Source organism: Chitinophaga agri (assembly GCF_010093065.1).
In the GTDB taxonomy this organism is placed as follows: domain Bacteria; phylum Bacteroidota; class Bacteroidia; order Chitinophagales; family Chitinophagaceae; genus Chitinophaga; species Chitinophaga agri.
Window position 1 is genome coordinate 3517958 of record NZ_CP048113.1, and the last position, 115343, is coordinate 3633300.

The following is a 115343-nucleotide window of genomic DNA, read 5'->3' on the forward strand; positions in this document are numbered from 1 at the left end:
TTACGTTCATAGATACCTTTAGGAGAGAAGATCCTGTTCAGGGCATCTACGATAGCGCCCTTCCAGCGGTCCATACCTAAAGCCAGCGTCTGCAGTACGAAATGGTCATTGAACTTGTCAATTACCAGTGCCGGCATGTCATCCGCTTCGCCAAAAACGAGACGGCAGTTTTCCACATAACCCAGCTGCTGACGATACTTCCATGCTTTCAGCAAACGGCGGTAAAAGAATTCCGCGTCGATCTGTTCATCTTTATCACGGGTGAGCAGGCGCACCAGGATCTGGGATTGCGGGTTGATATATCCTCTACCAACAAAGAATCCCTGATGGGTAAATACATCTACCGTATCACCGGCGGTAACAGGTCCTTCGATCTGACCTACTTCATTACCAAATATCCATGGGTGGCCCTGGAGCACACGGTTCTGTATCTTTTTCTTTAAAAAAACTTTGGTCATTACAATTTTTTCCAGGCTGCAAAGGTAGGACAAATCAGCATTACGATGAGGGGAATTACAAATGCAGGGGTACTTGTGCCAATTTGTCTTTTCTTCCTGTCTTGGCAAGTTAATTGTCTGGTGTACCTTTGCAGACAATATTACTTCATAACAGAAAATAAAAACGATATGCAGACAAACGGACAGGACACCGAAAATGGTAAAGGTATGCCGGATATTAATGCTGATGAGAACATGAGCGGCGCCACAAACCTCAACGATGCCTTGGCGGATGAAAGCGAACTGGATAAAAAACAGCACGAGCTGAATGAAATGAAGGATAAATACCTTCGTCTGGTTGCAGAATTTGACAACTTCAAGAAACGTACTGCAAAGGAACGTATCGAACTGATGCAGACGGCCAGCAGGGAGCTGATGGTGTCATTGCTCGATGTATTGGATGACACTGACCGTGCTACCAAACAAATAGAAAGCGCCGCTGATATCAATGCCGTTAAAGACGGTGTTGCATTAGTTTTCAACAAATTAAAATCGACCCTGCAAGCTAAAGGCCTGAAACCTATGGAAAGTTTGCACACCGAATTTAATCCGGACCTCCATGAAGCCATTACCGAAATTCCCGCACCAACTGATGATCTGAAAGGAAAGGTAATTGATGATATGCAGAAAGGTTATTACCTGAATGACAAATTGATACGTTTCGCAAAGGTAATAGTGGGAAAATAGGTGACGTTCTGACAGAAATGCTTTTCATTAACCATGCCGGCATATTGCCGGCTTTAGTGTGATATATGTCTACCAAAAGAGATTACTACGAAATACTGGGTGTTGCCAAGTCCGCTTCCCAGGATGAGATAAAAAAAGCCTATCGTAAGGTGGCTATGCAGTACCATCCTGACAGGAACCCCGATAACAAAGAAGCGGAGGAAAAATTCAAAGAGGCAGCCGAGGCCTATGAAGTATTAAGTGACGCCGACAAACGGGCACAATATGACCGCTTCGGACACGCCGGTATGGGTAACCGTGGTGGATTTGGCGGAGGCTCCATGAACATGGATGATATCTTCTCCAACTTCGGGGACATCTTCGGAGACGATATATTCGGTAGCTTCTTCGGCGGTAACCGTGGCGGTGGCGCCGGTGGAAGACGTGGCAGAGGTACCCGCGGCTCTAACCTCCGTATTAAGATCAAACTGACATACGAGGAGATCGCTAAAGGTGCCAACAAAAAGATAAAGGTTAAAAAATATGTTCCGTGCAGCCATTGCAGCGGCCTCGGAGCAAAAGATAAAAACGCTTTCCAGACCTGTGGTACCTGTGGTGGCTCCGGTCAGGTAAGAAAAGTAACCCAGACTTTCCTGGGACAGATGCAGACAGTGACTACCTGTCCTACCTGTCATGGTGAAGGCCAGACCATCACCAGCAAATGTGGTCACTGTAAAGGTGAAGGCCGCATGTATGGTGAAGAAATGGTAAACATCGATATCCCTGCAGGTGTACAGGAAGGTATGCAGCTCAGCCTGAGCGGCAAGGGTAATGCCGGCGAAAGAGGCGGCGCCCCCGGTGACCTGCTCATCCTCATCGAGGAAGAACCACATCCTGAACTGCAGCGCGATGGCCTGAATGTAGCCTACGACCTGTACATCTCCTTCCCGGATGCAGTATTCGGCACCTCCCTGGAAGTACCAACCATTGATGGTAAGGCGAAGATCAAGATCCCGGCTGGTACCCAGAGCGGCAAGATCTTCCGGTTGAAAGGTAAAGGCTTCCCTTCCGTAAACTCTTACGAGAAAGGTGACCAGCTGATCCATGTGAACGTATGGACGCCTCAGCAGGTGAACGGAGATGAGAAAGCTTTCCTGGAAAGAGCACAGGCATCTGACAACTTCAAACCAAACCCTGAGAAGTCGGAAAAAGGCTTCTTTGAGAAGGTAAGAGACATTTTCAGTTAAGTATATCTTATTACAGATAGTAAAAGCTGTCCGCCAGAAGCGCGACAGCTTTTCTGTTTATAAGTGGTTTTATCCCCATTCTCAGCTGCTAACCTTACCTTTGCATTTTTTACTTTTTACCCGTTACATGTTCGATCCTTCTAAATTACAGATGCTAGAAAACCGGCTGGTAAAGGTGTTCAAACACCTTCGCAAGACTGCACGCCGGCAGAATATTACCTGCTACCGGGTATATGATGATGATATTCCTGAATTTCCGTTCAGTATAGAGCTGTATGAAGACCATGTTTATGTGGCAGAATACAAGCGGCAGCATGGTATGGAAGAGGAGGCTCATGAGGAATGGCTTGACCTCTGTCTGGAAGTGATCGCGAAGGTGCTGGAAGTGCCTGTGGATAAGATCTATGTTAAACAGCGTCAGCGGAAAGCCAACAGGCAGGAGCAGTATGAAAAACTGTCATTCGAAAGCCATGAGATGATCGTACAGGAGGCAGGACTGAAATTTAAGGTGAACCTCTCTGATTACCTGGATACGGGGCTTTTCCTGGACCACCGCATTACGCGGGGTATGGTGCGAGATGTTGTAGCTGGTAAAAACGTGCTAAACCTCTTCTGCTATACTGGGTCCTTCTCTGTGTACGCCGCAGCAGGTGGCGCCACACAGGTTACTTCTGTAGACCTTTCCAAGACCTACCTGGCCTGGGCGGAAGAAAATATGCGCATCAACGGATTTGATGTAAATAAACACAAATTCGTACATGCAGACGTGCTTCAGTACCTGGACACCCTGCCGGTAGAATCATTTGACCTGGTAGTACTCGACCCTCCTACTTTTTCCAATAGCAAACGCATGAAGGAAATACTGGACATCCAGCGGGACCATGTCACTATCCTGAACAAGGTACTGGCAGCTACCAAACCTGGTGGCGTAATCTATTTCAGTAACAACTACCGTCGTTTTGTACTGGATGCAGATCATATTCTGGCGTCCGATATTAAAGACATCACTGCCCAGACCATACCATTTGACTTTCAGCAGAAGCTGATCAGAAAATGTTATAAGATCACGCGATGAGCGGATCACTCTACAAGATGTTTTGATTTTTTAAGATCTTTCAATAGTGTGATGAACTCCCGGCGATATCCTCCGGGATCATCACCGAGAGATTTGCGGGCGATGTCCATCACCATATTACAGGATCCACTGCCTTTATAGGCAGACTTTCTCAACAGCATTCCCATCAGCGCCACAGCACTGGCAAAGCGGAAATCGTCCGAAGACTGCTGAAAAGTGGCTGCTTTACCAGGCACCTGGTAAGACAGGCGTTTCAGGGTCGTATCTGTTACTTCCCGGTAGGTCAGGTGTACCGTAGCCAATACGCTATCGGTCATTACTTCAGGGCTCCGGGGTACTATTTCATACATGGCAACAGCGCAGTGCCCGGGCCCCAGGATGCCGCCGGTCATCTGTCTGTCTGTGGTGTCTCCCTCCTTAATGACCTTGTTTTCATAACCTATCAGACGGTAAGACTTTACAGTACGCGGATTAAAGGTCACGTCTGCCTGGACATCTCTGGCTACTGTGAATAAGGTGCTGCCAAACTCACGTGCGAAGATCTTATTAGCTTCCTCGAGGTTGTCAATGTAGGCGAAGTTGCCATTTCCTTTACTGGATAAAGTCTCCAATTTGGAATCTTTGTAGTTCCCCATTCCAAATCCGAGACAGGTCAATAATACACCTGTTTCTTTTTTACTCAGGATCAATTTTTCCATGTCGTAATCACTGGTCTGTCCGACGTTAAAGTCTCCGTCAGTTGCCATGATCACCCGGTTATTCCCTTCCGGTATAAAATTCTCTTCCGCGATCTGGTAAGCCAGCTTGATAGCCGCTTCTCCGGCAGTAGCGCCTCCTGCGCTGAGGTAATCTATTGCATTCCGGATCTTGTCTTTTTCACTGCCCGGAGTGCTGGGTAAGATCACGCCAGGTATGCCCGCGTAAGCAACAATAGCTACATGATCTGTATTACGTAAGTTATTCACAAGAATGCGGAAAGCCGCCTGCAGGAGTGGCAGTTTATTCGGCATTGCCATGGAACCGGAAACGTCTATCAGGAATACGAGATTGCTGGGTGGCAGGCTATCCGTATTCATTTCCTTTCCACGTACAGCGATCTGCAGCAACCGGTGGTCTTCAGCCCATGGACAGGTCGCGTAATTGCTGTAGATCGCCAATGTTTGTCCGGCAGGTGGTAAAGGATAACGGTAATGGAAATAGTTCACCATTTCCTCTATGCGTACAGCATTCGCAGGAATACGTTCCTTAAGTTTTACAAACCGCCTGATATTACTGTAAGAAGCTCTGTCTACATCCACTGCAAACAGAGAAGGTGTGGCGATACCGGTTTCTATAAACTTGTTTTCGTACAACAGGCCATAGGTTTCATTGAAGAAGGCCCTTGTACCCATCATGGTATTGCTGTAATTAGGATTGGAACCAGTGGCGGAGCGTTCACGGGCAATAGCTTTTGCCTTTTTAACCGCATCTTCAGCGACTTCCTCTCTGGGCATCAGTGAGACAAGCATGCGGGTGTAAGTTCCCGAAGAGAGCTGTTTGGGAAAATATCTGTCGTGTTGGAACAATAATGTAGCGTCCTGAGAGGGCACCGCGATTCTAAAAAGTCCGTACTGGTTCGTAATACACTTTGCGGTATCATTGATGACTGTAACGATCACTCCAGGCAGGGGATTGCGGGAAATGCTATCTTCAACTGCCCCTGAAATCCATATCTTCTGAGCACTCCCAGGTACAAGGATAATTAGGCTGACAAGCAGCATAAGGAGCCTTTGCATGAGTTTTGCATCAGTTACATACTAAATATAAGCAATTAGGAATTAGGAATTGAGAATTAAGAATTTAAAAATGTAAGAGATAGTAGCCGGAACATGGGGCTACTTCTCTCCTTCCACCAGTTTATAGATTTCCGGCAGGTTCCTTCCCAGCCCATCATAATCCAGTCCGTAACCCAGCAGGAACTTATTCGGCACGGAGAAACCAAGATAATCTATCTTAATTGGATGTACCATTGCTTCCGGCTTTGTGAGCAGTGCAGCGACCATCAGTTTTTTAGGCTGCTGGTGTTCCAGCTGCGGGAGGAACTGGCTTAATGTTTTACCGGTGTCTACGATATCTTCCAGGATCACCACTGTACGCCCGTAGAGGTCTTCGTCTAGTCCGATGGCCTGTACGACATTACCGGTAGACTTCATTCCCTTATAGGAGGCCAGCTTGATGAAAGATATTTCTGCGTCAATAGTGAGATATTTGAACACGTCAGCGGCGAACATAAAAGAGCCGTTCAGGATAGCAATGAATAAAGGCTTTTCACCTTTCAGATCATTGTTAAGCTGCGCAGCTAATTCCTGTATGCGCTGTTGCAGAGTAGCTGCGCTGATGTATGGTTCAAACTGTTTATCATGTACCTGGATTACAGACATGCGATTCCGATTTACGATTGTTTTAGATTTTTCCGACTAAAAGCCGTTGTCCTATTTTGATATCAAATGATTCAAGATTATTCCACTGTCGCAGTTGCTCCACCGTTACATTGTAACGTTTGGCAATTGCATAGAGTGTTTCCTTGCTCTGGACCTGATGATACAATGAGTTGCCTTCCCTGATCGGGCCACCGGCTGATGGTGTGGCGACTGGTTGCGCAGGCGCAGTAGCAGGTGTTCCCGTCTTTGGCGGAGCCTGAGTTGGCGCTGAGGTGACAGGAGCCGCAGGCTGTGATGTTACAGGGCCGGCAGGCATTGTCTGTACCGGTGGTGCGGGTTCTGTAGACACCGGATTAACGGGTGTTGGTTCTTCCTCCTCCTCTTCTTCTGCTGTCTCAGGGGCAGGCGTCGTATTTGCCGGACGGGGAGAGACTGGCTGTGCCGGCGTGGCCGCAGGCGTGGTGGCTGGCTGACTGGCAGGCGTTGTAGTAGAAGATGCTGTATGCTCAGGTCTGGAAGAATAAACAGGCTGGGAAGACGTAGCAGGTTGTGTGCTCACGGGCTTTGTCTGTGCAGGTGTAGCCGGTTGGGTAGCGACAGGTTTGGAAGTAGCCGGCGCAGTACCACCGGTAGTCTTCACCTCACCTAACTTTTTCAGATCGTCTACCATACCAGCCGGCAGGTTATTCTGCGCAGCAGCCTGTTGCTGACGGCGTTCTTCATCGGCTTTCTGCATGGCCATTTCCTCCTGTCTTTCTCTTTCGATCTCTGCTCTTACATCATCCATGATCTTGCCAGGGTTCAGGTCACCTTCTGTCGGATCTTCAGGAGGCGGATTCTTAGCCAGTCTGGGCGTCTTATTGGCATAACCCGCCAATGCCAGTCTTTCACCGACTTCAGGCTCCTGTCCTTCCTTCATCTTGTTACGGCGGCGTAGCCAGCGAAGCTGTATACCCTCCACCTGGGCGATGTCGTACATCGTTTCACCAGGAGCCACAGTATGATAATCATTCTTACCGGATTTCCCCTTTTTCTGCAGGAAGATATAAGCATCCTTTTTCACGGGATTATCACTCTCAAGGTCATTGTAACGCACAATGTTCCTGAGTTTGATATCACGTTGGTTGGCCACCTGGATCAGTGACGTACCGGCAGGGACGACTATTACCTTACGGTCATTGATCTGGAAAATGCCTTTAGGAGCGTTGGCGATAGAGGTGCCGGAAGGTTTACTGGTAGCAGCCACCGGTGTGGTTGTTTTGACCGGGCCGGAGGCAACCATCTCGTCACCTGTCTTGGCACCATTGGTACCTGCTTTAGCGACACCTTCACCAGCGAGCGTGTATTGCTGGAGATTATAATCTTCAATGAGTTTGATGAGCTGTTGCGGATAAGTCGTACTTGTAGCGTATCCGGCCTGTTTAAGACCATAAGCCCATGACTTGTAATCTTCTTCCTGGAACTGAAAGAGGAATGCGTAACGGGGGTTATTTCTCAGGAACTCTGAGTGGTCTCTGTAAGAGTCCGCAGCAGAGGGGTACTTACGAAAGCATTCCTGGCGGGCATCATCGTCATATCTGACGCTTTCGCCTGTCCAGTTATTCTTACATTTAATACCGAAGTGGTTATTAGAGTTTTGCACGAGCCAGCCGTTGCCGGACTGTGTTTCCAGGATGCCCTGCGCTAGCTTAATGGAGGCGGGTACACCAGTGCGTTGCATTTCACTGATGGCAATATCCTTAAACTTCGCAATGTATTGTTGCGGAGTCTGGTTTTGTGCCTTCAGCAATGGCATGGCACCAAACAAAAAGCTACACACTAAAACGGATCTCCTTAGTTGCATGTACAGTGAATTTAATGGGTGTGGTTAGTCTGTGAGGTTAGCCTATCTTTCTAATGATCAGCAAACCGTCTCTGAGCGTTAACAATAACTGTTCCGCTCTGCCATCAGCCGCTACTTTTTCGCAGAAACTGATCATTGCCCTGGCATTATTACTTTGTTTTGATGGTTCCACAAGCGTCTCTCCATGGAAGAGCACATTATCTGCGAGTATAAATCCCCCCGGACGTATTTTGTCCCATACCTGGTCATAGTAGCGTTCATACCCTGCTTTATCTGCATCTATGAACACCAGGTCAAATGTTTCATCCAGCCTGTCTATAATTTCTGCTGCTTTTCCGATGTGCATTGTTATTTTTCCGGATAAGCCGGCCTCTTCGAAATAGCGGAGGCACATATCTTCCCGTTCTTCATTCACATCGATGGTATGCAACATGCCGCCGTCTTTCAGTCCCTGTGCGAGACAGATGGCCGAGTAGCCGGTATACGTTCCCAGTTCCAGTATACGTGCAGGCTGTAACATATGACTGACCAGGCTGAGAAACTGTCCCTGGAGGTGTCCGCTCAGCATATGTGGCTGATCCACTTTCAGATATGTTTCACGGTTCAGCCGTTTCAGTAATCCAGTCTCGGGAGTCGTATACTTTTCTGCAAACGCTTCTACAGCAGCAGGAATTATATCCATGTTGTATAATTTTTGCAAAAATATGTCAATAAATCCTAGAAGTTAGGACGCAGCTTGTTGGTTGTATAGAATACGCGGAAGTATTCCACCACTTCATCTGCGGTATCAAACAGCTTCAGCAGCCCCAGATCTTCGGGAGAAATGTTGCTTTCCTTTTCCATCATCGTCCCGCGGATCCACTCCAGGAGCCCACTCCAGTACTCACGACCTACCAGTACCATGGGGGTTTCAGTCATCTTCTTTGTCTGAATAAGTGTGGCTACTTCAAAGAACTCATCCATGGTACCGAAACCACCGGGCATCATCACGAAACCCTGAGAATATTTGGTGAACATGACCTTGCGGACAAAGAAATAATCAAAGTGCATGTTTTTATCGTAATCAATATAGGGGTTGGGATATTGCTCGTGGGGCAATGTGATATTCACACCTACAGATTTTCCTTTCGCCTCCTGGGCGCCTTTATTGGCAGCCTCCATTACACCCGGGCCACCGCCAGTAATGATACCAAAACCTTCCTCTGCCAGCCGTTTTGAAATATCATGTGCCAGTTCATAATATCTTGTTCCTGGTTTGGTACGTGCCGATCCAAATATGGAAATACAGGGGCCCATTTTTGCGAGAGATTCAAAACCATCTACAAATTCGGCCATGATCTTGAATATCTGCCAGCTGGAATGTGCTTTGGTTTCCGTCCAGTCTCTCTCTTTCAAATGCATTAAACGATCGTTCATTACTGAGAGTTATTTGATTCAATAATTGGGCTAAAATACTGAAAAACTGCCTAGCCACACGACCGGCAGCCCAATAAGTTGTGGTAATAATGCTTTATATACCGGAAAATTATGTGCAGATGCGTAGTGTGGAACTTGTGTATATCCCGGTCACTTTACCGGGAATTATGGCGTGAAGACGGATGCTTTGATAACATAAGGATGCCTGCAATGGAATACATTGCCGTCTCATATAGTCCGGAGGTTCATTAAAAAGAAGCAGGTAACTTGAAAGAAACCCGCTTAACATTTAACACGTTATGAACATGTAGTTGCCGTTGTTTGACATACCACATAATTTTTATCCATAGCTGGCCATAACGCATAACGTTCAATGCTTTGTTCCTTCCCGAATTTAATGATGTAATATTTTTTGCCGGCAATAGCTGGCGTGTACACAATACAGTGCTTTCATATAACGTGGTTTAGCTCTTCATAACGCACCCCTTGATTGGAGACAGGGGTAATTTTCATTTAAAATACAGATAATCTTTGTGATTTCCTAGAGAGAATTACGAATTGGGAATTAGGCATTGGGAATGGGCCTGACAGCGGGCGACTCCTGATCAATGTTTATATCGATGAAAAAGGGAAGCGCATATTAAAGCAAAGGGGCACTTCAGTATCTGAAGTCCCCCTTTGCTAATAAAGTAAAGATTAGGAATTAAATGTACATTTCACACTAACCAGGCAAGCTATCTCGCTGCATTTCAATTCCCAATCCTGATCGCCTAGAACCCTAACGATGCGCCCATTCTCAGGATCAGGCCATTCTGGTATGGTGATCTGCTATCCTGTAAGACATCATACAAAGCCATGATACTGAAGGCAGCACGGCTGCCGAGCGGTTGTGAATAACCACCCCCCATCAGCAAACTAGGCACTCCGTAGCTGTCTTTTACAACTGTTTTCGGATCCGTATCATAGTAGGTGCTCTTCAGATTTACATGGTTGTATTCCGGCTGAACGTGTATGAAGATCATATCCAGCGGATACACCCTTCCCCATAAACCTCCTCCGAAAATGGAGTATTGATTTCGTTGTCCTGTATTACCGTAGTAATCGCGAAAACGCTCGGAACCATATTGCGCATTAATAGCCAGTCCCGCAGCAAAGACCTGCGAGATGCGGTAGCCTACCAGTGGTGAGATGTTGATATTTGTGTAATCTCCGAACGCCAGTCCGAGCGAACCTCCGATGATCAGACGGGAAGCATCAAATTTCTTCTTACTGGTGGTGTCTGTTTTATAATACTGCGCCTGCGCCAGCTGCACAGCCGATAATAGTAAAAAACATAACAATAAACGTTTCATAGTACTGTTCCTTTTAAATGGTTTGTATCATCAATCAAAAATCTTCCCCCTGTTCAGTATATGGTTAGGATCGAACACGTGTTTGATCTGCCGCATCAGCTGCATTTCCGTGTTATCGAAAATAATGTCCATATAGCTTTTCTGTACCAGGCCTATTCCATGCTCTCCGCTGATGGTACCTCCCAGTTGTTTTACCAGCTGAAAGATCTCGCGGATACCTTCTTTTAGTGTACCATTCCATTGGTCTTCTGTCAGTTCTCCCCTGATGATATTCACATGCAGGTTACCATCACCTGCATGTCCGTAACACACTGAATGGAATCCGTATTTACGTCCTATATCTTTCACCCCTTTCAGCAGTACCGGCAATTCAGCTCTTGGTACTACCGTATCTTCTTCTTTATATACTGAGTTTGCCTTCACTGCTTCTGCCACTCTGCGGCGTAATTTCCATAACTCTTCTTTCTGCTGATGATCTTCTGCAAAGAGTATTTCTCCACAGTCGAACTCAGTGACCACTCCGGCAATCCCTTCCATTTCCTGCATCAGTACCTCCGGATAATTACCATCTACTTCAATGAGCAGATGCGCCTGTACATCCTCCTCTATCTTCACGGTGGTACTGTCTACATACCTGCTCACCCAGTCGAGTGCATCCCTCTCCATAAACTCCATGGCGGATGGCGTAAAACCGGCACGGAAGATAGCACTTACCGCTGCACAGGCATTTCCGGCATTCCGGAATGGCACCAGCATTAACAGGTTGGATTTCGGCAGCGGGATCAGACGGAGTACGATCTTGGTGACGATACCCAGTGTGCCTTCGCTACCTACCACCAGTTGTGTCAGGTTATAGCCGGTGGAGTTTTTCAGTACATTGGCACCCGTCCAGATCACATCTCCTGATGGCAGGACCATTTCCAGGTTCAGCACATAGTCTTTTACTACCCCATATTTAACAGCTTTAGGGCCTCCGGAGTTCTCTGCAATGTTACCGCCTATAAAACAGGAGCCACGGCTGCTGGGGTCTGGTGGATAGAACAGCCCTCTTTCCTTTACGGCATCCTGCAATACTTCTGTAATGACACCGGGTTCCGTGGTGACCTGCAGATTTCTATCATCCAGGTGTAATATCCTGTTGAAACGTTCCATGGAGATCAGTACACCGCCAAACTGAGGCAATGCGCCACCGCTTAGGCCGGTACCACCACCCCGTGGTGTAACGGGTAGCTTTTCCTCCTGGCACAACCGCATAATGCGGCTTACCTGCTCGGTAGTATCCGGTTTCAACACCACCTCAGGCAGGTAATGCAAATCTTCTGTTTCGTCGTGTGCATAGCTGTCCAGGCTTTCTGTATCAGCGAACACGTATGCTGGCCCGACTATCTCCCGAAAGGCTTCGAGATGCCGGGTATTGACTTTCGCAAATTCGATCATGTAACAAAAATAGGAAAAAGCACCCTGTTAAAAAGACGGACAAATAACTGACCGTTTAGCTCCTGAAAAACTGCGGTTAGGATAGAGACCGGTAAATACAATACCGACCTCGTAAGCGCCCCGGCGATTATTAAACTGCGCCAGTGAAGAAGTAGTTACATCATAGCTAAACATGATCTTAGCCCCCTTCAGCTGATACCCTACCAGGAATACGGCCGCATCATTCAAACGGTAATAGGCACCACCATACAACTGTGTTTCTCCATCTCCTGACAGATTATAAGCCACATTACCTCCGAATACGGTCTCAGAAGCATTGGCCTGCCTGCCGTAATAGGCAGAAGGATTGATGATGACCATATCACTGAGTTTCAGACTCGCATTCAGGAAAGCAATGTAACGACGGGGAATCTGGTTGTTACCGTCATAAAACGATTCTCTGGGTGTATTCACATGCTGGGCCGAAAACCCTGCGTTAATGTAAATATCATCAGTCGGAAAATAGGCATAGTTCATACCTACCTGCATATCAAAGTAGCCGATGCTTGTCTGACTGAAAGGCTCTGCGGTGGGTACCTGTGCATCAAAGAACTTACCATTCCACTGGTCACCGAAGGTCAGTTTGGTGACATCCACCCTTTTACTTGCAGATCCCACATTAAAACCAAGCGATAACAAACTGCTGTTTCCGAGCAACTGGTGATAGGCAATGGACCCATATACCTTGGTGGAAGTCAGGTTGCCACTACCTGCCACATCCCGCAGGATCACACCTCCAACACCTAACCAGCCATATTCCAGCCTGTCACGGAACAACTGGAAGTCTCCGAAAGCCGACATCGTTTTGTAAGGCACCGGTATACTTGCCCACTGATTGCGGTAGTTCACCCCGATACGATAGTTACCGTCCGGAATAAAACCGGTGTTGGCAGGATTGGTCGTCAACGGAGAGTTGAAGTACTGCGAAAAGTGCAGATCCTGTGCATGCCCCTCCAATGCTGCGGCTAACAACACCAAAAAACAACCGGCGATATGCTTTAAAATATGCTTCATATCATCATCTTAACAAGGTTACGCTTCCATTCTTGGATGCTGAAGTACCATCACTAAACTCTACGTTGATCACAAATGCATAGGCGTCCATAGGTTGAAGCGATCCTTTGAATGTTCCGTCCCATCCTATTAAAGCGTCATTTGTTTCAAAAACCAGCTGTCCCCAGCGATTATAAACTTTCATATTAAACCTGGAGATACCGAAGCCTCTTACCAGGAAAACATCGTTCACTCCATCTTTGTTTGGTGAGAATGCAGATGGAATATCAAACAGCGGTACTACGATAGCACTCACCTGCTTCAGGGCTGTATCCGAGCAGCCCGCGCTGTTTGTGGATATGAGATAGACATCGTATACGCCTGTCCTGTTATATTGATGAACAGGATTAACTTCCGTTGATCCCGTACCATCTCCAAACTCCCAGAGGAAGCTGACAGCATCTGCAGATGACTGGTTACTGAAGGTGGTCGGTGTATTTTCTGTCGGAGTAGTAGGTGAATAGGTAAAGTCTGCCGCAGGCGGCGCAAATACTGTTACCACCATCGACGTATCATCTGTACGGTTACAGGTGTTATTATCTACTGCCTGCATTGTTACTGTATATACACCAGGGGTATTATAAGTATGCACAGGATTGATATCTGTAGAAGTACTGCCGTCACCAAAGGTCCAGGTAAATGATTCACCACCACTTGTTGTATTCTGGAATTCAATTGTTGCCGGCACGCAGGTACTGTCAGGAGCTACGAAGGATGCTCTCACATTTGCTGCCACACGTAACGGTACCGTATCTATTTCCGGTGCGTTACAATAGTTGGTATCCACGAGTGTCAGTGTAGCGTTATACACTCCTTCCGCCTGGTATCTGTGCTGATAAGGGAAGTCATTCGGACCAACTGTTACAGGTGGCGTATTGTCCCCAAAGTTCAGCACAAATGAAGTAGTGGTAAATGGTATTGGAGGTGTAGGCGCAGAAAAAGTGAATTCGTATGCCAGCGATTCACATGGTGGCTGACGTACCGCCTGCATGTCAAAGTCGGCCCTGTCCGTACGGATACGTAAATCGAGGAAAGAGGTGTCACAACTGTTACAACTGGCGGGATCACACTTGATCAATGTTACACGGTAGTTACCCGGATTAACATATCTATGTTGAACAGTATCCTGTGTACCTGATACCGGAGCGGAACCATCGCCAAAATTCCATGTCCACGTTTGTGCAGGCGTGCCTGTTGTATCGATGAAAGTGATATCAGCAGGTACACAATAATGCGTCCTCCTCTCCTGTGTTTTGATACCTGCTTTTACACCATCCAGGTTAAAAGCGATCTTCAGCGCCCCCAGGTTACAATTGGGAGGTGCTGTAGTGGCATAAGCGCCCGGTGTAGTCGGGTAACGAGGTCTGAAGCCGGTTTCCGATACCGGACACCATGCACAGATACCCTGATAGATCACACCATTCCGGTCAAAACGGCTGGTACCACCATCCACATGTTCATACGTACCATTACCACCAAAATAGCTACCAAAGAGAATGTCAGTAGCATCTCGCTGTAATACGAAGAAATACATATCCTGTCCGTCGGTGGTACGCTGCAAAGGATTCTTCAATGGCATTCCCGCTGTATTGGAATTCGGATAATTCAGTGATACATCAATACCACCGCCCCATCCGGATACATACACATTTTCACAACGGTCTACCAGGAATGCTACCGGAGAAATACTCGGTGTACCGGCAGTCTTACCAAACGTAGTGGAATATACGAAAGCTGACAGGTCGGGTTGCAGCTTTGCAATGAATTGTTTTGAATTATTATTGAAGAAATTAGCTGTTCCGGTAGGCTGTACAATCGGCCAGGTACCTTCTGTTGTACCCATCACATATACAAAACCACGCGCATCCATCTGGATACCATATACCTGATCAGCAGCTACAGTGTTTGCACCCAGATAAGTGCTCTGTAAAATGCTGGTACCATCTGCTGCAATATGTGCGATAAAGCCATCACAGATACCACCACGATAGGTACCATACACCGGATTACCTCTTATAGGGAAGTTGTTACTGGCAGTACCACCGGCGACATACAATGAGTTACCATTGAGCGCCAGTACATAAGCAGCATCTTCTCTTCCACCACCGAGATAACTTGCCCACAAAAGGTTGGCACAATTCTGATCTATTTTCAGCAAAACACCATCCTGCACACCACCGAAGTTAGGCTGGAATACGCCGGCTGTAGTCGGAAATCTGTCTGAGCGCGTACAGCTGGCGACATAAATATTGCCGGTACCATCTATCACCACTTCACTACGGGCGTCATCTCCATAGTTACGGAGTAACACGGAAGCACCCAATGTTCTGTCCTCACGGATATTCACACCGTCATCTCCCGGGCTGGCCACGATCATGCTACCGATGATGCCAGTACCGGTGGCGTTCAGTTTTACTACGGCAATATCCCATCCGCCACGCGTACCTACGACCGTTGGTTGTCCGCGGTTAGGACCAGGAAAGTTACCGGAAGTCGTTCTGCCGGAAATCACCAGATTACCAGCCGGATCAACAAATAAGCTATGTGGCTGTTCTTTTCCACCACCACCGATATAGGTGGCATAGATCAGGTTACGGCCATTCGGAGAGAACTTACTGATACCGATATCGAAACCGCCATCTGCATATGTGCTTTGCACTGCGCCTGGTGTAACAGGATATCCTGTATTGAATACGATACCTCCGCCATAGAAAGCACCGGTGCCATCATAAGTGGCAGTGAACCCCCAGTTATCAGCCAATGATCCAGATACGGTTGAGAAGATATATGAAGGGTCAATGATCAGTGGATAATTGTTGTCGTATTTACCGGATATTTTAAAACGCAGTTTCTGTCCGCTGAGTGCATAAGACACTTTTACGGTTACACGTTCGTTATCGATATACTGATAAGCAAACGGCATTTGCTCTATCACGGTACCCACAGAAGTAGTGATCACCAGTTGCTCCTTCTTAATTTCAAGTTTATCGGTACCGGAATACTGTAACTGGATCTGGGAAGGATCAGCACCTGGTTGAACGATCAGATCATATTTGAGGACAGAAGATTCTGAATAGACCTGCATATCAATACCGGGATATAAACCCTTGTAATTCACCAGCTGATAAGACCTGACGTCTGATTTCCATTTGGAGGGATCATTACCAATAAAATAGTTAGCATAGCTTTCCGATCCCTTTTCAGCAGATATTTCCGGGTTACCAGCGTTCAGGAAAGTTACGTTATACGCATGTCCGCGTACAGTTGGCAGCTGCATTTCACCATCACCGTTACCCGCACCGGAAGATGCGCTGGCTGTAGTTACAGCAGCGTTACGGGAGGCATTATCATTGCGCGGTGCCGGGTCATGATGCCAGGTAGTATCATTGGTATGCGCATGGCCGTGCAGTTTCGCCGCCAGTTCATATCGCTGTTTTCTGTCTTGCAGCAGGAAGGTAAAACCAGTACGCTTCAGGAAGGCCGCACCTCCGCCCATATCTGTTTTATAAAGGAAATCTCCATCCCACTGTCCTTTATTCTCTGTGAACTGCAGCGGTTTATTATCGTAAAGTTCCTGTACCTGCACCTGCGCACTAGCTGTTACGCCTGAACAAAGCGAAAAAAGGAAAGCTAAACAGCCTATAGGGAAAGTAAAATTCAACGGAGTAGATTTAAAATGTTTATTCCTAGTTCTTTATCTCTATTACGTAATAACGCAGACGACGGTACATTTGTTACCGCAATAACAGCGCCAATTCAATTAATAGTATCATCCCAAAAACAACGGCAGCGACAATATTTTGATGGCGGAAAAATGCCGGAGTTTAATGAAGGCCATATACCAATTAGCCGGGGCGCATTTAGATAATAAACGTAAAAGTGGCTCAGGAAATTTTACTCCACTGAGATTTTCCTTGCTGAGCAGCAAGAAATTGCTGTAAGGATTGATTCTCAGGCATTGACAAGTCGGGGTCCTCCCCTAATATCTTCTCCGCACTGGCGCGGGCTGCTTCAAGGATGGGCCGGTCTTCTACAATATCAGCCAGTTTAAGGTCAATCAAACCACTCTGGCGGGTACCTTCTATATCTCCGGGGCCTCTCAGTTCCATGTCTTTCTCAGATATCACGAAACCGTCATTTGTCTGCACCATTACCTGGATCCTTTCTTTGGAATCGGCGCTGACCTTATTACCGGTCATCAGGATACAGAATGACTGTTCGGCGCCCCTCCCTACACGTCCGCGTAGCTGATGCAGCTGGGAAAGGCCGAAGCGTTCGGTACTTTCAATAACCATTACGGAGGCATTCGGTACATTCACCCCTACCTCTATCACGGTAGTAGCGACCATTATCTGAGTGTCTCCGTTTACGAAACGCTGCATATTGGTTTCCTTCATGTCCACTGGCTGACGGCCGTGTACCATGCTGATGTAATATTGAGGTTCAGGGAAAAAGGCTTTCACTTCCTCATACCCTTTCATGAGATTCTCGTAATCCAGTGTCTCAGAATCTTCAATCAATGGATACACGATATACGCCTGGCGTCCCTTCCGTATTTCATCTTTTATAAAATCCATGACCTGTGGACGCTGAAACTCGGTGCGGTGTACGGTCGTAATCGGTTTTCGGCCGGGCGGCAGTTCATCGATAACTGATACATCCAGGTCTCCATATACCGTCATGGCGAGTGTCCGGGGAATCGGCGTAGCAGTCATGACAAGTATATGTGGGGGTATTGTGTTCTTTTGCCACAGGCGGGCACGTTGCGCTACGCCGAAACGATGCTGCTCATCGACAATGGCCATCCCCAGGTTTTTGAAAATCACCTGGTTTTCCAGCAGGGCATGTGTACCGATGAGGATCTGTATCGTTCCTTCTTCTGTCTCCTTCAATATCTGTTTACGGGCTTTCCCTTTCACATTACCTGTGAGCAAAGCCACTTTCACCGGCATGTGCTCCAGTAGTCCGGCGATACTTTTATAGTGCTGCTGGGACAGGATCTCGGTAGGCGCCATGAGACAGGCCTGAAAACTATTATCTACTGCCAGCAGCATTGTCAGCAGGGCGACCATGGTCTTTCCACTGCCTACGTCTCCCTGGATGAGCCGGTTCATCTGTCTGCCGGTAGTGGTATCCTGCCGGATTTCCTTTAACACCCTTTTCTGGGCGCCTGTCAGTGAAAACGGCAGGTGCTCATTATAAAAAGTGGTAAATGCATCTCCCACACTATTAAAGACAAAGCCATGGGATGCCAGCTGTCTTTTGATCTTCAACCGGCAGATCCTGATCTGGGCAATGAACAGTTCTTCAAATTTCAACCGGCGACGTGCCATATTAGCATCTTCCTCATTGGCGGGCAGGTGTATTTTAAAGTGTGCTTTTGCCCTGTCCATGAGCCGGTATTGCTGCAGGATGGACACAGGTATATTTTCAGGTATCTCTCCCGGAGACATTTGCTCCAGCAGGGCCTTGGTAAGTTTGCCGATGGCTTTGGCTGTCAGCCCGCGGGCTTTCAGCTTTTCAGTGGTGTAGTATACTGGCTCCAGGTGTTGCTTTCCGGTGGCTGTTTCTTCTGTAACCAGGTCCATTTCAGGATGGGACATCTGCAAATAGCCATTAAAAACAGTCACTTTTCCAAATACGAGGTACAATACGTTCGTCTGCAATGACTTTTCCACCCACTGCCAGCCCTGGAACCATACCAGGGAGATCTCTCCGGTTTCATCACGCAGGGTCGCTACCAGACGTTTTGCACGTTTGTCACCTATGACTTCCATTCTCGTGATCTTTCCGCGTATCTGCACATAGTCCATCTGCATATGCAGACTGATAACCTTCTCCACTTTCGTGCGGTCCACGTATCTGAACGGGTAATAATACAGGAGGTCTCTAAAGGTATGTATAGCAGCTTCCTTACGCAGTAATTCTCCGCGTGCAGGCCCTACTCCTTTCAGGTATTCTATCGGGTTGGATAATATGGCGTTCCTAAAGTCCATTGTCGTCGATCCACAAACTGTTTCTCTTAAGCAGGCTACAAAAATAAAAGGTAAATAGCATATGCTATTTACCTTTCAGTAATTTATTGACAAATGTCGGTTACTCCGCTTCTACTTTACCGGCAACGAACTGCTTCATCCACTCAGTCGTTACAGATTTCGGTCTTTCCAGAGAGAACCCAAGGGCACGGTCCCAGCAGAGGGAAGCCAGTACACCCAGTGCACGGGAAACACCGAATAATACGGTATAGAATTCATATTCTACCAGGCCATAGTGTACAAGTAACGCACCGGAATGTGCATCTACGTTAGGCCATGGATTCTTCACCTTACCCAGGCTTTCCAGGATCGGCGGAACTGTTTCATATACCAGCCATACAATTTTCACCAGTTCATCATCTGCGAGGTGTTTCTTCGCGAACTCCATCTGTGCAGTGAAACGAGGATCGGTCTTACGCAGTACGGCGTGACCGTAGCCTGGTACTACTTTACCTTCTGAAAGGGTTTTGCGTACGTAATCTTCGATCTGCTGTTTGGTAGGGGTACCACCACCCAGTTCCTCACGCATTTCCAGTATCCATTTGATCACTTCCTGGTTAGCCAGGCCATGCAGCGGACCAGCCAGACCGTTCATACCTGCTGCGAATGACAGATAAGCGTCACTCAGTGCAGAACCTACCAGGTGGGTAGTATGCGCACTTACGTTACCACCTTCATGGTCAGCATGGATCGTCATATAAAGACGCATCAGTTCCCTGAATCCTTCGTCGTCGTAGCCCAGCATGTGAGCGAAGTTACCAGCCCAGTCCAGGAGACCATTAGGCTGAATATGAACGTTGTTCTTGTATTTACGACGGTAGATATATGCGGCAATACGTGGCAGACGCGCAATGAGGTCCATTGAGTCGTCGTACATATAGCTCCAGTAGTCTTTCTTATTCATCCCTTCCGCATATGCTTTTGCGAAAGTAGATTCAGTTTGCAGCGCCATTACACCTACGGTGAACATGGTCATCGGATGCGTGCTTACCGGCAGTGCATCGATTGCTGCAAATACGTGATTAGGTACATGAGAGCGGCGTGCCCACTGGTTAGACAGGTGTTGCACATCTTCTTCAGCCGGCAGCTCTCCAATCAACATCAGGTAAAATAATCCTTCCGGTAAAGGCTCAGCGCCACCTTTTACTTTCGGCATTTTCTCCCGCAGTTCCGGAATGGAATATCCGCGGAAACGGATCCCTTCATTTGCGTCCAGTAATGATGTTTCAGTCACCAGACCAGTGATGCCACGCATCCCCTGGTAAACCTGCGCCAATGTAACATCCTCTATTTTCTTATTGCCATGGTTCTTCACGAGGTCCTTTACTTCCGCATTGAGCTCATCGGCCTTTACCTTGAATTTTTCTTTTATATACCCCATTTTAAACTGTTGATTAGGTAATGTAACAAAAATCGGATCAATGGTCAAAAGTAATGATTTGTTGAAAAAGTTAGCTGCTTACAATCATAGTTTTACAGGTAGCAATAAACATCATAACTTTCAACCAACTGATTACCAATATACAACCAAGTAAATATTAATAATTACACTATTAATTAAAGAAATGTGAATTTTTTATTTCGGCGCTCTCAGGTATAGCCAGAAGGCGAGCAGGCCAAAGATGAAATTCGGGATCCACACGGCCAGTAGCGGGTTTAGATCAGCTTTCACCGAGAATACCGTGGAAAACTGCAGGAAGATAATATAGCTGGCACTGATCACAATTCCCACCGCCAGGTGCAGCCCACTTCCCCCTCTCACCTTCTTGGAGGCAATGATCCCGCCGATCAGCGTCAGGATCACGACGGCGCCGGAAGAAGCGGTCCGTCTGTATTTTTCAACGTAGAATGTATTGAGCCCCTCAGCCCCTTTCAGTTCCTCCCTGGCTATATACTTATCCAGTTCGGGTGTGGTCATGGCCTCCTGAATGTTACGTTCCTCGTACATCTCACTCGGATTCAACGGTATTTTGATCGTCGTATCCGTTTTAGACCACCACCGTTCTTTCAGCCCGTTAATGGAACGCATGGTCACGTAATCGAGCTTCCAGCTGCTGGTAGTTGAATCCCAGGTCACCCGGTCAGCTTTCATTTTGAAGCGGATGTTCTGTGCCCGGACATCCTCGTACAGGAAATTACCGCCACTTTTATAGTTGGGATCGTAGGAGCCGAAAGTCACATATGTGAAGCTGTCCACCCGGATCGTCTTATCATATATATTCAGCTGCGTTTTTTTCTTATGTACATATTCAGCTTCAAACTTCGTCCTGATCTTATTGGCGATCGGTACTGTCCATCTGTTTCCCAGCCACAGCAGTCCTCCAAAAAGAAAGGCGCCTACCCAGTAAGGGCGTAAAAAACGGCGGAAACTCACCCCACTACATAAAATTGCCACGATCTCTGTACGATAGGCCATTTTAGAAGTGAAGAAGATCACAGAAATAAAGATGAACAGGGGAAACAGCAAGGCGGCAATATGCGGGATAAAGCCGAAATAGTAATCTACCACGATCGTGTAGAAAGACAGATTGTTGGTCATGAAATCATCAATCTTCTCCGTCACGTCTATCACCACGGAAATGACGAGCAGGATCATGAGGGAGTAAATGAAGGTACCTATGAACTTACGTAGGATATACCAGTCTATCTTTGTCATATAACGGCAAGATAATATAAATCTAAAGTCTTTGTTTCAACTGTGGCACCATACTATTTTTCCAGGCGGCATAGTTTCCGGCAAGGATCTGTTTTCTGGCTTCCTGTACCAGTTCCAGATAAAAAGCGATATTATGGATACTTGCCAGCTGCATACCCAGGATCTCGCCTGCTGCAAATAAATGACGCAGATAAGCCTTCGAATAGCGGTTGCTGGCGAAGCACGGGCTGTTTTCATCCACTGGCGTGAAGTCAGTCGCCCATTTCTTATTCTTTATATTGATCACTCCGTTCCAGGTAAATAACATACCGTTACGTCCGTTACGGGTTGGCATTACACAGTCAAACATATCTACACCCAGCGCGATATTCTCCAGGATGTTCCAGGGTGTACCCACCCCCATCAGGTATCGCGGTTTCTCTACCGGCAGGATCTCACACACCAGTCCGCACATTTCATACATGTCCTGCTCCGGCTCGCCTACGCTCAATCCGCCGATCGCATTACCTGCACATTCACGGGCAGCAATTTCTGTCGCGGAAATGGTACGCAGGTCTTTAAAGGTACTACCCTGTACGATCGGGAACAGGGTCTGTTCATGACCATATACAGGCTGTGTTTCTGCCATACGTTTGATACAACGGTCCAGCCAGCGATGGGTCAGTTCCATTGATTTCTTTGCATAGCGGTATTCGGAAGGGTATGGCGGACATTCATCGAACGCCATTATAATGTCGGCACCAATGGTACGCTGGATGTCCATGACATTTTCCGGCGTAAAGAGATGGCGGGAGCCATCAATATGGGACTGGAACAGGCAGCCTTCTTCCTTTATCTTCCTGTTGGCCGCCAGGGAGAACACCTGGTAACCACCACTATCGGTCAGCATGGGTCTGTCCCATCCGTTGAACTTATGCAGTCCGCCGGCTTTTGACAATACGTCCATGCCGGGACGGAGGTACAGATGATAGGTATTTCCCAGAATGATCTGCGCTTTCACATCATCGCGCAACTGCTCCTGCGTCACGGCCTTCACACTACCTACTGTACCTACAGGCATGAAGATAGGCGTTTCGATTGTCCCGTGGTCAGTGGTGAGCACGCCTGCCCGGGCTTTACTGTTGCTGTCTGTTGTTGTCAGTTCAAAAATCATCTCGGTAATACTGAATGCTTGAGGCTATTCCTGCCATTTTCAGGGGGCAAAAATAAGGGGAAATATGCAGAACGCCGCATGCAGGCACCGGAAGCAATCAGCTGCTGTATTCGAAAAAGCAGACTTTGACTTCCAAAAATCTTTTTTTCCACAGGCTTATACAGATAATCAAAAACGTATATATTTGCTATGCTATGATGTATAACTTGGGCTTAGTAGCCTTTTACGCTTTTGCTACCGTGGCAGCCATACAAATATTGTATTACCTGATCTTCTTTTCCCGCGTAGCTTTTTATCGCCGTACCTTCGAGAATGATATCGCTCCGGATACAGAATGCTCTGTTATCATCTGTGCCAAAGACGAGGAGCTGAATCTTCAGAAAAATCTGCCGTCGGTCCTGCAACAGCGCTATCATGGCAAAAAGAAACCGGCTTACGAGGTGATAGTTGTCAATGACAATTCTGAGGACGACACTAAATATTACCTTCGTTCTATCGAACCAGGATACCCACATTACCGCCATATCGAGATCAAACAAGCCGCCAAGTTCATACCCGGCAAAAAATTCCCGCTCTCAATGGGCATCAGAAGTGCCAAAAACGAAAACATATTACTGACGGATGCGGATTGCAAACCTTCCAGCACCTATTGGTTAGCACTGATGAGCCAGGGATTTACCGATGGGAAAGAGATCGTCCTGGGTTACAGCCCATATGAGAAAAAGCCTGGTCTGCTGAACAAAGTGATCCGTTATGAGACTTACTTCAGCGCCTTACAGTACCTCTCCTTCGCACTCAGCGGTATTACATATATGGGTGTCGGCCGTAACCTGGCTTATAAACGCGAACTGTTCAACCGTCATAAAGGCTTTACAGCTCACCATCATATAGCATCCGGCGATGATGATCTGTTTGTGAATGCTGCTGCCAACCGTCATAACGTAAGCGTAGTGATCGACAAGCAGGCATTTACCTACTCAGAGCCAAAGACTACCTGGAGAAAATGGTTCCAGCAGAAGACCCGGCATATGTCAACCGGAAAACACTACCGTTTCAGCCATAAAGTGCTCCTGGGGTTATTCTCGCTGACACATTTCCTGTTCTACCCACTGTTCTTCGGCTGCCTGTTTTATGAGCCATTACGGGTATATACACTGAGCGTATTCGGTGGCAAAATGCTGCTGCAGTCCGTAATATCCTTTATGGCCATGCGTAAACTGGATGAGGGAGATCTTTTCAAGTTCAGCTGGTTCATGGATTTCTTCATGTTCATTTACTATTTGATCTTCACGCCAGCCCTGCTGTTCAAGTCAAAAAACAGATGGTAATAAGATCTTAAAAAATACATTGGCGGCCGTCTCAACAGAGACGGCCGTTTTTTATTGCGGCAACCTCTTTACATTTGCACCAATTTACAGCGCATAATATATCATGGAAATCGTACTCAAATACTTCTCAGACTTTACGGATACACAGTTACAGCAATTACAGGCATTGAGCGGCCTTTACCAGGAATGGAACGAGAAGATCAATGTAATATCCCGTAAGGATATTGAATCACTATACGAGAAACATGTACTACACTCCCTCAGTATTGCGGCTGTAGCCGAGTTCCCGGACGGTATGCAGATCCTGGACCTGGGTACCGGTGGTGGATTCCCGGGTATTCCCCTGGCTATCTTTTTCCCGCAGGTGAAGTTCCACCTGGTAGATTCTATTGGGAAAAAGATCAAGGTGGTGCAGGGCGTATCTGAGGCACTGGGCCTGCAGAACGTTACTTACCAACATACCCGTGTGGAAGAGATCAAAGACCGTAAATTCGACCTGGTCGTGTCCCGTGCGGTAGCACCCCTCAAAGATCTGTGGCGCTGGAGCAAACCAGTACTGAAAAAAGCCCCGGCCCACGAACAACAACCTGGCCTCATATGTCTCAAAGGTGGTGACCTCACCGAAGAAGTAGCCGAAAGTGGTGTACGCCCCCGCCTCACCAATATCTATAAGTTGTTCCCGGAAGATTTTTTCCTGGAAAAACATATTGTTGTGGTAAATAAATAACTGATAATCAAACTCCATCCTGAATCAGCGCTAAAAATCTTACAAAAACTTTGTAAACTGTAAAATATCGATCCGGTTTTTTCGTCTCCCTTAGTAAGATGAAAGAATTGCTCCTTAAAAAAACGCCTCTGGCTATGGCTGCAGAACAAAATGAGCGCATCCAGGAAACGGTGCGACAGGAGCGCAAACGCTTGCTTCACTTTATCCGGAAACGGGTGAACAATGTAGCTGACGCAGAAGATATTTTACAGGACGTTTTTTACCAGTTCACAGAATACTCAAGAGTAGGCAGTCAGATAGACTCTATCACCGCCTGGCTGTTCACTGTGACCAGGAACAAGATCACTGACTGGTTCCGTAAGAAACGTGAATCTACGTTTAGCGAACATACCCACGAATACGACGGAGAAGAAACGCTCTTCCTCTCAGAACTGATAGCTGACCCGGGTGCGCTAAGTGATGCGCCCATGACCCGTAAAGTAATAGCCGAGTCTATTATGGAAGCTGTTGATGAATTGCCGGAAGACCAGCGTTTTGTGTTCCTGCAACATGAGATTGAAGGCAAGTCCTTTAAGGAGATGTCTGCTGAAACAGGTGTGTCCGTCAACACTTTATTATCCAGAAAAAGATATGCAGTGCTGTACCTCAGGGAACGGCTGGCGGAACTGTATAAAGAACTTTTAAAAGATTAAAACATTGTATATGAGACGAGGTAACAAGGTCGCACATATATTCAAGTTTATATTCCTGGCTGGCCTGTTCTGTTTTGCGATCGGTTTTGCTGTGCAGTTCCTGTGGAACTGGCTTATCCCGGAACTTTTCCATGGTCCGGTGATAACGGTATGGCAGGCGCTGGGTCTCTGCCTGCTGGGTAAATTACTCTTCGGCTGGCATGGTGGCGGTGGTGCTCCCTGGAGTGCAAGAGCCAAGCAGAAATGGCGTTCAAAAATGATGGAGAAAATGGAGCATATGTCGGAAGAAGAGAAGCATAAGCTGCGTGAAAAGTTACGTAAATGTGGCATGGGCGCCCGCTGGGGACAAAACCCATTCAATGACGAACCTAAACAACCAACGTCCGAAACCAATCTGTAATGCATAGCATAGCCATTAACCACCTAATACCATTTGACATGATAGGTATATTCAAAACCAACATTGCCACCCGGGAAGACAGCCAGCATATACTGGAAGCGATCCGTGGACGATTTCAGGTAGGGCAGTGTCATGTAGATCTGGAAGATTGTGATAAAGTACTGCGCATCACTGAAATGAAAGTCCGGGAAGATGAGATGATCAGTTTTGTGAAGGGACAGGGGTTTGATTGTGATGTGCTTGAATAAACGCTTGTTTTTTTAGATAGATAGACTATAAAAAAACGCTGCTTCCTTTCCAGGAAGCAGCGTTTCCATTCTATCCACAAATACTATTGTTCAAACACGTTATTCCCCCGGTTCATATCGGCCATACGTTCACTCGGATCGATCTCAGCCGACCTGATCTCACTCAGCGGCATATTCACTTCCACTTCATACGTCCTGTTCGTCCATGGCCAGTAGTCATGCACCACACGCTGCATCTTTGTATCTTCATTCGGCTTGCTGCCAAACATGAGCGACATCGGCACATAATGCATCACCTGCTTGCCATCTTTACCTGTCACTACCAGATCGATCGGCATAGGCATGTTATCAACACGACGTAACCTGAAAATTGTTTTGCCATTGCTTTCATACACGCTATCAATACCGTAATCAATGTGCTTCAGACTATAAACGAAATACTGTTTATACCAGTCTAGCTGTAAGCCACTTTCCTTCTCCATCACACGAATGAAATCATTTACATTCGGATGTTTAAAACGCCATTCCCAATAGTATTTCAACAGCCCTTTATCACGCGCTTCCGCTCCAATGATATAACCCAGCTGCTCCAGGAATACAGCCCCTTTTGAATACGCTGTAATGGAGTAACCATAGTTGGTGTTAAAGTGATCGGAATGTGTACTCATGGGTTCTTCGTAACCGCTTTTTACCAGCGAGAAGTAGCTGCTGTATGCACTTGACTGCGCCGAAGGAGTCTTTGTAGAGTCAAGTGTATGATATACGACATTGTTCTCGCCGAAAGTAGTGAAACCTTCGTCCATCCAGGGATACAGGCTTTCATTTGTACCCAGCATGCCCTGATACCAGGTATGCATCCACTCATGACACGCCAGTCCGTACAGTCCTTCCAGTTTACCATTACCCATGATCAGCGTAGCCATTGGATATTCCATTCCGCCGTCGCCGCCCTGAATAAAGGAGTAGCTCTTATACGGATAAGGGCCATAATGTGCCTTGATATATTTGTACGCAGCAGGGATCATTTTCGCCAGCTCCGGCCATGTTTCCTTTGTCGTCTCATTTTCTATGTAGAAGAAATGCGCGGTGAATCCGTCTACCTGTTGTGTAATGTGCTTGTAATCCGGATCAGCAGCCCATACAAAATCGTGTACGTTCTGCGCAGAGAAGTGCCAGGTCAGTTTATTACCTGCAGGGCGTAACACTTTGCTACCCGCCATTTCATAGCCATAACCGATCTGGTTAGGGTTCTGGAGATAACCGGTGGCAGCTACCACAAATTTCTTATCGATAGAGATCTTCACATCATAATCACCCCATACACCGTAGAACTCACGTGCGATGTAAGGTGTAGGATGCCAGCCTTCATAATCGTATTCACACATTTTAGGATACCACTGTGCCATGGAATAATCCACCCCTTCCGCGTTATTGCGGCCGCTACGACGGATCTGCACAGGCACCTGTGCTTCAAACTCCATATCAAATGTAACAGTCGTATGTGGCAGTATCGGCCTGGCCAATGGCACTTCCAGGATAGTGCCTATGACATTATATGTCTGTGCTGCACCATCTCTTTTCAGGGAAAGTATCTTCTGATAACCGATCTGGTCAGGCTGCAGTTTAGAGATACGGTCGGTTACACGACCATCCCAGTCACGTCTTTCGTTACCGTTCTTATCTCTGTACAATACTGTCTTTCCCAGCTCGCGGCTACGCACGTCCATCATGCTGCCTGGCTGAAATGCATTCCAGTACAGATGATAAAACACCTTCGTCAGTGTATCAGGCGAGTTATTGGTATATTGTAATTTCTGCTTGCCGCTGAAGCGGTTAGCTGCAACATCCATGTTGATGTCCATATTGTACTTTACTCTCTGCTGCCAGCGGTCAGACTGGGCATTTGCACCTTGCCAGCCAGCAAAAAAAAGACAAGCCAGCAGACATTTCTTAACTGTCATTTGCATCATCCTGCGTTCGGTTTATATTTATGAGTTGATGAATGGTTTACGATTTGCCTTCGACGATCAGGACGATTTCCCCTTTTACGCCTTTCTCATTAAAGTAGTCATGTACTTCCTGTAACGTGCCCCTTTTATTCTCTTCAAACATTTTAGTCAGTTCTCTGCTTACGCAACACTGACGCTCTGGTCCGAAGTAGGTGATCAGGTCTCCCAGGGTTCTCACCAGCCGGTGTGGAGATTCGTAGAAAACCAGTGTACGCTCATCCGTGGACAGTTCAGTAAACAAAGTATGCCGTCCTTTCTTCAATGGCGGGAAGCCCTCGAAGGAGAAACGGGTCATAGGAAGCCCGCTGTTGACCAGTGCAGGCACAAATGCGGTAGCCCCCGGCAAACATTCCACAGGCACACCTGCACGCACACACTCACGTACCAGCAGGAAGCCCGGATCAGATACGCCAGGTGTGCCCGCGTCGGTGATCAGGGCCATGGTTTTCCCGGCCTGCATCTGTTGTACCAGGTGTTGCAGTACTTTATGTTCGTTATGCTGATGGTAAGGTGTAATGGGCTTATTGATATTGTAATGCTTCAATAGCACCCCGGATGTACGGGTATCTTCCGCGAGTATCAGTGCGGCTTCTTCCAGCACTTTCACAGCGCGGTAGGTAATGTCGGCCAGATTGCCTATAGGAGAAGGAACGAGATATAATTTCATACAACTACGAATTACAAATTACGAATTACGAATGAAATGTAGCGATGATCATAGATGCTATAAGCTCATTCGTAATTCGACATTCGTAATCCGTGATTGCTAATATGTTACTGGATAGTTACTTCAAAAGACTCCATTACCTGGTTCGCCAGCAGCTTCTGACAGGCGTTCTCCGCCATTTGCCTTGCTTCTTCCTGGTTGGCAGCCTCTATCTGTAAAGTGATGTGTTTGCCAATTCTTACGTCATGTACATTATTGATGCCCAGGTTCTTTAATCCAGTCATTACTGCTTTCCCCTGAGGATCCAGTAACTCCTTTAACGGCATCACATTAATATGTGCAGTAAACGTCATTTTCTGAAAATTTTGACGCAAACCTAAGATATAAATCCCAAAAAACCACTACTTAACGGCATTACCGGTAGGTGGTTTGGACACCAATGATAACAGCACGTAACAGATAAATACGAACGGTACCGTAGCAAACTGCAGGAACGGAATACCGATCAGTGACAATACTACCAGTAAAAAACGGGCCCAGTTCGGTTTTAGTTGTAAACTCTTGAATTTCAGACTGAGCATAGGAATTTCCGCAACCATCAGGTAACACAGCAGCGCAATAATGACATACAATACCCAGATGTTCTGCAGCCAGTGCGCCAGGTTAAAGGGATTGTACAGGATGATCAGCGGGAAAGACGCCACCAGTAGTCCTACAGCAGGTGTAGGTATACCAATGAAGTTCTCTGACTGACGGGTATCCAGGTTGAATTTGGCCAGTCTGTAAGCTGCAAAGCATGGGATCAGTAATGCAGGCGCCAGGTTTACATAAGATACGTCAAATACATCCGGCATGCCCATGTATGCGCTTTTCAGCAGGCGGAAGAGCATCATACCCGGTACCAGTCCAAAACTGATCACATCTGCCAGAGAATCCAGTTCACGGCCAAAAGGAGACTGCAGCTTTAGCCAGCGGGCTGCCAGTCCGTCGGTAAAGTCAAATAAGGCTGCCAGTACCACCATTGCGGATGCCCAGTAAATAGGGGCAGGATTGGTGATCATGTACTCCGCGCCATTAAATTCCGCTCTGTACTCCGGAGAATGCAGGATGTAAATAACGGCCAGTGCACCACAAAACAGGTTGCTGAGCGTAAGGATATTAGGAAGTTGCTTCATCTGTATTCAAGCCGATCGTCTATGGAGTCACCTCCATAGACGATCGCATGGTTTAGCATTAAATATTTAGTAAATATATATACTATTTCTTCATCAACGACTCTATCTCGTCAGCCGTAATAGGAATATTCTTCATCAGGTCAATATTCCCTCCCGCTGTCAGCCATACATTGTTCTCTATACGGATGCCCATTTTCTCTTCCTCAATATAGATACCCGGCTCAATGGTCATCACGGAATTTTCCGGTATCGGCTGGTGGAAGGACGGTCCCAGGTCATGTACACCTACGCCCAGGTGATGGGAAATACCATGATACAGGTATTTACGGTAAGCAGGTACTTCAGGGTCCTGGTTTTTGATATCTTCCTCTTTTAACAGTCCGATCCTGACGAACTGCTTACCGGCTTCCACGCCAACCATCTCATGGTATTGGGCAATCGTAATACCCGGACGCAGGATAGTTTTGCAGTAGTTATGCAGGTGCAGGCAGGCATCATATACCTCACGCTGACGGGCAGTGAACTTACCATTGACCGGCACAGTACGGGTAAGGTCCGCATTGTACCCACCGTAGGCAGCACCAAAGTCCATCAGTATCAGTTCGCCATCCTTACATTCCTGGTTATTGAAGATATAATGGAGAATACGTGCGCGGTCGCCACTGGCAATGATAGAACCATATGCCTCTCCATCCGCCCTGTTACGCAGGAATTCATGCAGGATCTCCGCGTGGATCTCATGCTCCCACACACCAGGACGAATGAACTGCAATAAACGACGGAAAGTCTTTTCAGTAATATCTATCGCATGCTGGAGTACCTGTACTTCTTCCGGTGTCTTCACCGCACGCAGTTTCTTCAGGATCACAGCTGCACGCAGGTAGTTGTGCAACGGATAACGGCGCCGCATCTCTTCCGCGTAACGGTAATCTCTTACCGGTACCAGACTTGATTTACGGTTATTCTCGTTGGTATTCAGGTAAATATTGGTCACATCGTGGATCCATGGCTGCAACAGCCCATCCAGGGTATCCAGCCAAACGACCGTCGTAATACCGGAAATGGCAAAAGCCTCCTCCTTACGCAATCTGTGACCATCCCACTTTTCTTTCAGCTCGTTAGGACGTACCAGTACCAGTACTTCCCTGTATTTCGGGTCCGGATTATCAGGATATAAAATAACCATCGTATCCTCCTGCTCAATACCGGTCAGCCAATACAGATCTGCATTCTGCTGGAATTTGTGCAGTGCATCCCCATTGGTAGGCAACTCATCATTGGAATTAATGATCGCAATGGAATCCGGTTGCATTGCCGCAATAAAACGCTGGCGATTCTTAATGAAGATCTGTGAGTCTAATGGTAAATTTTTCATATTCTTATTTTACGGTGGCAATGAAAAATGCGGGTCAAACCTACTTAATTTTCACAATACCACCCCTTGTCTCTTTTGCAGCCAAACTGTTAATGTTTGTATAGCGCTTGTTCGTCGCTTGTTCGTCGCTTGTTCTACCCTTCCGGCCCCGGACACTTTTTGCCAGTATATTGTTCTATATAAACAGCTGCAGTGTCAGCATATTTTACGGAAACAGCGCAACTAATAATAGAAAATATAGCTTAACATCTACCGGGCTGTAATATAATGAAATATACAGGGGCTTCGGCAGGATTAAGCGTACAGAACGCACCTCATTCTTTACTGATTCCTGCAAAACAAACAGATCAGCTTTAGATAATTATCAAACAAACACCGATTCCACTACCTCATTTTCTAAATTTACCCGAAATCACCGGCTTTAATTTGATAATATCAAAAATGCACTAGATTTGCTTACTACACCAAAACAATCTTACTATGCAAGTCAGCAGTGTAAGGAATCCTGTCGCCGACCTATTAGAGCTGGGTATTCGGCAAGCGAACCGCATTTTCTATCAACTCGATCCGGCTGATCTGATAGCACAGACGGTCGCATCAGCACAAGGCGCCCTCCTTAGTAATGGCGCCCTCGCAGTGAACACGGGTCAATTTACCGGCCGGTCTCCAAAAGACAAATTTATTGTAAAAGATGAGCTGACAGCTTCCTCCATTAACTGGAATGATTTTAACATTCCCATCTCTCCTGAAAGCTTTGATAAGCTGTACAACAAGATCACCCGCTATTTCACCGGTAAAGATGTATGGGTACGCGATGGCTTTGCCTGTGCCGACCAGTCCTATCGTGTGAACCTCAGGGTCATTACAGAAACGCCATGGGCCAACCTGTTTGCCTACAACATGTTCTTACGCCCGGCTGAAGAAGAACTGGATGATATTCATCCGGAATGGACCATCATCCAGGCGCCCGGCTGCCTGGCCGATCCGGCTACTGATGGCACCAGACAGCCAAACTTTGCCGCTGTCAGTTTCAGCCGTAAAACTATTATCATCGGTGGTACGGCCTACACCGGCGAGATCAAAAAAGGCGTTTTCACCATCCTCAATTATCTGCTCCCACACGAGCACGACGTATTGAGCATGCACTGTTCCGCCAACGTCGGCGCCCAGGGCGATACCGCTATTTTCTTCGGATTGAGTGGTACAGGTAAAACCACCCTCAGCGCTGATCCTGCAAGGAAACTGATCGGGGATGATGAACATGGCTGGACAGACCACAACATCTTCAATTTTGAAGGTGGTTGTTATGCTAAATGTATAGACCTCAGCGAAGAGAAAGAACCACAGATCTTCCATGCCATCCGTGAGGGTGCTCTCCTGGAAAATATCATGTGCCATCCGGGCACCGCTGATGTGAACTACGCTGATAAATGCATCACGGAAAACACCCGTGTGTCCTACCCGCTTCATTATATCGATAATGCACAGATCCCTTCTGTTGGCAATATTCCTGATAATATCTTCTTCCTGACCTGCGATGCCTACGGTGTACTGCCGCCTGTATCGCGGCTTACGCCGGAACAGGCCATGTACCAGTTCATCTCAGGTTATACAGCCAGGGTAGCCGGTACGGAAGCCGGTGTGACAGAACCTACCGCTACTTTCAGCACCTGCTTCGGTGCGCCTTTCCTGCCATTACATCCGGTGAAGTATGCCGCACTGCTGGGCGAGAAGCTTCGCCAGCATAAGGCTACTGTATGGCTGATCAATACCGGCTGGACCGGCGGCGCCTATGGCATGGGACAACGTATCAAGCTGTCTTACACAAGGGCAATGGTAACGGCTGCATTGAACGGGCAACTGGACAAGCTGGCGTACAAAGATCATCCGGTATTCGGATGCTCCATTCCTGAATCCTGTCCGGGCGTGCCTTCCGACATACTCGACCCCCGGAACACCTGGGAGGATAAAGAGTTGTATGATCAACGGGCGAATGAGCTGGGTGTTAAGTTTGTACGCAATTTCGAAAAATATGCGGCACAGGCAACCCCGGAAATATTGTCCGCTTCTCCAAGAATTTAACTATATTGGGGATTCTTACCCTGCCTTTAAAATTTCCACTACTATTACAAGTTCTGATTATGTACAGGTGCCCCTGTAGCAAAACAAGTGACCTATTCATTGTTGACGGGGAACTTGTTTTGCAGAACTTGAAAGGAAATACCTACCTTTGCGCATGCAAATTTTAGACGGTAAACTTGTTTCAGCGGCTGTTAAAGCCCAATTGGCAGAAAAGGTAACTGAATTGAAAGCGTTGGACAAAAAAGTCCCTCACCTCGCAGCTATCCTGGTAGGTAACAATCCGGCCAGCGAAACTTATGTGGCTTCCAAGGTGAAATCATGCGCCGAAATTGGTTTCCATTCCACCCTCTTACGCTTCGATGAGAAGATCTCTGAAAAGCATCTACTGGACAATATCACACTACTGAACGAAAATGCTGATATTGACGGTATCCTTGTACAACTTCCTCTTCCTAAACATATCAACGAAGAACTGGTGATCAACGCGATTGATCCCAGCAAAGACGTAGATGGTTTTCATCCCACGAACGTAGGTAAAATGGTGATCGGATTACCTACCTACATTCCTGCTACTCCCTATGGCATTATGCTGATGCTCGAACACTATAACATTCCTACCAAAGGAAAACACGCTGTAGTGATCGGACGCAGTAATATCGTAGGTACGCCTATGAGTGTCCTGCTGAGCCGTAACGCAAATCCAGGCAACTGTACCGTAACGCTTACGCACTCACAGACCACCAACCTGAAAGAACTCTGTCTCCAGGCAGACATTATCGTAGCAGCGATCGGCCGTCCTAACTTTGTCACTGCTGATATGGTGAAAGAAGGCGCCGTTGTAATCGACGTGGGTATCAACCGCATCGAAGACGCCAGCAAAAAATCTGGTTTCAGACTGGTAGGTGACGTTGACTTCAACGCTGTTGCTCCTAAATCCAGCTTCATCACACCGGTTCCGGGTGGTGTTGGTCTGATGACGATCGCAGCCCTGCTGAAAAATACCTACAACGCTGCCAGCCAGAAAGTAAATATGAACTAATTCAATATCCTGTAAAACGCTTAACGCTTTTTGCACCGTTTACCTGAGCCCCACCCCTGTCTGTAAACAGGAAGAAGGCTCAGCAGCCGGCACAATGCGTTAAGCGTTTGCATTTTCGTAACTTTGTATCATGTCAACTATTACAGCCGATATCGCAACAGCTCTCCAGCTTCCTGTCATGGAACGTTTCTACACGCTTCAGGGTGAAGGTAATTACTGGGGACAAGCTGCTTATTTCATTCGTCTTGGCGGATGTGATGTTGGCTGTCACTGGTGTGACGTGAAAGATAGCTGGGATATGGCCCGTCATCCGCTCGTTGATATAGACGAACTGGTACGTGACGCTGCTGTACACCCTGGTCGTATTGCCGTTATTACCGGTGGTGAACCCTTACTGCATAACCTGGATGCCCTGACCACTGCCCTGCAGGCAGCCGGCTTCCGTACACATATGGAAACATCCGGCTCCTCCCCGCTCAGCGGTAACTGGGACTGGATCACCCTCTCTCCTAAAAAGTTCAAGGCACCGTTACCGGACATCTGTAAGGTGGCCCATGAACTGAAAGTCGTTATTTTTAACAAAAGCGATTTTGCCTGGGCAGAACAACATGCTGCACTGGCCGGTCCGGATTGCAAACTCTACCTGCAGCCAGAATGGGATAAAGCCGCTCAAATGACGCCACTGATCGTTGACTACATCAAGGAAAATCCGAAGTGGCAGCTTTCCCTGCAAACCCATAAATACATCAACGTCCCTTAAGAGCCTGCACCATACATCATTTTAGCACATTACATTTGTGCTTTTTTTCATATATTGGGCCCCAAGCCCAATGAATGTTATGATGAGAGTCCTCCTATTGATGAGTAGTTGCCTGCTGTTGAGCCTTGACATGAGCGCTCAGGTAGTGACATATGACAAAGCGAAGAAAAAAGCACAGAAAAGTTTTGATGATGCGCAGATGGCCATCAGGGAATATCGCATGACGGATGCGGTGGACCTGCTGAAAGATGCTGTCAGACAGGAACCTGGCTTCACAGACGCCTACGGACAGATGACCATCACTTATGTAGAACTGAAGAAGTATAAGGAAGCCATCACCAACTACGAAACGCTGAAAAGACTGGACAGTCCCTCTGTGCGTCCTGCCATGCTGGCCTATTCAAAAGCACTCGCAGGTGAAGGCCGTTTCGCAGAAGCCCTGGCTACTGTGACACTTTACAATCAGACGTCCAAATACAAAAGCCCAAAAGCGGAAGCACTGATCACTGCCTATACTTTCGCTACGGAAGCGGCCAAGAAGCCCGTGCCATTCAAGCCGCACAACCTGGGAGACAGTATCAACACCAAAGACCCTGAATACTTCCCTTCCCTGACCATCGATGGTCGTACGCTGGTATTTACCCGTCGTGTGAACAGCAAGAACGAAGACTTTTACGTGTCGGAAAAAGATGACAGCCTCGGATGGATGCCTGCATACAGTTTTGGCTCTCCCGTGAACACGGCTAACAATGAAGGTGCACAAAGCCTGTCACAGGATGGTAACATGCTGGTATTTACAGGATGTAACTTCCCCGGTGGCAGAGGTAGCTGCGACATCTACTATACCATCCGTACAGAAGAAGGTCTGTGGGTGGAACCGATGAACATGGGTTCTCCTATCAATACCCGCGACTGGGATTCTCAGCCGAGCCTCTCGGCGGATAAATCAACGCTTTACTTTGCGCGCGAAACACAGGACGCTGGTTCGGAGATATTCATGAGTAAGTTGCAGCCAAATGGTAAATGGGGATACCCGGAAAGACTGGGCCCCAACATCAATACACCCGGCCGCGAAACCACTCCTTTCATACACCCGGATAACCAGACACTCTATTTCTCGTCTAACGGTCACCCGGGATTTGGTGATATGGATATCTTCTATTCCCGCCGTCAGCCCGATGGTACCTGGGGACCTGCTATTAACTTAGGTTATCCTATTAACACCGTTGATGAAGATGCAAGTCTCATCGTTGCTGCAGATGGTAAAACGGCATATTTCGCTTCTGACAGATCTGACAGCCGCGGACAACTCGATATCTACAGCTTCGAACTGTATCCGGAAGCAAGACCACAGAAAACACTCTTCGTACGTGGATATGTATACGATGCGAAAACCAAGAAACGTTTGATGGCGAATATCGAAACCTACGATATCTCTACCGGGCAGGTAGCTGCAACCATCCGTACAGACAGGGTAGGCGACTTCATGGCGCCGTTACCAGTTGGTAAAGACTATGCATTCAGCGTAAACCGCAAAGGCTATCTGTTCTATTCAGATAATTTCTCGCTGAAGAATGCTACTGCCGACTCTTCCTTCTACAGAGAGATCGCATTACAGCCACTCGATACAAGTGCTGTACTGATCTTACATAACATCTTCTTCGACACCAGACAGTTCTCCCTGAAAGCAGGCTCCGAACTGGAACTGAATCGCCTCGTGGCATTGCTGAGAGAGAATCCTTCTATCATCACGGAGATCAGTGGTCATACTGACAATGTTGGTAATGATAAAGATAACCTGCTGCTCTCTGAACGTCGTGCACAGGCAGTAGTGAAATACCTGGTGGATAAAGGCATTGCGCCGGAAAGATTACAGGCAAAAGGCTATGGTAAGACAATGCCGGTGGAAGATAATAGTACCGCAGCAGGAAGAGCGGCGAACAGGCGCACGGAGTTTAAGATCCTGGCGTTGTAGGCATCAGGTATTAAGCATGAGGAATTAAGACGCATAATATAGCAGACAATAAAGCAAGCGCCTGATCAGTAACTGATCAGGCGCTTGCTTTATGAGGAAGCAAATAAGTTGTCAGAAGAAACGCACCGACTGCTCAATCCTCATTCTTCCTGCTTAATTCCCAATTGCATTAATAGCTGATAAGTTGTCTTATCAACAGACTATCCATCTCTCCTGCGCTACGCTTGTAATTATACTCAAACATCGCCGGCAGCCAGTCACCATACATGGGATTAGGTAATACAATAAACCTGTTACCAAAATCAGCGGCTGATTGTTGCGTCAGCGCAGTTCGTTTATCCACTACCTGTTTGTCAAACATTTCAGCAAAGTCCCCCAGATTATCTCCCAGTAGCAATACGATCCGGTGTGTTTGCGCGACCTGTGTACGGCGCGCTTCTTTACCGGAAGTAGTTGTTTTCAGTAGCAGGTGTTCATTATCTGCAAAAGGAAAATGCCATTGCTGTAAGTTCTTTAATGTAACATCACGTTCTGTGGCAGAACGGTTACTGATGTAAAATACCTGTACCCCTCTAACAGCAGCATATTGCAGAAAAGACAGGGCGCCGGGTACAGTATCAGCGGCTGCTTTTGCTGTCCATTCCTTCCAGGTCTGCTCACTATATGCCTGTCCTTTTAAAGCGATATGCACATTATACGCACTGTTATCCAGCACTGTTTCATCAATGTCAGTGACGATGGCCAGCGGCTGTGAGCCAGCCTGTGCGAGGCTTTCATCCAGCCGTATCCTTGCAATATTGTATGCCTGAAAACACAACGCTTTATACTCTGATGATCTTTGCTGCCATAGTGCAGCCCACGCAGGGCCGTAAGGTTGCATAATGGTGGAAGGGCTTGTCTGTGAAACAGGCTGCTGCGCAGTTTTACAAGCCATCATGCCGGCAAATAATGCAGATGTGAGTAAAATGTTTTTGTATTGCATGGGAGTAATGTGAAGATGTTTTAACTTAGATATGTTAACCACAAACATAAGCAATATGCAGGAGGAATTACGCCACCAGATTGCACTTACACAAATTCCACAGATAGGAGATATTGTCGCCAAGAAGCTATTGGCACACTTCGGTACAGCGGGCAATGTACTACATGCATCACGAAGAGAATTAGCGCATACACCTGATATCGGTAGTGTCAGAGCGGATGCGATTTTTCAGTTCCGTGATTACCGGCGGGCAGACAAAGAGATTGAATTCATGCAACAAAATGACATCCGGCCGGTGTTCTACACCAGCGATGATTATCCACAACGGCTGCGTCATTGTGCGGATAGCCCGGTGATGTTGTATTATAAAGGCAATGCCAATCTGAATGCCGGAAAGATCGTCAGTATTGTCGGCACGCGCGCACCTGGTGAATATGGTAAGATGATCTGCGCACAACTGGTAGAAGAACTGGCTGCACATCATGTCACTATTGTAAGCGGAATGGCGTATGGCATAGACATCATTGCACATAAACGGTCTATCCAGCATGGCATTCCGACGATCGGCGTACTGGCGCACGGGCTGGACCGCATTTATCCACCGCAGCATAAGAGTATCGGAACAATGATGACGGATAATGGCGGACTGCTCACAGAGTTCCTGAGTTATACACAGCCGGACAAACAGCATTTCCCGATGCGTAACAGGATCGTAGCCGGTATTGCGGATGCTACAATCGTCATTGAGAGCGGTATCCAGGGAGGTTCTATGATCACTGCGGATATTGCCAACAGCTATAACAGGGATGTCTTTGCTATTCCCGGCCGGATCGGTGATCCGCATGCTGCCGGTTGTAATGAACTGATACGCTCGAACCGGGCGATGTTGCTGTCAGGTGCCGGGGACCTGCTGCAGGCAATGGGATGGGATACGGATATGCAAAAAAGCCCTCCCCGCCACAACCCGCAAACAGAATTGTTCGTTACACTGGATGAAGCCGAGCAACATATTGTTACCTTATTCAATAATGGTGAACAGAAACATATTGACCAGTTACGGCAGGAAAGCCATCTGCCTGGCAGTCAGGTCAGTGCACTGGTATTAAAACTGGAGATGCTGCATGTATTGAGAAGCCTTCCTGGTCAAAAATATCAGCTGGTATCCTAGATACCTCTATTTCAGGGAGTACGCACGCATAGTTATTCCTGTACAGGGAGATGACCAGGATGCTTTATGGGAATAACCTGCATATCGCATTATAGCCTTATTATACCTGCATTCCCCCCTTACTGCTCCCTTCCTGAAGGGAAATAAAGGCGTAATGTGGGTGTGGTAAGGGTGAATGGGAAGTATATCTCCTCAATAAGGGAACTGTCAGGAGTTGCAGTATGGTTAGTAACACATGAAATACACGCGGTTTCCTCCCGGGAAATTGCCGCATCTGATAAATAACCTACCGTTAACATCCTTCGTTCCCCGCTATCAGCGGGCCTATGCTGATCTTTCTTCACACCGTTAACAAGTTTCCCTTCCTGCTCCTCCGCAGCAACATTTTTCTATTTACTGAAATAGGCGTACATTTGCGTGCAATTATTTAATAACTGACAAATAGTTGCAACATGCCTGCCGGAAAATCGAAACCGAAATTTGTAGAGGACGGACTTACCTTTGATGACGTACTCCTGGTTCCAGCCTACTCTGAGGTACTTCCTCGAGACGTAAACATCTCAACGCAACTTACCAAAAACATACGCCTTAACATACCAATGGTGTCAGCCGCCATGGATACTGTTACTGAAGCTAACCTGGCCATTTCACTGGCTCGTCAGGGAGGCATTGGTATTCTGCATAAAAACATGAGCATTGAGAAACAGGCAGAACTGGTGAGAAAAGTAAAGCGCAGTGAAAACGGCCTTATTATCGATCCGGTAACCCTGCACGCCAATGCGACAATCGGTGAAGCACTCCGCCTGATGAAGGAAAACAGCATCGGTGGTATCCCGATCGTGGATGAGAGCAACAGCAAACTGGTTGGTATCCTCACTAACCGCGACCTGCGCTTTGAGAGAAATCACAAACGCCTGGTAAGCGAAGTAATGACTTCTGAAAACCTGATCACTGCGCCGGAAGGCACCGACCTGAAGAAAGCAGAAAAGATCCTTCAACAGAATAAAATCGAGAAACTGCCTGTAGTTGCCAAAAATGGTAAACTGGTAGGACTCATTACCTACAGAGATATCCTGCAGGTATCCAGCTATCCGAATGCTGTGAAGGACGCCTATGGTCGTCTGATAGTAGGTGCTGCGCTGGGTATCACTCCGGATGTTCTTGACAGGGCACAGGCACTGATCAATGTAGGTGTAGACGTAGTTTGTCTGGATAGCTCACATGGTCACTCCATCGCGGTTATTAACAGTCTGAAGAAACTGAAGAAAACCTTCCCTAAACTGGAAGTGATCGCAGGTAACGTAGCTACCGGCGAAGGTGCTGCTGCACTGGCTGCTGCTGGCGCTGATGCGGTAAAAGTAGGTGTCGGACCTGGTTCCATCTGTACAACCCGCGTTGTAACCGGTGCAGGTTTCCCTCAGCTGTCTGCTGTACTGCTGGCTGCTGAAGCACTGAAGAAGTCAGGTGTTCCCGTTATCGCTGATGGTGGTATCCGCTACACTGGTGATATGGTGAAAGCCCTGGCTGCAGGTGCTTCCTGTATCATGGCTGGTTCTATCTTCGCGGGTGTGGAAGAAAGCCCTGGAGAGACTATCATCTACGAAGGACGTAAATTCAAATCCTACCGGGGTATGGGCTCTCTGGAAGCAATGGTAGAAGGTAGTAAAGACCGCTACTTCCAGGAAGACGACGATATTAAGAAACTGGTACCGGAAGGTATCGTAGGCCGCGTTCCTTATAAAGGTATGCTGGCAGAAGTGATCCAGCAGTTTGTAGGCGGTTTGCGTGCTGGTATGGGTCTGACAGGCTCTAAAGATATCAAGACCCTGCAGGCTGCACAGTTCATTAAGATCTCTCCTGCTACGGTAAAAGAAAACCACCCGCATGATGTGGTGATCACTAAGGAAGCACCAAACTACAGCAGATAATTATTTTGCTGTACGACGGCTGTGAACAGTCCCGATAATGATCTGAAGTGGTTGATGTGTGATGATATACAGTTGACAGATAATTGACGATTGACCATCGCAGTTCACAATAATGATAAAGCCTCCTGCATTGAGCCAGGAGGCTTTATCATTATTTAATAATTTATTTGCCCGAGTACTTTTATATTCGCCCTTTCCCGACCCAGTAATCCGGGCCGTCAGACAATAACTACGGTCATCCATGTACCGTCATAGGTGACCTCACAAAACACATCGACTATGAACCGCTGGTTACCCATACTCATAAGCCTTGCCGGAGCATTGCTGTTATGGGCCGCATGGCCAACCGCACCCTTTACCTTTCTGATATTTATTGCATTTATTCCCCTGCTGCGCCTTGCAGATATCGTGCCCCATAGACCGAAATTCTTTGGTTGCATCTTCCTGGCCCTGTTCCTTTGGAACCTGGCCACCACCTGGTGGGTAGGCAATACGACCGTACCTGCCAGCGGCGTAGCGGCAAATCTGATCAATACCCTCGTAATGAGCGTTCCCCTGCTGGCATACCATCGCTCCAGGCAGAGACTGGGCAGAACTGCAGGGTATTTTGCACTGGTAGTATACTGGCTGACCTTTGAATACGTACACCTCAACTGGGAGTTCAGCTGGCCATGGCTCAGTCTGGGTAATGTATTTGCCATGCACCCTTCCTGGGTCCAATGGTATGAATATACCGGCGTGAGTGGTGGCACCCTGTGGGTACTGGTCACAAATATCGTGATCTATGAAACCTGGCGCCAGCGCAAAAAGTATCCCGTTCCATTATCCACCTTTATGTGGAAAACTGCCTGGAAACCGGCAGCCCTGATCATCATTCCACTGCTGCTCAGTTCACTGGTGCAGTATAACTTCAAACTGCCTGAAGGACCTGCGTCAAAAGTAGTGATCGTACAACCGAACATTGATCCGTACGACAAATTCGCAGAAGAGAACGAACGGGTACAGCTCGAAAAGATGATCGAATTATCCGCTAAAGCAACAGATAGTACCACCTCGTATATTATTTGGCCGGAAACAGCGTTATTCACACATGGCGTATGGGAACACAAGCTGGCGTATGAAGATGAAACAGAACGTATCCGCCAGTTCCTGCGTAGTCACCCGAAGGCGACGCTGATCAGTGGTGCGACAACACTGAAGCGCTATGATGTGGTGGATGAAGCACCTGCAATGTCGCGTAGTGCAGAAGATGGCAATATCAGATATGATGCATTCAATGCTGCTATACAGATCGATACGTCTTACAGTGTACAGGTGTATCATAAAGCGAAACTGGTACCCGGCGTTGAACTCATCCCCTATGCACGGTATCTCTCCTTTATGAAATCACTGGCCCTCGATATGGGTGGCATCAGCGGTGGATACGGATTGACACCCGGTGTGACATTACTGGAAGATACCCGTACACATATTAAAGTATTACCTACTATCTGCTACGAATCGGTATACGGTGAATATGTTGCGGAACACGTGCGACTGGGCGCGAACCTCGTATTCATCATCACTAATGATGGCTGGTGGGGCGATACAGAAGGACATCGGCAGCATGCACAATATGCCAGGTTACGTGCGATCGAAACCCGCCGATGGGTAGCGCGCAGCGCCAACACCGGCATCTCGTGTGTAGTGGACCCGATGGGCAGACTGCAACAGCCACTCCCTTACTGGAAAGAAGGAGTTATCTCCGCAACTGTAACACCAGGGGATACTTTTACGTTCTATGTAAGGTTCGGGGACTTAATTTCTAAAGCAGCTATTGCATTTTGCCTTATCGTCATCATATATAGCTACTATCTGAAGTTCACTAAAAAAATAAGGGTTACGGATGATGAATGATGAGAGACATTCACTATCAACCAAATAACGTTCGTAATTCGTCATCTGTTAACTGAAAAAATTAATTCTCGTGTCAAATAAACCTTCGGCCCATCCTAACCATCTAACTGAAAAGCCGCCTGTGCTGTTAATCCATGGTTTTTCTGAGAATAACCAGATATGGCAACATCAGTTGGATACCTTAAGCGAACAGTTTAATGTGATCGCACCCGATCTTCCGGGTACTGGCAATACGCCGGTCACTACCCCGTTGAGTATTGAAAGTATGGCCGAATATGTATATGGCCTGTTACAATCAGCAGGTATTACAAGAGCGACGGTCATCGGGCATTCCATGGGCGGCTATGTGGCGCTGGCACTGGCAGAGAAGTATCCGTCACTGATACAGGGACTGGGATTATTTCACTCTACTGCTTTAGCAGATACAGAAGAAAAAAAAGAAGCCCGCCGGAAATCGATCAACATGATTGAGAAGTATGGCAATGAATCCTTTGTAAAACAGACAATGCCTAATATGTTCAGTCCCGCCTATAAAAAGGAACATCCTGAACAAATAGAATCGTATATTCAGATGTGTTTGCAGTGCCCGCAGTCTTCGCAGATCGCTTATTATGAAGCCATGATCCGGCGTCCGGACCGCACAGCGGTATTATCATCTGTATCCGTGCCTGTATTGTTTGTGATCGGAAAAGATGATAATGCTATTCCCATGCAGCAGGTGATACCGCAGATATCTTTGCCACACATCAGCAGCATTCACATATTTGAAGATACGGGACATATGGGCATGTGGGAAATACCGGAAACCAGTTTACAATTACTAGAACAGTTTATTCTTTTCTGCCAACAATACTGAACGTGAAAAGGACCCTTATACTATTGCTATTTATTCTCCTGATCGGAAACATGACCAAAGCCTCCCATATTATCGGAGGCGAAATGTATTATGAATACGTCAGCCGCAACGGCGATAATATTACCTATAAGGTAACATTAAAGCTGTTCCGTATCTGTGGTAGCGGGGCGAATATAGCAGAGTTACCGGACAAGGTATACTTCAGTATTTTTAATAAGGGCAATAATACCATGCACAGTTCTCCGCTGGTAGACAGGTACAATAAAGTGACTAAAAATCTCGGCCAGGTGGACCCCTGTATCGTAAATCCGCCTAATATCTGTTTTCAGATCGGTACCTACGTACAGGACATCACACTTCCTGTCAATTCAGCTGGCTGGCTGATCTCCTTTCAGAGCTGCTGCCGTGATAACTCTATGCAGAATATAGTGGATACCCGCAATCCCAACAACGAGCAACAGTTTCCGGGTAATGGTGCGACCTATTTCACGGAACTACCTGGTTCAGGCGGCATACTGGATAACTCCAGTCCTCACTTTGCGAAAGATGAAGCCGTACTGGTATGTGCCAATAAGAAGTTCTCCTACGACTTCTCTGCAATAGATCCTGACAGCGATAGCATTGTCTATAGTTTCTGTGATGCTTATGGTGGTGGATATACGACTAACCAGACAGGTATACCCCAGCCATCTGACCCGCCTCCATATGGCAACATTCCTTATAAGAGTCCGTTTACCGGTGGAAGTCCGCTGGGTATTGAGGCGGTGATTGATCCGAAAACAGGGGTTATTTCCGGCATTGCACCGAGTGCAGGTAAATATGTGGTGACGGTTTGTGCCTATGAATACCGGAATGGTACCTTACTTGGCATTCACCGTAAAGACTTCCATGTGAACGTGACCACCTGTGTGCGGGAAGTAGTGGCAGCCATGCCGGAAAAGTATAATGATTGTTCCAGCTATACCGTCACCTTTATCAACAACAGTACAGAGGGTAAGACCTATACCTGGGATTTCGGTGATGGCACGACGCTAACCACTACCAGTACGGAGCCGTTACCACATACCTACACCAGGGATGGTAACTACAATGTGAAACTGTGGGTGGATAAGGAAAGTAATTGCGGCGACAGTGCTATGGCGGTTGCGTATGTCTATCCGATGCTTAGACCTGACCCACGTATCAGTGGTTTCTGTACCAATACCACAACGGTCTTTACAGATAACTCTACCACTTCCAGTGTGACTGATGCTATTAACTACTACCGCTGGGATTTTGGAGATGAGACGACGGATACAGATACATCCCGCCAGAAGAACGCAAGTTATCAGTATTCTGGACCAGGGAACTATGATGTCATTCTCCAGCTGAAGACAACCCAGGGGTGTGAGCGCTCTGATACGACACACATTGTTATATATGACAGACCACCATTAACTACTACCGGCGACACGCTGCTTTGTATCAGGAACTCTCTTCAGTTAAATGCGGAGAGTGTCGTGGATGGGAATGTAGTGAATGGTACCTACACCTGGACACCTGCTTACAATATCAATAACGCCAATACTGCCACACCAACGATCTATCCTAAAATAGATACGGCATACACCGTCACCTTCAGGGATGCTACCGGCTGTACCAATTCACAACGGATAGCAATAGACGTAAGAGATACACTCATTATCAGGACCAGCGCCGACAGTACCGTTTGTACAGGCGATGAAATACGGTTAAGGGCGTATCCTGATGGCGATTATCCGCTTACCTGGTATAATGCGGGTAACAATACCGCTATCGGTGAAGGAGAGGTACTGACAATTGTTCCACCCGCGCCGGCTGTTACCTATATTGTAAGAGGAGAACTGGGCGGTTGTGATGGTTTTGATGATGTAAAACTGACTATTGTTGATCCACCTGCCGCTTATGCCGGCGAAGATACTACCATCTGTTACGGCGAGCAGCTGATGCTACAGGCATCAGGCGGCAGTAACTATCAGTGGACACCAGCAGTGACGCTGACATCTCCGAGGAGTGCCAATACAATGGCCCGTCCTACAGATACAACACAATATATAGTTACCGTTACGGATGTACTGGGGTGTCCGAAACCCATATATGATACGGTACAGGTGAATGTGGTACCACCCGTAGCAGCTTTTGCGGGTAATGATACCATCGTGATGCTGAACCGCCCGTTCCAGCTGAATGCTTCCGGTGGTATTTCCTATATCTGGACACCGGTAGACGGTCTGGACGATCCGAATGTCTTCAATCCGACGACTACCATCAACCACGATTTTACTTATACCGTCACTGTCTACACGGCTGAAGGCTGTGTAGGTACAGATAATATCAAGATCCGCTTTATCGAGGGCCCGGATATCTATGTGCCAACCGGCTTCTCTCCTAACGGAGACGGCCAGAACGACATCTTCCGACCGCTGCCTGTAGGTATTGTACAAATGGATTTCTTCAGGGTGTATGACCGCTGGGGAAAACTGATGTACAGTTCCACCCAGTACCTGCAGGGATGGAATGGTTACTACAATGGTGAACCTGCATCAGTAGGTACATACGTTTGGGTAGTGCAGGGTAAAAATATCGATAATGAGACAGTGATCAGAAAGGGAACAGTGACCCTGGTGAGATAAAAATATTCATCTAACGACATACTTTCAACTGTAAAGAACTATTCTACAGATAGTTCCAAAACCCGCGTGTACACTGGGAAAAATGATTGTTTATAAGGTATTTTTTTTGTAAATTCCTATACGAAAGTCATTTTACAGATTTGCACCCCTTTGAATGTATAGATTCCTTATTCTGGCTATTTGCTGCACCTTTGTCCACGTTAGAGCAGACGCCTATCACATAATTGGTGGCGAAATATATTACACTTACGTGGGGACTGCCGGTGACGGAATATACCGTTACGAAATTGTGCTGAAATTATACCGGGACGCTGATTTCACCTGCGGACCGATACAGGGATGTCTGGACCATTTTGAAGACCCGGTGCCAATAAACATCTACAATTCCAACGGTACCCGGATCACCAACGCCCTGCAACTGCGCATCAAACAGACCTTACCATTACGCGATACACTTAAAAACCCCTGCCTCGCTCCCCGAACGCAAAATCTTGAAGTCGCCTTTTACCGGGATACGATTGATCTGCCGGCCAGCCCGGGCGGATATTATGTCACATACCAGCGTTGCTGCCGGGGAGAAAAACTGATCAACATCTATGACTCCGAACATGAAGGATCTACGTTTTATACTGTCATACCGGGAACAGATAAAAAACCGACCAACAGCAGTGCACGTTTTAAGCATGATGGTGCTATCGTGATCTGTAACCTGCTGCCATTCACCTTTAACTATTCCGCCTTTGATCCGGATGGAGATAGTCTGACCTATACATTGTGCAGTGCCCTGACAGGAGGTTCCACACGTAGCGAGGCGATGGCCACCAGTCCGCCGCCCTATACCAATACGGTCAACTACGTCACGCCTTATTCCGGCGCCAATCCGATGGGTGGTTCCCCGCAGATCACCATCGACAATAACGGTATGCTCAAGGGTACACCCACCCGGGAAGGCAAGTTTGTGATCTCTGTTTGTGTCAATGAATACGACCGGGCGACAAAAATGCTGATCGGTACACACCATAAAGACCTGCTGCTAACGGTCTTTAACTGTAAGACCAGTATCAAGGCAGGCTTCCCTTCTATACTGATGAACTGCGTGGCCAGCCCTGATCTGAGTGTGACCATTCCCAATTACAGCAATGCAGGATTTACCTCCAGCTATTACTGGCAGCTGGGGGATGGTACAGACACCGTGACTTTCGATAAGACTGTATTCACACACACCTATCCCGATACAGGCATTTATAAGGTCAAATTGGTCGTTAATCCCGGTTTAAGCTGTACGGACAGCGTAACGGGGTTTGTGCACAATTACCCCGGTCTAAAAGCCGATTTTACGGTAGAAGGTTTATGCCGGGGAGAACCAATACGGTTTAATGATAATTCGACCTATACCTATGGCAAGATCACCAGCCGGCGATGGGACATAGGTATACCCAACGGACCACAGTTTGCCAGTGCTGTCAGCACCCAGCTGAATTATGTCTACCAGGATGGCGGTACCTATACTGTCACGATGAATATACTAACGGACAGATCCTGCAGTGCGGAAATTATCAAGGAAATCACTGTGTATGAGGTAAACCCGTTTGCAGGAAATGATACCATTCTGGCAAAAGGACAGCAACTGCAACTGACTGCCAGCGGTGGCGAGTTCTATGCCTGGTCGCCTCCTGACGGCTTAAGCAGCATCAATATTCCGGACCCTGTTGTCAGCGGGGATCAGGATATGACCTATTATCTGAAAGTCTCCAATTCCCAGGGCTGTTTTGGCTATGACAGCATCAGCGTGAAGTACTATGCGGGCCCTGAAGTATATATACCCACTGCCTTTAGTCCTAATGGCGACGGACAGAACGACAAGTTCCGCTTCATACCTGTCGGCATTACAGCATATGAATTCTTCCGCATCTTTAACAGATGGGGACAGGAAGTGTATTCTTCCACTGATTTCCGGAAGGGATGGGACGGTACGATCAAGGGTGAACCAGCACCAGTAGATACATACATCTGGATCCTCTCAGGAAAAGATTTCACCGGTAAAAGTATTTTAAAGAAAGGCACTGTAACTTTGGTGAAATAAAATGGGATTTATGGCAATAGTTCTAGTGACCGGAGCTACCTCAGGCTTTGGTGAAGCATGCGCAAAAAAGTTTGCAGCGAACGGGTATGATTTGATCATCACGGGAAGAAGACAGGAGCGATTAACAGCATTACAACAGCAATTGCAGCAGGAACATCACATTGCCGTATTGCCACTTTGTTTTGATGTAAGAGATGCACAGGCAGTCAATGAAATACTGAACAATATACCTGACAACTGGAAAGCGATCGACATACTGGTAAACAATGCCGGACTGGCCCTCGGAATGAGCTCCATTGAAGACGGCGACCTGTCTGACTGGGACACTATGATCGACACCAACGTTAAAGGACTGTTATACGTATCCAGAGTGGTCATGCCATGGATGAAACAGGCACGTAAGGGACATATCATCAACCTGGGTTCTACTGCCGCCAAACAGGTGTATGCCAAAGGACATGTATACTGTGCGACCAAAGCTGCGGTAGACGCTATTTCCCAGGGTATGCGCATTGACCTCCTTCCCTACCGTGTCAAGGTAACCGCTATCCATCCCGGCGCCGCAGAAACTGAGTTTTCGGAAGTACGCTTTAAAGGCGACAAGGATAAGGCGGAAAGCATTTATAAGGGTTTTACGCCGCTTTCCGCACAAGACGTGGCTGATACGATCTATTATTGCGCTACCCTGCCACCACACGTATGCATTAACGACCTGGTGATCACCTGTCTCCAACAGGCCAATGCCTACTATTTTGATAAAGAGTAAAAAAGCATAATATAACACATAGATGTTATTTCATGTGAATTGTTTTGTGGTTAAATTTGATACACGTAATGATATGAGGACTATTGTGATGTGATGTAATTGTGGGAGAATACCTCCGGACCGAGGTGATACTAACTATGACTGTTTTTTAATGTTTCCAATGCCGACTATCTATCCTAAAAAACCATATCCCTATGCTTACTTTTGCAACACTGTATTTGTTGCGCCTCTACTATCCAAGATGGAAAGCAGAATGGCGCTTCCACTCCGACAAATCTAAAAGAAATAACTACGGTCGCTGGGCTACGCGTCAGGACCTGAGTTGGGGCTTTTAGTGCTGAAAAATGAAACTAATCCCGCTGGTGCAAGCCAGCGGGATTTTATTTTATTCCCGTATCAGCATACACTTTACCTGCTGCACATCTCCTGCCCGCTGGGTATAAGCCATGACAGCCGTCCTGTCTCCCATGCCCCTGATCACCGGATAGGTAGAATAGGCAGCATCACTGGTAAGTACCCCTGTATCCAATACCTTACCTGCACCATCCCTCAATTGAAAACCGACCCGGCTGTTAAAGTTGTTACCAGGTAGTTTCACCGGCTCATCCCATACCATCAGTACCCTGTCATCATCCAGCATAGTGATCTGCGGATGTTTCGCCATAGGCGCCTGACTCACTTTCTGTTTCCGGGTGTAGGTCTGACCGTTATCGGCAGACTGGCAATAATACACGCCTTCTCCTCCTCCCATCGTAAACCACGCAAAGTGCATTCCCTGTTTATTCTTCACCATCGCGGGCCCTGTATGTGGACAACCTCTCACTACCCAGTTATCAGCACTGATACGGTTCAGTGCCGAAAAGGTATTCCCTCCATCCACAGAGACCATATGCACCATGTCCCGGATAGAATCATTGATGATATCGCGGAAAGCAATGTGAATAGCGCCCTGTTCATCGGTATACAGGTCCGTACGGCAACACTGACAGACAGTCTCCGCCAGCGACCTTTCACTTTTAAATCCCTCATGCCCGTTGGTCACAGCGAAGTAAAGTGAAGACCCTTCCGCGTCAACATCTTTCCTGTTATCCAGCCAGATAGCGGCGGCTTCTCCCCCGGGTAGCAATGCCACATCAAAATAACGCTGGTCATAGCTACCCGTATCTGTTACGAGGGGTTGTGCCGGCAACCAGTTCTTACCTCCATCCAGCGAACGCGTATAAAACACCCTTCCTGCGTACTTATTACGCTCATCGTTCTGCTCTACCCCATAAATGGCGATCACCTCCCCATCGGGCTTAAAAACCATTTTTGGCATATTCTCCGCATGTGGCAGGATGCCATTAGCGGTGGAGACCCGTTGCGGAGCAGAAAAGGTCTGTCCCTTATCCGCAGATACTGCATAATACAATGTACCGGTATCAGCTCCTTTAACTGTTTCCACCCAGCTGATCACCGTACGCCCATCAGCCGTTCCTGCCACGAAAGGACAGGAAGCATCCTGTGTGGCATGTGACAGCAAATGTTCTTTTCGTGTGGCACTGTTACAGGCAATCGTACCCAGTGCGATCCATACCATCCATTTCCCTATCCGCATAACGTTTATTTTTTACCATTGAAAGTGTAGCCAAGACCAATATTGAAAGTACGTTTCGGTCCCGGTCTGTAAGTAGTGCTATATGTTGTTTTCTCAGCTGTAGTGGCGTAGATCGCATCCGCTGCATTACGACAGTTCACCCAGCAGTCAAACTGTTTCCAGCTGTAACCTGTGCGGAAATTCAGCAGATCATATCCGGCGTAGGTAGCAGTATTCTGCGGGTCCATGTAATAGCTACTGATATGCTGCCATTCTCCGGCAAGGCGGAATCCTTTCAGGCAAGCCGGCTTCCAGGTAAGTTCTGTATTAGTGATCACCTTCGGCGCACCCGACATTTTATTATCCTCATAACTCACGCCTTTTTCCACATACTGATTGAAGAAATGTTCTGCATACTGTCCGCTGCTACGAATCCATAGCGCAGGTAAGATCGCATAGCGCACATTCCATTCAATACCTCTGTGTGTGGTATGTCCCGTGTTCCTGTTTTCATAGGAACCATCATCCAGTTTTACACTGATGATCTCATTCGTACCTTCCATATTATACACGCCGATATCCGCATATCCCTTGTCATCTGCAAATCCGAACCAGCCACCGGCTTCATAGTTGCGGTAAGTAGCCGGTTTCAGTACAGGCACTTTTACCCCCCTGTATAACTCTGAGATATTGGGCGGCGCAAAGCCTACACTGTAATTCACGTACATACCACGATGCTGGCCGAAGTCGTATGTCAGGCCCAGCTTTGGTGTCAGCTTGTTGAAATGATTGGTTTCATCGGGAGCACCGGTGAAGGCAGAAGGGGGCAGATGATTATCAAAATCGTAATCCATCCTGTCATAACGTACTGCGGCTACAAATTTCAGATGACGCAGCAGCTCCATATCAAACTGTGCATAGGCAGCTGTGTTCAGTAAGCCAACGTTGTAGTTGGTCAATACAGAATCTGTCGTCTGGTAACTGCGGAAATAACCTGCGGCATCTTTTGTCACATCGATAAACTCCGCATAATATGTTGCCGGACTATAGTCTGCGCTTACCCCTGCAATGATGGATGCATTTTTCCAGGAGAACTGTTTTTTATGCTGTATGATCAGGCCATAACTATTAAAACTATCATCATTGATCTCGCCTGCCGCCTTCAGCGGATTGGACAATGTCTTCAATGCATAGAAAGGATTCTGTTCAATGGTATTGTTACGGAAGAAGCCTGTTATAGTTGTCCTGTCAGTATTATTCCACGTATGCTCCAGCGTACTTCTGTAACGCAGTGCATTTACCTTACGATAAGAGAACGTCTGGAAATTGCGGTAGTCTTTTGCGTAGAAATGTGCGCTGTCAAGTCCTCCTACCTGGTCGGTGTAGTAGTCGGTCAGTGTCATGGAATTGATCCACTTTGTACGGTCACTGATCTGGTAATCGACTCTCCCGGTCAATGCCAGTTTATGGAAATCACTATGATCCATATAACCATTCCGCTGATCTGCATAATAACCACCTATCGAGATACCTACCTTATTAAAGGTGCTGGATGCATTGAAATCAGCCCGCTTGTATCCACGGTCACTGATCTCCACCTGTGCCCTGGCTGTTGGTTGTAAGGAAGGTGCTACAGTAATAAAATTCACCGCACCACCTACCGCCTCACTACCATAGAGGGAAGAAGCAGGTCCTCTCACTACCTCGATATTGCGCAATGCAGCCATATTGATCTCGATCAGCGCGTTGTGATTGAAATCGCCGGTAGTACGGATGGGAATGCCATCTTCCATGTACAGGAAAAGGCTCTTGTAACCTATTGGCTGACGGATCGCCATGGTATGTTGTTCATTACCCAGGTCGACCATGTATACACCGCTTACCTTATTCAGCAACTGCTCAAGCGATGTTGCTTTGGTATCTCTTATCTCCTGTGTAGAGATGGTACTGATCGCGACAGGTGCATCTGTACGTGACTGTTTATCACGGCTGGTGGTTACAATGATCTCGTTCAGACTGGCAGTGGCAGGCGTCAGTTGTATAATTGCTGATGACTGGGAAGATAAGGTCAGCCTCCGGGTTTGATAACCGACAAAAGAGACTTTCACAGAATCACCGGGATGCGCCTGCTGTAAGGCAAATCGTCCGCGTGCATCAGTCTGGCACCCTTTATCTCCGTGGAGCAACTGCACCGTCACACCTGGCAATACTTCACCTGTCTGCGCATCGGTCACGCTGCCCTGCATCTGTGCGTGTGACTGAATAAATAATAATACGCCCGTTATTATCAGTAATAAATGTTTCATGATCGCAATAAGTTCCTCACCTGCTGATCAGACATAGCGATGCCGGGCAGCTGATGAGACATCACCGCCGGATACGCCAGTGCCCATGATCACAGGCAATAGCTGTTGATTAGTAAATAAGAATGGAATGATAACAGATGAGACATGTGATAGCATACAGCTATTACATCACTCATTGTAAAGTACATCAGATAACATGCCATGACATATGGCATCCAGCATAAATAATAAAATGAACAGAGAAGCGGTTAAGCCTGGGGTGGGTGGAAGATGGATATTAACGGGGTATGGAGTGCAGGATCCTGATAATGTACCAAAAGATCAACAGCAGGAGCGATAGGCGCAAAGTTAAACTCCTGCAACACGTTGATATATGACACTTCATATTTCTCTTTGGCAGTAGTACCATTCTGCTGTTGCTGCTCGTCCTGTTTAAGTTGTTTTCTCAGGTAACATTTACCATTACAGTGCATATCAGGTTTGTCCCTGTTTTCACACAGTACGCTGGCAATGTACGCCTGATCGATCTTGTATTTCACCATAATGATCACCTGGCTGAAGTTTTGCAACAACAGCCCGCATAACACGATTATGGCGAAGAGATATCTCACGCTGCAAAAGTAGCGCAATAGTGAGGCAATTGCAAATGATATATGTCATGAGAATTAAGAATTTGGGAATTAAGACCTGAGTTAGCCATACAACACAAAGGGTCTGATCGCCATGATCAGACCCTTTCTATATTCAGACTCATTTATTCCTAATTTCCCTTACTGTGCGAGCATGAATCTCAACGTCAGTCCTCCTCTTGTATTTGTGATCGGATACGCTGTTGAAATAACCGGTATCGTCTGGCGGCGGTCGTAGAAGAAACGCAGGTTTAAACGATTATTCACTACGTAGTCGATGGATGGAGAGATACCGATCACCTTCTGACCACTGGTAGGTATGACCAGATCAGCATCCAGTCGGTTGTTCACCGTCCGGTCATCACGGAAGCTCATATCCAGCCGGAAGTTCATATCATTCTGTACCTTCTTGCCATCTTTCTCCTGGCCGAGGAATGCAAACTTCACATTACGCAGGCGGTAGCTACCACCCAGTGTCAGCTCGGTAGAGCGGAGCTCAGTCAGCTGGTAGTCGATCAGGCTAAGACTTAATGAACGGCTCTTCTTGAATTCCACACGCAGGTTAAGGCTGCTCACGAACGTTACATCTATACCCAGTAACGGTGCAAACTGTTCCGTCATAGTGATGTTCGGGATCAGGAAGTAAGGGATGTAGTTACCAGATACGGTATCCACAAATCCCGGATAACCTGCCAGACGCGGATCCTCGTACAGCAGTGCAGAGTTATAGGAACTCATACTCAGCGTACCGACATAAGCATGTGTCAGTGATACATTGGTGAAGAGCGATTTGAAAGGTTCCAGTTTTGTCAGACCATTATAAGCCACACGCCAGTTCGGGCGAGGTATATAGTTACTGAACGGATTGCTACGGACATTTGACAGGCCTGCACTTCTCAGTAATCCGATCTTCGAAGGATCTTTACCTGTATATGCTGCTAGGAATGCCGGCACGAGTACATCCTGTGCATAACGGCCGTAACCATAAGCATATAAAGGATCTTTCGGGTTACGGTCAAAGCCGGCATTATAAGGGTTTGCTCCACCCAGACGGTCTGATATGGTCAGACGGTACCGCTGGAAGTCGTTAAATGTCTTTGTCGAACCAGTTATTTTATCAATACCACCGAACAGCGTTTTCACTGCCATATAAGAGATCTCAAATCCACCGGCATCATACGGACTTAAATGCTGGTAACCGGAATCACCGAGGTTCTTGAATAACTCTGTATGCGTCTTGCTGAATGATTTGGTCATGCTCAGGTCAATACGCAGGTCATTGGCAGGCTCCAGTTGCGCCTGTATCTGCCAGCGCTGCGTGAACTGTTGCTGGTATTGAATATTGAATAATGTGTCTGGTGTGATCAGGCCTTTCTTCGCAAAGTTGTCCAGCCACGCTTTATCGGGTTGTTTACCAAACACGAATGGCACACCTGGCTGCCAGCTGGCCCAGTTCATACCCAGCACCTTGGTACTATCGATATAACCTGGTAAGCGGGTATTACCATTTTCAGAGTAATCCAGACTGACACGTTTCAGGGCGAGTAATGGTTTCATCACTGCTTTCAGTATTGGCGATACCTCTACTGATTTTTCCTGTTTGACTGGTTGCTTATTAGGTCCTGTACCGGGTCGGTTATTATTATTCTGCTGCGGTCGTTTCTTCTGCTGCGTACCAGTGATGGCTCGCAGGAAGGCCGATTTACTATATAATTCCGAGAACTTGAACTCCGCCATAACGGTTTTCTGGTTGGAGTTCTCTATTGCATTACCCAGATATCTGGCCAGGAGGGAAGCACCTGTCCAGCGGTAGTCTGTTGAATAACCGATCGCGATGCTTGTCCAGCTAAGCGCAGGTATTTTAGAGGTAGGTAATGTATAGGTCACATTCGCCGTATGATAGTAGTTGGTCGTTCTGCCCAGTTTAAAGAAGTTATTCCACAAACTGTCTTTCTTCTCTTTCGAATTGATACGCCCCTGTGGCTCATCAATACGTGCGTTATTCACCGCGTTAAAGTCGATTGTCAGACTACGGGAGAGATCCCACTTCAGACCGTAGTACCTGTCGAAGGTGAAGTACTTGTTGTAGGTCTCCGGTAACTTATAATTAGAATCATCACCACCAACATTACGGATACGGGTAGCACCGAACTGACGGGTCACGTCTACCCGGAAGCTGATGAGGGATGGTATATAGTTAAAGTTAAAGTCACGGATCAGGTCCAGCCATGGCGTCTTCGCCTTGAACAGCTTTTTGAACGGTGTTATGAACTTACTCTGTCCGGTGAAGGTATAGCCCAGACCACCTCTGTGTTTGGTCAGTTCATCACTTTCAATGATCGGGTTATGGCTGGTAGTCTGTGTAAAGGAATAGCTGATATCAAAGTTTTCGATATCCCACAACCGGTTACGTTTTCTATTCATATTCAGACGACGCACGTTTGTGAAGTTCAGACTCTTGATAGCCGTAAAATCCTGTGCAGCCTTGCGGATTGAGTCACGTTCATAATCACTGCGCGCCATTCTGAGTTTATCTTTCAGTTTGATGTCCAGGTCATACGGATCGTATTCCGGAGAGCTGACAGCTCTTGAATAACCGGCATATACCGGGATGGAGAGGCTGGCTTTCTTCGGCAGGAGTTTACCCAGGTCGAGGTTCGCTGCTGCATCATATTGCAGGTAGTTGTCACGGAAACGTTCATTTACACGCTGGTCAAGATTACCGAAACCAGCAGTGTGCATATTACCCGATACACTGATCGTACCCAGGTCAGCCAGTTGAACGTCCACACGGCCCATACCGGCATAACCACCTTTTTCATCCAGACCGGAGAGACGCAATTCGTTGAACCAAACCTCACCACATCTTTGGAGACCGTCATCTTTCGGGTTTGTCACACCGAGCATGATCGTTCTCACATCACCCAGGTTCGGGTTACCTACTACGCTCATATAGTTACCCAGTTCATCAGGAACAGTATATGGCAGTAATGGGGAACAGGTATCACACTGGTTACGCTGTAGTTTCAGATTGGTCAGTTTGCTCATCAACAGGTTCACATCATTCTTTTCCGGCCATACTTCCATTGGCTGGTTATGGTTCCACTCTGTTACTTTCAGTGGGATCTGATATTCGTAGTAGTTTTCTACGAAGTCGCTACCCATACGGATCACCGCACGCAGTTGTCCGTCTTTCAGAGAGTTCGGATCATTAGAAGGCTCAGCGTGCAGGTACATCTGAATCGTTTTGTACTGACGCAGGTCCATGTTCAGGTTTTTGGTTACACCACGGGTGTCACCATCGGCGAGATCGCACACCTGGATGGACATCGCCTGTTCGTTCAGCTGCAGTACGGTACTGTTGGTGCTGAGCGTGTTCTGACGTACCACGCCCGGAGGCAGTACGTAGTTGACAGGTTTACGGGTAGAGTTTTCTTCAATGTTAACTGCTGAGGTATTGAAGAGGGTATTATCATCATTCGGAACAGGGTCGCCTGCCTGCAGTTTATAATTATACTGACGCCACTGGTTACGGATGAGTTGCAGTTTACCGAAACGTACTACGATCGAATCTTCAAATCCTGTCAGGAACATACGCATGAAACGGATGGACTTGAAGTCTGGGATATTACCTACTTTCTTGTCGAAGTTGTTGATCGGAATTTTGAACTGATACCAGTTTTCCAGTCTGCTCTGACCATTCGCCAGTAAGATATTCCTGGTCACTTTATCCACAATGTAGTTGGTACCTACACCCATTTTCGGACGGAGGTTCACACGGTACTGGAAGTATTCTTCGGTTTCGTTGAGTGTGTTGTCCCTGTTCAGGTCTTCAGACTCGGGTATGTTGGTAGCTGCAGAAGAGTAAATGCTGTTACCGGTAGATACAGGTGAGTTACCTTCCGGATTACTGAAATGCTTATAACGTGAAAGGATGTCTATTCCCTTGTGGTCATAATCGGCATTCCTGTAATGCTTATAGTCATCGTTAGAAGGGTCTCTGGCTGCATCTTTATAAACGTCAGAGTTAATACCGAAGTTAGCCGCCAGTCTGTCCAGGTAAGACCTGCGGAAATTTACCTCATCACCACTCTGCAAACCATCATATCCCACGTCCTGATAACGGCGGATCTCAGGGTCATTGTCAAATGCCTGTGTGATCTGCTGCTGGAATTTAGGGATACGGCCCCAGATAGAAGAGTCAGTCTTATTTAGTTCGGTAGTTGGATTTGGTAAACCGTTCTCGAAGAACTTACGGGAGTCTTTCAGGATATCCTCAGACACGTTACCCAGGTTGAAATACAGTTGACCACCAGGATTCGTAGAATCGACAATGAAAGGGTCCTGGATCCAGAACTCGATGAACTCCACGTTCTGGGTCTGGAAGTCACTGTTATCGATCGCACGCATGATACCCGCCCATTTCTTTCTTGGATTCAGCAGTTTTCCGGCGGCAGTAATACTGTCTCTGCCAGCCGTAAAGTTATATGGACCTCTGTCCTGCGGATAATATGCCAGGTCAAGGGTACTCAGCTGGCTCTGTCCGAAGTCGGTAGAACGATTTGGGAAGATCTCCTGCTGATACACCAAACGGGTACGGGGGTCAGACTGCATTTCCCCATCAATCCCTTCCGGTAACGCAGGCGATTTTGGTATCTGCAAAGTCGGTTCTATAATATACCAGGCCAGTTTTGCCCTGTTGGCCCCATAGCTCAGCTGATCGTTACGGTCAGCCTCAGGGAAGAGGATAGTGCCGGCACTGTCAGACGCATCTTTCGGCGTAGAAGCCAATGCCCAGGCAGTAGCCGGGAACTTCAGGTCGTAACCACTCTGAGAACCTTCAAAGTCATCGATGAAGATCTGTCCCTGGTTGCTACCCGCTGCATTCACCAGTTTACTATGCCCGGGGAATAACTTGGCCACCTCACCGGTGAACATGATATTGGAAGGCGTATTACTCTGGAAGTTAGGCAGTTTATTCAGGAAGCGGGTCAGTCCTTTCCACTGTGAGTTATAGTTTACGTCGAAGCCTACCACCGTGTTCTTGATCGGGTCTTCGCCATAGTTCACTTTTTGGTAGTAAGGTCTTTCACTCATTCTGGCGATCGTCGATCCAAGGGTCAGGTTATCATTGACCACATAGTCAAAGCGGGTACCGAAGTAGTTCCGCACCTGGGTACCAAATGCGGCATTGTTCTCAAACTGCACGTTGATAGCGACACCTGAGTTGAGGATACCTGCGTTGATGATCTTGATACGACCCAGATTATAATCAATAATGTAATCTACATTCTCACGCAGTTGCTGGCCACCGGCAGTTACTGTTACAGATCCCGGCGGAATGTTATAACCACCGAGTGTGATTTCGGAAGAGTTACTTGATTTATAGGAGCCTTTTACGATATACCTGTTCAGCTGCGGGAACTGTTGTGCTACCACTTTGATGGAATCATACAGTACCTTATACATATACTGTCGTTCCAGGGCGGCATTTCCACCGAAGGCTTTCTGAATACCCTGGGCGAATGGTTCCAGTACGGGGAACATGATCCTACCCGTCTGTGAGTTGATCGTATAGCCTTCCACATAGTCAAACACACCATCCGGCTGCGGGTCATTCTGGTTATTCAGTCTGTCCAGGTTAAGGATGGATATCAGTGGAGCACCTTCCCATACCCCCTGTGCATCCGGCAAATAACGTTTATCACTTGGCGCACGGGAATCTGTACCAGGATCTTTATAATATACGTCCAGTTTAAAGTCGGCCCTGTTGATCTGATAAGCGCCTGTAGAATAGACGTTTTTCATCATCAGGTCCCAGATAGGGAGGTTTGGACGGGCGGAAGTAGCTTTCAGCATTTTGAGGAACAGGATACGCTGGTTAGCGCTGTTGTTCTGATCTGGCGGAACATCCTGAGAGAACTCACCCACCTGGTATACACGACCATTGTAGGTATACTGGTAGGCAATAGCTAAAACTTCATCTGCCTGTAGCTGCTGGTTCAGGGAGATGAAGCCGAGTTGTCTGTTGATCGTATATTCAGTGGAATCCAGTTTTCTGGCAAACGTCTTTTCGTATTCCTGTACGGCCTGTAGGCCGAGGCTCTGCAGGCGGCTGACCACCGTTCCCGTATATCGGCTCATGGGGTCAGAAATAATTTTAGCGTAGAGATCGTTCAGCTTGTTATCAGTAAGCCTGGAGTTAGACAATACATTAATGGAGGTATTATAGGGAGCGTATTCACCAAGGTCCATCAAACCGACGATATCCCTGGTATTGGTGGTGGCGCCTGTCTTGTTGGTCACCCACACCTCGATACGGTTCACATAGGCAAGGGAGCGTATCACCGGCAGGTTGCTCATTGCGTAGTTAAAGGTATCGCGGAAGAACTGCCCCATGAGGAAGTGACGGTTATCTTCATACTCGTCAGCCTTGAGGTTGAAGTCCTGTACCTGGGTACCGCCCTTGATCATCATATTCTGTTTCTGCGACTTCTGGTTAGATAGTACGCTGGTAACGGTCAGACGGCCAAACTGCAGCTGGGTCTTGATACCGAACAGGGATTGTACCCCCGAGATGAGCGAGCTACGTAGGGGGAAGCTCACGTTACCGGCTTCTATCTTTTTAATGATCTCATCATCATAGCCGGTATATTCCAGTTTGATCTGGTTTTCGAAGTCGAAGGTGGACTGGGTGTTATAGTTAGTGATCAGTTTCAGTTTGTCCCCTATCTTACCGGTCAGGTTCATATTGATATTCATATCAAATGCGAAACCTCCCGTTTTACGGGCCTGTTCTGTCAGCACGGGGTTTTTGATATTCTGCCCTTCATAACCGAAGGTCAGTTCCAGGCTACCCTGGGGCTTGATATCCACCTTGTTACCACCGAATATCCTGTCAAACAGTTTACTGCCTTTATACAGGTCAGGACCGTTTCCTTTCTGGTTAAGCGATCCGAGGGTACTGGCACGTTTCATCCAGTAATCCTGTTCGCTTTTGGCAGACTGGATCTTATAATACTCATCGAAGCTGAGGTAGGTAGGATTACGGTAGTAGTGGTCGCCTATCTTTTCTGTTACTGTGTATTGTTTTGTTACCGGGTCATAATCAACAGTACGGGATATACCAGCAGGATCCTTCAAATCTATCTGATTCTTAACGGGATCGGTCATACTGGTCCCATGCCTGTCCCGGATAGGGTACTTTAAGGTATCCTTCTTTACGGTATCAGGAGCAGGAGGTATGGTATAATTTTTGTTTGGTTGCCAGTATCTGTTAGTATAGTTGTTATTATAACCCGAACGATTCCTTGCCGCAGTGTCGAAAATAAACAATGAAACAACTCCTATTACTGCAATAGCACCATAATATGTCTTCCTTGACAAGAGAAATAGGTTTTTATAGAGGTCAGGGTAATAAATGTTTATAGACCTTTCAGCGCCTTTTTAATAAGGCCTTCCAGGTCCTGCAATAGTGGTTCAGCTTTTAGCACCTTGTTTATAGCCGTTTCGGCCACATTTCTGGCTATTCCCAAAGTGACTAAAGCATTTAACGCGTCTTCCTGAATTGTATTGTTTGGTGTTACAGATATTTGGTTGCCAATGATCTTTTGTTTCCCGATTTTATCCTTTAATTCCAGAATGACCCTTTTCGCCGTCTTGGCGCCAATACCTTTGATGCTTTCCAGCATCTTTTCATTTTCCATGGCGATCGCCCGCTGAATATCTTCTGGTTGAAGGGAAGATAACATCATCCGGGCTGTGTTTGCGCCTATACCTGAGACACTTATCAGCAGCAGGAACATCTGACGTTCTGCGTCATCAGCGAAACCATATAAAGTATGCGCATCCTCTTTAATATGGAGATAGGTCAGCAGTTTGCAGCTTTCCTGTCCCTGTATGCGGGAGTAGGTATTAAGACTGATCTGCACTTCGTATCCAACCCCTTGTACGTCAATATGTACCATGGCAGGGGATTTATAGGACAGTTTTCCGTTGAGGTAAGCAATCATACAGGAATAGAGTGGTTTCTAATTGTTTGGCAAACCTAGTAAAAATTTAGCAAGAACGGGGCAGTCAGTAACCTTATACTTACATTTACAAATTCTTATGTATTTTTACGGCTCGTTTAAAACATCTATTTTATTAATATGAACAAAATAACGGCCGCTATCACAGCGGTAGGTGGTTATGTACCTGACTACGTGCTCACTAATAAGGAGTTAGAGAAACTGGTAGATACAACAGACGAATGGATCATCACCCGTACAGGGATTACCGAAAGAAGAATTCTGAAGGGAGAACGTAAGGGAACATCTGAGTTATGTGTACCAGTAGCGCAGGAAATATGCCGTAAAAGAGGGATCAGCCCGGAAGAAATAGACTTGCTGATCGTGGCCACCGTTACACCAGACATGGTGTTTCCCGCCACTGCCAACATTGTAACAGATAAAATAGGTGCTAAAAACGCCTTCGGCTTTGATATCAGTGCTGCCTGCTCCGGCTTCCTGTATGCCCTGGACACAGGCGCACGCTTCATCGAAAGCGGCCGTTACAAAAAAGTAATGGTTATCGGCGCTGACAAAATGAGTTCTATTATTGATTATACCGACCGTACCACCTGTATCATCTTTGGTGATGGTGGCGCAGGCGTGCTGCTGGAACCTAACTATGAAGGTCTGGGTGTAATAGACAGCGTGCTGAAAAGTGATGGTCATGGCCGTGAATACCTGCACATGAAAGCAGGTGGTTCCGCACAGCCTGCCAGCATTGAGAGCGTTACCAACAGAGAACACTACGTATACCAGGAAGGTAAAATGGTATTCAAATATGCCGTAGCTAACATGGCGGATGCTGCTGCGCAGATCATGGAGCGTAACAAGCTGACTGCTGACGATATCGCCTGGCTGGTACCTCACCAGGCTAACAAGCGTATCATCGATGCTACCGCACAGCGTATGGGCCTGCCAGAAGAAAAAGTAATGATGAACATTCAGCGTTATGGTAATACCACAGCAGGTACTTTACCACTCTGTCTGTGGGATTACGAAAAGCATCTGAAAAAAGGTGATAACCTGGTACTGGCTGCATTCGGTGGTGGATTCACCTGGGGTGCGAGCTATTTGAAATGGGCATACGATCCTAAATAACCAGGAATTAAAAATCAGAATAATAAAAAAGGACAGGCCTTTCTCTTACGGAAAAGCCTGTCCTTTTATTGTTTTGAATATTATACTTACTGAAGACTTTCCAGCGCCTAATTCACAATTATCCAAATGACGGTAAACTATATCCCAGCTTCAGCTTTCCTTCCACCACATCTGCACTGATCTGGCCTCCCATTTTATCCATAAAGTCTTTACAGATCACCAGTGTCACCGACAGATCGTCTCCTTTTCTGTATTCAAACAAGTGAGCGCCCATATCAGGGGTAAATGCAGGCGCTTCGAACAGGATACTGACTTTTACCAGGTCATCGACCGCTGCACGCACCTGGATAATACCGATTCCCCTGGAAATCACTGTTGCACCATGTAGCAGACTTCTGTTAATGAATAGCAGCATTTCCTGGTCACCAGCCAGGCACAATCCGGACGGTATATCCAACACTACCTGCTGCTGATCTGCCGAATGTGCCACCTGTTCAAATAACAATTTGAGATCGCAGGGCGCCGGGCTATACACGAAGCCTGATAACTGAGACCTGATCCAGCGGAGGATGTTATCAAAGATAACCAGCGTTTTCCGGGAGGACATCACCGCTTCGTCAATGGTCCGTTGCATAGCCGCCTGGTCCATATCCTTGTTCCGAAACAGCGCCGAGACGTTGATAATATCATTCAGCGGCTCCCTGAAATCCCTGGCCAGTATAGCGATCAGTTTATTCTTAAAGTCATCATGTACACTCAGTTGCTGGTTCTTTTCGGAGATCGCATCATTCATTTCCCGTAATAATTCTTCCTGACGACGAAGATTTTTGTACGACCTGTAACGGGCCAGTGTAAAGCCAGCCATCAATAGCAGGCATCCGGCCAGGAAACCTATCAGCTGCAAACGGCTTTTATGTTTCATATTACTATGCGCGATCCTTTGTTCCTGCACCTTGTTGCTCAACTGCCACTCATTGAGCTCCTGCTCTTTCAGGAAGTAATCCAGGTAGTTCATATGATTGCTGGACCTTAGCTTCAGCCGTTGCCTGACTATATCCAGCAGCGCTTTCCCATAATATGCTTTCTTGGCTTCATTATTTCCTTTTGCATAATAACGGTACAGACTGACCACCGTTGGCAACATCACATTCAGGTATCCTGCGCGACTTCCTATTGCGAAGGCCTTCTCTTTGGCAGGTAAAGCATCGGCAGGATATCCATGCTGTTTATATACCTCAATATGGTCCAGCAGATCAATGGCTACTCCGATCAGTCCTTCCTTCAGTGCCTTATCGGCCAGCTCGTTGATACGATGCACTGCCTTTGCCCCTTCTCCGTCCCGCATCCATTCATCGGCTTCAAAAGCCTGGATGTAATAAATATCCCTGCTACCGGGATATTTACGAATGATCTCTTTGGATTTCTCCAGGGCCCATTTCACGGAATCTCTGCGGGTACTGTCTTCTTCATACCGGGAGGCGAAATTGATCAGTACCAGGCTGTAAATAGAATCCTGTGTCAGTGACTGTCCCAGGTTCATAGCCTGATACAGGTACTGGTCAGCTTCAGGCTTCATACCTTCAAAAAAATGGAATACGCTTAGGTTCATCAGCACCTGACACACGTTCGGCTGATCATTCAGTTCACGGTAAAGCAACAGCGCCTTAAATCCATATTCTATAGCCTGCTTCTGATTATCCTTCAATGCATAGAATATACTCAGGTTATTCAGGGCGCCAGCCAGTCCTCTGCTATCATGCAGCCGTGTGGCAATACCACGCGCTTTAACAGCATACCAGAAACAACTGTCGATATTGCTCAGGTGGTACTGCATACCCAGCTGGTTGAGTACATCAGTGTACCGGATACTGTCCGTTTGTTGTAACAGACTGCTCCTTAGCTGGCGGATGACATTGTCCTGTGCATACACTTTCCCGCAGGTCAGCAAACCTGCCAGTAGTATAAAAACGATATGTATGGATCCTTTCTTCAAAATAGTTCTATGACGGCTTATTTACCAATGGTAAAGTGTAGGTAAACGTACTGCCTTTACCCACATTATTAACTCCTCTGATCACACCTCCCATTTTATCCATAAAGTCTTTACAGATGATCAGTGCCAGTCCGGCCCCTCCCTTGTGCTTACTACTACCCTTTTCCCGGTTCCGGTATTCAAACAGGTGCAGCAGCATATCGGGATCAATACCCCGGCCTTCATCGATAAAAGCAATAGTAACATGGTCGCCTGAGATGGTGGAAGTGATCCGCAGTTCGCTACCGGCAGGACTAAATTTGATCGCATTGTGCAACAGGTTACGGTGTACGAACTGTAGCATTTCCTGATCTGCCAGCACCGTCACCTCTTCAGAGATGGCCACTGTCACCCGTATCCTTTTTTCGATACAGTTATCTCTCAGTATTTCCAGCGCATCCTTTACCATGGTGGCTGGTACACATGCTACGGGTGTGTATACAAACCCGCTCAGCTGCGACCTGATCCAGCGCAGGATACTGTCGAATATGTGAAGGGTATGGGCTGACTTGGTTTCCAGTTGCCGGAACAGTGCCGTCGCCTCTTCATAGGAAAGTGAATGATCTTTGAGCAGATTGGTAATATCTATGATGTGATGCAGGGGTACACGGAAGTCATGCGCGATAAGGGATATCAGTTTATTCTTGAAGTCGTCCTGGGTTCGCAGTAATGCATTCTTCTCGCTGATCTCCCGGTTCTTTTCTCCCAGCCGTGCTGCATGCTGGCGGGAACGGCGGTGAGAGCGGTTCACATCGGCTAACAACAGGATGATCAGGATCAGCATAACACTAAGGAAGATAATTACCGCATAGCGGTTACGGCTTTCCATCGCTTTCTTGTCCAGGATCTGTTGCTGATAATCATGTTGGAGCTGTAATGCACGCAGTTTCTTTTCCTGCATGTAATAGTCAATATAATCCAGCTCCCCCTGTGTCTTACTCTGTTCTTCCTTTTCCACAATATCCAGCATCATATTAGCATACAGATGGGCCGAATCTTCATCATGCCTGGCATCATACCATGTATAAAGCTTTGATACAACCGGCAGGGCCAGTTCCCGGAACCCACCGATCATTGCCAGGCGGGCCATTTGCCGCTGGGCAGCCAGTGAGTCCGGCAGGTGATTACGAATGCGGTAGGTAGCCAGGTGGGAATATCCATACATGGCGTGGTAGACGTAGCCTTTTCTTTCGGATTCAGCGATCAGTGAGATCAGGCGGGCGATCCCCTCCGTTACGTCCATTTCAGCATAAATAAGCTCCTGGGCCTGCAACATGCCGGTATAGATCAGCAGTCTTTCATCAGCCGCTTTTACAGCCATACGCCGGGCTGTTGTCAACGCCAGATAAGCCTGTTTTCTGTCTACAAAATCACTACTATGGTGGTTGCGGAGGTCATTGGCGTAGATAAAGTAGTAGTTAGCCAGTAATGTACGCAGGAGCGTGTCATTCTTCAGCCGGGTGCTCATGGACATTGCCCGTTTCATGTAGGTAGCCGCTTCCTGGTACTGTTTTTCAAACTGATAATATACACCCAGGTGCATGCTGGTCTGACATATGCCTGTACTGTCACCCAGCTGCTTATACAAATTCAGTGCATCTGTGTAAAAACGGAAAGATAAGTAGCTGTTATCACGATAAGTATAGTAGCTACCGAGGCCGCGGTAGGCGGCGGCTTCACCTGATTTATAACCTATCCGCTGAGCCACCTCTCTGGCGCGGCAGAGGTAAAAAAAACAGGTATCCAGCTGGCGGTGCTGATACTGTCCCGCCAACTGATTCATGAGGTCGACATACTGCACGCTATCTGTTGTACCTTTTACCGCTGACTTCAGCTGGTGGATGATATTGACTTGTGCGTTTGCCTTATTTTGCCGGATAATGCACCCGGCCAAAACGATCATGAGGCAGATTAATATGTTTTTGTTACCGAAGATGTACAATAAATAAAACAGATGTGGTGGCGCTATCTGCTGATAGCATATTTTTCTTTAGGGCCATTCCTTGCGATCCGACCTTGTCAATAAAAACCGCTGTCACCAACTGCCTCCGCTTACTGCCGAAACGGCTATAGCATCCTTTTGCCGGCTGGAGCGTCATTGTCAGGTCATTTCATGACTTACCTTCTTACAAGTTACAAGATACAGCTATATCTCAAACACTAATCCCCTTCTCTTTAATTCTTCATATTTCTGTTTATCAAAGCGGTATAGGTGTGCGCCTTTCTTTGAGGTTGTTTTATCCTTTTCTTCCAGTTTCTCGAGCACGTCCATTGACAGGATCTTCTTCCGGAAATTACGTTTATCCAGTTCTTTCTGGTAGATCTCTTCATACAGACTACGAAGCTGTGAGAGTGTAAATTTTTCAGGCAGCAGTTCGAATCCGATGGGGTGGAAATGTGCGTTATCTCTCAGTTTTTTCAATGCGTCAGCGATCATCTGACGGTGGTCAAAGATCAGGTCCGGGATCTGATGTAATTCCAGCCAGTGCGCACTAAATTGCTGTGTAGGATTTTGTTCGTGTTCCCGGATACGGATAAGCGCATAATAAGCCATGGAGATAACACGTGCACCCGTATCACGCCCCACATCACCATAACAGGCGAGTTGGTCCATGTAAATATTTTCGAGACCTGTTGTCTGCTTCAATACCCTGGCCGCAGCGTCGTCCATACTTTCGCCGTCCTGGAGGAACCCGCCCATGAGCGACCATTCACCTTGCATGGGGTCTACTTTTCGCTGCATGATCAGCAGCTTGAGCTTACTGTTTTCAAATCCAAAAATGATACAATCTACAGCTACCAGATGTCGAGGTACATTCGCATAAAATGATTGTGCGCTCATTGAAATATAATTGTCTGCCTTTGTGCTGACCAGCGGCCGGGAGGTGTTATTTTTTCCCTCTTGTGAAGGCGCTGTAATCAGTAACGGGAATTTTAGTAATACCGGCCTGCCGTAACAGGGTTACCAGCTGACCGCGATGATACGTGGCATGATTGAACACCTGCATCAGTATTTCTATAACGGTTGATTTACAATATTGTTTCCGGGTGTTGTAATAAGCTACCACGTGATTCAGCCTGGCAGGCTGTACATCTCTGACCCAGTCCGCCAGCTGGGCTGACTGCCTGAGCCAGTGCGTGCAGGCGTCCGCAAAGGAGCCTTTGAAGCCGGTTGCCGGTTTAACGGCCTGTTCTGCCAGTTCTAAACGCTGATACCAGAGACTTTCCGCATCCCACATATGGTAAATGGTCTTACGCAAGGTGCCAAAGCTGCTACCTGTTTCCTGATCCAGCTGTGTATCCGGTAACTTTTTTAATACATCCGCTATCCTATTGTTAGCCCAACGGTTATAAGCTGCATAGCTGAGCAGGATATCCTTCATGGATAAATTTTAGTTTACTATCTTCACCAAAATACCAAAAATATTGCACCTGCCACCAGTTGCAGCCAAATAATCCTCAGGGACCATGGAAAAAATTACTATCAGGGACGTACGAAAAGAGGACTGTCCAAGGATCATGGAGCTTATAATGGAGCTCGCAGCGTATGAAAAAGCACCTGAAGCGGTGACCGTTACACTGGAAGAATTTACAGATGCGGGATTCGGTCCGCATCCGGTCTGGAAAGCATTTGCTGCTGTCAGCACCGATAATGGCCAGGAGACCATTGTGGGTTTCGCACTCTATTATGTTCGGTATTCCACCTGGAAAGGATGCAGGTTATACCTGGAAGACCTGGTGGTTACCGAGAGCTTCCGCGGTAAACGCATCGGTCACATGCTGTTTGAAAGACTGTTTGAGGAAGTGAGGGCGAAAAATTTCAAAGGCATGAACTGGCAGGTATTGGAATGGAATGAACCTGCGATCAACTTCTACAAAAAACATAATGCCTCGTTTGATCCGGAATGGTGGAATGCGGCGATTGACTTTTAACTTAGCGATTAAGCAGCAGGAATTCCTTATACTAAAAGCCGTTCCTATCATACAAAAGCGCTCCCGACCAATGGTCAGGAGCGCTTTTGCTGTATTAGCAGGAATCTGTGTTACTCGATTCCTGGTGCTGACTATCTAGTTGATTCCGTTCACAACAGCATCCTTCTGGATCTTTACTACGAGTCCCTGTAATACCTTACCCGGACCCACTTCTGTGAATGTTGTTGCACCATCAGCCACCATTGCCTGTACGGACTGTGTCCAGCGTACGGCGCCAGTGAGCTGATCGATCAGGTTTTGTTTAATCTCTGCAGGATCATTTACCGCCTTAGCTACCACGTTCTGGTATACAGGGCAGGTTGGCACACTGAAAGTAGTCTTGTCGATAGCTGCTTTCAGTTCCTCTTTGGCAGGCGACATCAGCGGAGAGTGGAATGCACCACCCACTGGCAGTACCAGTGCACGTTTCGCACCAGCCGCCTTCATTCGTTCGCAGGCAACTTCGATACCTTTGACAGAACCGGAAATAACCAGCTGACCAGGGCAGTTGTAGTTAGCGGCAACCACTACTTCTCCGGTCTCTGCACTTACAGCAGCACAGATCTCTTCTACCTTTGCATCATCCAATGCCAGTACAGCGGCCATAGTAGACGGCTGCAATTCACAGGCCTTCTGCATAGCGGTCGCACGGATAAATACCAGGCGTAAAGCATCTTCAAATGTCAATGTACCATTTGCTACCAGGGCGGAAAATTCACCCAGGGAATGGCCTGCTACCATATCTGGCTTTGCTGCCGGCTCTGCACACAGAAAAGCGATCACACTGTGCAGGAACACAGCTGGCTGTGTTACTTTTGTCTGTTTCAGGTCCTCTTCAGTACCGGTAAACATGACATCTGATATACGGAACCCTAATATCTCATTTGCTTTCTCAAAAAGCTCTTTCGCCTTTGGATTGCTATCGTACAGATTCTTGCCCATACCCGGGAACTGAGAACCCTGTCCTGGAAAAACGTAAGCGTGTTTCATCTGATTTGGTTTACAATGACCTGACATCCATATGCATTATTATTAATACATATATCTTGGTAATTGGATTGCAAATATTCATACTCTTTATGATATATCAAAATTCCGGGCTCAAAAGCAGCTATAATTAACACCTGTTCAGTAAATTGCATCGGGATAGCGTGAAAAAATCACCCCCTCTGTCCGCTCCGGTAGACTTACCGGGTACCTTGCCCCACTTATACCTGCACTGTTGACTTATCATCGTAACGAAAAATGCTATTTAAACGGATTTAAATGACTGAGACCATGATAACAGGAAATGATTACAGCATTATTTCAAATAAGGGATTTGACGAGTTCTTTTCGTCTTTTATTAATGATCTGAAGACGATTGATCCACAGCTCATTGCCGAAAAGATCGAGGTGATCGAAGATGAGGTATATGAATATGTGCTGGCCAGAGACCAGGAAACATACGACGACTATGCAGCGCACGGATATGTCTCTACTGCACGTGGTGAGGGCTGCTTCCGCATGCTGGCCAGAAGAGTGAATAACCTGGAGTACAAGATGGAGATTATGAATAAGGCGGAAGAAGAAGTGGAAGAAGCAGTGGATCCTTATCCGGCAGTGCTCATATTACATGATACCTGGAATTATACACTTGTATTCCCGGTAGCTGTTGAAGACAGTCGCTATTGCCGGCTGGTATATGATACAGCCATCAGGGCACTGAAATAATTAACAAGACAATCTATACGAAAAGCGCCCGACTCCCGTCAGGCGCTCTTCATTTTTTATTATAGCAAGAAGATTATTTCGTAATCAAACGCATGAACTCATTTCTGGTCCTGCCATCTTCAAACTGACCAGAGAAAGCTGAAGTAGTTGTTACAGAGTTCTGTTTCTGCACGCCACGCATCATCATACACAGATGCTGTGCCTCAATCACTACGCCTACGCCAAGCGGCTGTAGCGTTTCCTGTATAGCGTCCAGTATCTGATGTGTCAGACGTTCCTGCACCTGCAGCCGGCGGGCGAATACATCTACCACACGGGCCAGTTTGCTCAAACCGGTGATATAGCCATTTGGTATATAAGCGATATGCGCTTTTCCAAAGAAAGGCAACATATGATGCTCACATAATGAATATAATTCTATATCCTTCACGATCACCATTTCGCTGTAAGCTTCCGTAAACTTGGCGCCTTCCAGGATAGCTTTCGCATCCATCTGATAGCCTGTGGTCAGGAATTGCATAGCCTTGGCCACACGTTCAGGTGTTTTTTGTAAACCCTCTCTATCTACATCCTCGCCCAATAATTCTATGCTACTCCTGTAATGATGAATAAGGTCATTAGTTACCTTTTCATCATACGTTTCGATTTTATTATAAGCCATTTCTATAATTAACTTAGTCTGATAATCAACATTCCTGAATGCCCATTCAAGGTAGGGAAACTATGAAAGCCTACTTGCCTCCGAAATATTCCACATAAATACGTGGCGTTTCATACAGTTTGATACAATGCAGCTGCACACCTTCCGGCAGATGCGGGGTCAGCTGGTCCCAGATACCGATAGCAAGGTTTTCAGCAGAAGTGAACTTGCCCACCATAAAATCAACGTCCATATTCAGGTTACGGTGATCGATCTTTTCTACTATATGGTCCTTGATCAGAACGCCCAGCGTTTTTGCGTTGAAGACGAATCCGGTTTCCGGATCAGGGGAACCTTTTACGGTTACGTGTAATTCGTAATTATGACCGTGCCAGTTCTCATTAGCACACTTGCCAAACACTTCCTCGTTCTTTTCCTTACTCCAAGCGGGATTGGATAACTTATGCGCCGCATTGAAGTTCTCCACACGCGTTAAATAGATCATTATTAACTCTATATTTTCCGCAAAGTTACAATAATTCGATCATAGTCGATCGCTGCCCCAAAAGCCCTACCTTTGCTCCATGAAAATATTGGTCACCGCTGCCACTCCCTTTGAAATACAGCCACTTATAGACCATCTGGCCGGTCGCCAGTACCAGCATTGCCAGGTAAGCACACTTATAGGCGGCATTGGTATGATGCATACCGCCTACCAGCTGGGCCGGCACTTTGGCGGTTCGAAACCGGACCTGGCCATACAGGCAGGCATAGCCGGTTGTTTTGACCATTCCTGGGAAATGGGAAAGGTGGTGATCATCGACCGCGAACAGCTCGGAGACCTGGGTGTGGAAGACGATCAGTCCTATAAAGACCTGTTTGACATACAACTATGGCAACCTGACCAGCCCCCTTTTACGAACAGGCAACTTATCAACACTTTTAATGGCGTTCCTGACCTGCCGGCATTACCTGTCGCTTCGGGTGTCACTATCAACACTGTTAGTGGCAGTGAACGTACCCGTCAGTTACTGCTGGATAAGTATCAACCAGCGGTAGAAAGTATGGAAGGCGCCGCTTTTCATTATGCCTGTCTGCAGGAGAATATTCCTTTTTTCCAGCTGCGCAGCATATCGAACTATGTGGAGGTAAGAGATAAGAGCAAATGGAAAATTCCATTGGCGATACAGACTTTGAATGATGCATTGATTAAATATATTGAACGATGGAACTAACACTGGGATTCTCACCGTGCCCGAATGATACTTTCATTTTCGATGCGATGGTGAACAACAAAATTGACACGAAAGGCTTAACGTTCAAAACGCAACTGGAAGATGTTGAAACACTGAACAAATGGGCTATGCAGGGCAAACTGGCTATTACAAAACTGAGCTTCGGCGTTTATCAGAAAGTAAAAGATCAGTATGAACTACTGAACAGTGGCAGCGCACTTGGAAGAGGCTGCGGACCACTGCTGATCGCTAAAAAAGATATTCCGCACGATAAGATCAAAGACGTGAAGATCGCCATCCCCGGCGAGAACACTACTGCCAATCTTCTTTTCTCTATTGCATTTCCTGAAGCAAAGAACAAAGAAGTACTGTTATTCTCTGATATTGAAAATGCTGTGCTGGACGGTCGCGTTGATGCAGGTGTTATCATTCATGAAAACAGATTTACCTATCAGCAGAAAGGACTGGTAAAGATCATTGACCTGGGTGAATACTGGGAAAGTACTACCGGCAGTCCTATCCCGCTGGGAGGCATCTTTATCCGTAAGGATATTCCGGATGAGATCAAACAACAGGTAGACGATCTTATTCATGAAAGTCTGCAATACTCTTTCCGTCATTATCCGGCGCTGTCTTCCTATGTGACGGAACACGCGCAGGAAATGGATGAAAAGGTAATGCGCCAGCATATCGACCTTTATGTGAATGATTTCAGTCTTGGACTGGGAGAAGCAGGCAAGGCTGCAGTAGACAGGCTCATGTCTGTATATGCATAGAAATAATTAGGAATTAGGAATTTCCTGTCCTGAAAGCCTTTCGCATCGACAAAGAGCGCTCCGACTAATACGTCAGGAGCGCTCTTTACTTTAAGGAAGATCTGATCTACTCAATTCCTGATTACTTTAAGACGCCAGTGCCGCCTTGTATACTTCCAGTACTCTTTTTCGGGCCTGTTCATGTACCACCATCGGCTTCACATATGTCAGTTCCTGGAACTCGGGTACCCACTTTCTGATGTAATCAAAATCCGGATCAAAACGTTGCGTTTGTAATGTCGGATTGAACACCCTGAAATAAGGTGCCGCGTCGCAGCCACAACCTGCCGCCCACTGCCAGTTTCCATTGTTGGCAGCCAGATCGTAGTCCAGCAGTTTCTTTGCAAAATAAGCTTCTCCCCAGCGCCAGTCTATCAACAAATGTTTGGTCAGGAAACTGGCAGTGATCATACGGACGCGGTTATGCATAAACCCGGTTGTATTGAGTTCCCGCATACCTGCATCTACGATCGGATAACCCGTTTGTCCATCGCACCATTGCTGAAATTCCTTTTCATTATTCCGCCACTGGATGTTGTCATATTCCCTGCGGAATGCCATTGTCACCACATGTGGAAAATGCCAGATGATCATCTGGAAGAAATCGCGCCATATCAGCTCATTCAGGAAGGTTTCATTCAGCGAATTTGCACGGTCAGCCAGTTCCCGGATGCTGATCGTTCCAAAACGCAGATGTACCCCATAATGTGTCGTACCTTCTATTCCCGGGATGTCGCGCGTCTTATCATAATTTTTGATAAGACTGTCTTTGATCTTTACAGGAGGAAAACCTCTGAATCCTGCCTGAAAACCGATAGCGCGCAGACTAGGCACTTTCTTTGCCTTCTGGCGGTAGAAGTTCCTGAAATAGTCTTCAACGGGGTAAGGTTTTAAGTAGAAATCATTCAACAGGCTTTTCCATTTTTTACTGTAAGGAGTAAATACCGTGTAAGGCTGACCGTTATCTTTTAACACCTCTGACGGAGCAAAGATCACGTGGTCTTTGTAGAGATGAAAGGTGATGTCTTTCGCTTTGAGTCTTTGTGCAATATCCGCGTCCCGCTTCATTGCATAAGGCTCGTAATCGATGTTGGCAAACACCTCTTTCACATCATACACGGTGGTAAAATGATCAAATGCCTGCTCTGGCGTTCCATAAAACACGTCGAGTGTACTTCCCAGTTTACTTAGTTTTTCCTGCAGATCTTCCAGTACATCATGAATAAAGGTGACACGTCTGTCATGCTTATCATCCAGATCGTTCAGGATGTTAGTATCAAATACAAACACCGGCACGACAGGATTGTCTGATTTTAATGCATGGTATAATGCTGCATGATCAAGCAAACGCAGATCACGCCGCAACCAGCACAAGTTTACAGTTGGAGGCATAAGAGTGGTTAGTTTTGCATTCTCGTTAATAGATAGCTAGTTATTGCGGTACCAAGATAAATCGGAAAAGTATAAAATAGTTCCGCTAAAAATGTGCCACTGCCGTGCGGTTTCAGCACTAATCTGTAAATGAATAGAGGTCGTTGTAACTATCTATAATCCTTCATGTATCAGCTCGTGTAATATCACTGCGGTTGCATTGCCATAACTGCTGTCACGGAATGCGCTGACCCAACGGATACCTGTTACAGCATTTGTGAGAAAGATCTCATCAGCATTTTCCAGATCGGCCACCGTAAGGGATTTCTCAGCTACACTAAAAGGCAGATCCATGCGCAACAGGTGTTTGCGCATTACACCACATACGCCACCTTCTGATAATGGCGGCGTAATAATGTCACGGCCGTGTACAATAAAAAGATTAGCGATAGTAGTGTCAGCTACCCTTCCACAGGGATTCAGCAGCACTGCTTCATTAATGCGGTGTTGTTTAGCATACATGGCAGCCATCACATAGGGCAGACAATTATTAGATTTGATAGCGGAGTATTTGTCACTTGTTTTTCTGACATCAGGAAAGACATCCAGCACGAGTCCCGTTTCGTTCAGTTCCAGGATCTGCCGGTTCAGTTCCCAGCTCTGGATAATGAAATTAGGGAGGTTGTTAATGGGATCATATAGTCCGCCATCCGACCTGAAGACTGTCAGCCTTACCCTGGCCAGCTGCTCATTGCCATTGCGGGCACACAACTCTGATATCAGTTTGGTAAAATACGCTTTTGTGAAGTGGTGGGGAACGTCGAAGTGAAGCAGGTTCATACTTGCCATCAACCTTTCAAAGTGAAGGTCTGCAAGCAGGATCCGTCCCTGGTAAACCCGCATGGTTTCAAAACAACCATCTCCATAACGGAAAGAACGGTTATCGGCCGTTAAAATAGGTTCGGACGCCCCAATAAATTTACCATTATAGACTAAAAACCCCGGTTGCACTTCGAACACTTTAGCGTTTAATTGGACTGTTAAGTTACGGAAATTTCACGGGGTAAAAATGGGTAGCGGTTACCCGGTATAACACCGGATAACCGTCTTTTTTTGCATAGGACAGGGGTCCTTCCCGGTCACCGACCCGGACGAACGCCTGCTAATGGCGAATAACCCTGTATAGATAACTGTTAATTACACAGACCCGGTCCCGGGTCAGACTTCGCATGAATAGCCTGCTGGCTTATGCACACCATGACATGTTAGACAGTATTACTTCACAATTAAACAGTATAGGATAAATAAGACACGAACAGACAGTTACATATTGAGACATATATATCTCTTCAATATATCAATCAAAATCAGTAACTGTTCAATAATCTTTCACCTGTGTCTGCAGGTGTATACGTGGTAATTAATTCATAGTGTGTTGCTTGATTCTCTAAAGTTCACAGACGGTTCACAATGTTTCCATTGTACGATTTATTAATTTTGGCTTCTTTCCTGGAGAACTTTTTTCTCCGTATATACGAATAGTTAGACTTTCTGTTTTGCGTTCATTGCCAGTGCTCTCGTTGCTATCATCAGTTCGATAAAGCAAAGATGCTGAATTAGTTTTACACTACAATAGCAAGTTAAGGGTATTGCAAATATGAGGGAGAATACTTATGAAAACAGAAAAAATTTGTGAATGATGTGTAGATGACTTAATAGTGACGGGTAAGGAATTAGGAAATGATTCCCTGTACTTCATGGCTTCAATTCCTAATTCCTTATTCCTCATTCCTAATTTAACTTCATTTCCGGTATCTCACCTTCTACCACGAGACGTCCTGCTGTTTTAGCTATTATCTCTTCCACACTTACGCCCGGTGCTCTTTCCAGCAGTCGGAAACCGGCAGGTGTTACATCAAGTACAGCCAGTTCCGTTACGATCTTCTTTACGCATGATACCCCTGTCAGCGGCAACGTACATGATGGTAATAACTTGCTCTCTCCTTTTGGGTTAGTATGCATCATGGCCACTATAATATTCTTGGCGGCAGCTACCAGATCCATCGCTCCCCCCATTCCTTTTACCATCTTACCGGGTATTTTCCAGTTGGCAATATCACCAGTATCAGAAACTTCCATAGCGCCCAATACGGTAAGATCAACCTTACCAGCCCTGATCATGCCGAAGCTTTCAGCAGAATCAAAGAACACGCCTCCCGGTAATACAGTGACTGTTTCCTTACCTGCATTGATCAGGTCCGCATCTATTTCATGTTCGTCAGGATAAGGCCCCATTCCCAGTAGTCCGTTTTCTGACTGCAGCATAATAGATATACCAGGAGGAATAAAGTTAGCAACGAGGGTAGGAATACCTATACCCAGGTTCACATACATTCCATCACGCAGCTCCTGTGCTATTCTTTTGGCAATGCCATATTTATCTAAAGACATAATGATTTTCCTGTTTGAGGTTGCAGTAAACAAAAGGTGGATTAACCCATTTTAACCGTCTTCCTTTCTATACGTTTTTCATAATTACTTCCCTGGAAGATGCGGTGTACATAGATACCGGGTACATGTATCTGATCAGGATCCAGTTCGCCTGGCTGTACCAGGTGTTCCACTTCGGCAATAGTGATGTTGCCTGCTTTGGCCATAGAAGTACTGAAATTACGCGTTGTCTTCCGGAAGACCAGATTCCCCATCGTATCGCCTTTCCAGGCTTTTACGATAGAAAAATCAGCGTGCAGGGCCATTTCCATGAGATAGTGTTTACCATTGAACTCGCGCACCTCTTTTCCGGCAGCGATCTCTGTACCGTAACCTGCTGGTGTGAAGAATGCAGGGATGCCCATACCAGCCATCTGAATACGGGTAGCTAATGTACCCTGCGGGATCAGGTCTACTTCCAGTTCGCCTGAAAGCAGCTGTCTTTCAAATTCTGCATTTTCGCCTACATAAGATGATAACATCTTTTTGATCTGCCGTGTTTTCAACAGCAATCCGAGGCCAAATTCATCTACACCGGCATTATTGGAAATACAGGTCAGTTGCTGTGTACCTTTCCGTACCAGCGCGGCAATACTGTTTTCGGGGATGCCGCACAAACCAAATCCGCCCAGCATCAGGGTTGCGCCATCGCGGATGTCATGCAATGCCTCATCGGCATTCGCTACAACTTTATTCATGTTTTGGTGATGTTTATCAAGCGCAGGTCAGGGCCTTAGCTTCACAGGCTTCGGTTGTGACAACCTCGAGCCTATTGGAAGGGGTGGAGAGACGATGCGCTTATCTTTCTTAACAAATGGAATTATTGTATCCTGTCCACTCCAAATTATTGGATTATTATTAACCGGCAAAAGCGAATTGATATTGGAGCCGTACTCCCTGTTCCGCACATTGACATCCAATGACTCTTTATCTTCTGATACAATAGCAAACATCATATCATATATGCCTTTGAACTTATCAGGATGGGACTCGTAATAAGCATAACTGTGGTTAAATTCTTCCGGGGTTAGTTTATGCAGATCGAGGATCTGGCGGTAATACACCTTCAGACGTTCCTTCCGCACTGAATCGGTGACCACGACATTTATGCCATCCTCTTCAAGACCAGCATAGGAATCGGCCAGATTCATATCCAGCAATACATCACGCATTTTTTCCTTCGGCAATACGTCACCCGGTACCTTGTCCGCTTCCCCGCATGCTGTGATCAACAGCACCAGGCAAACCGCTAATATTCTATACATACAGTGTTTTCTTCTTCAAAGATGCAAAGCTATTTCATCTGCTGGTATTTTGCAGCATTGGTGACATCCATTTGTGCAAGTAACTGGGCTGCGCGGGTCCTCTCCTGGGGAGGAGACTTTGCAAAGATCTTCTGCAGTTCATCCGATTTGGCACTGAAGAACACCGCCATCAGCATAGAGTTGGGTATATCCTGGTATACGGCATATAACATATTCAGGCAGTTCATGATGGAATTGCGCCCCTTATTCATATCCTCATACATCATATCCATTCCCTGACGATGGTACTGATACATCACATCATGGAAGCGGCTGAACTTCACATTCAGGAGATTATCCTGTAACCAGTAGCGGTTACGGTTGCCCTCGAAAGGTTTCCATCCTGAGATCTCCTTTGCATCTGGTGCATTACTCACGATGTTCAGTGCTTTCTTAAAATAGTCATCGCCTCCTTTTGCAGCAAAAGAGTCAGCGTCCAGGCCGAGTATGATATACGTGTAATACGCCAGGATAGCTGTCAGATTAGAGGCCAGCGGATCATTCCCTACAACACGGTTATCGCTGAATTCCAGCGGCTGGAACTCTACATAACGGAAGGCCACATTCACATCCTGCATATTCAGCGTACTGCTGAGGTATCCGGAATTGTAAACAGGGCGGGTAGACTGAATGGTCAGGTTAGCCCTGAAAGTATTATTACCCAGGTCTTCTGTGACCAGTAAGAGGAAGTTACATTCAATGCGCTCAGCAGGAGTATAGGCGTCGTCCGTCCATCTGCGGCCATTCAGAAATTCCTTCATAGCGTTCTGAAGGGTGGTGAAAACTTTTCTGCTGGTATTGTTGTTCAGCTTCGCGCCGGTAGTGACGGTCACATTTGCGCGAAGTTCCTGTGCCTGTGCGGCAGATAGTTCCAGGAAAATAGCCATCATCGACATCAGCAGCGCAAAGCAGTGGGTTTTATGCCTTGCACACCATAAGTAAGCGTTTGTTGCCATTGTGATCATTCTGAGTTATAAGAGCAATGATTTATACGATGAGGTGGGCGCCATTGGCAGGTAGCATTTCAACAATGCTATTCACAATATCCTGCGCAACCTCCAGTTTGGATTTTAGTGGTAGCTCCCTGGCATCACCGTTTTTGTTAAACAAGGTCACCTTATTGGTATCATGATTAAAGCCGGCGCCTTTATCATTCAGGGAGTTCATTACAACAAGGTCCAGGTGTTTCTCACGCAGCTTCTTTAATGCGTATTCCTTTTCGTTGTTGGTTTCCAGGGAGAAACCCACCAGCACCTGTTTGTCTGTGCGTGTAGCACCCAGCGTACGCAGGATGTCTTTGGTCTTCTCCAGTTCCAGGGTCAGGGCATCCCCTTCTCCTTTCTTCATTTTGATGTCTGCAACGTGCTTAGGTCGGTAATCGGCAACAGCTGCAGCCATAACGATCACTTCAGACTGGGCGAAATGCACTTCACTTCCGTTGAACATCTCTTCCGCAGTTACGACCCGGATGGTCTTTACGGCGGGATTGGCAGCTGACAGTCCCGTAGGACCCAATACCAGGGTCACATCTGCACCAGCCGCCGCCAGTGCGTCAGCAATCGCTATACCCATTTTACCGCTGGAGTGATTACTGATATAACGTACAGGGTCGAGCGGTTCTTGCGTAGGACCGGCAGTGACCAGGGCTTTTTTTCCTGCCAATGGCAGTGTAGCGCCGTTAACAGCCTGCTGTTCAGTCGTCTGTGTGATGGCAGCAGCCGGCATGGTAGCAGCAATATTATTAAAATGTGTATGAAGGTATTGTACAATGTTTTCGGGTTCGGCCATACGACCTTCTCCGAATAATCCGCTGGCCAGTTCACCTTTCTCAACTGGAAGTTGCTGATGACCAAAGGATAACAGCCGGGTGATGTTGGCGCGGGTAGCAGGGTGATGCCACATGTCCTCATCCATGGCAGGCGCAAAGAGCACCGGGCAGGTAGCAGACAGATAAGTGGCCATCAGGAGGTTATCGCAGGCACCGCTGGCCATTTTGGAAAGTGTATTGGCAGAAGCGGGAGCGATGAGCATAACATCGGCCCAGCGGCCCAGCATGACGTGGTTGTTCCAGCTCTGGTTATTGCTGATGGTGACAGGCACTTCATGTTTGGAGAGCGTTGCCAGGGTCAACGGGGTAATAAAATCACAGGCGGAGGGTGTCATGACCACTTTTACGTCAGCACCTTCTTTTACCAGGAGGCGTACGAGTGTAGCAGCTTTATAGGCAGCGATGCTACCGGATACACCTAATAATATTTTCTTTCCTTGAAGCATGACCTTATTGGCATTAAACAAAAAAGGCGGCAGAAAATATATTCTGCCGCCATGAAGTTAGATATTTTTCAGTCAAACTACTTAGCTATATAAGTCGTCGTCATTCCTGCGGAAGTAGATCTTATCTTCCAGGAATTCCATGGTTGCCTGGATAGCCGGATTAGCCATCCTTTCATAGAAACGGGAGATTTCGATCTGCTCTTTGTTCTCGTGCACTTCCTCCAGGTTATCTGTGTGGCTGGCAAATTCTTCCAGCTTGGAGTGCAGTTCTTCCTTCACAGATATGTTGATCTGATTGGCGCGTTTAGCGATAACTGCAATAGACTCATACAGGTTGCCAGTTTTACTCTTGATCTCGGTGGTGTTTTTTGTTTCAACCATCGGATTAAGGCTGCTGGTGAGACCTCTTTTTATTTTGCTCATTCTCCAGGGAATTATTGTGATTATTAATTGTTTTTAGATTCAGTACCGGCTTCTTCTTTCACATCTTTCGCCTTTTCTGCCTTATTAGCAGCTTTTTTTACCTTTTTCTCATCTTTCTTGGAACGTTCCGGTTTATTATAACTATCCAGTGTTTTTATATTGCCTTGTGCTAAGGTATAATATTTTTCTGCATCGGGCTTCAGTTTGCTGGCGGAGTAATGGTCGGCGAAATCAAGGTATTCGCTCACTACATCTTCATAGCGTTCTTTTTGTTTTTCCCAGATGCTGTTTTTAGCATATTGGTAATAAGCCTTGATAGCCATGTACTTATAAGAATCGCTCTTATCTGAATCCGGGAACTGGCGCATCAGGCTTTTAAAGGTGATGGCGGCAGCGTGGTAATGGCCAAGGTTATAGTATAGCTCTGCGTTATTGTATTCTTTCTTCTCCAGTTTACGGCGGCTCAGTTCAATTACCAGGTTAGCTTCAGGTACTTTATCCGATGTCGGATAGTTGTTGATGAAGGTTTGCATGGCAGCGATAGCCTTCTGGGTGTTGGTCTGGTCGAGCGCTACTTTAGGGGACTGTTTATAATAGCAGTAAGCCTGCATATAGTCCATTTCCGTTGCTCTTGGACTGTTAGGGAAGTTATCGAGGTAGTTTTTAAAATAGAAACCGGCCTGCACATAATCTTTCATTTTGTAAGAGCAATAGCAGTAGTTGTAGTACATGGGCTCGTACTTATCGGTTCCCTTATAAACCTGGAATAAAGATTCATACAACCCCTGAGCAGCGGTATATTTCTTTTTTGCATACAGCTTATCAGCGTATGCCAGCTTGGCCTCATAATCCTTGCTTTTTTCAATTTTGCGCAGCTCAGTATTACAGGATACCACAGCTGTTACCGCTACAAAGAGACTAATGTATAAAACTAATTTCCGCATAAAGAGGGCAAAGTTAAGAATTAAATGTAAATGTAAGGTAGGCCGGGAATCGAAGCTGTTAAAATTTTGTAAAAGCCGTGATTGGTGGCGCCTTTTTCCACTTTTCTACACCAAAAGAGTGGTTTTCCACTTTTTACCACGACAGGGCTTATTCCCGCTTTAGTATCGGTTTGTATTCGGTCAGGTGAGCTTTCTCTTACGTTTCTCTTACGTTTTAAGACGTAGGAGGAACGTAAGAGAAAGCTTACCTGACCAAATACAAACCAAAGACAAACTATACCATAAGACGAACAAAAAGAACTTGTTATCGACCAGATCACCACCCTGGGAGATGTAATCCGGACTTTGTTCGACTATTTATGGGATGGCAAATAACGGCGTTTAGCTGGAATATAAAAAACGGGGAAAAGAAAGCTGCAAAAAAGATACTGACATACTGGTGATACGCTCGGGGACAGTCGATTCATAACAGACTGATGTAATGTGAAAACACGGAAAATGTGGATAACCGATGTGAAAACTGACGAAAAATCGGGAACGAAAGACCAGTGGGAGTATACCCGGAGTTTGACTTCACCCGTTCAATAACGTTATGCACATCGAAATCAGACTTATAAACACTACAAACACACATTATCAACATTCACAAACAATACCTGTATAACAAAACCTATACGAGTCAATATTATAGGCAAAAAAAAGCTGTGGAAAAAATTTATAATTCATTTTTTCGTTAGAGAGTGGGAAAAAGTGTTATTTTGTGTTAGAAAATGTTTTTCAAGGACTTTCGCCCCCAAATATGACAGGCTTTCTCGGTGAATATGAGGCTACGTTGGATGCAAAAGGACGCTTTCTACTACCGGCAGGCTTTAAAAAGCAACTGGCAGAGAGCGCAGGAGAACAGTTTGTAATCAACCGAGGGTTTGAAAAGTGTTTGTCTTTGTATCCCATGAATGAATGGCAGCCAATTTTTGAGCGGATCAGTAAACTCAACGACTTTGATCCGAAAGTTAGAGAATTCAGGCGCTATTTTTTGAACGGAGCTACAATATGTGAACTGGACAGTGCAGGGAGGTTATTGGTACCAAAAAATTTAATGACCTACGCTTCGCTCGAAAAAAACATCGTGCTGGCAGCGGCGACAAATAAGATAGAGATCTGGGATCAAGGTAAATACCAGGAGTTCTTTGAAAATTTCTCACCAGGAGCATTTAGCGACCTGGCCCAGCAAGTAATGGGAGGCGGGGATAATAACATTTCGATTTAATTGACTGTATGGAAGAAGCTTCAGCATATCATCTGCCCGTATTACTGCAGGAAGTGATCACGAACCTGCAGATACAACCTGACGGTGTATATGTAGACGCCACTTTTGGTGGTGGGGGCCACTCCAGGGCAATCCTGGAAAAGCTAAATGAGCATGGCAGACTGATCGTATTTGACCAGGATGAAGATGCATACAACAACCGGATAGATGACCCAAGGGTCACCTTTGTTCAACACAACTTCCGGCATTTGCAACGCTTCCTCCGGTTGCACAAGTCTGTACCGGTAGACGGTATCCTTGCTGACCTGGGAGTATCCTCCTGGCAGTTTGATACCCCGGAGAGAGGGTTCAGTACCCGTTTCGACGGCGACCTGGACATGCGGATGGATAAACGTACAACACTGACCGCTGCATCACTGCTCCAGTCCTCTACTGAAAAAGAACTGCATCTGATGTTTCAGAATTACGGGGAAGTAACAAACGCCCGTACACTGGCAAAAACCATCGTGCAGGAACGCAAGGCTAGGCCAATGCGAACGATTAATGAATTTAAATCTGTAATTCAGCCGATAGTAAAAGGCAATCCGCAGAAATATCTGGCCCAGGTTTTCCAGGCCCTGCGAATTGTTGTCAATGATGAATTTGGTGCCCTGAAAGACATGCTGACCCAGTCAGCTGAAGTGCTGAAACCAGGTGGAAAACTGGCGATTATCACTTTTCACTCACTGGAAGACAGGCTGGTGAAAAATTTTATGAAAACGGGACAATTTGAAGCACAAGACGAAACGTTCTCTTACGAAACACCGCCTAAACTATTCAAGTTAGTCACTAAGAAACCAGTTACTGCCAGCCCCGAAGAGCTCAAACGCAATACAAGGTCCCGAAGTGCAAAACTGAGGGTTGCTGAAAAACTATAAAGATCGATTATGAATCCGCTATGCCAATGTACTTGTCACCCGACGGGATGCATTGGCTTAGCAGCATAAAGTAATATAACGTGTTGCAGGAAGAAGAAGCATACATATCAGCCGAAGAAGAGGCCCCGGAAGAAAAGCCGGCCATCTCGGAACAACCGGAACACAGAAAAGAATGGCGTCTGCGGATCAACTACAGGGCCATTACGCAAAACATGCCCTTTATTCTGTTCCTTTCCGCTCTCGCCCTGATATATATCGCTAATAGTCATCTTGCAGAAAAAAAGATCCGGAGTATCAATAAACTCGGCAGGGAAATCAAAGAACTGAAATGGGAGTACCTCAACGTTAAAAGTGAACTGATGTTCCGGAGTAAAATGAGCGAAGTGAGCAAAGCTGTAGAACCCATGGGGTTAAAACCGCTAAGCTCTCCGCCACAAAAAATAGAACTGGAGAAAAAGGAATAACCTTTTATACATAACAAACAGTGGAAGTAAAGAAAGACATATTGTGGCGTGTGTATCTGTGCTTTATAGGCATGGGGCTGTTTGGTGTGGCAATCCTTGTAAAAGTATTCATGGTGCAGAACGTAGACGGTGACTACTGGCGCGGAATGGCAGATAGCCTCCATACCCGCTATGTCTCCCTAGACGCTGACCGCGGTACCATATATTCTGAAGAAGGCCGTATGCTTTCAACATCCATTCCTTATTTCAATTTAAGGGTGGATTTTGCTGCTGATGGACTTGTAGCAAAAGATGGCAAAATATTTAAAGAGAATGTGGATTCACTCTCCATTTGTCTTTCTCAGTTATTTGGTGACCGTACACCCAGAGAATATAAGAACCTCCTCAGAGAGGCTTTTCAGCACAAAGACAGGTACTTCCTCCTGAAAAGAGATGTACAGTTTGTGCAATACCAGGCAGTCCGCAACTTTCCCATGTTCAGACTCGGAAAGAACAAAGGCGGCCTGATCGCAGAAACAAAGAACAAACGCATTAACCCCTTCAAACTATTGGCTAACCGCACAATAGGATTATCAAGGGAAAATGCGCAGAACGTAGGTCTCGAAAGGACCTACGATAAGTATTTAAAGGGCGTTACCGGTAAAAGACTGATGCGCCGTATCGCTGGTGGAACATTTGTTCCCGTGGAAGGATATGATATTGAGCCCGAGAACGGACGCGATATCATCACTACCCTGGACGTGAACATGCAGGACATTGCAGAAACTGCCCTCATGAATATGATGGTCAGCAACGAAGCAGAACATGGTACCTGTATCCTGATGGAAGTGAAAACCGGTAAGATAAAAGCTATTGCCAACTTAGGACGTCAGCCGGACGGCAGCTACTGGGAGGACATGAACTATGCCCTGCAGGTAGGTGAACCAGGATCCACGTTCAAACTGGCTACCGTGATCGCCGCACTAGATGACCAGTATGTCACCATGGACGATCAGGTGAACCTGAACGAAGGTCGCTGGCAGATAGGCAGAAGGACTGTCTTTGACTCTGAACCACACCCGGGCCAAACAAACGTCAGCATCAAACATGCTTTCGAACTGAGCTCCAACGTGGGAATGGCAAGACTGGCCATGCGCTGCTACGAAAAAAAGCCAAATGATTTTGTCGCACACCTGCGTAAGCTGCATCTCGACAAACCTACCGGCATCGATCTCGTAGGGGAAGGCAAACCGGTGATCAAAAGCACCAAATCAAGAACCTGGAGCAGCACCAGCTTACCCTGGATGTCTTTCGGTTATGAAGTGTTAATTAGTCCGCTGCAGACCTGTATGTTATACAACGCCGTTGCCAACAACGGTACCATGATGAAGCCTTACCTCGTAAACGCTATCATGGAATACGGTCAGCCGGTAAAAGATATTGATCCGGAAGTAGTGATGGACAGCATTTGTTCACGTAACACACTCAGACAGGTAAAAGCCATGCTGGAAGGTGTGGTGACAAATGGTACCGCCAGAGCATACTGGACACCATACTACAAGTTCGCCGGTAAAACAGGTACAGCACTGGTAGCAAACGGAAGGGAGGGTTACAGACAAAAGATCTACCAGTCCTCCTTCGCAGGTTACTTTCCAGCCAACGATCCGCAATTCACCTGCGTGGTCGTGATCAAGAACAAACCCAATGCGGTAAAGTTCTATGGTGGAGCAGTAGCATTGCCAGTGTTCCGTGAAGTGGCAGACAAACTGTACGCCATCGCACTCGAAAAACAAAGACCCATGCGCGCGACTATAGCAGTAGATACACTGCTGGCGTTTAAAACCGGACAGGGACGCGAATGGAAGACCATACTGAACACACTCGATCTGCCCATACAGGGCGCACCGGGTAACAGCAACTGGGTAAGTCCAAAAGTGAATGACAAAAAAGTGACTTTCACGGCTGTTAAACAGGTAAAAGGCGGCGTTCCCGATGTAACAGGAATGGGACTGAAAGACGCCTTATACCTGCTGGAAAATGCAGGATTGCGTGTGATCGTGAAAGGCGCAGGAAAAGTGACGAACCAGTCATTACCCGGCGGCTCGTTATTGGAAAAAAACCAGACTATCGTAATAGAACTGAGCTAAGAAGCATGAAGACGCTGCGAGACATATTATACAATGTGAGCATCCGCGAGGTACACGGTAGTACAGATACTACTGTTAAATCGCTGAGCATAGACTCCCGGGCCATTGGTCAGGGAGATGCCTTTATCGCTATCAAAGGCGTACATGCAGATGGTCACCTGTTTATAGAGAAAGCCATCACGCAGGGCGCAGCGGCCATCATCTGTGAAGAGATGCCGCAAAACCTGGCAAACGGGGTGACTTATGTGCTGGTGAACAGTAGCGCAACTGCTGCAGGTATTATCGCAGGAAATTTTTACGATAATCCGTCACATAAACTGAGACTGGTAGGCGTAACCGGTACCAATGGCAAAACCACCATCGCTACCCTCCTGTTCCGCCTGTTCAGTAAGCTGCGTTACCACTGTGGACTGCTGTCAACTGTGCAGAACCAGATTGGTGATAAGGTGGTACCAGCGACACATACCACTCCTGACGCGATCCACCTGAACGCTTTACTGGCAGAAATGGTGGATGAAGGTTGTGAATATGTGTTTATGGAAGTCAGTTCACATGCGGTGCATCAGCAACGTATTGCCGGACTGAAGTTCGCCGGTGGTATTTTCAGCAACATCACACATGATCACCTGGACTATCACAAGACCTTCGATGAATATATCAGGGTGAAAAAAGCCTTCTTTGACGGACTGCCACAAACAGCCTTCGCGCTTACCAACCTGGATGACAAGCGAGGTAATGTGATGTTGCAGAATACCCGTGCAAAGAAACAGTCATACAGTCTGAAGACAGTGGCCGACTTCAAGGGTAAGATCCTGGAGAACAACCTGACCGGACTGGTAATGACGGTGAATGAGAAGGAAGTACACTTCCGCCTGATCGGAGAATTTAATGCCTACAACCTCCTGGCAGTATATGGTGCGGCGACCCTGCTGGGGCAAGATAAGGACGAAGTACTGCAGGCGCTCAGCGACCTGTCAGGTGCAGAAGGACGATTTGATTATATCACATCCGCCAATGACAGGATCATTGGTATCGTCGATTATGCACATACACCTGACGCATTGCTGAATGTACTCGCTACCATTAAAAACCTGCGCAAAGGCAACGAGCAGGTGATAACTGTGGTAGGTTGCGGTGGTGACCGTGATACGGCTAAACGCCCAGTTATGGCAGCAGTCGCAACGGAACACAGTGATAAGGTCATTCTTACTTCTGATAACCCTCGTTCGGAAGATCCTGTAGCTATCATCCAACAGATGGAAGCAGGTATCCCGGTGCATCAGAAAAAGAAATCATTGTCTATCACTGATCGTAAAGAAGCCATTAAAACAGCCGTAAGCCTCGCTAATCCGGAAGACATTATCCTGATAGCAGGCAAAGGACACGAGAAATACCAGGAGGTCCAGGGAGTAAAACATCCCTTCGATGATAAACAGGTATTGCGTGAGATACTGGAATTGATGGGGAAATAATAAACGGACTGAAACAAGTAATTAACTAACTAACAACTGACTGAGACCGTAAGTAACGACTACGATCTGGAGCGAGATTAACTAACTATATGCTTTATTACTTATTTAACTATCTAAAATCATTAAACTTTAGCGGCAGCGGGATGTTCCAGTTCATCACGTTCCGGGTCACCATGGCATTGCTCCTGTCGTTGGCGATCTCTCTGTTATTAGGTAAGCGCATTGTAAAATATCTGCAACGCAAACAGATCGGCGAAACCATCCGTGATCTGGGACTGGCCGGAGAAAACTCCAAAAAAGGTACTCCTACAATGGGAGGTCTCATTATCCTCTCCTCTATTCTCATTCCCACCCTGCTGTTTGCACAGATCAAAACTGTGTATATATGGCTGATGCTGCTGTGTACAGTATGGCTGGGACTGATCGGCTTTCTGGATGACTACATCAAAGTGTTCAGGAAAAACAAGGAAGGACTTGCTGGTAAGTTTAAAGTGCTCGGACAGATAGGTCTGGGCATCATTATAGGTAGTACACTATATTTCAACGACAACGTAGTGATTTCCCGCGAGATCATCGGTGGAAAAAAACTGGCTTCGTATGAAAGAACAGTGAATCACCAGGAGAGAGTTACAAAAGATGGACACAGATTTGCAGATGTAAAAACACCTATCACGACCATCCCTTTTGTAAAGAACCATGAGTTCAACTATGCCAAACTGATCTCCTGGATGGGTCCTGGCGCAGAGAAATATACATTCATCCTGTATATCCTGATCGTGATCGTGATCATCACGGCAGTGTCCAACGGGGCTAACCTCACAGATGGACTGGATGGCCTTGCCACAGGAGTATCCGCGGTCATAGGTGTATGTCTGGGTATCTTCGCTTATGTATCGGGTAATATTCAGTTCGCTGAATATCTCAACATTATGTACATCCCCAACCTGGGTGAACTATCCATCTTCATCGCAGCCTTCGTAGGTGCATGTGTGGGTTTCCTCTGGTATAACGCCTATCCGGCGCAGGTATTCATGGGTGATACCGGAAGTCTTGCACTGGGCGGTATAATCGCCTCGATTGCGATCATTGTAAGAAAGGAATTACTGATCCCTATCTTCTGTGGTGTGTTCCTGGTTGAAAACCTCAGCGTCGTACTGCAGGTGTCCTACTTCAAATACACGAAGAAGAAATATGGTGAAGGCAGACGCATTTTCAGAATGTCTCCGCTCCATCACCATTATCAGAAACTGGGATATCATGAAAGTAAAATTGCGGTTAGATTCTGGATCGTTACCATTATCTGTGCAGCAGTATCTATAGCAACGTTAAAAATGAGATAAACATGCAAAAGAAACTCATCATACTTGGAGCCGGCGAAAGCGGTATCGGTGCTGCCCTTCTGGGGAAGCAGCGCGGGTATGATGTATTTGTCTCTGACGGCGGTGCTATAAAAGACATCTACAAACAGGAACTCGCAGTGAACCATATTCCTTTTGAGGAAGGGCAACACTCCTGGGATGTGATATTGAACGCAGATGAGATCATTAAGAGTCCTGGTATACCTGAGAAAAGTGAGTTGATGAAGAAAGTGCGTGAGAAACAGGTACCGGTGATCTCCGAAATAGAATTTGCCTACCGGTTCAGCAAAGACAGCAAAGTCATTGCGATCACTGGTAGCAACGGTAAAAGTACAACAACGGCGCTCACGTTCAACATCTTTGAAACTGCAGGATTACATGCAGCAATGGTGGGCAATATCGGTCTCAGTTACGCGAGACAGGTCGCTACGGCGCCAGCGGATTATTACATTGTGGAAGTAAGTAGTTTTCAACTGGACGATATCAGGGATTTCAAGCCTAACGTCGCTATTCTGCTGAATATAACGCCAGATCACCTGGACCGTTATGACTACAAAATGGCGAATTATGTGGCGTCAAAATTCCGCATAGCGATGAATCAGGGACCGGAAGATTATTTTGTGTATTGCGTTGACGACCCTGAGATCACCGGCTATCTGAAAGGGCATACTATTCATTCAACTACAATTCCGTTTACTATCATGGAACCATTAAAGCAAGGAGGGTTTATGACAAATGAACAAGTCAATATCCAGGTTAATGATGAGCCAATGATCGTATCAATGTATGATCTCGCATTGAAGGGCAAACATAACCTGTATAACTCAATGGCAGCGGGAATTGCTGGTCGCACGATGGATATCAGGAAGGAAAAGATCCGTGAGAGTCTCACTTCCTTCAAGAGCCTCGAGCACCGTATGGAATATGTAACGACGGTACGTGGAGTGGATTTCATCAATGATAGTAAAGCGACGAATGTAAACTCACTATGGTTTGCGCTCGAAAGTATGGAACACCCGGTCGTACTGGTCATGGGTGGTGTGGATAAAGGAAATGATTACAGCGCGATACAGGATCTCGTAAAAGAAAAAGTAAAAGCGATCATCTGTCTTGGTATTGACAATGCACCTATACAGGAAGCATTATCAGGCTATACACCGGTGATAATAGATACACGCAACATGAAGGATGCAGTGAATGCCGCCTTCGGACATGCCGAAAAGGGAGACGTTGTACTGCTCTCTCCTGCCTGCGCAAGCTTCGATCTGTTCAAGAACTATGAAGATCGCGGCAGACAGTTTAAAGAGGCAGTAAAAGAACTGTAACCAGCTTGTATCTGAAGCGTGATCTTCAGATAGACAGGCACCAAAAAAGTTGAGATGGACGTACTTCAGAGGACAAAAGGAGACAAAGTGATATGGACGATCGTGATCTTCCTGTCATTAGTCAGCCTGCTTGCTGTTTACAGCGCCACGGGTTCCCTGGCGTATCGTGAACAGGGAGGTCATACGGAGTACTATCTGTTCAAACAACTGAGTGTACTTGGAATGGGACTGGTGATCATCTATTTTGCTCACAGGGTAAATTATACAATTTACTCACGTGCGGCACAGATAGGATTTATCATCTCAATTCCGCTGCTGGTATATACACTGGCGTTTGGAAGTAACATTAACGATGCCGCCAGGTGGATACGCCTGCCGGTGATCAACCTGACCTTCCAGACATCGGATGTAGCCAAGCTGGCTATATTCATGTATGTGAGTCGTGAATTGTCCAAGCGTCAGCATGTGATCACTGATTTTAAGAAAGGCTTTCTGCCTATTATTATTCCGGTGTGTATCATCTGCATGCTGATCATGCCGGCAAACATGTCCACTGCATTGCTGCTGGGCGCCAGCTGCATGATACTGTGCTTTATCGGCCGGGTACCTCTCAGGTTCCTGGCTTCTATGGTAATAGGCGGTATTGTACTGGTGGGATTGTTAATTGGAATAGCAGTGGCGACAGGAAATCCGATGCGTCTGGAGACCTGGAAAAAGAGGATCGAACATTTCTCTTCATCAGATAAGGATGACATCCCTTATCAGGTACAGCAGGCTAACATTGCAATAGCAGGTGGTGGCGTACTTGGGAAAGGCCCTGGCAACAGTACCCAGAGAAACTTTCTTCCTCATGCGTATAGTGACTACATATACGCAACAATTATTGAGGAGTATGGTATATTTGGCGCCTTTTTGATATTGATGGCCTATATGTTGCTATTATTACGTAGCATCCGCATATACAGAAACTGTCCGTACGCATTCGGTGCATTTCTAGCAGTAGGTCTCAGCGTCACACTCGTCATACAGGCACTTACCAACATGGCAGTGAATGTAGGACTGTTTCCCGTCACAGGGGTGACATTGCCGCTGGTGAGTATGGGTGGTTCATCAGTCCTGTTCACCAGTCTGGCCATAGGTATCATACTAAGCGTATCCCGCAACGTAGAGGAACTGGAAGGCAAACGGTTAGAGCAGGAAAGGATCGCAAAAGTGATGGAAGAAAACGGTATGCAACCAGCAGCTTAACAACAAACTAAAAAATTAAATATAAATGCAACGCAGAATTATCATAGCAGGTGGCGGTACAGGAGGACACATCTTCCCGGCGATTGCCATTGCCAATGCGTTGAAGAAGATAGATCCGGAGACAGAGATCCTTTTTGTAGGTGCCAGGGGAAAGATGGAAATGGAGAAAGTGCCGCAGGCAGGCTATAAGATCGAAGGACTTGAAATAGCTGGTTTTAACCGTAGTAACATGTTTAAAAACCTGTTACTGCCCTTCAAATTATTAAAGAGCCTGGGACAGGCGCGCCGTATTATCAACGAGTTCAAACCACAGGCGGTGGTGGGCGTTGGCGGTTACGCAAGTTTCCCTATCCTGCGAAAAGCACAGGGTAAAGGCATTCCGACATTGATACAGGAACAGAACTCTTTCGCCGGAAAAGCCAATATGGTATTGGGGAAGAAAGCAAAGAAGATCTGTACCGGCTACGATGGCATGGAAAAATTCTTCCCTGCTGATAAGATCGTAGTTACCGGAAATCCTGTACGTGGCAATATCACACAGTCGTCCGTAACACGTGAAGAAGCAGCACAGCATTTCGGGCTGCAGCGTGGTAAAACCACTGTCTTCGCCGTAGGTGGCAGCCTTGGAGCTAAAGCCATCAACGAAGCACTGCATCCATTACTGGCTAGTTTTGTTGAGAAAGATATTCAGCTGATCTGGCAAACAGGTAAGCCTTATTTTGAGACAGCAAAAACGGCAGCAGCAGCTTACGCATCACATGTAAAAGTGTTTGAGTTCATTAATCTCATGGACTTTGCCTACAAAGCAGCTGATGTAGTGATATCACGTGCAGGGGCATTGGCAATAGCAGAACTCTGTGTGGTGAAAAAACCGGTCATATTCGTACCATATCCCTTTGCAGCGGAAGATCATCAGACCTTCAACGCGCAGAGCTTAGTAAATAAGAAGGCAGCCATCCTGATTAAAAATGATGACGCTGCCGCACAACTTGGGACAACATTATTCAGTCTGGTGCAGAATAAAGCACTGATGGAACAATTGGAAGAGAACATAGGAAAACTGGGCAATACCAACGCGGACATGGTCATCGCAAAACAGGTAATGGCATTAATAGGGTAATCAGTAACACGTAATTGAGAAAATGGATCTGAACAAAATAAAACGCGTCTACTTCATTGGCATAGGAGGCATCGGCATGAGCGCTATCGCACGATTCTTTAATGAGAATGGTGTGCATGTAAGCGGTTATGACCGTACTGAAACAGCATTGACCCGTCAGCTGGTGGAAGAAGGCATGGAGATCCATTATACGGATGATGTGGAACTGGCCGATAAACAGGCCGAACTGGTTGTATATACACCTGCCATTCCCGGCACTCACGCAGAGCTGATCTGGTTTGTTAAGCAGGGTTATGAAGTGGTGAAACGCAGCGATGTATTACAGGAAATCACAAAAGAACTATACGCGATCACCATTGGAGGTACCCATGGTAAGACCACGACCTCTACACTGATCGCACATATACTGAGGCATGCGGAATATGGTTGTAACGCTTTCCTCGGAGGCATCAGCGCCAACTATGACCGTAACTTCTGGAGCAGTACCAGACAGGTAGCTGTGATAGAAGCAGATGAATACGACCGTTCATTCCTGAAACTGCACCCTGATGTGGCAGTACTGACTGCCATCGACGCAGATCACCTGGACATCTACGGTACAGAAAAAGAAGTACAGGAAGCATTTATACAGTATACCCGCAATATCAAGGCAAAAGGCACACTGGTAGCAAAACTGGGTTTACACCGTGCAGCAGAACTGAAAGGAGACCACCATATCTGGTATCATCTGGACGATAGTAAAGCTGACATATATGCAGCCAATATACGCCCGGCAGAAGGTGGATACAGATTTGATGTAATACAGCAAGACTGGAAACTAACGGATGTCTATCTTCCTGTTGGTGGTACGCACAACATTGAGAATACCATCGCAGCTATTGCAGTAGCACACCTGCTTGGAATCACAGATGGACGTATCAAAGCCGCCATCGCTGACTTTAAAGGCATTAAACGCCGCTTTGAATACCTGGTGAAGAATGACTATCAGGTATACATAGACGATTATGCACATCATCCGGAAGAACTGCGTGCACTTATTACCAGTGCCCGTGCGTTATTCCCGGAAAGAAAATGTGTAGTGCTGTTTCAGCCGCATCTGTATACACGCACACGCGATTTCGCAGAAGGATTTGCAGAAAGTTTATCGCTTGCGGACGAAATATTACTGCTCCCTATATATCCGGCAAGAGAATTGCCTATAGAAGGTGTACATAGTGAGATGATCGCTAAGATGATCAGCAAACCTGTTCAGGTAATACAAAAAGAAGAAGTGCTCCCCTGGATAAAAGCGAACAGCGCTCCGTTATTTATCACAGCCGGTGCCGGAGACATAGATCAGTTCCGGGAAGCCGCAGAGGAAATACTAAATGGAAAAGGAATCGTGGAAAACGAAGCAATAAAAAAGAAAGCATAAACTGTAAAACACCCAATGCAAACAAAAACCCGTAAGGTATTAAGGCGAATTGGCACCACACTGCTCTGGACGGGCGTGCTGACCGGTTTTGTCATCTTACTGGTAGCAGCCGTACATGACAAGAACGACGGCAAATGCACCGGGATCGTTGTTAAATTACAGGGGGAGGACGATGCCAATTTCTTTATAGAGGAAAAAGATATTAAAGCTTTAGTAGCCAGAAATAAAGCAGCTAACCCTGTCGGAAAGGCTATTAAAAACATCAACACCGCCGAACTGGAACAGATCGTATCACGCGATCCATGGGTCAAAAAAGCGGAGATATTCATAGATAACCAGCGTAAGCTGAATATCAAAGTAACACAGCGGGAACCCCTGGCGCGTGTATTCACAGCAAGTGGTAACAGCTTTTATTTTGATAAGGATGGAGACCGTATACCGGTATCCGCCCGTTACGCCGCCCGCGTACCGGTGTTCACAAACTTCCCTGCAGATGCAGCAAAACTGGCAACAGCAGATAGCATCGTAGCAGCAGGTATTATGGCACTGGGTAGCTTTATTCAGGAAGATCCGTTCTGGTCTGCGCAGATCGCACAGATAACGGTCACTCCGGGGCGTGAGTTTGAACTGATCCCGAAACTGGGCGATCATGTGATCGTATTCGGCGACGGAGCAAACGTGGAAAAGAAGTTCAGTAAATTGCTGGCGTTCTATAAAGAGGGACTGAATAAAGTAGGCTGGAACAATTACGCGAAGATTAATGTTGCTTATGACAATGAGGTTGTATGCACAAGAAGAACAGGAGAGGAATTGTCAAAAAAACTGGCTACCGAAGACAGCGCGCGTATTGCCAGATTAAGTGATTCTTCTGACGGATTGCGGATACACCAAGATGAAGTAAAGCACGCGGGAACAACATCCACGACAAAAGCGCCGGCAAGGGTAGTTACAGCCAGGCCGTCGCTGACAAAACCGAAAGTACAAAAGGGACCGGCGTCCAACAAAACGACTCCGAAGGCTGTGTATAAACCGGTTAAACAATCTGTCAACACAACAAAAAACAATAGAACGCCATGAATCAGGAAGCTCCCATCATTGTAGGTCTGGATATTGGCACTACAAAGATTGCTGCCATTGCAGGCAGAAAGAATGAATACGGGAAACTGGAAATCCTGGGATTCGGTAAAGCCCCGTCGTTCGGCGTGCAGCACGGTATGGTGCTGAATATCGACCAAACGATCAAGGCTATCCGTCAAGCACTCGAGAATTGCTACGCTTCTAATCCGAATCTCGAAATCAATGAAGTATACGTTGGTATCGCAGGTCATCATATTAAAAGTCTGCAGACACGCGGAGATATCGTTCGTGCCGATACCGACGCTGAGATCTCGCAGCAAGACATTGATCAGCTGATCAATGACCAGTATAAAACAGTGATTCCCGCCAGTGATCAGATCATTGACGTGATACCGCAACAGTATATCGTGGATAGCCTCCAGAACATCACTTACCCTATTGGTATGTCGGGTGTAAAGGTCGGCGCTAACTTCCACATCATCACAGGTGATAAGAACGCTATCCGTAACATCAACCGCAGCGTGGAGAAATCTGGTCTGAAAATACATGACCTGGTGTTGCAGCCACTGGCATCCGCAGCAGCTGTTATGTGTGATATGGACTTCGAAGCCGGTGTAGCAATTGTAGATATCGGTGGTGGTACAACGGACCTCGCTGTGTTCTATGAAGGTATACTGAAACACACAGCCGTGATCCCATACGGTGGTGAGAATATCACCAACGATATTAAGAACGGGCTGGGTGTACTGAAAACGCAGGCAGAACAAATGAAGGTGCAATTTGGTTATGCATTAGCAGACGAAGCTAAAAGTAACGCCTATATCACCATTCCTGGCCTGCGTGGTCAAAGCCCGAAAGAAATTTCTGTGAAGAACCTGGCCCACATCATACAGGCTCGTATGAGTGAGATCATGGACTTCGTGGTGTATCATCTGAAACAGATCGGTATGGACAATAAAATGCTGAATGGCGGTATTATCCTGACTGGTGGAGGTTCTCAGCTGAAACATCTGATACAGTTAACAGAATACACAACTGGTGTAAGCGCACGTATCGGTTATCCGAACGAACATCTGGCAAGTGGTCATATCGAAGAACTGACAAGGCCAATGTATGCGACCTGCGTAGGTTTGATACTCAAAGGTTACAATGACTATGAGAACGACCGCAGAGCACTGGAAGAAAACTTTGTAAAGGTTAGCACTGGTGCGGCACCTAAAGAACAGACAGGTAAGACAGTTAATCTGTCGGACGAAAGCTGGGAAGACGATGAGCCTACTGTTGAACAGATTCAGGAACGAAAGGCCAGAGAACGGAATGCTTCGCTGAAAACATTCCTGGACAGGATGAAGACAAAGATCATAGACATGTTCACGGAGGAAGAAGATGCGAAACTTTAACAGGGGTATTATCGGATATGGCGCAATTGTTGCAGCCACAAACGATTTAAAAATCAAGTAATTAATAGCGGATAATTAATAACGTAAGAAGACGACACTTGTGGGCATTATTAATTATACACACTAACCCATAAAAGAGATAGAGTCATGATACATTTTGATCTTCCCAAAGAAAAATCTTCCATCATCAAGGTGATAGGCATTGGTGGTGGTGGTAGCAATGCGGTGAACCACATGTTCAACCAGCGCATTGAGGGTGTGAATTTTATCATCTGCAATACCGATGCACAGAGTATCACAAACAGTCCTGTGCCCAACAAGATCCAGTTGGGACCACATTTGACGCAGGGTCTTGGTGCAGGAGCTAATCCGCGCATCGGTGAACAGGCGACGGAAGAATCCTTTGAAGAAATCAAAAAGATCTTAGAGGTGAATACCAAAATGGCCTTCATTACCGCGGGCATGGGTGGTGGTACCGGTACCGGTGGCGCACCTATTATCGCACGCATATGTAAGGAACTGGGTATTCTCACGGTGGGTATTGTTACAACGCCCTTCTCATACGAAGGGAAGAAGAGGATGGCTCAGGCAGAAGAAGGTGTTAACAGATTGAAAGATTATGTTGATACGCTCCTGATCATTTCTAATGACAAACTGCGCCAGAAATACGGCGATCTGAAATTCAAGGCAGCTTTCGAAAAAGCAGATAACGTACTTGCTACAGCGGCAAAATGTATTACGGACGTGATCAACTCTACTGGTCAGATCAACGTCGACTTTGCCGATGTGTGCACAGTTATGCGTAATGGTGGTGTAGCGATCCTCGGTGCGGCTACTGCAGAAGGTGAAAACCGCGCGCAGAAAGCGATCGAAGAAGCACTGACATCTCCACTGTTGAATGATAACGATATACATGGTGCTAAATGGATACTTATCAACATTTCTTCCCAGGAAGGTGAGTTTGAACACACCCTGGATGAAATGGATACTATCCAGGCCTATGTTCAGAGCCAGGCAGGCGAGGATTGCGATGTGATCCTTGGTGTCGGTTATGACGAATCACTCGACAGAAAACTGGGTGTGACCATTATTGCTACCGGATTTGAACAAAAACCGATTCAGCAGGTAAAAATGGCACCACAGGATCCTTCCCGCGTACAGCCTAAGATTGTCATGCAACTTGGCCAGGACGGTGATGAAAACAAGATGAACAGCAATTTCAGACAGGAATCGCTTTTCGTTGAACCGACGGACCATATGGCTCCCCGTCTGGTAGAACCTGTGGTGACTCAGCCAGCAACCAACTTCCCTCCTGCTAATCCTGCACAACCGGAGAGACTGAACTACACGCTCAATGTTGAGCCGGTAGGCAACGCTCAGCCGATGGCAGGTTATGGAGGCAATGTAAATGTCATACAGCCTAATTCTCCCGCAGGTGGCTATCCTGCAGGACCGGCGTACATCTACATTGAACCGGGAAGTAATACCCCTGCCTCTGATCTTCCAGAGATGAAAATCGTATTCAGAGACGAAGAAAAGTCTCCTGAAGCGCCTTCAGAAGTGCATCTGCATGCATTCGAAGAACAACTGGAAGAGCAGAAACGTAAACAGGCTGAACGCGTTGCTAAACTGCGCAGTATCAGCTTTAACGTGAAAGGCATTGAGAACAATGCAGAAATGGAGAATGTTCCTGCCTATATCCGTCGCAATATCAACCTTGATAACGGCGCGGGTTCAGCGGAGAATTTCTACTCTAATTATACTGTTTCCGATGGTCAGAATAACCAGGCAGAAATCAATACGATTAATACCTTTTTAGATGGGAAAAAACCCGATTGATCTATTCGGACGTTTGATTGTTTTTTAGTTGTGTTAAAAAAAGTCCTCCGGTTCCCCGGAGGACTTTTTTTATGCACTTTCAATCAGATATATGATCAGCAACAGGCTGACCAGAAAGATAAAGGCTGTCAGGACTGTGATCAGCAAGGAAGAATGCTGATATACACCCTGGCGCAACTGCTTTTCTGTTCTTCTGTAACGGATATAGGAAAGCACTGTCGTTACCGCTCCTACTGCTACCAATGATACCCCTGCAATCGCAGAATAACCTCTTGAAGGAAGCATATATTCCTTTCCCAATGCAAGAGATAGTTGCTTGACAAAAAGTGAAAATTTGACCACTACAAAGCCAAATGCCATGATACCAATACTCGTCCTTGTCCAGGCGAGAAGCGTACGCTCATTAGCAAGATGATCACTGGCAGCGCCATGCTGTTTGGGTTCGGACATAAGTGAAATGATTTTGGAAAAAGCAGCAAAGCATGTTCCATAATGATGTAACCGATTATAAAATCATCCACCGTTTGCCTAATTCTATCCATTTCCTGCCGCCTGCTTCTGTCGTAAATTTGCTATATGCAAAAGACAGTAAACAAGGTTGTAAGCAACCATCCGATAAATGGCGCTGTGAGCGATTACTATTACTACAGTCCTTTGCCCTATCAGGACGGTAAGGCAACGGATCCATTCCTGCTCTTACATCACCACGGCCCGATGACATTACCGCCTGACAACAGCGGAATGCCCTTCGGTCCACATCCTCACAGAGGATTTGAAACAGTTACCTGGATTATCAGCGGGCACGTTGTGCACAAGGATTCTCATGGTTACCACAGCAAAATTGATGCAGGTGGCGTACAATGGATGTCAGCCGCAAGGGGACTTATCCACAATGAATATGTAGAAAAGTCATTTAAAGAAGAAGGTGGTGATTTAGAACTGTTACAGCTCTGGATCAATCTGCCCGCCAAACTGAAAATGACACCCGCTAAATATACCGGTCTGCAGAAACAGGATATTCCTGTTATCAGCGCAGACGATGATAAAGTGCAGGTAGCTGTCGCAGGTGGTAACTGGAATGGCCATAAGGGAGCTATTCAGTCCCTTACGGGTGTCAATGCCGCCCTTATCAATATGAAGGCCGGAGGTAAAGCAGCCATCGATGTAGCGACTAACAGGCATATACTGTTTTATGTACTGAGGGGTGACGTGACTGTGAACGGTCAACCTGCCGGAGACAGATCACTGGTACTTTTTGACAATGACGGAGATACAATTAATATAACAGCCGGAACTGATGCCATTATCTTGTATTGTGACGGCGAACCGCTGAATGAGCCGATTGCATGGCATGGACCCTACGTAATGAATACCCAGACAGAGATTATGGAAGCAATGCGTGACGAAAGAATGGGAAAATTCGGGTTCTATATTGACTAAAAAATGAAAGGCCGGCAATATTGCCGGCCTTTTCTATGAGATATTAAGAATGTATGATCCTTCGTAACTGCAGGTTCGTAACAGGCGCCACTACCAGCGGATATTTCTCTATCGTTACATAGCTGGAATCGAGCCCGAAACCACGCTCTTCTGATAAGCTGATCTTTTTCAGGAAGAAATACATCCGCATTACCAGTCGCTCGTACAACGGCAGGTCATTATCATGCGACAGGAATTTCTCCATCACGATAAACTGGAAGTCTCCCACTACATTATTCTTACTCAATGATTCGTAACGGCTGGTGATATTCACCTCCTTGTTACGTACCATATCTTCCACTACCATACGGAACATCAGGTTAATACGCTGTTCCACCTTGAAGCCAAGTCTGAACTCTACCCTTATCACCTCATTCGGTATAATGGTTTGTACAGAGTATTCACTCAGATAGGGTTCATCCACAACATCCACATGCACGAACCAGTAGATGTCCGCCCGTTTCGGCTTTTTATTCAGGATGGAATAGATGATCTTATGTTCTATCTCCTTCGGATTATCCGCGCTACTCATATATACAAGATGGGTAGCATATTTCGGAATGGTACTGTCGTTACTCAGTTCCTGTATCACCGGCAGGTGATCTTCCAGTTTAACGAACTCCACATACCGGTTTTTGATCTTACGTGATTTGTACCAAACCATCATGATCAGGAAGAGTATTCCCGCCACGATCACGGTCACATAACCACCGTGCATGAACTTCACCAGGTTTGCGAAAAGGAAGGAAAATTCAAGCGTAAAAAAGGTCACCAGGTAGATCAGGATCAGGCTTAATCTCACCCTTCGTGTATAAAGGTAGAAGGCAAAGAGACAGGAGGTCATCAGCATACAGATGGTGATAGACAAACCGTAAGCCGCCTCCATGGAACTGGATTCTTTAAAGATCAGTACGATAGCCACACAACCGACAAACAACATGGTATTGATACCGGGGATGTACAACTGACCACGCATTTCTGTAGGGTAGTTGATCTTCAGTTTAGGCCACAGGTTGAGCCGCATGGCTTCTGATATGAGGGTGAACGACCCTGATATTAACGCCTGACTGGCAATAATGGACGCCAGCGTAGCGATCAGCACACCGAATATGACAAACCATTCGGGCATGATCGCAAAGAATGGGTTGGTGTCTTTAGGGATGACCTGTCCTTTCTGCGTCAGCAGCCAGGCACCCTGACCCAGGTAGTTAAGGATCAGACAGGCTTTTACAAAGGTCCAGGATACCCGGATATTACCTTTCCCACAGTGACCAAGATCGGAATACAATGCTTCCGCCCCTGTCGTACATAGAAAGACCGCTCCGAGGATCATAAAGCCTCTGGGATAGGTAGTAAGGAGTTTGATGGCGTAGTGCGGGCTGAAGGCCTTGAATACGGACACATCATCGACAATATGGGAGAGTCCCAATACACCCAGCATGGAGAACCAGATCACCATGATGGGACCGAACAATTTACCAATAGAGACCGTACCAAACTGTTGTACTACGAACATTAAAGTGATGATGGTCAATACGATCTTTACGATAGTCCATTGACTGAGGTCTTTAAAAACTTCCAGGGTACGTAAACCTTCAATAGCAGATGTAACGGTAATAGGTGGGGTGATGATACCGTCTGCCAGCAGTGCGGCGCCCCCGATCATCCCAAAAGTAACGGCCCATTTGGCATGTCTTCTTACTAACGCATATAAAGAGAAGATCCCACCCTCACCTTTGTTATCGGCACGGAGTGTCAGGATCACATACTTGATAGTCGTTTGTAAAGTCAGGGTCCAGATGATACAGGATATACCACCGATTACCAGGAGGTCGCTTACGGGATTATTACCTACAATGGCCTTGAAAACGTATAACGGAGAGGTTCCAATGTCACCGTAAATAATACCTAAGGCAACTACTAAACCGGCCAGGCTAATCCTGTTAATGTCTTTTCTCACGAAATATGTATTTAATAAAAAAGCCACCAAAGGTAGGTGGAATTGTGAAGATGTGCAAAATTATTAAAAATACCGGGGGCATAAAAAAACCCCGTCTCTAATGAGAGACGGGGCCTTATATCTTCTTAGTGATACACTATTAGTTAGCTGGAGCTAAATCAACAGTTGTAGATTCACCAGGAGTGTTTTGTTTGATGAAGCGACCGCGATCGATACCTTGTTTATCAGCCAGGTAGTCGATAACTGCGTCAACTCTTCTGCTGCTCAGGTCAACACCACCTTTCTTAGCCTTAGCACCAGCGTGACCGGTAACCAGGATGTTACAAGATGGGTTAGATTTCAGGGTAGAAGCAACGCTAGCCAGGATAGCTTCGTTGTCAGAAGCAACCTTAGTTGCGCTACCTTTGAAGCTTACGCTAGGCAGAACCAGTGTGTTACAAGCTGGTTTGTTATTGATGTCTTTGCAGCACTCAGGATCTGGGCATTTACCAACACCGTCAGCGTCAACTGGCTGGCAGTAAGAAGGAGTAACCAGCTGTTTGTCTTTGTAGTCAGGAACGCCATCACCATCAGTATCTTTAGCTACACCGTGAACATCAACTGGAGCACCAGCTGGTGTGTTAGGCTCGCGATCGAACTGGTCAGTAACGCCATCGCCATCAGCATCAGGCAGAACTGGAGTAGGCAGTTTCATGTGACGAGGAGAACTCAGCTCGTTGTAAGCGTAGTTCAGTGGGTTTACCCAATACAGTGGCTCAACGCGTTTTGCAGAGTTACCCAGGTTGAAGTTCAGACGAACGCTGGTGTAGCTGAATGCATCTTTGTGGTTGCTGTATGGGCTGGAGTAACCGTCCAGATAGTCATCAAAGTATAAAGTATATTTCTCTTCGATACCGATGTTGAAACGTTTAGAAACTCTGAAAGCGATACCAGTACCGAAATCAGCACCATGACGTAACAGGGCGTTGTCATCTCTACGACCGATGTTACCTCTGTTACCCTGAGATGGAGCGTTCTGCTCGTAATCTCCGTCGAACAGGTTTTTCAGCTGGTCTTTAATGTCCTTACGTGGAGCACTGAAGTTGATACCAGAGAAATCGTAACCCTGACCGTTTGCGTTTAACGCATCAACGTCAACGTCGATCAGACCCAGGCTGTAACCACCAAATACATACCAGTTGATTTTTGGCTGTGCTTTGTAGAACAGGATGTTGCTCAGAGAAGCCATCAGGTCCAAAGACAGCTGGTGAGTTGCAGTTTTGTAGTTAGCAACGATGTTACCACCATTTTGAGCTGCAGTAGCACCCCAAGCTGTGCTGTTATTGAAGGATGCAGGTCTTAATCTGTAGTCCATGCCTTTATCGAAAGAACCGGTGTACTCAGCTCTTACAGATATAGTGTGGCCCAGTGATTTTCTCAGGGAAACACCACCACCGAAACCTGGTCTAGCCGGGATAGTACCGTTGATCAGGTGCAGACCGCCGTGGAAACCTAATTCCCACATATCACGTGGTTTAGCAGGGAAGTCGTGCTGATGATTGGAGAAATTGTTCTGTTGCGCCTGTCTTGATGCTGGTACCTTAGTTGAATCCAGGGCATCGAACACAGGGGTAACTTGTGCAAAACCGGAGGACGCCGCTAAGAGACTCATAGCGCCTGCCAGTAATAAGTACTTTTTGCTTGCCATAATTGTTTTCTATTTAAAAACTGTTAAAAATTTACTAATAACCCGTTTTTTACCCAGCAAAGGTAAAATTCTCAAATGAATATTCAAATTTTTGTTACAATATTATTTTCATTGATAACTAGTTAACTACTAGCGCTTAGGCAAAACAAATGTTATACCTTAACTTGCCTGGTATATAACGAATAAGCATATTTGTTATAACTAAAACAACGTAATGTTAAAGTTATGTTACACCGATATATACAAATTAAGGGCCAATTTGTTAAAATTTGACTTTTAAAGCATAGCTTAGCAATCTTTTTAAAGCACCTATGGACGAAATTAAACACCTGATCAGTAAGGAATTACAAGATTTTGAAAGCAAATTCTCTGACGCTGTAAAAAGTCATGTCCCATTGCTGGACAGGATAATGCATTACATCGTTAAACGAAAAGGCAAGCAGATCAGACCCATGTTTGTGCTACTATCAGCAAAACTCTTTAATAATAATATAGAGGAAAGCACATACAGAGCTGCGGCACTCGTAGAATTACTGCATACCGCCACGCTCGTTCATGATGATGTAGTCGATGATGCCAATGAACGTCGCGGCTTCTTTTCTATCAATGCGCTCTGGAAAAACAAAATAGCCGTACTGGTAGGCGACTACCTCCTCTCCAAAGGACTACTACTTTCAGTAAACAACAATGAGTTCCGTTCTTTAAAGATCCTCTCAGAAGCCGTAAAGGAAATGAGTGAAGGAGAACTCCTCCAGATAGAAAAGACCCGTAAGCTTAATATTAAAGAAGATATATACTTCGAGATCATCCGTCGTAAAACAGCTTCCCTCCTCGCCTCTGCCTGCTCGGCCGGTGCCTGGAGCACTACCAACGATGATGAGATCACAGAAAAGATGCGCCTGTTCGGTGAGAAAGTGGGTGTAGCCTTCCAGATCAAAGACGACCTCTTCGACTATGGTACCGATAAAATAGGTAAGCCTACCGGGATAGATATACGCGAAAAGAAAATGACGCTCCCGCTCATTTATACATTAGAACACGCCACGCCTGAAACCCGCAGATATATTATTAATATAGTAAAGAACCATAACACTGATAAGGACCGGGTCGCAGAAGTGATCGAGCTAGTGAAAAAATCAGGCGGTATCGAATATACAAGAGATAAAATGTTCCAGTACCGTGATGAAGCCCTCGCTATCCTGCACAGCTTCCCGGAAAATGATATCCGTGCCGGATTGGAAACATTAGTAAGATATACAACCGATCGTACTTTTTAACCAATAAAAACTTATCTTCCGACAATAACGAATTCTTTTCACAACCACTTTAGATACTAACTCACGCATTAATGCAGAAACGCTGGACAGTCCGATCTTATCAACCTAAACAGGAAGCATTGCTCCAGTCGTCGCTTCGTATACATCCGCTGTTGTGCAGACTCCTCGTACAGAGAGGTATGCATACCTACGATGAATCCCGCCTCTTCTTCCGGCCTACACTAGCCGATCTTCATGACCCCTGGCTCATGAAAGACATGGACAAAGCTGTATCCCGTATAGAACAGGCTTTCTTTCGCCGTGAAAAGATCCTCGTATTCGGAGACTATGACGTAGATGGCACCACTGCCGTCGCTACCGTCTATGACTTCCTGCACTCCTTTTATGATAATATAGAATTTTATATCCCTCACCGTTATAAAGAGGGATACGGTATCTCCAAACAGGGTATAGAATATGCCCGGGATAACGAGTTCACACTTATCATTGCACTGGATTGCGGTATTAAAGCTATTGATCAGATCAAATGGGCGGCGGATAATGGCATTGACTTCATCATTTGTGATCATCACCTGCCTGATGCTATCCTCCCCCCTGCTGTCGCTATATTAAATCCGAAACAATACGACTGCCCTTATCCTTATAAAGAATTAAGTGGTTGTGGTATCGGATATAAACTCATCTCCGCTTTCGCTCAAAAGAAAGGCCTGCCCGATGAAACAGTACACCGCTATCTCGATCTGGTAGCTACCAGCATCGCTGCGGATATCGTTCCAATGACCGGTGAAAACCGCGTAATGGCTTTCCATGGCCTGAAGAAAGTGAACTCTGCTCCACTGCCAGGCATACAGGCGCTGATTGAACTCAGCGGACTGAAAGAAGAACTGACCATTTCCAACCTAGTATTTGTTATCGCACCCCGCGTGAACGCTGCCGGTCGCATGGACGATGCAAGAAAAGCTGTCAACCTGTTCGTGGAAACAGATAAAGACAAGGCAATGGAGATCGCTAAAGTATTACATGCTGATAATTTCGACAGAAAGGAAATAGATGGCAACATCACGAAAGAAGCGGTAGAACTCTTACAGAACGATCTTACATTACAGGACAAAAAGTCTACTGTTTTATATAAACCCGACTGGCACAAAGGTGTCGTAGGGATTGTCGCCTCGCGGCTGATCGATAAGTATTACTATCGTCCCACCGTTATTCTTACTCTCAGTAACGATAAAGTAGCCGGCTCTGCACGCTCTGTGACAGGCTTCAATGTGTACGAGGCTATCCATCAGTGTAAAGACCTGCTTGAAAACTATGGTGGACATTTTTATGCGGCAGGGATGACACTGAAACCAGAAAATGTGGAAGCATTTCAGCAAAAGTTTGAACAGGTAGTGGCAAAAACCATCAACCCTGATCTGCTGGTGCCCGAGATAGTGATCGATACTGAAATTCAGCTGAAAGATATTACACCTGCATTCTTTAATATCTTACGTCAGTTCGAGCCACTGGGACCGGAAAACCTGCGTCCTGTTTTCCTGGTGAGAAATGTAGTGGACAGTGGCTACTCCCGTCTTGTAAAAGATGAACATATTAAGTTCTCCGTGAAACAAGGCAGATCGCATAACTCATTAACGGGCATAGGATTCTACATGTCCGAAAAATTCCACATCGTGAGCAGTAAACAACCTTTTGATATGGCCTTTACAATCGATGAAAACGAGTGGAACGGCAAAATGAACCTTCAGCTGAAAGTCATCGATATCAGGGCACATAACTAAGTAATACTACTTACGCTACCTTATTATAAAATGAACGGATAACTGTTGCTAATACAACAGTTATTTTTTTTGCTGTAATAACCAGGTATACAATGCCGGATCTGCATAGGCGTTTGTCCATGCATCATGTCCACCTGTAGGACTCTCTGTATATTTCACCAGATCGTTACCACACACCTTCAGTGCATTCACCATGTCCCTTGATCCTGATACCGCTACAGTCGGATCATTGGCATTATGAAATGCCCATGTAGGCATCTTCTTCAGTACACAGGCCTGTGAAGGTGTACCAACACCACAGATAGGTACAATAGCCGCAAACTTATCAGGGCTTGTCTGTGCCCAGTTCCAGGTGCCGTAACCACCCATACTCAACCCTGTCAGATAAACCCTTGATGAATCTACATGGTATTTCTTCAGTACCTCTTTATATAACTGTTGCAGTACATCCGTATTCCACCAGGAAGCCGTACACTGCGGTGCAATCATTACAAACTGTTTGCCTTTCACCACTTTAGGCAGTCCTACATTCCTGATCTCATTGATGTTATTACCGATTTCGCCAACGCCGTGCAGGAAAATAACGATCGGCCATTTGTATGTTTTCTTCTCATTATAGCTATCCGGAATGTACAACAGGTATTCATTTATATTTCCCTGTGTGTAATCCATTTTTTGAACAGTTACGCCGGGAGTCTGCGGAGTAAATACATCTTCTTCCCGTGGGTCAGGAATAGTATCTGTTCCAGCACCGCCGCCGGGTATTGCAGCGTCATTCTTCCCGGAACATGCCACGATATTACCCAATACTGCAATGAGTAGCACATAGATAAATCCCTTAATTGTTGTTCTTTTCATATGTGTGGCTAAAATGAAAAAATCCCGTCTCATGCGCGATGAGACGGGATTCCGGTTGACAATGTTACTGCAAACCTACTATAATGTTTCCTTATTTAAGGGATTAATTTTTCTTTTCTGCACTCATTAATTCAACACTTCTGTTAACGAATGCAGTCAGATCAGCACCGGTCAGCAGGTTCTGCGACAAGAGTGCGAGATCCGCCAGATTGCGTACCTGTTTCTGCTGTTTATCGTTATCACTTTCATCCAGGATCTGCTGATAGATCGGGTGATTCGCATTAACAGTCATGTTGATCTCATCGGGCATATTAGCATACCAGCTCATACCTGCGCCACCTACTGCTGCCATATCTTTCATACGACGCATAAATTCAGGACGGGTTACGATCACCGGCTGCGCATCTACACTCAAACCTTTCAGTTCTACCTTCACATGCTGCTGAGGAATATGTCCGAACAGTTCTTTCAGTTTTGTTTCCTGGTCGGTCGTCAGTACGCTTTCTGATTTCTCGTCAACATTGATCAGGTTATCTGCGATGTCAGCATCCACACGGGTAAACATCATGTTATCCCATCTTGGCTCCATATTGTTGATGAACGCCGCATCCACAATATTATCCAGCTTCACGATCTTATAACCTTTGTTCTTCGCTGCCTGTATATAACTATCCTGCTGAACTGCATTTGTAGCATACAGCACTACCAGTTTGTTGTCTTTGTTCGTCTGCAGTGCAGTCGCTTCTGTCTTATATTCTTCGAGTGTATAGAACTTACCTGGCTCGGTGATATCTTCCAGTAACAGGAACTTGTTCGCCTTCTCAGAGAACTTATCATCTGTCATCATGCCATACTTGGCAAACAAACCGATAGATTCCCATTTCTCTTCAAAGCTCTTACGGTCGTTGCGGAAGATCTCATCCAGCTTATCAGCTACTTTCTTAGTGATATAAGAACTGATCTTTTTCACATTCGGATCTCCCTGCAGGTAGCTACGGCTCACGTTCAGCGGAATGTCCGGACTGTCGATCACACCATGCAGTAACATCAGGAACTCAGGAACGATGTCTTTTACTTCATCGGTGACGAATACCTGGTTAGAGTACAGGCTGATCTTGTCTTTCTGTACTTCAAAGCTCTTGCCGATCTTAGGGAAATAGAGAATACCGGTCAGGTTGAACGGATAATCCACATTCAGGTGGATCCAGAACAACGGCGCTTCTGCATATGGATATAATTCTTTGTAGAAGTTCTGATAATCTTCAGTTGTCAGATCTGCTGGTTTCTTTGTCCATGCAGGATGTGTATTATTCAGCTGCTTGTCTGCATATTTCACAGGTACTGGCAGGAACTTACAGAATTTCTCAAGGATGGTCTGAATGCGGTGCTCATCCAGGAACTCTTCACTCTCTTCGTTTATGTGCAGTACGATGTCAGTACCGCGGCTTTCCTTGCTGGTCTCTTCCAGTGTATATTCAGGACTGCCATCACACTCCCAGCGTACAGCAGTGGTATCTGGTTTGTGAGATTTTGTGAAGATCTCTACTTTGCTACTCACCATGAAGGAAGAGTAGAAACCCAGACCAAAATGACCGATGATGTTAGCACCATCTGTCTGGCCTTTGTATTTGTTCAGGAACTCTTCCGCACCTGAAAAAGCTACCTGATTAATATATTTATCTACTTCCTCTGCGGTCATACCCACACCCATATCTGATATGGTCAGTGTTTTTTTCTCTTTGTCTAACGTCACTGTAATTTCAGGGGTGCCCAGCTCACCTTTGAACTCACCTACACTCGCCAGTGTCTTTAATTTCTGCGTGGCATCCACCGCATTGCTCACCAGCTCGCGGATGAAGATCTCATGATCTGAATAGAGGAATTTCTTAATAATAGGAAAGATGTTCTCTGTCTGAACACGTATTGCGCCTTTCTGCATGGGTGTCAATTTTTAAAAGACGGAGACAAACGATATGCCAGCAGACAGTCTGCTGACAAACTGTCCGGAAGAAAGAGCAGATAGGGCCATTTTCAGGCAATCGCGTTACCCTCGCTTGTTCGTCGCTAGTTCGTCGCTTGTTCGTCCCTTCCGGCCCCAACTAGCAAAATGGCAGAACGGCCGCCGGCTTAACAAATAAATCATATCGCCGGCCTGCCAAGTCTAACACAAATGTTGTAGTTTTAACCTTCCTGACCCCGGTGAGTGTTGAGAACCAAATGTTTTACCCGCAACCCTTCTTCTAAACCTCATTTACATGAAAAGACATCTACTCCTTTTCTTTGCTGTGGCCTGTTTTGCCCGTGTACATGCACAAACGCAACCTGTTGCACAGCCTTTACCTTACCAGCAGTCTTTTGGAAGCCTTTCTCCTTCATCCACCACCTATCCTGACGGGTGGCACGGCTGGACCCTTTCCGGCTCCCCTGCTGGTAACTTCAATGTACTTCCACCGGCCTCAGACAAGCCGCTGACCACCGGAAGTGCATCCAGCACTGCCAATGGTGTGTATAACTATAATGGGAAACTGGGATTTCTGAACAGTGGCAGTGTGGATAACAGCCTGGTACTGGCCATCAGTACCAGCGGCCAGACGAACGTCGCCGTGCAGTATGACGTGATGACGCTTCGTAATCCATACGATGGCACTTACAATACCCGCATCAACGAAGTGACCCTCCAATACCGCGTGGGCAATACCGGCAATTTTACCAACATCACAGGTGTTGAATACCAGAATGGTACCACTACCCAGACAGGATCAGGGGTCACCGCTCCGCTGGATTCTGCTCACAGAGCCCTCGTATTGCCTGGAGCCTGCGACAATCAGCCATTGGTACAATTACGCTGGGTAAACCGCCAGATCAACGGCGCAGGATCACGGCCCTCGTTTGCGATTGACAATATTACCGCTGGCAGTGGCGGCGCGGATGTGACACCTCCTGCCATAGACAGCGTATGGCCTGCTAATCTCAGCACCGGCGTGTCTCCTACTGCGCAGCCTATCATCACTTTCTCTGAAAACGTAAAAGCAGGTAGCGGCTTTTTCATTATCCAGAATACCACTTCCGGCACGGCACAGCACATCCCGGCCAATAGTCCCATGCTGAGCTATAATGGCCGGAATGTAACGATCGCTGCCACTCTTCAGCCAAATCAGCATTACTACATCACCATAGGTAATGGTGCAGTGCTTGACCTGAGTGATAACGCTTTTGGCGGATTGACCGATTCAACTGCCTGGTCATTTACCACAGGTGCCCAGCAACTGACTTTCGACTTCAACGTTTGCGTGACGGGCAATATCACGGGCGGTTTCAGACAATATAGCACAACTGGTGCACAGCGCTGGGACTGTACCACTTTTGGCCGCAGCGGCAATGGCGTACAGATCAACGGTTACAGCAGTGGCGCGGTGTTAAATCAGGACTGGCTGATCTCTCCATCATTCGACTTAACAGGCTTTGACTACCCGCTACTAAACTTTTATAGCCGAACCGCCTTCGCGGGTCCTACGCTGCAACTGTTGGTCTCTACTGACTATGATGGCGTCAGTGATCCTTCTACTGCCACCTGGAGCCATGTATATGGTCGTTTTCCGGCAATCCTGTCAGATACCTGGAAGCTGTCAGACAGTATTAACCTTGCTGCTTTTAAACAACCACACGTATACTTCGCCTTTTTATATAACTCTTCTCCTGAAAAAGGCGCCGCCCGCTGGACGATCGACGATGTGTTCATCACCAACAGCACGTCCGCACCTCAACCGGCACTGGACCTGACCACTACCAGCCTCGACTTTGACTATGTTCTGGCAGGACAACCTTCCGCACCATTACCCGTGACATATGGCGCAGGTAACTTTACCAATGCGCTGACCATTACTTCTACCGGGAATTTTACAATCGCTGCAGATAGCACCAGCACTTACAGCCATACGGTCACTGTTACGCCGTCTTCACTGAACGGAGCCGGGACTGTCTGGGTGAAATTTACTCCTACCGCTGCTAACCAGGATTACACCGGCCACCTACAATTCTCTACCTCCGGTTCTACCTTCCCATCCGTGGCATTAGCCGGTACCAGCCGCCGTACCCTGAAGGTGGTGAACTGGAATATAGAATGGTTTGGCAGTCCGGTACAGAACCCAGCGAATGACAGTGTGCAACAGGCCAATGTAACCACCATCCTCAAAAAACTGGATGCCGACATATTTGCATTGGCAGAGGTAGTGGATACCGCCCGCTTCCGTGCGGTCGCTAATCAGCTGCCAGGATATAGCTATATTATTTCCGACTTCGGTTCTTATGCAGATAGTAGTAAAGATATCGACTATGTCAGCGCGCAGAAACTGGCCTTCCTTTATAAGACATCTGTTATCAGGGGTATCCGATCCTATGGCGTTTTACGTCAGGGTGGCAGCAGCAATGCTTATTATCATTGGTCGTCGGGCAGGTTCCCGTTCCTGTTTGAGGCAAAAGCCAGATTGAACAACGACAGTGCGCTCATCAATTTTGTGCTGTTACATGCCAAAGCAAATACAGGTAACACGGCCGATAAGATAGAGTCCTGGAACAGACGCCGAAACGGCGCGCTCGAATTGAAAGATTCCCTGGATGTGCAGTATCCAACGGCCAACCTTGTTGTACTCGGCGACTTCAACGATGCATTTGATAAGACCATTACTACCGAGCTGGCGCCTGACACTACCACCTCTTATATAGACTTCATTAATGACAGCATTCATTATAAACCGGTGACACTGCCTTTAAGTCTGCAGGGTAAGAAATCCACTGCATCTTATAATACGGTAATTGACAACGTCCTGATCTCGGATGAAATGGCGCTCAGTTATCTGCCGGGATCGGCAAAAGTGCGTATCGAGGTAGAAAACCTGGTGGGCAACTATGCCAGCACAACCACTGACCACTATCCGGTACAGACCAATTACGATTTACATGTGCTGGCGCATCCGGCTGATCTGACATTTGAAGCCACTGTGGACACGGGAGATGTGAAACTGACGTGGCGTACTCCTTACGAGCTGAATATCAGCAATTATATTATTCAACGTTCAAGAAACCAATCTCAGTTTGAATCCGTAGATACAGTGGTCGCGCACGGTACTACGTCACAGTCAGTTAATTATGAGGCATATGATACCCGTCCATGGTTAGGCGTATCTTACTACAGACTGAAAGTGACAGGGCTGGACGGCAAGGTGACCTACAGTGAAAATCAGCGGGTTATTGTAACAGTACGCGATCTTTTACAGAAACTCTTCTGGTGCATCTTTGGTCGTCAGTTGCAGATCTGGATCGATATGGAGAGAGGAGGACCCGCCCAGGTACAACTCGTTGATATGCAAGGTCGTATAAGACATCAGAGTCAAACGATCCTGAACAAGGGTAAAAATATCAAATCACTGGATATCAGCACTTTACCAAACGGCATTTATATTCTGCGCGTGCAGAGCATGGAAGGGACGCAGGTAACCAAAATACTCGTTAACCGTTGATCTTTTTGAAGAAACCATTAGAACGACAGCCGCTCTGTTCCCCACAGAGCGGCTTTTTATTTGTAGGTGTCAGCATTTTAAGTATCTTTGCACTCCTAAATTTTTCTAACAATAAAAAACAGGGAAATTATGAACTACGAATTGATGGTGATCTTTACCCCTGTGCTGTCTGAGGAAGATTACAAAGCTGCTCAGAAAAAATTCGCTGATATCGTTAAAGAGAACGGCGGAGAAGTAACGCACGAAAATCCCTGGGGATTAAGATCACTGGCGTACCCAATCCAGAAAAAAACTACGGGCTTGTACCTGGTTCTGGAATACAATGCGCCATCCGACCTCAATGAGAAGCTGAAAGTTCAGCTGAACCGTGATGAAAATGTACTGCGTCACATGATCACAGCATTAGACAAATATGCTGTACAGTACAACAATCGTAAAAGAAATGGCGTAAACGCTGATTCTAAAACCGCAGAAGCTTAAAATTATGGCAGTAAAACAAGAAATTAAGTATTTAACCGCCGTAAAAACTGAGAAGCGCGCAAAGAAATATTGCCGTTTCAAGAAGTTAGGCATCCGGTATGTAGATTACAAAGACGGTGAGTTCCTGAAGAAATTCCTGAACGAACAGGGTAAAATGTTACCACGTCGTATCAGCGGTAACTCTCTGAAATTCCAGCGTAAAGTAGCGCAGGCTATTAAGAAAGCCCGTCAAATGGCTTTGTTACCATACGTTACTGACCTTTTGAAATAGACAAACCACCTAGGTTTCCGGTGTATGCCGGGTAATTAAAGGTCCTTAAAACTAATTAACAATGCAAGTAATCTTAATACAAGACGTAGATAACCTGGGCCAGAAAAATGAGCTGGCTACCGTGAAAAACGGTTACGCCAGGAATTTCCTGATCCCGCAGAAATTTGCGGTAGAAGCTAGCCCTTCTAACCTGAAGCAACTCCAGGAACGCCTGAAAGTGCAGAAAGTAAAAGAAGAGAAAATGCTGGCAGAAATCGCCAAGGTAGTGGAAGTGCTGAAAGCAGGTCCAGTTAAAATTGGTGCTAAAACCGGTACTTCCGGTAAGATCTTCGGTAGCGTAACTGGTGTGCAGATCGCACGTGCTATTAAAGAGCAGAAAGGTTACGAAATCGATCGTCGCCGCATCCACATCCTGGATGATGTAAAAGAACTGGGTACTTA

91 protein-coding genes (2 of these 91 running past the window's edge) are annotated in these 115343 nt (G+C 46.5%); 45 read left to right on the forward strand and 46 right to left on the reverse strand.

Annotated elements, in window-relative coordinates:
• Nucleotides 1-458: the beginning of a class I SAM-dependent rRNA methyltransferase gene (locus GWR21_RS13860; RefSeq protein ID WP_162332323.1), read on the reverse strand. It extends 715 nt beyond the left edge of the window; the window shows 458 of its 1173 coding nt (coding positions 1-458); it begins with the start codon at nucleotides 456-458; the stop codon falls past the left edge of the window.
• 168 nt (nucleotides 459-626) lie between these two features.
• Here GWR21_RS13860 and GWR21_RS13865 point away from each other — a divergent pair, with 168 nt between their 5' ends.
• The 3 genes from GWR21_RS13865 (at nucleotide 627) to GWR21_RS13875 (ending at nucleotide 3485) form a co-directional block, all read left to right on the forward strand.
• Nucleotides 627-1184, forward strand: coding sequence for a nucleotide exchange factor GrpE (locus GWR21_RS13865; RefSeq protein WP_162332324.1), 558 nt, complete (start codon nucleotides 627-629; stop codon nucleotides 1182-1184).
• A 65-nt stretch (nucleotides 1185-1249) separates the two neighbouring features.
• On the forward strand, nucleotides 1250-2410 hold the full coding sequence (gene dnaJ, locus GWR21_RS13870; protein WP_162332325.1) for a molecular chaperone DnaJ: 1161 nt from the start codon (nucleotides 1250-1252) through the stop codon (nucleotides 2408-2410).
• A gap of 127 nt (nucleotides 2411-2537) precedes the next feature.
• Nucleotides 2538-3485, forward strand: a complete 948-nt coding sequence (locus GWR21_RS13875; RefSeq protein WP_162335718.1) for a class I SAM-dependent methyltransferase — start codon at nucleotides 2538-2540, stop codon at nucleotides 3483-3485.
• Between the two features lie 5 nt (nucleotides 3486-3490).
• Here the strand turns inward: GWR21_RS13875 and GWR21_RS13880 are convergent, their stop codons facing one another.
• The 13 genes from GWR21_RS13880 to tgt all read right to left on the reverse strand — a co-directional run bounded on the left by GWR21_RS13880 (nucleotide 3491) and on the right by tgt (nucleotide 22889).
• Nucleotides 3491-5260: a YfbK domain-containing protein gene (locus GWR21_RS13880; protein WP_162332326.1), complete on the reverse strand. Its 1770-nt coding sequence runs from the start codon at nucleotides 5258-5260 to the stop codon at nucleotides 3491-3493.
• A 99-nt stretch (nucleotides 5261-5359) separates the two neighbouring features.
• Nucleotides 5360-5905, reverse strand: a complete 546-nt coding sequence (gene hpt, locus GWR21_RS13885; protein WP_162332327.1) for a hypoxanthine phosphoribosyltransferase — start codon at nucleotides 5903-5905, stop codon at nucleotides 5360-5362.
• A gap of 22 nt (nucleotides 5906-5927) precedes the next feature.
• Nucleotides 5928-7748 (reverse strand): glucosaminidase domain-containing protein, encoded by a 1821-nt coding sequence (locus GWR21_RS13890; RefSeq protein ID WP_162332328.1) that lies wholly within the window; start codon nucleotides 7746-7748, stop codon nucleotides 5928-5930.
• 37 nt (nucleotides 7749-7785) lie between these two features.
• Nucleotides 7786-8430 (reverse strand): O-methyltransferase, encoded by a 645-nt coding sequence (locus GWR21_RS13895; protein WP_162332329.1) that lies wholly within the window; start codon nucleotides 8428-8430, stop codon nucleotides 7786-7788.
• A gap of 35 nt (nucleotides 8431-8465) precedes the next feature.
• Nucleotides 8466-9164 carry an LOG family protein gene (locus GWR21_RS13900; RefSeq protein WP_202929087.1) on the reverse strand — a complete coding sequence of 233 codons (699 nt, stop codon included), beginning with the start codon at nucleotides 9162-9164 and terminating at the stop codon, nucleotides 8466-8468.
• A gap of 770 nt (nucleotides 9165-9934) precedes the next feature.
• Nucleotides 9935-10516 carry a hypothetical protein gene (locus GWR21_RS13905; protein WP_162332330.1) on the reverse strand — a complete coding sequence of 194 codons (582 nt, stop codon included), beginning with the start codon at nucleotides 10514-10516 and terminating at the stop codon, nucleotides 9935-9937.
• Between the two features lie 30 nt (nucleotides 10517-10546).
• Complete coding sequence (locus GWR21_RS13910; protein ID WP_162332331.1) at nucleotides 10547-11953, reverse strand: FAD-binding oxidoreductase; 1407 nt, start codon at nucleotides 11951-11953, stop codon at nucleotides 10547-10549.
• A 27-nt stretch (nucleotides 11954-11980) separates the two neighbouring features.
• Complete coding sequence (locus tag GWR21_RS13915) at nucleotides 11981-13006, reverse strand: PorP/SprF family type IX secretion system membrane protein (RefSeq protein ID WP_162332332.1); 1026 nt, start codon at nucleotides 13004-13006, stop codon at nucleotides 11981-11983.
• A 4-nt stretch (nucleotides 13007-13010) separates the two neighbouring features.
• Nucleotides 13011-16706, reverse strand: coding sequence for a DUF7948 domain-containing protein (locus GWR21_RS13920; protein WP_162332333.1), 3696 nt, complete (start codon nucleotides 16704-16706; stop codon nucleotides 13011-13013).
• A gap of 223 nt (nucleotides 16707-16929) precedes the next feature.
• Complete coding sequence (gene recG, locus GWR21_RS13925; protein WP_162332334.1) at nucleotides 16930-19041, reverse strand: ATP-dependent DNA helicase RecG; 2112 nt, start codon at nucleotides 19039-19041, stop codon at nucleotides 16930-16932.
• Nucleotides 19042-19141: 100 nt separating this feature from the next.
• A complete protein-coding gene (locus GWR21_RS13930) occupies nucleotides 19142-20509 on the reverse strand; it encodes a citrate (Si)-synthase, eukaryotic (protein WP_238430363.1) in 1368 nt (455 codons plus the stop codon).
• Nucleotides 20510-20656: 147 nt separating this feature from the next.
• Entirely contained in the window at nucleotides 20657-21736 is a 1080-nt protein-coding gene (locus GWR21_RS13935) for an LptF/LptG family permease (protein WP_162332336.1), read from the reverse strand.
• A 22-nt stretch (nucleotides 21737-21758) separates the two neighbouring features.
• Nucleotides 21759-22889 carry a tRNA guanosine(34) transglycosylase Tgt gene (gene tgt / locus GWR21_RS13940; RefSeq protein ID WP_162332337.1) on the reverse strand — a complete coding sequence of 377 codons (1131 nt, stop codon included), beginning with the start codon at nucleotides 22887-22889 and terminating at the stop codon, nucleotides 21759-21761.
• A gap of 194 nt (nucleotides 22890-23083) precedes the next feature.
• Between tgt and GWR21_RS13945 the strand changes: the two genes are divergently transcribed.
• From GWR21_RS13945 to GWR21_RS13965, 5 genes are all read left to right on the forward strand, one after another.
• Entirely contained in the window at nucleotides 23084-24217 is a 1134-nt protein-coding gene (locus GWR21_RS13945; RefSeq protein WP_238430364.1) for a glycosyltransferase, read from the forward strand.
• A gap of 103 nt (nucleotides 24218-24320) precedes the next feature.
• Nucleotides 24321-24944 carry a 16S rRNA (guanine(527)-N(7))-methyltransferase RsmG gene (gene rsmG / locus GWR21_RS13950; protein ID WP_162332338.1) on the forward strand — a complete coding sequence of 208 codons (624 nt, stop codon included), beginning with the start codon at nucleotides 24321-24323 and terminating at the stop codon, nucleotides 24942-24944.
• Nucleotides 24945-25078: 134 nt separating this feature from the next.
• The gene (locus GWR21_RS13955; protein ID WP_162332339.1) at nucleotides 25079-25636 is read left to right on the forward strand and encodes an RNA polymerase sigma factor; all 558 of its coding nucleotides are present in this window, start codon (nucleotides 25079-25081) and stop codon (nucleotides 25634-25636) included.
• Between the two features lie 10 nt (nucleotides 25637-25646).
• Nucleotides 25647-26036 (forward strand): hypothetical protein, encoded by a 390-nt coding sequence (locus GWR21_RS13960; RefSeq protein ID WP_162332340.1) that lies wholly within the window; start codon nucleotides 25647-25649, stop codon nucleotides 26034-26036.
• Nucleotides 26037-26074: 38 nt separating this feature from the next.
• Nucleotides 26075-26284 carry a hypothetical protein gene (locus GWR21_RS13965; RefSeq protein ID WP_162332341.1) on the forward strand — a complete coding sequence of 70 codons (210 nt, stop codon included), beginning with the start codon at nucleotides 26075-26077 and terminating at the stop codon, nucleotides 26282-26284.
• 83 nt (nucleotides 26285-26367) lie between these two features.
• On the opposite strand, the gene GWR21_RS13970 is transcribed toward GWR21_RS13965, so the two are convergent.
• From GWR21_RS13970 to GWR21_RS13990, 5 genes are all read right to left on the reverse strand, one after another.
• Nucleotides 26368-28254: a M1 family metallopeptidase gene (locus GWR21_RS13970; RefSeq protein WP_162332342.1), complete on the reverse strand. Its 1887-nt coding sequence runs from the start codon at nucleotides 28252-28254 to the stop codon at nucleotides 26368-26370.
• A 37-nt stretch (nucleotides 28255-28291) separates the two neighbouring features.
• Nucleotides 28292-28960, reverse strand: coding sequence for a 16S rRNA (cytidine(1402)-2'-O)-methyltransferase (gene rsmI / locus GWR21_RS13975; protein ID WP_162332343.1), 669 nt, complete (start codon nucleotides 28958-28960; stop codon nucleotides 28292-28294).
• Nucleotides 28961-29067: 107 nt separating this feature from the next.
• Complete coding sequence (purS, locus tag GWR21_RS13980; protein WP_162332344.1) at nucleotides 29068-29313, reverse strand: phosphoribosylformylglycinamidine synthase subunit PurS; 246 nt, start codon at nucleotides 29311-29313, stop codon at nucleotides 29068-29070.
• Between the two features lie 48 nt (nucleotides 29314-29361).
• Complete coding sequence (locus GWR21_RS13985) at nucleotides 29362-30135, reverse strand: CDP-alcohol phosphatidyltransferase family protein (protein ID WP_162332345.1); 774 nt, start codon at nucleotides 30133-30135, stop codon at nucleotides 29362-29364.
• 82 nt (nucleotides 30136-30217) lie between these two features.
• On the reverse strand, nucleotides 30218-31510 hold the full coding sequence (locus tag GWR21_RS13990; protein ID WP_162332346.1) for an aminopeptidase P family protein: 1293 nt from the start codon (nucleotides 31508-31510) through the stop codon (nucleotides 30218-30220).
• A 480-nt stretch (nucleotides 31511-31990) separates the two neighbouring features.
• Between GWR21_RS13990 and pckA the strand changes: the two genes are divergently transcribed.
• The 4 genes from pckA to GWR21_RS14010 all read left to right on the forward strand — a co-directional run bounded on the left by pckA (nucleotide 31991) and on the right by GWR21_RS14010 (nucleotide 37366).
• Nucleotides 31991-33592, forward strand: coding sequence for a phosphoenolpyruvate carboxykinase (ATP) (pckA, locus tag GWR21_RS13995; protein WP_162332347.1), 1602 nt, complete (start codon nucleotides 31991-31993; stop codon nucleotides 33590-33592).
• A 154-nt stretch (nucleotides 33593-33746) separates the two neighbouring features.
• Nucleotides 33747-34631 (forward strand): bifunctional methylenetetrahydrofolate dehydrogenase/methenyltetrahydrofolate cyclohydrolase FolD, encoded by an 885-nt coding sequence (gene folD / locus GWR21_RS14000; protein ID WP_162332348.1) that lies wholly within the window; start codon nucleotides 33747-33749, stop codon nucleotides 34629-34631.
• A gap of 130 nt (nucleotides 34632-34761) precedes the next feature.
• Nucleotides 34762-35391 (forward strand): 7-carboxy-7-deazaguanine synthase QueE, encoded by a 630-nt coding sequence (locus tag GWR21_RS14005; protein ID WP_162332349.1) that lies wholly within the window; start codon nucleotides 34762-34764, stop codon nucleotides 35389-35391.
• Between the two features lie 79 nt (nucleotides 35392-35470).
• Nucleotides 35471-37366, forward strand: a complete 1896-nt coding sequence (locus tag GWR21_RS14010) for an OmpA family protein (RefSeq protein WP_162332350.1) — start codon at nucleotides 35471-35473, stop codon at nucleotides 37364-37366.
• Between the two features lie 169 nt (nucleotides 37367-37535).
• Here the strand turns inward: GWR21_RS14010 and GWR21_RS14015 are convergent, their stop codons facing one another.
• Entirely contained in the window at nucleotides 37536-38348 is an 813-nt protein-coding gene (locus tag GWR21_RS14015; RefSeq protein WP_162332351.1) for a 5'-nucleotidase, lipoprotein e(P4) family, read from the reverse strand.
• Between the two features lie 55 nt (nucleotides 38349-38403).
• Between GWR21_RS14015 and dprA the strand changes: the two genes are divergently transcribed.
• The 8 genes from dprA (at nucleotide 38404) to GWR21_RS14055 (ending at nucleotide 50031) form a co-directional block, all read left to right on the forward strand.
• Entirely contained in the window at nucleotides 38404-39516 is a 1113-nt protein-coding gene (gene dprA / locus GWR21_RS14020; RefSeq protein WP_238430365.1) for a DNA-processing protein DprA, read from the forward strand.
• A gap of 452 nt (nucleotides 39517-39968) precedes the next feature.
• Nucleotides 39969-41444 carry an IMP dehydrogenase gene (guaB, locus tag GWR21_RS14025; protein WP_162332353.1) on the forward strand — a complete coding sequence of 492 codons (1476 nt, stop codon included), beginning with the start codon at nucleotides 39969-39971 and terminating at the stop codon, nucleotides 41442-41444.
• 279 nt (nucleotides 41445-41723) lie between these two features.
• Entirely contained in the window at nucleotides 41724-43340 is a 1617-nt protein-coding gene (gene lnt, locus GWR21_RS14030; RefSeq protein ID WP_162332354.1) for an apolipoprotein N-acyltransferase, read from the forward strand.
• A 70-nt stretch (nucleotides 43341-43410) separates the two neighbouring features.
• On the forward strand, nucleotides 43411-44196 hold the full coding sequence (locus tag GWR21_RS14035; protein ID WP_162332355.1) for an alpha/beta fold hydrolase: 786 nt from the start codon (nucleotides 43411-43413) through the stop codon (nucleotides 44194-44196).
• Nucleotides 44197-44198: 2 nt separating this feature from the next.
• Nucleotides 44199-46847, forward strand: a complete 2649-nt coding sequence (locus GWR21_RS14040; RefSeq protein WP_162332356.1) for a gliding motility-associated C-terminal domain-containing protein — start codon at nucleotides 44199-44201, stop codon at nucleotides 46845-46847.
• Between the two features lie 250 nt (nucleotides 46848-47097).
• A complete protein-coding gene (locus GWR21_RS14045; RefSeq protein ID WP_162332357.1) occupies nucleotides 47098-48930 on the forward strand; it encodes a PKD domain-containing protein in 1833 nt (610 codons plus the stop codon).
• Nucleotides 48931-48940: 10 nt separating this feature from the next.
• On the forward strand, nucleotides 48941-49696 hold the full coding sequence (locus GWR21_RS14050; protein ID WP_162332358.1) for an SDR family NAD(P)-dependent oxidoreductase: 756 nt from the start codon (nucleotides 48941-48943) through the stop codon (nucleotides 49694-49696).
• A gap of 194 nt (nucleotides 49697-49890) precedes the next feature.
• Complete coding sequence (locus GWR21_RS14055) at nucleotides 49891-50031, forward strand: hypothetical protein (RefSeq protein WP_162332359.1); 141 nt, start codon at nucleotides 49891-49893, stop codon at nucleotides 50029-50031.
• Nucleotides 50032-50081: 50 nt separating this feature from the next.
• Here GWR21_RS14055 and GWR21_RS14060 read toward each other — a convergent pair whose 3' ends face one another.
• The 5 genes from GWR21_RS14060 to ruvA all read right to left on the reverse strand — a co-directional run bounded on the left by GWR21_RS14060 (nucleotide 50082) and on the right by ruvA (nucleotide 62219).
• Nucleotides 50082-51293 (reverse strand): sialidase family protein, encoded by a 1212-nt coding sequence (locus GWR21_RS14060; RefSeq protein ID WP_162332360.1) that lies wholly within the window; start codon nucleotides 51291-51293, stop codon nucleotides 50082-50084.
• A 5-nt stretch (nucleotides 51294-51298) separates the two neighbouring features.
• Complete coding sequence (locus tag GWR21_RS14065) at nucleotides 51299-53578, reverse strand: TonB-dependent receptor (protein WP_162332361.1); 2280 nt, start codon at nucleotides 53576-53578, stop codon at nucleotides 51299-51301.
• Nucleotides 53579-53826: 248 nt separating this feature from the next.
• Complete coding sequence (locus tag GWR21_RS14070) at nucleotides 53827-54189, reverse strand: hypothetical protein (protein WP_162332362.1); 363 nt, start codon at nucleotides 54187-54189, stop codon at nucleotides 53827-53829.
• A 159-nt stretch (nucleotides 54190-54348) separates the two neighbouring features.
• Nucleotides 54349-61593 carry a T9SS outer membrane translocon Sov/SprA gene (gene sov, locus GWR21_RS14075; RefSeq protein ID WP_162332363.1) on the reverse strand — a complete coding sequence of 2415 codons (7245 nt, stop codon included), beginning with the start codon at nucleotides 61591-61593 and terminating at the stop codon, nucleotides 54349-54351.
• 38 nt (nucleotides 61594-61631) lie between these two features.
• Nucleotides 61632-62219 carry a Holliday junction branch migration protein RuvA gene (ruvA, locus tag GWR21_RS14080; protein WP_162332364.1) on the reverse strand — a complete coding sequence of 196 codons (588 nt, stop codon included), beginning with the start codon at nucleotides 62217-62219 and terminating at the stop codon, nucleotides 61632-61634.
• Nucleotides 62220-62357: 138 nt separating this feature from the next.
• Between ruvA and GWR21_RS14085 the strand changes: the two genes are divergently transcribed.
• On the forward strand, nucleotides 62358-63356 hold the full coding sequence (locus tag GWR21_RS14085) for a beta-ketoacyl-ACP synthase III (RefSeq protein ID WP_162332365.1): 999 nt from the start codon (nucleotides 62358-62360) through the stop codon (nucleotides 63354-63356).
• Between the two features lie 118 nt (nucleotides 63357-63474).
• Here the strand turns inward: GWR21_RS14085 and GWR21_RS14090 are convergent, their stop codons facing one another.
• From GWR21_RS14090 to GWR21_RS14105, 4 genes are all read right to left on the reverse strand, one after another.
• The gene (locus GWR21_RS14090) at nucleotides 63475-65349 is read right to left on the reverse strand and encodes a sensor histidine kinase (RefSeq protein WP_162332366.1); all 1875 of its coding nucleotides are present in this window, start codon (nucleotides 65347-65349) and stop codon (nucleotides 63475-63477) included.
• A 7-nt stretch (nucleotides 65350-65356) separates the two neighbouring features.
• Nucleotides 65357-67291: an ATP-binding protein gene (locus tag GWR21_RS14095; RefSeq protein WP_162332367.1), complete on the reverse strand. Its 1935-nt coding sequence runs from the start codon at nucleotides 67289-67291 to the stop codon at nucleotides 65357-65359.
• A 243-nt stretch (nucleotides 67292-67534) separates the two neighbouring features.
• Complete coding sequence (locus tag GWR21_RS14100) at nucleotides 67535-68230, reverse strand: NUDIX hydrolase (RefSeq protein WP_162332368.1); 696 nt, start codon at nucleotides 68228-68230, stop codon at nucleotides 67535-67537.
• 46 nt (nucleotides 68231-68276) lie between these two features.
• Nucleotides 68277-68771: a DinB family protein gene (locus tag GWR21_RS14105; RefSeq protein WP_162332369.1), complete on the reverse strand. Its 495-nt coding sequence runs from the start codon at nucleotides 68769-68771 to the stop codon at nucleotides 68277-68279.
• Between the two features lie 85 nt (nucleotides 68772-68856).
• Here GWR21_RS14105 and GWR21_RS14110 point away from each other — a divergent pair, with 85 nt between their 5' ends.
• Nucleotides 68857-69321 carry a GNAT family N-acetyltransferase gene (locus GWR21_RS14110; protein ID WP_162332370.1) on the forward strand — a complete coding sequence of 155 codons (465 nt, stop codon included), beginning with the start codon at nucleotides 68857-68859 and terminating at the stop codon, nucleotides 69319-69321.
• Between the two features lie 135 nt (nucleotides 69322-69456).
• On the opposite strand, the gene fabD is transcribed toward GWR21_RS14110, so the two are convergent.
• On the reverse strand, nucleotides 69457-70350 hold the full coding sequence (fabD, locus tag GWR21_RS14115; protein ID WP_162332371.1) for an ACP S-malonyltransferase: 894 nt from the start codon (nucleotides 70348-70350) through the stop codon (nucleotides 69457-69459).
• A 288-nt stretch (nucleotides 70351-70638) separates the two neighbouring features.
• Here fabD and GWR21_RS14120 point away from each other — a divergent pair, with 288 nt between their 5' ends.
• Nucleotides 70639-71073: a hypothetical protein gene (locus GWR21_RS14120; protein WP_162332372.1), complete on the forward strand. Its 435-nt coding sequence runs from the start codon at nucleotides 70639-70641 to the stop codon at nucleotides 71071-71073.
• A 73-nt stretch (nucleotides 71074-71146) separates the two neighbouring features.
• Here GWR21_RS14120 and folE read toward each other — a convergent pair whose 3' ends face one another.
• Both folE and GWR21_RS14130 read right to left on the reverse strand, forming a co-directional pair.
• Nucleotides 71147-71734, reverse strand: coding sequence for a GTP cyclohydrolase I FolE (gene folE, locus GWR21_RS14125; protein ID WP_162332373.1), 588 nt, complete (start codon nucleotides 71732-71734; stop codon nucleotides 71147-71149).
• 70 nt (nucleotides 71735-71804) lie between these two features.
• Nucleotides 71805-72218, reverse strand: a complete 414-nt coding sequence (locus tag GWR21_RS14130) for a 6-pyruvoyl trahydropterin synthase family protein (RefSeq protein WP_162332374.1) — start codon at nucleotides 72216-72218, stop codon at nucleotides 71805-71807.
• A 79-nt stretch (nucleotides 72219-72297) separates the two neighbouring features.
• Between GWR21_RS14130 and mqnB the strand changes: the two genes are divergently transcribed.
• Nucleotides 72298-72948 (forward strand): futalosine hydrolase, encoded by a 651-nt coding sequence (gene mqnB, locus GWR21_RS14135; RefSeq protein WP_162332375.1) that lies wholly within the window; start codon nucleotides 72298-72300, stop codon nucleotides 72946-72948.
• Nucleotides 72939-73724 carry a 1,4-dihydroxy-6-naphthoate synthase gene (locus GWR21_RS14140; RefSeq protein WP_162332376.1) on the forward strand — a complete coding sequence of 262 codons (786 nt, stop codon included), beginning with the start codon at nucleotides 72939-72941 and terminating at the stop codon, nucleotides 73722-73724. The genes mqnB and GWR21_RS14140 overlap by 10 nt, the downstream gene beginning before the upstream one ends.
• 126 nt (nucleotides 73725-73850) lie before the next feature.
• On the opposite strand, the gene GWR21_RS14145 is transcribed toward GWR21_RS14140, so the two are convergent.
• The 9 genes from GWR21_RS14145 to GWR21_RS14185 all read right to left on the reverse strand — a co-directional run bounded on the left by GWR21_RS14145 (nucleotide 73851) and on the right by GWR21_RS14185 (nucleotide 82569).
• A complete protein-coding gene (locus GWR21_RS14145) occupies nucleotides 73851-75155 on the reverse strand; it encodes a cryptochrome/photolyase family protein (RefSeq protein WP_162332377.1) in 1305 nt (434 codons plus the stop codon).
• Nucleotides 75156-75308: 153 nt separating this feature from the next.
• A complete protein-coding gene (locus GWR21_RS14150) occupies nucleotides 75309-76154 on the reverse strand; it encodes an aminotransferase class IV (RefSeq protein WP_162332378.1) in 846 nt (281 codons plus the stop codon).
• Between the two features lie 771 nt (nucleotides 76155-76925).
• Nucleotides 76926-77585: a 3-oxoacid CoA-transferase subunit B gene (locus GWR21_RS14155; RefSeq protein ID WP_162332379.1), complete on the reverse strand. Its 660-nt coding sequence runs from the start codon at nucleotides 77583-77585 to the stop codon at nucleotides 76926-76928.
• A gap of 41 nt (nucleotides 77586-77626) precedes the next feature.
• Complete coding sequence (locus GWR21_RS14160) at nucleotides 77627-78322, reverse strand: CoA transferase subunit A (protein ID WP_162332380.1); 696 nt, start codon at nucleotides 78320-78322, stop codon at nucleotides 77627-77629.
• 27 nt (nucleotides 78323-78349) lie between these two features.
• Entirely contained in the window at nucleotides 78350-78889 is a 540-nt protein-coding gene (locus GWR21_RS14165) for a DUF4296 domain-containing protein (RefSeq protein WP_162332381.1), read from the reverse strand.
• A 29-nt stretch (nucleotides 78890-78918) separates the two neighbouring features.
• Nucleotides 78919-79884, reverse strand: coding sequence for a type IX secretion system protein PorD (gene porD, locus GWR21_RS14170; RefSeq protein ID WP_238430367.1), 966 nt, complete (start codon nucleotides 79882-79884; stop codon nucleotides 78919-78921).
• A 31-nt stretch (nucleotides 79885-79915) separates the two neighbouring features.
• A complete protein-coding gene (gene coaBC / locus GWR21_RS14175; protein WP_162332383.1) occupies nucleotides 79916-81202 on the reverse strand; it encodes a bifunctional phosphopantothenoylcysteine decarboxylase/phosphopantothenate--cysteine ligase CoaBC in 1287 nt (428 codons plus the stop codon).
• Between the two features lie 81 nt (nucleotides 81203-81283).
• Complete coding sequence (locus GWR21_RS14180) at nucleotides 81284-81625, reverse strand: DNA-directed RNA polymerase subunit omega (protein WP_162332384.1); 342 nt, start codon at nucleotides 81623-81625, stop codon at nucleotides 81284-81286.
• Nucleotides 81626-81648: 23 nt separating this feature from the next.
• On the reverse strand, nucleotides 81649-82569 hold the full coding sequence (locus tag GWR21_RS14185) for an outer membrane protein assembly factor BamD (protein WP_162332385.1): 921 nt from the start codon (nucleotides 82567-82569) through the stop codon (nucleotides 81649-81651).
• A 760-nt stretch (nucleotides 82570-83329) separates the two neighbouring features.
• Between GWR21_RS14185 and mraZ the strand changes: the two genes are divergently transcribed.
• The 13 genes from mraZ to ftsZ all read left to right on the forward strand — a co-directional run bounded on the left by mraZ (nucleotide 83330) and on the right by ftsZ (nucleotide 99596).
• Nucleotides 83330-83836 (forward strand): division/cell wall cluster transcriptional repressor MraZ, encoded by a 507-nt coding sequence (gene mraZ / locus GWR21_RS14190; protein WP_238430368.1) that lies wholly within the window; start codon nucleotides 83330-83332, stop codon nucleotides 83834-83836.
• 8 nt (nucleotides 83837-83844) lie between these two features.
• Complete coding sequence (rsmH, locus tag GWR21_RS14195) at nucleotides 83845-84753, forward strand: 16S rRNA (cytosine(1402)-N(4))-methyltransferase RsmH (RefSeq protein ID WP_162332386.1); 909 nt, start codon at nucleotides 83845-83847, stop codon at nucleotides 84751-84753.
• A gap of 80 nt (nucleotides 84754-84833) precedes the next feature.
• On the forward strand, nucleotides 84834-85217 hold the full coding sequence (locus tag GWR21_RS14200) for an FtsL-like putative cell division protein (protein WP_238430369.1): 384 nt from the start codon (nucleotides 84834-84836) through the stop codon (nucleotides 85215-85217).
• Between the two features lie 20 nt (nucleotides 85218-85237).
• Complete coding sequence (locus GWR21_RS14205) at nucleotides 85238-87343, forward strand: penicillin-binding protein (RefSeq protein ID WP_162332387.1); 2106 nt, start codon at nucleotides 85238-85240, stop codon at nucleotides 87341-87343.
• A gap of 5 nt (nucleotides 87344-87348) precedes the next feature.
• Complete coding sequence (locus GWR21_RS14210) at nucleotides 87349-88815, forward strand: UDP-N-acetylmuramoyl-L-alanyl-D-glutamate--2,6-diaminopimelate ligase (RefSeq protein WP_162332388.1); 1467 nt, start codon at nucleotides 87349-87351, stop codon at nucleotides 88813-88815.
• 143 nt (nucleotides 88816-88958) lie between these two features.
• Entirely contained in the window at nucleotides 88959-90155 is a 1197-nt protein-coding gene (gene mraY / locus GWR21_RS14215; RefSeq protein WP_238430370.1) for a phospho-N-acetylmuramoyl-pentapeptide-transferase, read from the forward strand.
• 2 nt (nucleotides 90156-90157) lie between these two features.
• Entirely contained in the window at nucleotides 90158-91498 is a 1341-nt protein-coding gene (murD, locus tag GWR21_RS14220; RefSeq protein WP_162332390.1) for a UDP-N-acetylmuramoyl-L-alanine--D-glutamate ligase, read from the forward strand.
• Nucleotides 91499-91552: 54 nt separating this feature from the next.
• Nucleotides 91553-92746, forward strand: a complete 1194-nt coding sequence (locus GWR21_RS14225; protein ID WP_162332391.1) for an FtsW/RodA/SpoVE family cell cycle protein — start codon at nucleotides 91553-91555, stop codon at nucleotides 92744-92746.
• 25 nt (nucleotides 92747-92771) lie between these two features.
• Nucleotides 92772-93866, forward strand: coding sequence for an undecaprenyldiphospho-muramoylpentapeptide beta-N-acetylglucosaminyltransferase (murG, locus tag GWR21_RS14230; RefSeq protein WP_162332392.1), 1095 nt, complete (start codon nucleotides 92772-92774; stop codon nucleotides 93864-93866).
• A 22-nt stretch (nucleotides 93867-93888) separates the two neighbouring features.
• Nucleotides 93889-95280, forward strand: a complete 1392-nt coding sequence (gene murC, locus GWR21_RS14235; protein WP_162332393.1) for a UDP-N-acetylmuramate--L-alanine ligase — start codon at nucleotides 93889-93891, stop codon at nucleotides 95278-95280.
• A gap of 15 nt (nucleotides 95281-95295) precedes the next feature.
• Nucleotides 95296-96357 carry a cell division protein FtsQ/DivIB gene (locus GWR21_RS14240; RefSeq protein ID WP_162332394.1) on the forward strand — a complete coding sequence of 354 codons (1062 nt, stop codon included), beginning with the start codon at nucleotides 95296-95298 and terminating at the stop codon, nucleotides 96355-96357.
• Nucleotides 96354-97757, forward strand: a complete 1404-nt coding sequence (gene ftsA / locus GWR21_RS14245) for a cell division protein FtsA (RefSeq protein ID WP_162332395.1) — start codon at nucleotides 96354-96356, stop codon at nucleotides 97755-97757. The genes GWR21_RS14240 and ftsA overlap by 4 nt, the downstream gene beginning before the upstream one ends.
• Before the next feature lie 147 nt (nucleotides 97758-97904).
• Nucleotides 97905-99596: a cell division protein FtsZ gene (ftsZ, locus tag GWR21_RS14250; protein WP_162332396.1), complete on the forward strand. Its 1692-nt coding sequence runs from the start codon at nucleotides 97905-97907 to the stop codon at nucleotides 99594-99596.
• 69 nt (nucleotides 99597-99665) lie between these two features.
• On the opposite strand, the gene GWR21_RS14255 is transcribed toward ftsZ, so the two are convergent.
• A complete protein-coding gene (locus GWR21_RS14255) occupies nucleotides 99666-100046 on the reverse strand; it encodes a YidH family protein (RefSeq protein WP_162332397.1) in 381 nt (126 codons plus the stop codon).
• A gap of 126 nt (nucleotides 100047-100172) precedes the next feature.
• On the opposite strand from GWR21_RS14255, the gene GWR21_RS14260 reads away from it, so the two are divergent.
• A complete protein-coding gene (locus tag GWR21_RS14260) occupies nucleotides 100173-101036 on the forward strand; it encodes a pirin family protein (protein ID WP_162332398.1) in 864 nt (287 codons plus the stop codon).
• A 43-nt stretch (nucleotides 101037-101079) separates the two neighbouring features.
• On the opposite strand, the gene GWR21_RS14265 is transcribed toward GWR21_RS14260, so the two are convergent.
• Nucleotides 101080-103035 carry a KUP/HAK/KT family potassium transporter gene (locus GWR21_RS14265; protein ID WP_202929088.1) on the reverse strand — a complete coding sequence of 652 codons (1956 nt, stop codon included), beginning with the start codon at nucleotides 103033-103035 and terminating at the stop codon, nucleotides 101080-101082.
• A 139-nt stretch (nucleotides 103036-103174) separates the two neighbouring features.
• Nucleotides 103175-104722, reverse strand: a complete 1548-nt coding sequence (locus tag GWR21_RS14270) for an OmpA family protein (protein ID WP_162332400.1) — start codon at nucleotides 104720-104722, stop codon at nucleotides 103175-103177.
• 311 nt (nucleotides 104723-105033) lie between these two features.
• On the opposite strand from GWR21_RS14270, the gene GWR21_RS14275 reads away from it, so the two are divergent.
• Both GWR21_RS14275 and recJ read left to right on the forward strand, forming a co-directional pair.
• The gene (locus GWR21_RS14275) at nucleotides 105034-105999 is read left to right on the forward strand and encodes a polyprenyl synthetase family protein (protein ID WP_162332401.1); all 966 of its coding nucleotides are present in this window, start codon (nucleotides 105034-105036) and stop codon (nucleotides 105997-105999) included.
• A 71-nt stretch (nucleotides 106000-106070) separates the two neighbouring features.
• A complete protein-coding gene (gene recJ / locus GWR21_RS14280; protein ID WP_162332402.1) occupies nucleotides 106071-107777 on the forward strand; it encodes a single-stranded-DNA-specific exonuclease RecJ in 1707 nt (568 codons plus the stop codon).
• Nucleotides 107778-107837: 60 nt separating this feature from the next.
• On the opposite strand, the gene GWR21_RS14285 is transcribed toward recJ, so the two are convergent.
• Both GWR21_RS14285 and htpG read right to left on the reverse strand, forming a co-directional pair.
• Entirely contained in the window at nucleotides 107838-108635 is a 798-nt protein-coding gene (locus GWR21_RS14285) for a carboxylesterase family protein (protein WP_162332403.1), read from the reverse strand.
• Nucleotides 108636-108738: 103 nt separating this feature from the next.
• Nucleotides 108739-110574: a molecular chaperone HtpG gene (htpG, locus tag GWR21_RS14290; protein WP_162332404.1), complete on the reverse strand. Its 1836-nt coding sequence runs from the start codon at nucleotides 110572-110574 to the stop codon at nucleotides 108739-108741.
• A gap of 316 nt (nucleotides 110575-110890) precedes the next feature.
• Here htpG and GWR21_RS14295 point away from each other — a divergent pair, with 316 nt between their 5' ends.
• From GWR21_RS14295 to rplI, 4 genes are all read left to right on the forward strand, one after another.
• Nucleotides 110891-114151, forward strand: a complete 3261-nt coding sequence (locus tag GWR21_RS14295; protein ID WP_162332405.1) for an Ig-like domain-containing protein — start codon at nucleotides 110891-110893, stop codon at nucleotides 114149-114151.
• Between the two features lie 129 nt (nucleotides 114152-114280).
• Entirely contained in the window at nucleotides 114281-114631 is a 351-nt protein-coding gene (gene rpsF, locus GWR21_RS14300) for a 30S ribosomal protein S6 (protein WP_238430371.1), read from the forward strand.
• Nucleotides 114632-114635: 4 nt separating this feature from the next.
• Nucleotides 114636-114902, forward strand: a complete 267-nt coding sequence (gene rpsR, locus GWR21_RS14305; protein WP_162332406.1) for a 30S ribosomal protein S18 — start codon at nucleotides 114636-114638, stop codon at nucleotides 114900-114902.
• A 61-nt stretch (nucleotides 114903-114963) separates the two neighbouring features.
• Nucleotides 114964-115343, forward strand: the 5' portion of a protein-coding gene (rplI, locus tag GWR21_RS14310; RefSeq protein ID WP_012794559.1) for a 50S ribosomal protein L9. Its footprint extends 67 nt past the window's final position; the window shows 380 of its 447 coding nt (coding positions 1-380); its start codon is at nucleotides 114964-114966; its stop codon lies off the right edge, out of view.

What these genes read in the sequence shown, in the direction of transcription:
- GWR21_RS13865 (WP_162332324.1), top strand. Translation starts at nt 627, where the DNA reads ATGCAGACAAACGGACAGGACACCGAAAATGGTAAAGGTATGCCGGAT.
- dnaJ (WP_162332325.1), top strand. Translation starts at nt 1,250, where the DNA reads ATGTCTACCAAAAGAGATTACTACGAAATACTGGGTGTTGCCAAGTCC.
- GWR21_RS13875 (WP_162335718.1), top strand. Translation starts at nt 2,538, where the DNA reads ATGTTCGATCCTTCTAAATTACAGATGCTAGAAAACCGGCTGGTAAAG.
- GWR21_RS13880 (WP_162332326.1), bottom strand. Translation starts at nt 5,260, where the DNA reads ATGCAAAGGCTCCTTATGCTGCTTGTCAGCCTAATTATCCTTGTACCT.
- hpt (WP_162332327.1), bottom strand. Translation starts at nt 5,905, where the DNA reads ATGTCTGTAATCCAGGTACATGATAAACAGTTTGAACCATACATCAGC.
- GWR21_RS13890 (WP_162332328.1), bottom strand. Translation starts at nt 7,748, where the DNA reads ATGCAACTAAGGAGATCCGTTTTAGTGTGTAGCTTTTTGTTTGGTGCC.
- GWR21_RS13895 (WP_162332329.1), bottom strand. Translation starts at nt 8,430, where the DNA reads ATGGATATAATTCCTGCTGCTGTAGAAGCGTTTGCAGAAAAGTATACG.
- GWR21_RS13900 (WP_202929087.1), bottom strand. Translation starts at nt 9,164, where the DNA reads ATGAACGATCGTTTAATGCATTTGAAAGAGAGAGACTGGACGGAAACC.
- GWR21_RS13905 (WP_162332330.1), bottom strand. Translation starts at nt 10,516, where the DNA reads ATGAAACGTTTATTGTTATGTTTTTTACTATTATCGGCTGTGCAGCTG.
- GWR21_RS13910 (WP_162332331.1), bottom strand. Translation starts at nt 11,953, where the DNA reads ATGATCGAATTTGCGAAAGTCAATACCCGGCATCTCGAAGCCTTTCGG.
- GWR21_RS13915 (WP_162332332.1), bottom strand. Translation starts at nt 13,006, where the DNA reads ATGAAGCATATTTTAAAGCATATCGCCGGTTGTTTTTTGGTGTTGTTA.
- recG (WP_162332334.1), bottom strand. Translation starts at nt 19,041, where the DNA reads ATGGACTTTAGGAACGCCATATTATCCAACCCGATAGAATACCTGAAA.
- GWR21_RS13935 (WP_162332336.1), bottom strand. Translation starts at nt 21,736, where the DNA reads ATGACAAAGATAGACTGGTATATCCTACGTAAGTTCATAGGTACCTTC.
- tgt (WP_162332337.1), bottom strand. Translation starts at nt 22,889, where the DNA reads ATGATTTTTGAACTGACAACAACAGACAGCAACAGTAAAGCCCGGGCA.
- GWR21_RS13945 (WP_238430364.1), top strand. Translation starts at nt 23,084, where the DNA reads ATGATGTATAACTTGGGCTTAGTAGCCTTTTACGCTTTTGCTACCGTG.
- rsmG (WP_162332338.1), top strand. Translation starts at nt 24,321, where the DNA reads ATGGAAATCGTACTCAAATACTTCTCAGACTTTACGGATACACAGTTA.
- GWR21_RS13955 (WP_162332339.1), top strand. Translation starts at nt 25,079, where the DNA reads ATGGCTGCAGAACAAAATGAGCGCATCCAGGAAACGGTGCGACAGGAG.
- GWR21_RS13960 (WP_162332340.1), top strand. Translation starts at nt 25,647, where the DNA reads ATGAGACGAGGTAACAAGGTCGCACATATATTCAAGTTTATATTCCTG.
- GWR21_RS13965 (WP_162332341.1), top strand. Translation starts at nt 26,075, where the DNA reads ATGATAGGTATATTCAAAACCAACATTGCCACCCGGGAAGACAGCCAG.
- GWR21_RS13970 (WP_162332342.1), bottom strand. Translation starts at nt 28,254, where the DNA reads ATGATGCAAATGACAGTTAAGAAATGTCTGCTGGCTTGTCTTTTTTTT.
- rsmI (WP_162332343.1), bottom strand. Translation starts at nt 28,960, where the DNA reads ATGAAATTATATCTCGTTCCTTCTCCTATAGGCAATCTGGCCGACATT.
- purS (WP_162332344.1), bottom strand. Translation starts at nt 29,313, where the DNA reads ATGACGTTTACTGCACATATTAATGTGATGCCGTTAAAGGAGTTACTG.
- GWR21_RS13985 (WP_162332345.1), bottom strand. Translation starts at nt 30,135, where the DNA reads ATGAAGCAACTTCCTAATATCCTTACGCTCAGCAACCTGTTTTGTGGT.
- GWR21_RS13990 (WP_162332346.1), bottom strand. Translation starts at nt 31,510, where the DNA reads ATGAAAAATTTACCATTAGACTCACAGATCTTCATTAAGAATCGCCAG.
- pckA (WP_162332347.1), top strand. Translation starts at nt 31,991, where the DNA reads ATGCAAGTCAGCAGTGTAAGGAATCCTGTCGCCGACCTATTAGAGCTG.
- folD (WP_162332348.1), top strand. Translation starts at nt 33,747, where the DNA reads ATGCAAATTTTAGACGGTAAACTTGTTTCAGCGGCTGTTAAAGCCCAA.
- GWR21_RS14005 (WP_162332349.1), top strand. Translation starts at nt 34,762, where the DNA reads ATGTCAACTATTACAGCCGATATCGCAACAGCTCTCCAGCTTCCTGTC.
- GWR21_RS14010 (WP_162332350.1), top strand. Translation starts at nt 35,471, where the DNA reads ATGATGAGAGTCCTCCTATTGATGAGTAGTTGCCTGCTGTTGAGCCTT.
- GWR21_RS14015 (WP_162332351.1), bottom strand. Translation starts at nt 38,348, where the DNA reads ATGCAATACAAAAACATTTTACTCACATCTGCATTATTTGCCGGCATG.
- dprA (WP_238430365.1), top strand. Translation starts at nt 38,404, where the DNA reads ATGCAGGAGGAATTACGCCACCAGATTGCACTTACACAAATTCCACAG.
- guaB (WP_162332353.1), top strand. Translation starts at nt 39,969, where the DNA reads ATGCCTGCCGGAAAATCGAAACCGAAATTTGTAGAGGACGGACTTACC.
- lnt (WP_162332354.1), top strand. Translation starts at nt 41,724, where the DNA reads ATGAACCGCTGGTTACCCATACTCATAAGCCTTGCCGGAGCATTGCTG.
- GWR21_RS14050 (WP_162332358.1), top strand. Translation starts at nt 48,941, where the DNA reads ATGGCAATAGTTCTAGTGACCGGAGCTACCTCAGGCTTTGGTGAAGCA.
- GWR21_RS14055 (WP_162332359.1), top strand. Translation starts at nt 49,891, where the DNA reads ATGCTTACTTTTGCAACACTGTATTTGTTGCGCCTCTACTATCCAAGA.
- GWR21_RS14060 (WP_162332360.1), bottom strand. Translation starts at nt 51,293, where the DNA reads ATGCGGATAGGGAAATGGATGGTATGGATCGCACTGGGTACGATTGCC.
- GWR21_RS14065 (WP_162332361.1), bottom strand. Translation starts at nt 53,578, where the DNA reads ATGAAACATTTATTACTGATAATAACGGGCGTATTATTATTTATTCAG.
- ruvA (WP_162332364.1), bottom strand. Translation starts at nt 62,219, where the DNA reads ATGATTGCTTACCTCAACGGAAAACTGTCCTATAAATCCCCTGCCATG.
- GWR21_RS14085 (WP_162332365.1), top strand. Translation starts at nt 62,358, where the DNA reads ATGAACAAAATAACGGCCGCTATCACAGCGGTAGGTGGTTATGTACCT.
- GWR21_RS14095 (WP_162332367.1), bottom strand. Translation starts at nt 67,291, where the DNA reads ATGATCGTTTTGGCCGGGTGCATTATCCGGCAAAATAAGGCAAACGCA.
- GWR21_RS14100 (WP_162332368.1), bottom strand. Translation starts at nt 68,230, where the DNA reads ATGAGCGCACAATCATTTTATGCGAATGTACCTCGACATCTGGTAGCT.
- GWR21_RS14105 (WP_162332369.1), bottom strand. Translation starts at nt 68,771, where the DNA reads ATGAAGGATATCCTGCTCAGCTATGCAGCTTATAACCGTTGGGCTAAC.
- GWR21_RS14110 (WP_162332370.1), top strand. Translation starts at nt 68,857, where the DNA reads ATGGAAAAAATTACTATCAGGGACGTACGAAAAGAGGACTGTCCAAGG.
- fabD (WP_162332371.1), bottom strand. Translation starts at nt 70,350, where the DNA reads ATGAAACACGCTTACGTTTTTCCAGGACAGGGTTCTCAGTTCCCGGGT.
- GWR21_RS14120 (WP_162332372.1), top strand. Translation starts at nt 70,639, where the DNA reads ATGATAACAGGAAATGATTACAGCATTATTTCAAATAAGGGATTTGAC.
- folE (WP_162332373.1), bottom strand. Translation starts at nt 71,734, where the DNA reads ATGGCTTATAATAAAATCGAAACGTATGATGAAAAGGTAACTAATGAC.
- GWR21_RS14130 (WP_162332374.1), bottom strand. Translation starts at nt 72,218, where the DNA reads ATGATCTATTTAACGCGTGTGGAGAACTTCAATGCGGCGCATAAGTTA.
- mqnB (WP_162332375.1), top strand. Translation starts at nt 72,298, where the DNA reads ATGAAAATATTGGTCACCGCTGCCACTCCCTTTGAAATACAGCCACTT.
- GWR21_RS14140 (WP_162332376.1), top strand. Translation starts at nt 72,939, where the DNA reads ATGGAACTAACACTGGGATTCTCACCGTGCCCGAATGATACTTTCATT.
- GWR21_RS14145 (WP_162332377.1), bottom strand. Translation starts at nt 75,155, where the DNA reads ATGCCTCCAACTGTAAACTTGTGCTGGTTGCGGCGTGATCTGCGTTTG.
- GWR21_RS14155 (WP_162332379.1), bottom strand. Translation starts at nt 77,585, where the DNA reads ATGTCTTTAGATAAATATGGCATTGCCAAAAGAATAGCACAGGAGCTG.
- GWR21_RS14160 (WP_162332380.1), bottom strand. Translation starts at nt 78,322, where the DNA reads ATGAATAAAGTTGTAGCGAATGCCGATGAGGCATTGCATGACATCCGC.
- GWR21_RS14165 (WP_162332381.1), bottom strand. Translation starts at nt 78,889, where the DNA reads ATGTATAGAATATTAGCGGTTTGCCTGGTGCTGTTGATCACAGCATGC.
- porD (WP_238430367.1), bottom strand. Translation starts at nt 79,884, where the DNA reads ATGGCAACAAACGCTTACTTATGGTGTGCAAGGCATAAAACCCACTGC.
- coaBC (WP_162332383.1), bottom strand. Translation starts at nt 81,202, where the DNA reads ATGCTTCAAGGAAAGAAAATATTATTAGGTGTATCCGGTAGCATCGCT.
- GWR21_RS14180 (WP_162332384.1), bottom strand. Translation starts at nt 81,625, where the DNA reads ATGAGCAAAATAAAAAGAGGTCTCACCAGCAGCCTTAATCCGATGGTT.
- GWR21_RS14185 (WP_162332385.1), bottom strand. Translation starts at nt 82,569, where the DNA reads ATGCGGAAATTAGTTTTATACATTAGTCTCTTTGTAGCGGTAACAGCT.
- rsmH (WP_162332386.1), top strand. Translation starts at nt 83,845, where the DNA reads ATGGAAGAAGCTTCAGCATATCATCTGCCCGTATTACTGCAGGAAGTG.
- GWR21_RS14210 (WP_162332388.1), top strand. Translation starts at nt 87,349, where the DNA reads ATGAAGACGCTGCGAGACATATTATACAATGTGAGCATCCGCGAGGTA.
- mraY (WP_238430370.1), top strand. Translation starts at nt 88,959, where the DNA reads ATGTTCCAGTTCATCACGTTCCGGGTCACCATGGCATTGCTCCTGTCG.
- murD (WP_162332390.1), top strand. Translation starts at nt 90,158, where the DNA reads ATGCAAAAGAAACTCATCATACTTGGAGCCGGCGAAAGCGGTATCGGT.
- GWR21_RS14225 (WP_162332391.1), top strand. Translation starts at nt 91,553, where the DNA reads ATGGACGTACTTCAGAGGACAAAAGGAGACAAAGTGATATGGACGATC.
- murG (WP_162332392.1), top strand. Translation starts at nt 92,772, where the DNA reads ATGCAACGCAGAATTATCATAGCAGGTGGCGGTACAGGAGGACACATC.
- murC (WP_162332393.1), top strand. Translation starts at nt 93,889, where the DNA reads ATGGATCTGAACAAAATAAAACGCGTCTACTTCATTGGCATAGGAGGC.
- GWR21_RS14240 (WP_162332394.1), top strand. Translation starts at nt 95,296, where the DNA reads ATGCAAACAAAAACCCGTAAGGTATTAAGGCGAATTGGCACCACACTG.
- ftsA (WP_162332395.1), top strand. Translation starts at nt 96,354, where the DNA reads ATGAATCAGGAAGCTCCCATCATTGTAGGTCTGGATATTGGCACTACA.
- ftsZ (WP_162332396.1), top strand. Translation starts at nt 97,905, where the DNA reads ATGATACATTTTGATCTTCCCAAAGAAAAATCTTCCATCATCAAGGTG.
- GWR21_RS14255 (WP_162332397.1), bottom strand. Translation starts at nt 100,046, where the DNA reads ATGTCCGAACCCAAACAGCATGGCGCTGCCAGTGATCATCTTGCTAAT.
- GWR21_RS14260 (WP_162332398.1), top strand. Translation starts at nt 100,173, where the DNA reads ATGCAAAAGACAGTAAACAAGGTTGTAAGCAACCATCCGATAAATGGC.
- GWR21_RS14270 (WP_162332400.1), bottom strand. Translation starts at nt 104,722, where the DNA reads ATGGCAAGCAAAAAGTACTTATTACTGGCAGGCGCTATGAGTCTCTTA.
- GWR21_RS14275 (WP_162332401.1), top strand. Translation starts at nt 105,034, where the DNA reads ATGGACGAAATTAAACACCTGATCAGTAAGGAATTACAAGATTTTGAA.
- recJ (WP_162332402.1), top strand. Translation starts at nt 106,071, where the DNA reads ATGCAGAAACGCTGGACAGTCCGATCTTATCAACCTAAACAGGAAGCA.
- GWR21_RS14285 (WP_162332403.1), bottom strand. Translation starts at nt 108,635, where the DNA reads ATGAAAAGAACAACAATTAAGGGATTTATCTATGTGCTACTCATTGCA.
- htpG (WP_162332404.1), bottom strand. Translation starts at nt 110,574, where the DNA reads ATGCAGAAAGGCGCAATACGTGTTCAGACAGAGAACATCTTTCCTATT.
- GWR21_RS14295 (WP_162332405.1), top strand. Translation starts at nt 110,891, where the DNA reads ATGAAAAGACATCTACTCCTTTTCTTTGCTGTGGCCTGTTTTGCCCGT.
- rpsF (WP_238430371.1), top strand. Translation starts at nt 114,281, where the DNA reads ATGAACTACGAATTGATGGTGATCTTTACCCCTGTGCTGTCTGAGGAA.
- rpsR (WP_162332406.1), top strand. Translation starts at nt 114,636, where the DNA reads ATGGCAGTAAAACAAGAAATTAAGTATTTAACCGCCGTAAAAACTGAG.